The sequence below is a fragment of the Cellulosimicrobium sp. BMG9.23 genome, from assembly GCF_059159985.1.
This window is the reverse complement of record NZ_JBZGBZ010000003.1, coordinates 167,763-278,985: the sequence shown is the minus strand read 5'-3', so window position 1 is coordinate 278,985 and position 111,223 is coordinate 167,763. Positions and strand designations below refer to the sequence as shown.

The following is a 111,223-nucleotide window of genomic DNA, read 5'->3' as shown; positions in this document are numbered from 1 at the left end:
GCCAGCGGGCCGTGGGTCACCGGCACCTCCCTGCCCACGACGGGCGTCGCCGCACGTGGCGGACCCGTCTGACCGGTCCTCAGGACCAGCAAGAGGTTTCGATCATGGCCACTTCCGTACCCTCCCCTACCCACCTTCCGGTCGCGTTCCCCGCGGGCACCGTCCTCGGCTATCCCCGCATCGGGCGTCGGCGTGAGCTCAAGAAGGCCGTCGAGGCGTTCTGGGCCGGGCGCACGAGCGCCGACGAGCTCGAGGCCACGGCCCGCGAGCTGCGCCTCGCCACCGTCCGCCGGCTCGTCGAGCTCGGCCTCGGCGCCGACGACGCATCCGTCCCCGGCTCGTTCTCCTACTACGACCAGGTGCTCGACGTCGTCGCGACGCTCGGTGCCGTGCCGTCCCGGTTCGCCGGGCTCACCGACGCCGACGGCCGGCTCGACCTCCCGGGGTACTTCACCGTGGCCCGCGGCGCCGGCGAGGACGCGCCGCTCGAGATGACCAAGTGGTTCGACACGAACTACCACTACCTCGTGCCCGAGATCGGCCCGGACACCCCGATCCGGTTCGTCGACGACCGCTTGGTGCGCGAGTTCGTCGAGGCCAAGGAGGCCGGGGTCGTGACCCGGCCGGTCGTCGTCGGGCCGGTCACGTTCCTCGCGCTGTCCAAGGCGGCCGACGACGCCCCCCACGGGTACTCGCCGCTCGACCGCCTGGACGACGTCGTCGCCGCCTACGCCGGCCTGCTGCGCGCGCTCGCCGCGGCGGGCGCGCCGTGGGTCCAGCTCGACGAGCCGGTCCTCGTCACGGACAACGTCGACGTGCCGTTCGCCGAGCTCGCCGCGGCCGTCGAGTCCGCGTACCGCACGCTGGCGACGGAGCTGGTCGTGACGTCGACCGGCACGGTGCCGAACCCCGGGTTGCACGGCGATCAGGCCGCTCAGGGCGCCACAACCCCGGGTTCGGCGAACGACGTGCGGCCCGCGATCCTCGTCGCGGCACCGTTCGGCGGGCTGCAGGCCGCGTCGGCGGGGTCCCACGGCGCAGTGCGCGACGGGCTCGCCCTCCTCGCGGGCACGGACGTCGACGCGATCGCGATCGATCTCGTCAAGGGCGAGGTCCCCGTGGGCTCCGCACCGGACGGGACGATTCCCGGGCTCTCGACGAAGACGCTCGTCGCAGGCGTGATCGACGGGCACAACGTGTGGCGGGCAGACCTCGCGGCGAAGCTGGACCTGGTCGACGCCGCGGGTCACCTCGGCGCGGGCGCTCTCGCCGTCGGGACGTCGACGTCGCTCCTCCACGTGCCGCACGACGTCGAGGACGAGGTGTTCCGCTCGGCGGAGGAGGCACCGGGCGCGGCGTCGGGCACGACGCTCGACCCGCGCCTGCGCGAGTGGCTCGCGTTCGCGGACCAGAAGGTCGGCGAGGTCGCGACGCTCGCGCGTGCCCTCACCGAGGGCCGCGAGGCGGTGGCCGACGCCCTCGCCGCGTCGAGCGCGGCCGTCGCGTCCCGGGCCGAGGCGAGCGGCGTCGTCGTCCCCGCGGTGCGCGAGCGCGCCGCCGCGCTGACCGATGCGGACTTCGCCCGTGGCCCGTACGCGGAGCGTGCGGCCGCGCAGCAGGAGCGCCTCGACCTGCCGCCCCTGCCGACGACGACCATCGGGTCCTTCCCGCAGACCCCGGAGATCCGCCGCGCCCGCGCGCTGTGGACCAAGGGCGAGCTGTCGGACGCCGACTACACGGCGGCGATGCGCGAGGAGATCGCGCGCGTCGTCGGGCTGCAGGAGGAGCTGGGCCTCGACGTGCTCGTGCACGGCGAGCCCGAGCGCAACGACATGGTCCAGTACTTCGCGGAGCACCTCGACGGGTTCGCCGTCACCGCGAACGGCTGGGTGCAGTCGTACGGGTCCCGCTGCGTGCGGCCGCCGCTGCTGTGGGGCGACGTGCAGCGTCCCGCACCGATCACGGTCGAGTGGTCCGCGTACACCGCGTCGCTCACCGAGAAGCCGGTCAAGGGCATGCTCACGGGTCCGGTGACGATCCTCGCGTGGTCGTTCGTGCGCGACGACCAGCCGCTCGGCGACACCGCGAACCAGGTGGGCCTCGCGCTGCGCGACGAGATCGCGGACCTCGAGGCCGCGGGCGTCGGGATCGTGCAGGTCGACGAGCCCGCGCTGCGCGAGCTCCTCCCCCTGCGGCGCGCGGACCAGCCGGCGTACCTCGACTGGTCGGTGCGGTCCTTCCGCCTCGCGACGTCGGGCGTGGAGGCGGCGACGCAGATCCACACGCACCTGTGCTACTCGGAGTTCGGCGAGGTCATCGGCGCGATCGACGGCCTCGACGCCGACGTCACGTCGGTCGAGGCGGCGCGCTCGCGCATGGAGATCGTGCCCGAGCTCGCCGAGGCCGGGTACCACCGCGGCATCGGGCCGGGCGTCTACGACATCCACAGCCCGCGCGTCCCGTCGACCGACGAGGTCACGGAGCTGCTCGAGCTCGCGGTGAAGGCGATCGACCCGAAGGTCGTGTGGGTCAACCCCGACTGCGGCCTCAAGACGCGCCGCTACGAGGAGACGGTCCCGTCGCTCGAGCACCTCGTCGAGGCGGCGAAGGCAGTCCGGGCGACGCTCGCAGAGTCCGCGAAGTAGCACCTCGCTCGCGAGAGAGAACCGCAGGTCGCGAGATAGAGCCCCCGGGCTTCTACCTCGCGACCTGCGGTTCTACGTCGGCGAGGGCTGCGCGTCAGCGCTCGGTGTTGCCCGTGAACGTCATCGGCCACATGAACGCGATGGTGCACGCGGCGATGCCGCCCACGAACAGCCAGACGCCGTAGGTGGCCTCGACCGACATGCCCGCGCCCATGAGGACGATGCCGCCCACGAACAGGACGAGCGAGACGACGAAGCGCGCGAACGCGCCCGCGTGGCCCGGGATGTCGCGGCCCTCGGTGCCGGTCGGGAGAGGGCTGCGGGCCGCCTGCTCGCTGCTCGTGGTCATGTCGGTGACTCCTTCTGAGATCTCGTGGAGGCCGGGGCTCGTTCACCGCCCTCCAGACAGCACTCCACCGTACCGGGATCGGCGTCGTTCCACGGTAGGCCGGTCGTCCTCGCCAGGCACGCGCTGACGTCGCTGTCGCGGTCGGCGTCGCTAGGCTCCCGGGCATGACGACGACGATCGGCCGCACCGTCCTCCTGTGCCGGGACCTCGACGCGAGCGCCGCGTTCTGGGCCGGCGGATTCGGCTTCGGGACGCTGTTCCGGGGCGAGACCGAGGGCTTCCCCCTGCTCCACGTCGGCCCGGGCCGCGTCGACGAGCCCGGCCTGTGGCTCGTCCCCCTGCCCGACGGCGCGTCCCCGCTCGTGCGCTTCGGCCTCCCGAACCTCGTGCTGTACGTCGACGACCTCGACGCGACGCTCACGCAGCTCGCGTCGATCGGGGTCGAGCCCACCGTCGGGCCTGACGGCGACGACGAGACGGGCGACCGGTTCGCGCACGTCGAGGACCCGGACGGTCACCGGGTCGTCGTCGTGCAGCTCGGCAGCGTGGCGGCCGGCTGACGGTTCCCACGGCCCAGCCCGCCGAACGAGGTCGTGCGGCACGCCGCCCGCCGAACCAGGGTCGTGCGGCACGCCGCCCGCCGAACCCGGGGTTGTGCGGACCCCGCCCGCCGAACCCGGGGTTGTGCGGCAGCGGCGGCCGTTCGTAGCCGACAACCCGGGGTTCGACAGGGAAGTGGGTGGACTCGCCGCGATCGCTGGGGCACCATGGTTGGGTCGGTCAACCATCTGAGACCGACCTCGCGGACCGCGATCGGTCCGCGCCGGAACGGCACACGGACGAGGAGACAGCGGATGCACGGCGTCACCGCAGGCTGCGAGGTGGCCGCGTCGGCCTGCTCGGGCCGTGCGTCGACCCGCACGTCGCCGGCCCGCTCCTGAGCTTTCCTGCTCCCGCGGCCGGGCCCGACGTCGGGCCCTCCCCTGCCCACGCCGCCGCCACGGTGACCCGTGTCGCCCTGGCCCGGACCGCCGCCGTCGTGCACCGCGCACTCCCGTGCCCGGCCGCGCCGACCCGGCCGGCGGCTCCCGACCGCACCGGAAGCCTGAACCATGAACCCCCTGACCGAGAAGCAGATCCGCACGTCCTTCGTCAACGCCTCGAAGCGCGAGGCCGCACAGGCGACGCTCCCCGACCTCGACACCCTCGACTGGGAGCGTCTCGACTACCTCGGGTGGCGTGACCGCAAGGCGCCGCTCGCGTCGTACGCCGTCGTCCCGCTCGACGGTGAGCCCGTCGGCATCATGCTGCGCTCGTCCGACGCGAAGACGGGCGGCCCGCGCAAGCGCGCCGTGTGCGCGTGGTGCGAGGACGTCGTCGTCACCGAGGACGTCAGCCTCTACGTCGCGCGCCGCACCGGTGCCGCGGGCCGCCGCGGCAACACCGTCGGCACGCTCATCTGCACCGAGTTCCTCTGCTCGGCGAACGTCCGCCGTACCCCGACCCGGACCGAGATGGGCGACGACCAGGAGATGCGCGACCTCTTCATCGAGCTTCGCATCCAGGGCCTGCGCGAGCGCTCGGCCCGCTTCGTCACCGAGGTCCTCCGCGACGTCTGACCGCCACGAGGGAGAACCCCGGGCGCCCCGACCAGGGGTTCTCCCTCCGCGGACCAAGGCTCTACCTCGACCGACCAAAGCTCTACCTCGACCGACCGGGGTACTAACTCGGCGACGACCGGGGAGGTGACGCCGCCCCGGGAGCTGACGGCTCCGCGGGGGTGGGGCGGGTCGTGGCGGGTCTGGCGGGAGCCCGCGAGGAACGAGCGGGCGGATGGTAGACCCGCCCCGCCCCCGCGGAGTCGTCGGCGGACGCAACCCCGGAGTCGTCGCCGGACGCAGCCCCTGAGCCGCCGCCGAACGCAGCCCCTGAGCCGCCGGACGAACCCGACCGCCCAGGCCACCAGTTCCAGCGCCCCAGCAGCGTCATCGTCGCGGGCAGGAGCAGCCCCCGCACCACGGTCACGTCCAGCACGACGGCGATCGCCATCCCGACGCCGATCTCCTTCATCGCGACGACGTCACCGATCGCGAACCCGAGGAACACGATGGTGATCGCGACGGCGGCGGTCGTCACGACGGGTCCGGTCGCGGTGATCCCGCGCAGGACGGCGCGGTCGTTCGCGACGCGCGGGTCCTCGGCGGGGTCGCGGCGTCGCCACTCCTCGGTGATGCGCGCGAGGAGGAAGACCTCGTAGTCCATCGACAGGCCGAAGACGAGCAGGCACAGCAGCAGCGGTGTCGTGACGTCGAGCGCGCCCCAGGAGTCGAACCCGAGCACGCCCTCGCCCCAGCCCCACCCGAAGATCGCCGTGAGCGCGCCGAGCGTCGCCGCGATGGTCAGGCCGTTGAGCAGCAGCGCCTTGACCGGCACGACGACCGAGCGCGTGAGCGCGAGCAGCAGCAGGAACGTCGCGAGGACGACGACGCCGAGCGCGAGCGGGAGCCGCTGCACGAGCTGCGCCTGCGTGTCGACGACGTCGGCCGCGGGCCCGGCCACCTGCACGGCGAGGCTCTGCGCACCACCGACCCCGAAACGGGCGTCCCGCAGCTCGCGCACGTCGCGCACGATCTGCTGGCCCTCGGCACCGGTCGCGTCACCGGCCGGGGTGAGCTCCGCGACGGTGACGTCGGGGTCGACGGCGTCGAGGTCCAGCCCGGCGTCGACGACGCCGGGCAGTGCGGCGGCCTCGTCGAGGAAGTCGGGCACCCGCGGGTCGTCGACCGGCGCGTCGAGGATCACGGTGACCGGCGCGACGCCGAGGTCGGAGAAGTCCGTGGTGAGCGCCTCGTGCGCGCGGCGCTCTTCGGCGTCGGCGGGCAGCGACCGCACCTCCGAGCTGCCGAGCGTGAGGGAGCCGAGCGGCGCGGCGAGCGCGAGCAGCCCGGCGGTCGCGCCGAGGGTCACGAGCACCGTGTGCCGCTGCGCGAAGCCCGCGAGGCGGCCCAGCAGCCCCGCCGGGCCCGACGTCAGGTGCTCGCCCACGGCGGTCCGGTCGCCCGCGGCGGTTCCCGCGCGGCGGCCCCACGGCCGGGACCACGTGCGGACCCCGGGCGCGGGGACGTGCCGGTGCCACGTCGCCACGAGCGCGGGCACGAGCGTGAGGCCGGCGACGGTCGCGACGAGCACGACGACGGCGCCCCCGACGGCCATGCCGGACAGCAGCGGGTCGCCGAGCAGCAGCAGGCCGGTGAGCGCGATGCCGACGGCCACGCCGGAGACGAGGACGGCACGCCCGGCGGTCGCGACGGCTCGGCCGACGAGGACCTCCACCGCCGCCTCGGGCGCGAGCGAGCGTTCCTCGCGGAAGCGCGCGACGACGAGCAGCGCGTAGTCGACCGCGAGGCCTAGGCCGAGCAGGGTCACGACGTTCACCGCGAACTCGTTCACGGGGACCACGCCGAGCAGGCCGGACAGCACGAGCAGCGCGACGGCGATCGTCGCGAGCGCCGCGAGGATCGGCAGGGCGCCGACGCGCAGCCCGCCCAGCACGACGACGAGCACGACGAGGAGGACCGCGAGCGCGATGCTCTCGCCGACAGCGGCGTCGGTCAGGGAGCGGTCCACGAACGCGCGCTCGGCGAGCAGCTCGCCGCCCACGAGCACCTCGGGCGCGTCGACGGTGTCGAGGGTCGCGGCGACCCGGTCCGCGACGGCCAGCGCCTCGTCGTCGTCCAGACCGGGGTCGAGCTCGACGGTGACGAGCGAGCTCTGCCCGTCGTCGCTGACGAGCCCGCCGGCCGTGTACGCGTCGAAGACGTCGACGATCCCGGGGATCGCGCGGAGCTCGGCCATGACCGCGGTGGCGCTCTCGACGAGCGCCGGGTCGAAGAAGTCGCGCCCGCCGATCACCGCGCTGACGAGCTCGCCCTCGGGCTCCTCGCCGGCCGGGGTCGTGACCTCGGTGAGCCACGCGTCGGCGAGTGCCGCCTCGCTGCCCGCGGGGGCGTCGGCGATCGGCTGCGTGCGGTCGAAGACGGCGCCGCCCAGGACGGCCCCGGCCACGAGCAGCACCGCCCAGACCGCGAGGACGAGCCCGCGTCGTCGGGCCACGGCGCGGCCGAGCCGTTCGAGCATGGTTCGTCCTCCTCGAGGGGTGGTCCGTCCCCGGGGGCAGGGCAGGTCGACGGGTCGGACGGTCGATGACCGGCGGTCCGACGACCGGTGGGTCGGTACGGCCCGAGCAGCGTACGTCGTGACGGGAGCGTCGTCGGACCGCGCTCCCGTCACGCCGACCCAGCACCGGGCCACCAGCACCGGCACCGGCACCGGCACCGGCACCGGCACCGGGCCACCAGCACCGGCACCAGCACTCGCACCGGAACCGGCCCCTTCGGACGGGCGAGGGCCTCGCACCCGGCGGGACGCCGGGCGCGAGGCCCCCTGGATGATGCGTCAGCCGCAGCTCGCCGCGTCGTACGCGACGTCGAGCTCGGCCGTGCGGCCGTCACCGGACGCGGACACCTGCGCCGCGCCGGCCTCGACCGACGTCGCCCGCGTCGTGAACGACTGGTACGCCGCCTTGCCGGGCTCCACCCCGGCGAAGGTCTTCGTCCCGAACGGCGTCGTCAGCGTGATGTCCGCGGGCACGGTGTCGGCGTTGGTCGCCCGCACCGCCACGTAGGTCTTGCCCGCGACGCAGCGCACCTGCGCCGTCGCGTCGACCGCCAGCTCCTCGGCGCCCGCGAGATCCTTCACCCGGATGTTCCGGTAGGAGACCATCTCGCCGTTGCCGTGGTTCTGGATGCCGACGAAACCGCTCGACAGGTCGCGCGCCGGGTCGGTGCTCGTGAAGTCGTTGACGAGCACGTCGTTGAGGTAGATCCGGATGCGGTCTCCCTCGACGCGGATGTCGTACGCGTTCCACTGCCCGACCGGGTTGAGCGCGGCCTCCACGGCCTCCGCGTCGGCACCCTGGAACGTGTAGACCGCTCCGGTGGTGCGGTCGGCCGCGTCGGTCGCGTCGATCTGGATCTCGTAGCCCTGGTTGACCGCGACCCACGGGTCGTTGCCCGGGTCCGGGAACCCGACGAACACGCCGCCGTTGTCGTCCTTCGACAGCTTCCAGTCGAGCTTGAGCGAGTACTCGCCGAGCTCCTCGGCCGTGTACCAGAGCAGGCCCATGCCGCCGCTGCCACGGATCGAGCAGTCCTCCTGGCGACCGAAGCCGCCCGGGCCGGCCATGCGCCAGCCGTCCTGGAGGCTGGCGAGCGTGCCGTCGAACAGGGCGGTGTAGCCGTCCTCGACCTCACCCGGGGTGCAGATGTCCGGGGTCTCGCCGACCGACAGGACGTCGAGGTTGACGTTGCCCTCGTCGCCCTCCTCCTGCCGGAGGGTGATCGTGTTCGCGCCCGCCTCGAGCTCGAGGTCGCGCGTCTGCGTGCCCCAGTCCTTCCAGCTCCCGGTCGTGGGGAACGTCCACTGGCCGAGGTCCTCGCCGTTCACGTGGAGCGACACGTTCTTGGACCGCAGCTCGGGGAACGGGTGGATGCCGTTGGCGTAGCGGACGTTCACCGGGTAGGTGCCGGCCTCGTCGACCGTGACGCTGAAGGTGCGGCCGGCGCCGGCGCTGTTCATGCCCGCGGCGAAGCCCGCGCCCGAGAAGTTGCTGTGCTCCGAGGCGATGCTCGACGAACCGAGCGGCTGCGCCTCCTCGGCCTCGTACCAGCCGCGGTCGGCCGGCGCGACGTAGCCCGGCAGCGAGTTGAGCGTGTACCAGGCCTCGGTGCTCAGGAGCTCCGTGCCCTCCGCCGAGGCGAACGGTCGCGGCGAGCGCAGGTGCACGACGTGGCCGGGCTTGAGGCCGTCGACCTGCAGGGTGACGGTCGTGCGGTCCTCGGACACCTGGGCGTCGGTGACGAACAGGGGCTGCTCGTCGACCTTCGGGCCGCCGTACTGCTGCGTCGGCACGTAGCGCCACTGCTTGAGCTGGTAGGCGTCGGCGAGCTTCGCCACGACCTCGTCGGAGACAGGGTCCGTGTACTCGATCTCGAAGCCGCCCTCGACGACCCGCATCTCCTTCATGTCGAAGGAGTCCTCGTTGACCGGGACGAGCTTCTGGAGGCCGAACCGGAGCTTGCCGGACTCGCCCCAGTTGCCGCCCTCGCCGGTGCCGCCGACGTACAGAGCGCCGTCGGGCCCGGTGATGACGCGGTTGACGCCGACCTCGAGGCCCGCGGTGTGGCGGAAGACCGCACCCTGGAACTCGCCGTCGACCTTCTCGAGGAACGCGCGCTGGATGCCGCCGTACGTGACGTCGCCGACGAACATCTGGCCGGCGAACTCGCCGTCCTCGACGAGGATCGGCGTGCCCGGGGAGTTCCCGATCTCGTTCTGCGGGATCCACACCGCGGGCGGGGTCACGGGCTGGTCGTCGAAAGGACCGGCCGGGTTGGTGAAGTGGTTGAAGAACCGGTCCTGCTCGATGTGCACGAGCTTGTTCGACGGGAGCCACGCGCCCTGGTTGTCCGTCGCGAACAGCTCGCCCTCGGGGCCGAAGCCGATGCCGTTCGGGGTGCGCAGACCGCCCGCGACGTACGTGACCTCGCCGGTCTCGCGGTCGATCTTGATGGACGTGCCGCGGTTCTGGGCCGGCTGCGGGTTCGTCGTCGCGCCGCCGTTGTCGATCGCGACGGACAGGTTCACGTAGAAGTAGTCCTCGTCGTGGACGAGGCCGAACGCGAACTCGTGGAAGTTGCCGCCGTCGGGCCACTCCGCGATCTTCGTGTGGACGTCGTAGAACCCGTCGCCGTCGGGGTCGGTGAGCTGCGTGAGCTGGTACCGCTCGGAGACGAAGATCGAGTCCTCGATGACCTCGACGCCCATGGGGTTGAGCAGCTCGTCCGCGACCTTCGTCGCCGTGACGTCCTCGGGCCCGTCGGCGCCGACGACGCCGTCGAGGAAGTAGACCTCGCCCGACGTCGGGTCAGGACGCCAGCCCCCGGAGCTCACCTCGCCGGTGGTCACGACGGCGAGCTTCTCGTCGGGCGTGAAGGCGAGGCCCGAGACCTTGGGCTCGAAGCCCTCGGGGCGCAGGTCGACGAGGTCGTAGTTCGGGTTCACCGCGTCGAGACGCAGGCCGTCGCCCGCGGTGTCGGTGGCGCCCTCGCAGTACTTGTACCCGGGCGCGGTGACGCGCACGACGCCCGCCTCGGTGCTCAGCGCCGACGTGGGGATCACCTCGAACGCCGTGCTGCCCGGGGTCTTCCACTCGAGCGTCAGACGCTCGTCGTAGCCGCCCTCGTAGTACTCGACGCGCAGCGGGTGCACTCCCTCGGTGAGGGTCGCGGAGCCCTCGACGGACGTCGAGTCGTTCGGGCCGTCGTTCTCGAGGACGAGCTGCTCGTCGACGTAGACGAGCGCGCCGTCGTCGTTCGTCACGCGGAACTGGTACTGCCCCTCGGCCGGGACGTGGAGGTTCGCGACGACGTGCGAGATGAAGTTGTCCGAGCCGCCGAACTCCTCGGGCGTGCGCCAGTCGATCGTCGGCATGAGCTTGTCGACGTTCGGGGTCTGCCCGGACTTCAGCGTGCAGACGCCCCCGGGGTCCTGCGCGAGCTGGAAGGTCCGCAGCGTGACGCCGGGCTCCTGCTCGGGGAGGTCTGCCGCGGCCGGTACCGCCCAGCCCGCGACGACCAGGGCGCCGAGGGTGAGGGCGGCCGCGCCGCGTCGGTACCTGGCCCGGCGGGGCGCCGGCAGGCTGGTGCGTACGAGCATCATTGCTCCTTCTTCGTATGGATCATCGAGTCGACGAAGCTGGCCCCCCAGTGTCACCCGCTCCGCGCCCCATGCTTGACAACGCTGTCGATCGTAAGCCGGTTCTGTCGGGGCGTCTACAACTTCCGCGCACCAACCGGCGAAAGTGCGAGATCGACCGTCGTCGTAGGCTCGTGGGCATGAACGCGCGCCACGGCGACATCGCCGACACGACCGTCTCGCGGCCGTTCGCCCAGGTCGACGTCTTCTCCGACCGCCCCACGCTCGGCAACCCCGTCGCGGTCGTGCTCGACGGCGACGGCCTCACCGACGAGCACCTGGCGGCGTTCGCCCGGTGGACGAATCTCTCGGAGACGACATTCCTCCTGCCGCCCACCGCTCGCGGGGCCGCCGACGGCGCCGACTACCGGTTGCGCATCTTCACCCCCTCGGGCGAGCTCCCGTTCGCCGGGCACCCGACGCTCGGGTCGTGCCACGCCTGGCTCGAGGCGGGCGGCACGCCCCGGGCGAGCGGCGTCGTCGTGCAGGAGTGCGGCGTGGGCCTCGTGACGATCCGGCGGGGCGCCGGCTCGCCCGACGACGAGGGGTCGCCCGACGACGGCGGGTCGCCCGACGACGGCGCGCCGCGCCTGGCGTTCGCCGCGCCCGGGATCCTCGTCGACGAGCCGATCCCGGCCGACGACCTCGCCGCGATCGTCGCGGCCCTCGGCGTCCCCGACGAGGCGCTGCTCGACCACCGCGTGCTCGACAACGGGCCCGGCTGGCGCGTCGTGCTGCTGGACTCGGCGGAGCGCGTCGCGGGCCTCTCACCCGACTTCACCGCACTGCGTGGTGAGCACCCCGACCTGTCCGTGGGCGTCGTCGGGCTCTACCCCACCGGGCCCGACGGCGCGTCCGGGCCCGACGGCGCAGCCGCCGAGGTGCGCGGGTTCGCCCTGGGCATGGGCATCCCCGAGGACCCCGTGACCGGGTCGCTCAACGCGGTCGTCGGGCAGTGGCTCACGCGCGACGGACGGCTGCCCGACCGGTACCTCGCGGCGCAGGGCGCTGCCCTCGGCCGCGCGGGCCGCGTGCGGGTCGAGCGCGACGAGGCGGGCACCGTGTGGGTCGGCGGCGACTGCGTCACCGTCGTCGCGGGCACCGTCCGCCTCTGACCGACCGGCCGACGAACCCGGGTCATGTGCCACCACCTCCTGCCGAACCCTGGGTTGTGCGCCACCGCCTCCTGCCGAACCCCGGGTTGTGCGTCATTGAATCGATTCAGCAGCGCGCAACCCGGGGTTCGGCAGCGTGACGCTCCGTAGACTTCGGCAAGTGTCAAGACTCCCAACGGTTTCCAGGAACACCCGCGCCCAGGTCGACGACGCCACGACGGTCGCGCGGGCCCGCTGGGCGCTCATGGTGCAGTTCGCGCTCTTCGGGGTCATCGGCACGTCGTGGATGAGCCGCCTGCCGTCGGTGCGTGACGCGCTCGGCCTGAGCTCCGGGCAGCTCGGGGCGCTGCTCGTCGTGGGCGGCCTGGGCACGCTCTCCGCGGTCGTCGTGACGGGAGCGGTCGTCGCGCGGTTCGGCAGCCGCGCGACGCTCGTCGTCGCGACGGCGGGCAACGTCGCCGGGTTCGCGCTCGTCGCGGCCGGCACGGGGACGGGGAGCGTCGGGCTCTTCGCGGTGGGCGCGTTCGTCAACGGCGCGTGCGGCGCGCTGACCAACGTACCGATCAACATCTGCGCGGCCTCCGTGGAGCAGCACGTCGGGCGCGCGATCCTGCCGCACTTCCACGCCGCGTTCTCCATCGGCGCGGCGTGCGGCGCGCTGGTCGCCGCAGGCTTCTCCTGGGCGCACGTCGGGATCACGGCCCAGCTCGTCGTCGTGAGCGTCGCCGTGGCCCTCGCGCGCGCGGCGCTGATCCGTCCGGCGACCGCGCTCGCGCCCGAGCACACGGGCGGGAAGGCGTCGCCCCGCCGCGGGGCCGGCCTCCGGGCCGCGCTCGCCGCGTGGCGTGAACCGCGCACGCTGCTCATCGGGCTCGTCCTGCTCGCGTCGTCGCTGTCGGAGGGGTCGGCCGGGAACTGGCTGTCGATCGCCGTCGTCGACGGGTTCGAGGTGCGCGAGGCGCTCGGCGCGGTCGCGTACGGCACGTTCGTCGGCGCGATGACGGTGTTCCGGTTCGCGGGCACCGGGCTCATCGACCGCTTCGGCCGCGTCACGGTGCTGCGCGCCTCCGGGGCGTCGGCGCTCGTGGGTCTCCTCGCGTTCGGCCTCGCGCCGACCCTGCCGCTCGCCTGGGTCGGGATCGTGCTCTGGGGGTGCGGTGCCGCCCTCGCGAACCCCGTCGCGATCGCCGCCGCGTCCGACGACCCGGCCCACGCCGGCCCGCGCGTCGCGGTCGCGACGTCGTTCTCCACCGTCGCGATGCTCAGCGCCCCACCCCTGCTCGGGCTGCTCGTCGACGGCATCGGGGCGCGCCACGCGCTCCTCGTGATCTGCGCGGCCACGGTCCTGAGCCTCGCCGCCGCGGGCGCCGTCCGTCCTGCCGCGGAGCGCCGCTCCGCGCGTGCCGGCTCAGCCGTCTGACGCCGCTGCCAGCACGCACGGTCCACGTCCGCGGGGGCCACGGCACGTCCCGGCCACGCGACGATCCCCGCAGCGCCCTGTTCCCAGGGTGCTGCGGGGATCGCGAGAGACCGGCGCCGGACGACCGGTCGATCGCGACGTCAGCCGCGCAGGCCGAGCAGCGCGTCGTAGCTGCGCTCCGCGTTGCCGAACGAGTCGACGGGGTTCGGCGGGACCGCCGACGACGGCGCGTTGTCCTGCTCCCAGATGCCGTACCGCGTGCCGCGGGCCTTGGTGGCCCGGAGGAACTCGCGGTAGGGCAGGTCGCCCGCGTCGAACTCGATGATGTCGAAGCCGTTGGGGTTGGCCTCGTTGCGCGCCCCGTCCTTGAGGTGCAGGAGCGGGTAGCGGTGCGGGTTGTTCCGCACGTAGTCGATCGGCTCGAAGCCCGGGAAGCGGTACTGGCCGACGAACGCCCAGTAGACGTCCATCTCGAGGAACACCGTCCGCGGGTCCGTGTTGTCGAAGAAGACGTCGTAGAGGCGCACGTCCGGCTGGTCCGTCGCGAACGCGAACTCGCCCGCGTGGTTGTGCTGGTAGAGCTTCAGGCCCGCCGCGCGCGCCTGCTCGCCCCACGCGTTGAACTCCTCCGCCGCGGCACGGTACCCGTCGACGGTGTTGACGTTCGTCGGCGCGTTCGCCGTGCCTACGTGCGGCATGCCGAGGATGTTCGCGATCTCGAGCTGGCGCGGCAGGTCGTTGCGCAGCGCGTTGAGGCCCACGTGCGAGCCGACGGCGCTGAGCCCGTTGTCGTCGAGGAGCTGCCGGATCTCCTCCGGCGTGATCGGCCCGACCTGGTTCTGGTTGTAGCCCGCGAACTCGATCTCGGAGTAGCCGATGTCCGCGAGCTGCTCGAACACCGCACGGAACCCGAGGCTCGAGACCTTGTCGCGGATCGAGTAGAGCTGGATGCCGATCTTTCCGGGCGGGATCAAGCGGCCGTTGCCGGCCGCCGCGAGCGGTCCGGCGGTGGGTGTCGCCGCGCTCGCCGCGGGGGCGGCGGCGGCACCGAGGCCGACGGCCACGGTCGACGCCGCGAGCGCCTTGATGAGGCTGCGACGTGTCATCTGGGACGTGCTCATCGTCTCTCCTTCGAGGGATGACCGATCTGTGTCCTTGCTGGTCAGGGCTTCGCGCCCTGCGCCTGCTCCTCCTCGTCTCGCCGTCGAGCGGGGTCCCTCGCACGCCGTCGTGCGAGAGGAGCGGCCACCGCGCGCGACGCAGGGTGCGCGGTGGCCGGATCGAACCGTGTGCGGGCGGCGGTCTACCTACCGCCCGGTCGTCATCCTACGAGCCTTTCGTCGGCTGTCAATCAAAAGTTGCGACTCCGTCGATAGCCACCGCGGCGACCCGCCGTGCGAAACCCCCCGGAAGCGATTACCTCCGCGAGGACGGCGTCGGACGGGTCGCCGCCTCGAGGAGCTCGAGGACGTGGACGTAGTCCTCGCCCGTGGCGCGGGACATGCCCATCTCGCACGTGCGGTTGTTCGAGACATACGCGTCGAACGTGCCCGTCGGGAGCTCGTGCGCGCGGTCCGCGACCTCGCGCGCCTCGGCACCCGTCGCACCTGCCGTGAGCTCGGGATGGAGCATCCCGCGGTCGCCCGCGAACCCGCAGCACCCCCACGCTGCCGGCACCTCGGCGCGCTCGGCGACGGCCTCCGCCACGGCGCGCAGGTCGTCCACGGCCCCGAGGTGCACGCTCGCGCACGTGGGGTGCACGACGACGTCCCCCACCTTCCCGATCTCCACGCCCCGGTCCGCGAGGGCCGGCAGCACGTCCGTGCGGACGAACGTCACGGCGTCGACGAACCGGAGCCTCGACCACCGCGCGTGGGCCTCGGGGTCGCCGGCGAGCCGGTCCCCCGACTCGACGAGGCCGTGCGTGCAGCTCGACGCGTCGCACACGACGGGCAGCTCGCCCTCTCGGGTAGCGACCCACAGCGCGTCCAGCACCCGTCGTGCCATGGTGGCCGCGCCGTCGGGCAGGCCCTTGGACGACCAGGGCGTGCCGCAGCACAGCCCGCCGACCCCGGCGGGCGTGGCGAGCGTGATCCCTGCGCGCTCGCACAGCGCGCGCAGCGCCGCCTCGGCCCCGACGCCGCCGGCGGCGGGCTCGAACATCGAACCCGTGCACGACGCGAACAGCACCGCCCGCGGCGACCTGTCAGCGGTACGTGACCCCCGGGACTCATCGCCTGCTGACAGCTCGTGCGGATCGCGCCGCCGCCCGGGCCCGGGCAGGTCCGCGCCCGCGAGGGGCACGACGTCGTCGCCCAGGAGCTCCCGGCCGACCTGCGACGCCCCCCGCACGAGCGGCGTCGGCAGCGCGTCGGCGACGGCGAGCGCCCCGCGGACCCCGGTCAGCACCGCGCCCCAGTGCCCGGCGGCCATCTCTCCCCCGCGGCGCACGAGCGGACCGTGCGCGCGGGCGCGGTGGCCCTTCATCACGGCGCCCGTGTCGATCCCGACCGGGCACGCCTCGACGCACAGCGAGTCGACGGCGCACGTCTGCACGGCCGCGTAGTCGTAGGCACGCTCGAGCTCGGCGCGCTCGGCGGGGCTCGCGACGGACAGCTCCTTGAGCAGCGCGATGCGCTGGCGCGGCGTCGTCGTGACGGTGCGCGAGGGGCAGCCGGGCTCGCAGTACCCGCACTCGACGCAGCGGTCGACGAGCGGCGCGTCCTCGCCGCCGGCGGACGCCTCGACCTTGAGGTGCTTGAGGTGCTCGGCCGGGTCGTCGCTCAGCACGACACCCGGGTTGAGCAGACCCTGCGGGTCCAGCAGGCGCTTGACCTCGCGCATGACCTCGTAGAGCTCGTCGCCGTACTGGCGCCGCACGAACGGCGCCATGATGCGGCCGGTCCCGTGCTCGGCCTTGAGCGTGCCGCCGTGGCCGAGGACCAGGTCCACCAGGTCCTCGCTGAACGCCGCGTAGCGGTCCAGCTCCGCCGGGTCGCCCAGGCGCGGCGTGATCATGAAGTGCAGGTTGCCGTCCTTCGCGTGCCCGAACGTCACGGCGTCGTCGTAGCCGTGGCGCGCGAAGACCCCGCCCAGGTCGCGCACCGTCGCAGTGAGGTCCGCCACCGGAACCGCGACGTCCTCCAGCAGCGCGGTGCTCCCCGCCGGGCGCGCGCCCGCGACCGCGGTGTACAGGCCCTTGCGCACGCGCCACAGGCGCTCGCGCGTCGCGGGGTCGGTCGTCAGGGCGGACGGGACCCCCGGCGTCAGCGACCGCGCGAGCGAGCCGACGACGTCACGCGCCGCCTCCTGGAGCGGCGCCAGCGCGTCCGGGGTCGCGGCGCGGTACTCGACGAGCAGCGCCGTCTGCTCCGTGATCCCGGGCCCCGCGGCGAGCGCGCGCATCGACGGGTCGGCGGCCGGGTCGGCCGCGGCGACGCGCAACGAGGCCGCGTCGAGCAGCTCGATCGCCTCGGCACCGGACGCGGCGAGCGGCACGATCGCTTCGGTCGCTCGGTCGAGCGAGTCCATCACGAGCAGGGTCGTGGCGGCGTGGGTCAGCAGCGGGACGGTGCGGAACGTGACGTCGGCGACCCAGCCGAGCGTCCCCTCGCTGCCGATCAGCAGGTGCTCGAGGATCTTCACGGGCTCGTCGTGGTCGAGCAGCGCGTTGACCGAGTAGCCCATCGTGTTCTTCATCGCGAACTGGCGCTCGATCTCGGCGCGCGCGGTCGCGCTCGACCGCACGCGGTCGCGCATTGCGGCGAGGCCCGCGTGGACGTCGGGCCGGACGGCGCGCAGGCGCACGTCGGCGTCGTGCGCGCCGGTGTCGAGGACCGTGCCGTCGGCGAGCACGACCGTCATCGCCTCGACCGTCCGGTAGGCGGTGCGCGTCGTGCCCGACGACATGCCGCTCGAGTTGTTCGCGACGACCCCGCCGATCGTGCACGCGATCTCGCTCGCGGGGTCCGGTCCGAGCCGGCGACCGTGGCGCAGCAGGTGCGCGTTGACGAGCCGGAGCGTGGCGCCGGGCTCGCACCGGACGCGGGCACCGCCGTCGAGCACGTCGACGCGCGTGAACCGCGTGCGCGTGTCGACGAGCATCCCGGCACCCGACGCCTGCCCGGACAAGCTCGTGCCGCCCGACCGGAACGTCACCGGCAGCCCGCGACGCGTCGCCTCGCGCATCGCCGCGACGACGCCCCCGCGGTCGTGCGCCCGCACCACCACGTCGGGCCGCAGCAGATAGTGCGAGGCGTCGTGCGCGTGCGCGACCCGGGTCAGCAGGTCGGTGCGGAGCTCGTAGCCGGGACCGCCGCCCGCCGAGACGTGAGAATCCGCCCCGGGATCACGCGAGATCGGGGCGGATTCTCCGGTCTCGGCGGTGCGCGACCGGCGGGAGGTCACGGGCGGGCCCGGCGCTCGTACCCGAGCCGGTGCGGCTGCACGGCCTCGTACGTCGCGCGCAGGTTCGCCGTCGTGCGGTCGAACAGCCGCTGCGCCACGCGCACGAAGAGGAAGTCGACGAGCGCGAGCTGGGCGATGCGGCTCGACAGCGCGCCGGAGCGGAACTGGGTCTCGCGGGCGGTCGTCGTGAGGACGAGGTCTGCGTGCTCGACGAGCGGCGACTCGGGGAAGTTGGTGACGGCGACGGTCGTCGCGCCGCGGTCGTGCGCGATGCGCAGGGCGTGGTTGGTCTCGACCGTGAGCCCGCTGTGCGAGACCCCCACCGCCACCGCTCCCGGTCCGAGGAGCGCCGCGGACTGGAGCTGGACATGAGGGTCCGGCGACGCGAAGCACACGAGACCGATGCGCTGGAGCTTCTGCGCGAGGTCCTGCGCGGTGAGCCCGCTCGACCCGACGCCGAACAGGTCGATGCGGGGCGCCGCCGCCACCGCGGCGGCGACGGCCTCGAGTGCCTCGAGGTCGAGCGCGCGCGCCGTCTCCTCGATGGTCCTCGCCTCGTGGAAGGCGATCTTCTCGACGACGTCCTGCACGGTGTCGTCCGGGTCGATCTCGCCGTGCGCGACGTTCGCCCGCTCCTGCTCGACGGCGCGCCGGCTCGTGGCCTGCGCGAGGTCGATGCGGAACTCGGGATAGCCGGCATACCCGACCGCGCGGCAGAACCGGACGACCGTGGCCTGCGACGTGCCGACGTGCGCCGCCAGCTCGGTGATCGTCTTCCCGACCACCGACGTCGGGTCGTTGAGCACCGCCTGCGCGATGCGCGCCTCCGCGGGACGCAGCGTGGGCAGAGCCTGGCGGATGCGGACGAGACCGTCAGCGGCCATCGGGGTCCTCCTCGGTGAGGTCGGCGTGCGGTGCGGTGCTGGGTGCGGTGGGAGCCGTGCCGGAGACGCTCAGCCACGGCTCGTGCCCGACGACGGCGGCCGGGTCCTGCGCGAGCCGTCCCGCCAGGAGCAGCGCGCCGTCCAGCGGGGTGCCCGCCGACGGGACGAGCTCGACGTCCGGGCGCAGCACGGCGAGGCGCGCGCGGAACGGCTCGGTGAGGAGCGGCCCGATCCCGAGCACGCCGCCCGTCGCCGCGGCGAGGGGCGGGACGCCGTCGACGACGGCCGCGGCGAGCGTCGTCGCGAGGTGGGTGCCCGCCCCGGCGAGGATCTGCCGGGCCACGGCGTCCCCCGCGCTCGCCGCGGCCGCGACGTCGGGCGTGAACGAGCCGAGCACCTGGGCACGGTCCGCACGCGTGTACAGCTGCGACGGCCATGTCGGTACAGGTCCGAACCGCACCGTGGCGGCGTCCAGCAGGGCAGCGGACCCGCCGTTCGCGCGGCCGTCGTGCGCGGCGGCGGCAGCACGCAGTCCCTGCGCGCCGATCCACGAGCCCGCGCCGAGGTCCCCGAGGAGGTGGCCCCAGCCGTCGACCCGCTGCCACGTCGTGCGCAGGTCCGTGCCGAGCGCGATCGCCCCCGTCCCGACGGCGACCACCGCTCCCCCGCGACCGCCCAGCGCGCCGAGGTGCGCGGTGAGCGCGTCGGCGGCGACGGCGGTCCGCGGGGCGTGCGCGCCGTCGGCGGCGGCTGCGGGCGCGGCGAGACCTCGGCGGAGCACGGTGTGGAGTTCGGCAGGGTCCCGGACGAGCGTCGCGAGTCCCGTCGCCCCGACGGCCGCGGCGACGACCCCGGTCACGTGAGGTGCGTCGACGCGCAGGCGGGTCAGCAGCTCGCGGACGACGTCCACCGCGTCGCTCCCGTCCGGCCGGATCGCGACCGGGCGACCGGCGTGGACGACGTCGTCCGGGGTCGCCCCTGCCCCGGGCGCAGCGGTCAGCCGGCGCGCGGCGAGCCGGCTCCCGGAGCCGCCGACGTCGAGTGCGACGATCCAGGCGGCGTCGCGAACTGGGTGTGACACGACGCCATTCTGGCATAAAGTTTCACCACGAAGCACTGTCGTGGAGAATTTCGCCACAACCTCGGGCCGGCGCTCCCGTCAGCGTAGCGCCGCGTCGTTCCCGTCGCGGCTGTCGACGGGGAACGTCACCCACACGTTCTTCGTCGTCCCGGTCGTGTACCAGCCGACGTCGAGCGCGAGCATCCTCGCCAGGTGGAGGCCCATGCCGCCCGCGCCCGGGATCCGCTCCCCGGCGTAGACCGGAGGCACGCCCCGCTCGTGGTCGGCGATCTCCAGGAGCCACAGGTCGTGGTCCCGCGCGAGCCGCACCACCGTCGGGGGAAGCCCGTGCTCGAGCGCGTTCGTGGCCAGCTCCGACGCGACGAGCACGACCTTCTCCGGCGTTTGCGCGAGACCGACGTCCGGTCCCGTATCCGACTGCCCGAGCACCTCCCCGAGCTCACGTCGCAGCGCCGACAACCCGTCGAGCGAGTCGAGGCGCCAGCTGCGGACCGGCCGGAAGTTCTCGGGCGGGCGGGACACCGGCAGGCCGGCGTCGGAGGAGGGGACGGCGAGCGGCTCGACAGCAGGACGGGTCATGAGGACTCCTTCGCTCGGCGGGCAAGGTTCGAGAGTTCCATGCACGAGGGCGTCCCGCACGGCGAGGACCAGGGACGTCACCGCTCCACGAGCGCCGGGTGTCGCGCGTCGTCGACCCGCACGACGACGTCCGCGACCTGCTCCGGCGCGGCCTCGGCCGCGTACCGCGCGTACGCCGGCAGCGTCCAGGCGTCCGTGACCGTGGTCCGGCGCTCGATCGTCCCCGGCCGGAGCGCGAGGTGCACCGTCAGGTCCGTCGCGAGCCCGCGCCCGAGCGCGAGCGACCCGTCCAGCACGACGACGAGCCCCGGCTCCGCCTCGACGTACGCCGCGCGCGTCGCGCGGTCGGTCACCGGGTCGCGCAGGCTCGGCAGGTACCGGCCCCGGCCGTCCGGCCCGACGGCGTCGAGCACCTCGCGGTTCAGGCCCGCGACGTCGACCCGGTCCTCGAGCAGCGCGTCGGGGTCCTCCCGGCCGCGCTCGAGCCGCAGCGAGGCGGATCGCCAGAAGTCGGCGACATGCACCCGCGCGACCGGCCTGCCCGCAGCCCGCAGCGGGTCGACGAGGGCGTCCGCGAGCGCCTCCGGGCGGGTCGAAGGGTGACCGTCGACGAGGACGCGCAGCGCCCCGGCTCCGACCGCACGGGCGAGCACGGCGTCGACGACCCGCCGGACCAGCACCTCCTCGGACACCGGTTCGACGCGCACGGTGCCAGCATCGCACCGTGCGGAGGTGCGGAGCGTCACGGCCTCGGGCGAGCGGTCACCGCAGCCGGGTCGCATACTGCCCGTGACGCCGCACCGGCCGCGTCGCAGTGCGTCACCGCCGTCCCAGGAGACCAGCATGAGCAGTTCGACCACGGCCGGGGACGGCTCGATCCCCGCCACGAGCGGCACTCCGGTCCGCGGTCACGACTTCCCGCTCTACACGGGCGACCCGCAGCGCCTGACAGGCGCCCAGTGGGCCGTGCTCCTCGGGGCGTGGCTCGTGGCCCTCGCGTGCGACCTGCTCATCGGGGTGCCGGGACCGCCCTGGCTGAGCGTCATCGTGCGCGGCGTGCTCTTCGCCGGTCTCCCCCTCCTCGCCCTCGCGTGGGCCCTGGGCGGCGTGCGCGCGGCGTGGGGCACGCTGTTCCGCCGGGTGCGCGGGCGCGACGTCGGTCTCATGGTCGGTTTCGCGGCGCTCAACGTCGTCGTGACGTTCGTGGTCGGCGCTCTCGTCTCCACCCTCTTCGACGCCAACCCGAACCCCACGGGCGACGCGCTCGCCGACCTCGGCACGGGCGACCGGATCGCGTACTTCCTCAGCATGATCCCGCAGCTGATCGGCGAGGAGGTGTTCACGGTGGTGCCGTTCCTGGCCGTGCTCACCCTGGCGACCGTCGCGTGGCGCCTCGGCCGACGGGCCTCGATCACGATCGCCGTCGTGGTCGCAGCGGTGCTGTTCGCGCTGATCCACCTGCCCACCTATGACTGGAACCTGGTGCAGGTGCTGCTGATCATCGGGGTGGCTCGCATCATCCTGTTCATCCCCTACCTGCTGACGAAGAATCTCGCCGTCTCGGCAGGAGCGCACATCCTCAACGACTGGACCCTCTTCGGCATCGGGCTGCTCGGCGCCGGAACGGTCGGCTGACACGTCCCTGCCAGCCCGAGGCCGGCACCGCCGTCCCGTCACGGACAACGTGGTCGTCGTCCGACGACCACCCGTTCTCGAGGGGACGCGGCCACCGCCTCCGAGCGTGCTGGATCACCGTTCCCCGAGACCCCTGATCAGGCGTGCGACCTCCCTCGCCCGCCGAGCATCGGCCGTCTCGTCCGCATCGACGATGATCGGGTGCTCGTCGACCGGCTGCTCGAATGCCTCGGCGTGCGCGGCCAAGACGTCATCCGTGACGTCACCGCGTTCGCGAACCGCGCGGTTGGCCAGCACTCTGGCACGCCGTCGCGCCAGGTCGACGTGCACCCAGACGAGGGCGAATCCTGCACCGGCCTCGGCCGCGACGTGGCGCCATCGGTCCCTGATGAACCGCGGTGATCCGGTGTCGTCGACGATCACGTCTCGTCCGGCTGCCAGGGCCTCGGCGGCGCTCGTCTGCGCCAACCCGTTCGTCGTCGCCCATTCTTCGAGCGAGATGCCCTGACCACCGTCCAGCCCGCGCTCGGCGTTGATGGCGTCGAGGCTGATCACCTCGGCGGACAGCTCTGAGGCCAGGAGCCGAGCGAACGTGCTCTTCCCGGCGAACGAGAGGCCGCACATGAGCGTCAGAGTCATGGGACTGACAGTACGAGAGCGTCAGGACTGCACGAACGGCAAGAGCGATCGAGGCGCCGATGACCACGCTCAGCGCGCTGCTTTCCGGGATGTGGTCCTGCCCGGTCGGCGACTGCTGCCCATGCCCCGCACCCGCGCACGACGCGTGGGTGCGGGGAAGGGTCACGACGGGCGCTGGCCGGTCATGCGTACGCCGTTGCGGCGGTGACGTCCGAGCTGCGTGTGTCGGGGTCCTCCAGGTCCTGCGTCTCGACTGCGGCGACCTGGTCCTGGACGGCGCGCACGCGCGCGACGTCGAGCTTCTCGCTGCGGTCGAAGCGGTAGATGCCGTTCTGCTCCTGGAACACGTCCGTGAGCTGGGTGTAGCAGTAACCGAACATGAGCGGGTCACCGAGGAGGGCATTCGTGAGGCCGGCGAAGCGGGCGTGGAACTCCTCCTCGTCGGCGACGCGCTGGCCGTAGCCCCAGGACTCGCCGAGCGCGTTCCCGGCTGCGGCGGCGGCCGCCTCCGGGTTCCACCAGATGCCGCCGTACTCGCTGACGAAGTACGGCTGACCGTTGTACGGCTGCGACCAGACGGAGCCGTCCTCACGGCGGTTCTCGTACGGCGTGCCGTCGGCGAGGCCGCCGACGAGCTCTGCGAACCGCTCGGGGTCCTGCTCGTAGAGGTGGGAGTCCCACACGTCGGTCTCGAGCACACGGTGCGAGTATCCGCTCGCGTCGATCACCGGCCGTGACGGGTCGGCGAGCTTGGTCGCGAGGAACATCGCGCGCGTGACGTCGTCGAGCACGGTCATGCGGTCGTGCAGGTCCTGGAACGTCTCGTTGAGCGGGCACCAGCCGACGATCGAGGGGTGGGAGTGGTCGCGCTCGAGGGCTTCGAGCCACTGCGCGACGAACGACGCCGTGGGCTGCTGGTAGTCGCCCTTGGTGCCCTGGCCGGAGACGCCCCAGTCGCCGAACTCGCCCCACACGAGATAGCCCAGGCGGTCGGCGTGAAAGAGGTAGCGCTCCTCGAACACCTTCTCGTGCAGGCGCGCGCCGTTGAAGCCGGCGGCGAGGCCGAGCTCGATGTCCCGCACCAGGGCGGCGTCGGTCGGCGCGGTCATGAGCGACTCCGGCCAGTAGCCCTGGTCGAGCACGAGGCGCTGGAACACCGCCTCACCGTTGATCCGCAGCGATCGGCCGTCGATCGCCACGGAGCGCAGACCGGCGTAGGAGCGCACCGAGTCGACGACCTCTCCCGCGGCGTCGCGGATCTCGACGAGCACGCCGTAGAGGTTGGGCCGGCCCGGTCCCCACAGGCGCACGCGGTCCGCGGGCACGACGACGCGCAGCGCCGGTGCGAGGTCGAGGTCCCCACGGGCGGTGGCGTGGCCGACCTCGCCGTCGGTGTCGGAAACCGTCACGGTCACGGTGTGGCCCCGGCGGTTCGCGGACAGCGGCACGACGACGTCGAACGCCGAGCTCGCGACGTCGGGCGTGATGCGTGGGCGGCGGGCGTGCACGGCCGGGACCGGCTCCATCCACACGGTCTGCCAGATGCCGGTGGTGCGGGTGTAGTTGCAGTGGGTGTTCGCGTACCAGGTCGCCTGCTTGCCGCGTGCCTGGACGGCGTCGCGCGGGTCGCGCGCACGCACGACGACGGTCACCGTGTCCCCGGCGCGGGCGACGCCGTGCAGGTCGGCGGTGAACGGCGTGAAGCCGCCGCGGTGGCGCACGACCTCGACTCCGTCGACCCACACCGTCGTGTCGTGGTCGACGGCCCCGAAGTGCAGGAGCACGTGGTGGTCGTCGCCGACCTCGGCCCACTCGGCCGGGATCGTCACCTCACGGCGGTACCAGACCGCCTCGAGGAAGTCGGTGTTCTCGACGCCCGAGAGCTCGGACTCGGGCGCGAACGGCACGGTGATCGTCCCGGTCAGGGGGCGCTCGCGCAGGCCGCGCTCGAGCCCGGAGTCGCCCTGGTCGATCTCGAACTCCCACGTGCCGTTGAGGTTGAGCCAGCGCTCGCGGACCGCCTGGGGCCGCGGGTACTCGGGGCGCGGCGTCGTCCGGGGGGACGTGCCGGGCGTCGTTGCGCTCGGGGGGTCGAGAAGGTCGAGGGGCAGCGGCTGGGTCATGAACGTTCTCCATCGCGGTCGCCGATGATCGGTGGTCACGATGATTCAACCTCGCGGCGCCGAAAAATGCAACGTTGTACCAGCGCCATGGCCGCACAGGTGACGTCCCCGCGCGGATATCGCGCGATCAGCCGCCGGCTCGGGAGCTCTCCCGTACGAGGAGGCGGTGCGGCACGACGGCGTCCGACGGCTCGCCGGGCCGGCCCTCCACCTGCGCGACGAGGCGCCCGACGGCGTGCTGGGCGATCGCCCGGACGTCCGGCGCGACCGTCGTCAACGTCGGGTTGGCGTACCGACCGTCCTCCGTGTTGTCCCATCCGACCACGGCCACGTCCTGCGGCACCCGCACGCCGTTCGACCGCAGGACGTGCAGCGCGCCGAGCGCCAGCAGGTCGTTGGCGCACAGGATCCCGTCGACCTCGCCGAGGCGCGCCAGGACGTCCTCCACGACGCGCGCGCCCACGGCCCGGGTGAACGACGGCGCGGGCAGGACCCACTCGTCCCGGGCCGACAGTCCCGCCTCGGCCAGCGCCTGCGTGAAGCCGCGCAGGCGCGGCGCCCCGGACCGCTCGGGGACCCCCGGCTCGGCGCCGAGGAACGCGAGCCGCGTCCGTCCGCTCTCGAGCAGGTGCCGGGTCGCCTCGCGCGCGGCCAGCACGTTGTCGATGCTCACGTGGTCGGTGTGCACGACGCCGGCACGCGGGTCTGCGGGGCGCTCGCCGAGCAGCACCATCGGCGTGGCACCGCGCAGCCGGTCGACGTCGGACAGGCTGAGATCGAGCGGGGAGAACACGATGCCGTCGATGAGGCGGACGTCGAACCCGCGCGCCACTGCCTCCTCGGCCGTCCGGTCGCCGCCCGTCTCGTCGATGAAGACCCGGTAGCCGCGCGCGTCCGCAGCCTCGATGACGGCGTGCGCGAGACCGGCAAAATAGGGCGAGGTGATCTCCGGCACGGCGAGCGCGAGGATGTTCGTGCGCCCTTGCCTCAGCTGGCGTCCGGCCAGGCTCGGCCGGTAGCCGAGATCGGCGATGACGCGCTCGACCCGCTCCCGCGTCGCCTCGCCGACACGCCCGGTCCCGTTCACGACGTTGGAGACGGTCTTCCACGACACCCCGGCCGCGGCCGCGACGTCCTTGATCCCCGGCGCCCTGGCCGGAGCAGGGCGCCCTGGCACCACGTCGGGCTCGCGCTCGGCGCCGCCCCCCGCCGCAGCATCGCTGTCCGTGCGTCGTCCGCCCACGTCATCCCTCTCGTCCGTCGCTGGTCCGACCGGTCGCCCGTCGCGTGCACTTGACGTCGGTAGGCAACGTAGTCCATCTTGGTTCAACGTTAGAACGCAACGTTGCACCAGAGCGAGGAGTCGAGGATGACCGCGCGACGAGGACCGGGCCGCCACCACGACCCGCTCGGCACTGCACCACCTGGCGCTTCCCCTGAGGCCACCGCCCACCGGGGAGCGGGCTTGTCCCGTCGTGGACTGCTCCAGGCCGCGTTGTTCGGCGCCGGAGCGGTCGCCCTGGGCGGCACCCTGTCGGGGTGTGCACCCAGCGCGAGCGCTGGGGACCGCACGCCGGTGCGGATCTGGGACCTGTTCTCCGGCGCGGACGGCGAGCGCATGCAGTCCATGCAGGAGGCCGCGCTGCGCGCGAACCCGGACGTGTCGATCGAGTCGGTGACGCTGGCGTGGGGCTCGGCCTACTACACGAAGCTCGCCATGGCGTCGTCGGGCGGTCGCCCCCCGGAGGCCGCGGTCATGCACATGTCGCGCCTGGCAGGCTACGCGCCGGGTGGCCTGCTCGAGCCGTTCGACCTGGACGCGCTCGCCGATCTCGGGATCCGTGAGGAGAACTTCGCCCCCGCGGTCTGGGAACGCGCGACCTTCGAGGGCGAGCTGTACGCGCTGCCCCTCGACACGCACCCGTTCATCACGTTCTACGACCCCGAGATCGCGGGCCAGGCGGGACTGGTCGGGGGTGACGGTCTCCTCACCGAGATCTCGTCGACCGACGCGTTCCTCGACGCCGGCCGCGCGATGGCCGAGGTCACCGGTGACACGGGCATGGCGTTCGGGTACCTGCTCGACACGGCGCAGTCGTGGCGGCTCTTCTGGGGCCTGTACGCGCAGACAGGCGCCGGCTACGACCTCACCCCCGGCCGTGCCGCCGAGCTCGACGAGGGCGCCGCGACCGAGGTCGTCGAGTTCATGCAGGCGATGCTCGACGGCACCGTGGCCCCGCCGAACCAGGACTATCCCGGGGCCATCGCGAGCTTCGTCACCGGCAGGTCGGGCCTCATCGTCTCCGGCGAGTGGGAGCTGCCCGCGTTCCAGGCCGAGATCCCCGACGTCGGCGGCGCCCCGTTCCCGACGCTGTTCGGCACGCCCGCGAACTACGCCGACTCCCACGCGTTCGTCCTGCCCCGCCAGGGCACGCCCGACCCGGCGCGGCGCGACGCCACGTACCGGGTCCTGGCGAACCTGCTCGCCGAGGGCAGCATCACGTGGGCGGGCGCCGGGCACATCCCCGCCTACCGGCCCGTGCTTTCGCAGCCGGAGTACGGCGAGCTGTCGCCCCAGCGCGACTATGCACCGGCCGGTGACATCGTCGTGCTCGACCCGCCCGTGTGGTTCGCGGGCGCCGGGAGCGACTTCCAGGCGCGCATGTGCGACGCCATGTCCAACGCGCTCCAGGGCCGGGCGAAGGCGACGAGCGCGGTCGACGGGATGCTGCGCGAGATGAACCGCTTCCTCGAGACCCCGAACCCGGCCTGAGACGAGAGAGGACGACGATGACCGTCTCCAGCACCCCCGGCGTCGGGGCCTCACGGCCGGCCGCACCCACCGCCGGAGCACAGGCCGCCGGGCGCCCCGGGCCAGCGCGCCCCGCACCCGGCCGCCCTCGCGGCACCCTGCGCTCACGCGACCGCTCGGGCTACCTGTTCGTGGCGCCGTTCGCCCTCGCGGCGGCCCTGTTCCTCGGCTGGCCGATCGTGTCCGGCCTGTGGACGAGCCTGACGAACCGAAGCCTCACCGGCTCGGGCAACGAGCTCATCGGGCTCGCCAACTACGCCGAGGCGTTCTCGGACCCGCAGGTGTGGCAGACGCTGTGGCACACCGTGATCTTCACCGTCCTGTCGACCGTCCCGCTCGTCGTGGTCGGTCTCGTCATGGCGCTGCTCGTCCACACCGGGCTGCCAGGCCAGTGGCTGTGGCGCACGTCGTTCTTCGCGTCCTACCTGCTGCCGGTAGCCGTCGTGACGGCGATCTTCGCGTGGGTCTTCCAGCCCGACATCGGCCTGTTCAACACGTGGCTCGGCAACCTCGGCATCGCACCCGTCGGCTGGCTCACCGAGGAGGGTGTCGCGATGCTCTCCATCGCGCTGGTCACGGTGTGGTGGACGGTCGGGTTCAACTTCCTGCTCTACCTCGCCGCTCTCCAGGGCATCCCCGGGACGCTCTACGAGGCGGCGACGATCGACGGCGCCGGCGGGTGGCGGCGGCTCTTCTCGATCACGCTGCCCCAGCTGAAGCGCGTCACGGGCGTCATCCTCGTGCTCCAGCTGCTCGCGTCGCTCAAGGTCTTCGACCAGGTCTACCTGCTCACCGCGGGCGGACCGAACGGCAGCACGCGGCCGATCCTCGAGTACATCTACGACACCGGGTTCACGAACTACCGCCTCGGCTATGCCTCGGCGATCTCGTACGTGTTCTTCGCGATCATCCTGATCTTCACCCTCGTCCGGCTCCTGCCGACCCGGAAGGAGCGCTGACATGGCCGACCTGGCAGCCACCGACCTCACCCGTCCCGACGCCCGTCCCGACGACCGTCCCGACGCCCGGCAGACCGCACGGCCCGGCGACGCGCGCACGACCGCGCGCGACCGCCGTCGGGCACGCGCTGCCGAGCACCGCGCCATGACCCGCCTGACGCTCGGCACGAGCCGGTGGGCCCGCGGGCTCGCGCTCGCCGCGCTCGTCGTGCTCGCGCTCGCCTGGCTGATCCCGTTCCTGTGGGGCGTCGACACGTCGCTCAAGTCCGAGACGGACGCCGCGACGAGCGCGACCTGGATCCCGCCGTCGGGCTTCACCCTCGACGCGTACGTCGAGGTCCTCTCGCGCGGCGACGTCCTGCGGTGGACGTGGAACACGACCGTCGTCGCGGTGCTCGTCACGGCGATCACCGTGCTCATCTCCGCGATGGCCGCCTACGCGTTCTCGCGCACCCTGTTCCGCGGCCGCAAGGCCCTTCTCGCGCTCACGGTCGCGGCGATCCTCGTCCCGCCGCAGATCCTCATCGTGCCGCTCTTCCAGCAGATGCAGGTCTTCGGTCTCGTCGACACTCTCGCGGCGGTGATCCTGCCGCAGGTCGTCGCACCCGTCATGGTGTTCATCCTCAAGGGCTTCTTCGACGCGATCCCCGAGGAGCTGCTCGACGCCGCGCGCATCGACGGCGCCGGGCCGTGGCGGCTGTTCTGGACGGTCGTCCTGCCGCTGTCCCGCTCGATCCTCGTGGCCGTCGCGATCTTCGTGTTCATCGGCGCGTGGAACAACTTCCTGTGGCCCTTCATCGTCACGAACGACCCAGCGCTCATGACGCTCCCCGTGGGACTGTCGACCGTCAAGAGCGCCTACGGCGTGCAGTACGCGCAGACCATGGCCGCCGCCGTCGTCGCCGCGGTCCCGCTGCTCGTCGTGTTCATGCTCTTCCAGCGCCGCATCGTCCAGGGCGTCGCGACGACGGGCATGGGCGGGCAGTAGTCGACGGCCGACCGACCCTGTCACCGATCACGACGAGGACCACGATGACGACGCTCCACGCCGGCACCGCTCAGCACACCGACGTCCCCGGACCCGCCTACGACCGCACCGCAGTAACGGTCGGCATCGTGCACTTCGGCGTCGGTGGCTTCCACCGCTCTCACGAGGCGCTCTACGTCGAGCGGCTCCTGGCCCTGGGCCACCACGACTGGGCGATCTGCGGCGTCGGCGTCCTGCCCACCGACTCGGTGATGCGTGACGTCATGGACGCCCAGGACGGTCTGTACACCCTGATGGAACGCCACCCCGACGGCACCGTCGAGGACCGGATCGTCGGTTCCGTCGTCGAGTACCTGTTCGCCCCGGAGCAGACCGAGGCCGTGCTGGGCCGGCTGACCGACCCGGCAACCAAGATCGTGTCCTTGACCATCACGGAAGGTGGCTACCTGGTCGACCCGGTCACCGGCGTGTTCGACACGAACGAGCCTCACGTCCGCCGCGACCTGGACAACCCGCACCAGCCCACCACCGTCTTCGCACTCATCGTCGAAGCCCTGCGACGGCGCCGAGCCGCAGGCACCGGCCCGTTCACCGTCCTGTCGTGCGACAACATCCAGGGCAACGGCCGGCACGCGCGGCGAGCCATCGTCGGATACTCCACCGCCCTCGACCCCGACCTGGCCGCGTGGATCGACAGGGAGGTGACCTTCCCCAGCTCCATGGTGGACCGGATCACGCCCGCCACCACCGACGCCGACCGGCAGGAGCTTCGGCAGCGACGCGACATCGAGGATGGTTGGCCGGTGGTCTGCGAGCCGTACCTGCAATGGGTCCTGGAGGATTCCTTCTGCGCAGGTCGCCCACCGTTCGAGACCGTCGGCGTGCAGGTCGTGCCGGACGTCGACCCCTACGAGCAGCTCAAGCTGCGCCTCCTCAACGGCGGGCACCAAGCCCTGGCGCACCTTGCCGTGCTGCTGGGGTACACCTACGTCGACGACGCGATGCGCGACCCGCTCGTCGCGGCGACCCTGCGCGCCTACCTCAGCGAGGCAGCACCGGCCGTCCCTCCGGTGCCAGGCATCGACGTGTCGGCCTATGCCACGTCCCTCGTCGAGCGGTTCAGCAACCCGCACGTCCGCGACACCGTCGACCGCCTCCGCTTCGACGCCAGCGACCGCATCCCGCTGTTCATCCTTCCGGTCGTCCGGGACAACCTCGCCCACGGCCGCCCCGTCGCCGTCGCAGCACTCGTCGCGGCCCACTGGGCCCACGCCGTGTGGTCGTCTCTCCCAGGCAACGGCATCCCCCTGCACCCCGACCGCCGTCGTACGGCACTGGAACAGGCCGTCTCGGACCTGGAGAGCGACCCGCTGACGTTCGGCTGTGAGGCCGAGCTGTTCTCCGAGGCAGACGCGGGAGGACAGTTCGCACAGGCCTACGCCGAGGCGGTCGCGGTGCTGTTCACCGACGGGCCCCGCGTCGGAACAGAACGCTGGCTGAGCCGGGTATAGCACCGCGGGACGTCTCCCCCGCGCGCGGCGATCGTGTCGTCGATGCTCGTCGGGCTCGTGGTGGGACGTGGCGTCGTCGCCGTGCCCACGCTCGCCGCGGCCGACCGTGAGACGCTGGTCGCACTGGTGGGGCCCGCCGTCTGAGGACGAAGGCGGGGAAGACGAGGGGGCCGACCGATGACGACGATCGACAGCCGGATCTACGTCGACGGGCACCTCGTCGCGTCCCCGCCCGACCTGCAGCACGCCGCCGACGACCTGGAGCGCTCGAGAGGCGTCGCGTGGATCGGGCTGCTGGAACCGAGCGAGGACGACCTCGAGACCGCCGCCGCACGTTTCGGGCTGCACCCCCTCGCCGTCGAGGACGCCCACAAGGGACACCAGCGCGCGAAGCTCGAACGGTACGGCGGCACGGTCTTCGTCGTGATCCGCCCCGCCTGGTACGACGACCGGGCCGAGCGCGTCGACATCGGCGAGGTCCACCTGTTCGTCGGTCCCCGGTTCGTCATCACGGTCCGGCACGGGAACCGGCTCGACCTGACACCCGCCCGCGACGCCCTCGAAGCCGACCCCGCGTTTCTCGGCAAGGGACCGGAGGCGATGCTCACCGCGTTCCTCGACGTCATCGTCGACGGCTACGCCCCTGTCGTCGCCGGCCTGGTGCACGACATCGACGAGGTCGAGGACAGCCTGTTCGGCCAGGGCGACGTCGATCCCACCCTGTCCAAGCGGATCTACCTCCTGCTCTCCCAGGTCATCGCGCTCCAACGGGCGGTCAGCCCGCTGCCCGACATGATCCAGGGCCTGCTGCGCGGCGCCGGACGGTACGGGACCGACGACGACGTGCAGAACCGGATGCGCAACGTCCTGGACCACACCATCCGCATCACCGAACGCGTCGACGGGATCCGGGCGGTCCTCGAGAACGCCCTCACCGTCCACTCCACCCTCGTCACGCTCGAGCAGAACGACGCCATGCGCCGCATGTCGAGCGCCAGCCTCGCGCAGGGCGAGGAGAGCCGCCGCCTCGCCGAGGAGACGATCGACCAGGGCGAGCAGGTCAAGAAGATCTCCTCCTGGGCCGCGATCCTGTTCACCCCGACCCTCATCGCCGGCATCTACGGCATGAACTTCGACCACATGCCCGAGCTCCACTGGACCTGGGGCTACCCGTACGCGCTCACCCTCATGGCAGGCTTCGGACTCGGGCTCTGGGGCATCTTCAAGTGGCGCCGCTGGCTCTGAGCCGCTCGTCGGGTCGGGCTACGCCGGCGTTCCGGCGGGGACGACCGCGGTGTGGACGCAGCGCCACCGGCCGTCGCGCCGGACGAACGTGTCGACCGACCACTCGTCGTCGCGGAACGGCGCACCCTGCCACGTGCCTGCCGAGACGCCGCGCGCGAGGGTGACGGCGACGTCGTCGTGCACGCTCGCGGTGACCAGCTGCGACGACATCTCGGTGTGGACGAGGTGGCCCGAGGCGACCGCGGCGAGGAAGTCGGCGCGCGCCTGGGCGTTCCCGTCCGTCCCGACGAGCACCCAGCCGGGATCGACGAAGGCGTCGATCGCCGCGGCGTCGTTCGCGACGAGCGCGGCGCCCCACGCACGCAGGAGGTCGGCGAAGAACACGGTCGCGTCGCCGGTCACGACGCCGCCCAGGCCTTGCGCTCGGCGGGCGGCAGCTTCTCGACGGCGGCCCGCAGCGTCGCCCGGGGCATCGCGCCGGCGTGCTCGTCGAGGAACGCGCGGAACCGTTCGGGCTCGACGTCACCCACGACGCGCAGCATCCAGCCGACGCCCTTCTGGACGAACGGCTCGGGATCGTCGCGCAGGATCTCCGCGAGCGCGAGCGTGTCGTCGACCTGACCCTTGCGCAGGAAGGCGGCCGTGGCGACGACCGCCGCACGCCGGCGCGGCCAGTCGGCGGCGCGCGCGAGCTCGTAGAGCGGGTCGCGCGGCCGGTCCAGCAGCCACGTCCCGAGCACCTGGTGCGCCGTGAGGTCGACGAGGTCCCACGCGTCGACGCGGTCGTGGCGGCGCAGCAGGAGCCCGACGAGCTCGGCGTGCCGCGCCGGGTCGACACGGCGGGCGGTGGACGCCTTGCCCATGATCGAGCACGCGCCGGCGCGCACCTCGTGGACCTGGTCCTCGAGGAGCAGCTCGATCTCGCCGACGGGCATCGCGAGCGAGCGCTTCGCGAGCGTGAAGACGTCGCCCATGCGCACGCCGGCGAACGACGTGTCGCCGGGGAAGAACCGCGCGTACTGCCGCTTCTGCTCGCGCGTCGCGAGCGAGAGGAGCTCGGCGCGGAACGTGGCGGCGTCGAGCGCGGGTGCGGTGGGCGCGGGGTCGTTGGGCGTGGGGTCGGGTCGCATGTCAGCGCGGCGCCATCCGGATCGCGCCGTCGAGGCGGATCACCTCGCCGTTGAGCATGGGGTTCTCCACGATCGCCCGCACGAGCCGCGCGTACTCCTCGGGCCGCCCGAGCCGGCTCGGGTGCGGCACCTGCGCGGCGAGCGACTCCTGGGCCTCCTCGGGCAGCGACGCCATCATCGGGGTCCGGAAGATGCCGGGCGCTATGGTCATGACGCGGATGCGGTGCTGCGCGAGGTCGCGCGCGAGCGGGAGGGTCAGCCCTGCGACGCCCGCCTTCGACGCCGCGTACGCGGCCTGCCCGACCTGGCCGTCGGTCGCGGCGACCGAGGCGGTCTGCACGACGACGCCGCGCTCCTCGCCGTCGGCTCCTCCCGCTCCGGGGATGGTTGGGTCGGGCAGGGGCTCGAGCGCGAGCATCCGCTCCGCCGCGAGCCGCACGACGTTGAACGTCCCCACGAGGTTGACGTCGACGACCCGGCGGAACGCGTCGAGCGCGTGCACGCCCTGCCTGCCGAGCACGCGCTGCGCGAGGACGATGCCGGCGCAGCTCACCACGACGCGAGCCCCGCCCAGGTCGTCGGCGGCGTCGAGCGCGCGGGCGACGTCGTCCTCGCTCGTGACGTCGGTGGGGACGAAACGCACGGCGTCGCCCAGCGCGCCGGCGACCGCGGCGCCGTCCGACGACGCGAGGTCGGCCACGACGACGCGCGCCCCGGCGCCGACCAGCCCCTCGACCGTCGCACGTCCCAGCCCGGACGCTCCCCCCGTCACGAGCGCCACCGTGCCGTCGATCCGCATGCCGTCTCCTCCACCGCCAGCCGGGCCACGTCGCCCGTCCCCCCGACCGTACCGAGATCGACCCGTCCGTCGCGACGTCGACCCTCCGAAGGTCGATCTCGGGACGGACGGGTCGATCTCGGGACGGGCTTCCGGCCGCGACGGTGCAGGATGGGGCGTATGACCCTCTACGACATCCCGTTCCAGGCGATGGACGGCTCGACGCACACGCTCGGCGAGCACCGTGACGACGTGGTGCTCGTCGTCAACGTCGCGTCGCGGTGCGGGCTCGCGCCGCAGTACGCGACGCTCGAGCGGATGCAGAAGGAGTACGGCGAGCGCGGGTTCCAGGTCATCGGCTTCCCGAGCAACCAGTTCCTCCAGGAGCTCAGCAGCAACGAGGCGGTCCAGGAGTTCTGCTCCCTGACCTACGGCGTCACGTTCCCCGTCGTGGACCGCGTGCGCGTCAACGGGCGGCACGCCCACCCGCTGTACACCGAGCTCAGGAAGACGCCCGACGCCGACGGCAAGGCCGGGCGCGTGACGTGGAACTTCGAGAAGTTCGTCGTCGTACCGGGCGGCGAGGTGCACCGCTTCCGGCCCCGTACCGAGCCCGACGACCCGGCGATCGTCGAGCTGGTCGAGTCGCACCTGCCGCGCTGACCGCCCGATGACACGGCCAGCCGTCCGCGCGGGGATCCGCGAGGCAGCCGGGGGGATCGTCGCACTGAGCCTCGCGACGTTCGTCGCGATCACGACCGAGCTCGTGCCGATCGGCCTCCTCCCGCTCATCAGCTCGGACCTCGACGTCACGGAGTCGGTCGCCGGCCTGCTCGTGACGGCCTACGCGCTCATGGTCGCCGCGCTCGCCGTGCCCCTGACGCTCGGCACGCGCCGCCTCCCGCGCAAGGGCCTGCTGCTCACGACGCTCGGCATCTACACGCTGAGCAACGTGCTCGTCGCGGTCGCACCCACGTTCGCGGTCGTGGCGGCCGCGCGGGCGCTGGGCGGCGCGTCGCACGCCGTGTTCTTCTCGGTGAGCATCGGGTACGCGTCGCGCCTCGTCCGGCCGCACCTCACGGGGCGTGCGCTCGCTCTCGTGACCTCGGGAGCGAGCGCCGGGTTCGTGCTCGGCGTCCCGCTGTCGACGGCGCTCGGTGCCGCCGTCGGCTGGCGCGCGTCGTTCGTGGTCCTCGCCGGCGTCTGCGCGGTGACGACGCTCCTCATCGCGTGGCTCCTCCCGCCCGTCCCCGGTGGTGGCGCGCCACCCGCCGACGCCGCGCGGTCGGCCCGGCGCGCGGCGCTCGCCGTCGTGGTGACCACCAACGCCCTGACCTACCTCGGCCAGTACACGGTGTATACGTATGTGTCGGTGCTGCTGCTCGCGGCCGGTCTCACCGAGTCGGCGCTCGGGCCGGCCCTGCTCGTGCTCGGGACGCTCGGGCTCGTGGGCACCGCGTTCGCCGCGGCCCGGCTCGACCGCCGCCCGCGGCGCACCACGGTCGTCATGCTCGTGGCCGTCGGGGGCGGGCTGCTGGGGCTCGGGCTGGTCTTCCCCGGTCTCGTCGGCGTGCTGGTCGCGACGGCGGTGTGGAGCGCGGGGTTCGGCGGCGTCGCGTCGGTCTTCCAGTCGGCGGCCATCAAGGCCCACGGCGCCTCGCCCGACATGACTGGCGCGCTCGTCAACACGACGTCGAACATCGGCATCGGCGGCGGGGCGGCGATCGGCGCCCTGGTCCTCGCCGGGGCCGGGCTCGACGTCGTCCCGTTCGTCGGAGCGGCGATGATCCTCGCTGCGCTGGTCGTGGTGCTCGTGGCGCGGCGCGCCTTCCCCACCGCCCCGACGTCGGAGGCGCAGGGCCGGTGACGCGGGAGGACGCGCACGAGGGCCCGGCTCCCGTCGTCGACGACGACGAGAGCCGGGCCCCGGACCTGGGTCAGGCGCGACGACGGCGGCGGTTGCCGTTCGTGAGCGCGCCGTAGAGCCCGAGCGTGATGAGCGACCCGAAGAGCGCGAGCAACCAGGTGCGGAAGTCGCCCAGGTCGCCCAGCGTGGTGCCGAAGAACTCGGCCCCGAGCCACCCGCCGAGCAGGGCGCCGAGAATGCCGAGGACGATGGTGACGAGGAGAGAGCTGGTCTGCTTGCCGGGCAGCACGGCACGCGCGACGAGTCCCGCGACGAGGCCGAGCACGATGTAGGCGAGCCAACCCATGATGAGTCTCCGTTTCATCCGGTGTGCGCGGTTTTTCCGCGAGCCAGGACGATCCCAGATCAGGACGGTCCCCGCATCCGGGACCCGGCGGAGGCTCTCCGGCTCAGCCCGGTGGCAGCGTCGACGCCTCGCCGAGCGGGACCGTCGGGGTCTCGAACGGCACGACGTCCTGCGCGCACGTGGCACCGTCGGTCGCCTCGCCGTCCACGAGGTAGCGGGCCACCGCCTCGTCCGCGCACGCGCTCTTGCCGAGGATCGTGTGCCCCCAGCCCTCGACGGTCAGGACGCGTGCGTCGGGTACCGCACGGGCACCGTCGGACTGTTCGTCGGGTTCGCGATGTACGCCGCGGCCACCCTCGCGGTGGTCGCAGTCGTCGTCTCCATCGCTCGGCTCGCCGTCGCCGTGGCCCTACGTCGTACGCCGCCTCGCGCCCCGGCCTCCCCGGAGTGGGTGGCCGAGCAGGAAGGAGGTGGGGGCTGGTTCCGCATCGTGCGACGGTGCGTGCTCGGGACGGGCCTGCTGCTGCTCGCCGGCCACGCCGTAGTGCGCGTCGTCGCACAGGAGGGGCTGCTCGTGCTCGACGGCCGGGTCGTCCTGCCGTTCTGGGTCAACGCCCTCGTGCCGGCCGGAACAGGGTTCGTGCTGCTCGGCCTCTGGATGCTCTCGTTCCCAGGACGGTCTTCGAGCGCGAGCATCCGTCCGCTCCACGGCGCGGAGGTCGTCGGCGCGCTAGCTGGGTCGGCGCTGCTCGCGGGCACGACGCTCGACCTGGCGGTGTTCGGGGGCACGACGGACTTCGTGCTTCCCGCCGAGGCAGGCGCGACCTGCGATGTCGTGGTCGAGCAGGTCCCACGATTCTTCAGCGGCTCGGTCGACGTCCTCGTGCTCCCGCACGGCGACCTTGCCGCGACGACCGTCCTGCCCGACGGACCGGTCGGCCTCGAGGAGACGTTCCCGTTCAGCGAAGTTGACGGTGGTGAGTCGCAGTACCGGATCGCCTGGGACGATACGGGTGCGACGCTCCGCTTTGACGCGACCGACCACGACGGCCCTGGGAAGTCGTTGGCATCAAGTGCCCGTGAAAACGGCCCGGTTCCGGCAAATGTCTGCCCACGCATACCGTGAGCCGCTTCGGCATAATTAATCCGCGGAAAAATAATGCACGTGAGCTACCGTGGACTCATGTCCATCACTTTCGGCGCCGATCCCGTCGACGAGGCCGTCCGCGCCGCGCTCTCGCGACTCGCCTCGCACGAACGCGTCGTCGAACGTCAACGCGTCGACCTCAAGGAAGAGGCGGGGCGACGCGGACGCACGGGCGAGATCCTTCCAGGAATCCCGCAGAACGAGGCTGCCGCACGCGCTCTCGCCGCCGAGTGCGCCTGCATGGCGAACACGCCTGGTGGGGGTGCTCTCATCCTGGGTGTCGCTGATGGTTCGACGCTCGTCGGGACAGAGCTCGACGAGGAGTGGCTACGAGCGAGGATCTTCGAGCTGACGCAGCGACGCCTGACCGTCGATGCGCGCCCGGCATTCGTCGACGACGTCCGCCTCCTCGTGCTCCGGATGGTCGAGGCGGTGGAGCCCGTCCGCTGGAAGGACAAGATCACCTGGCGCGTCGCGGACCGGTGCGTCGAGATCGATGCGTCGACATGGCACGCACGTCGTTCCAGGGGACTTCTCGTGGACTGGTCGGCACAGGCGAGCGCGCTGCGGACCGACGCTGCCCGACCCGAGGCGGTCGAGGTCGTGCGGGGCTTTCTCCGCGAGTCGGTCGACCCCGGGGCCAACGAGCTCGCCGAGACCACGACGCCTGACCTGTTGCGCCGGCTCAACACCGTAACCGGCGACGGGTACCTCACGAACGCTGCCGCCCTGCTCCTCGTCGGACGGGACGCACCGAGCCTCGACTACATCCGCCGCGAGACGGCCGGCGGCGACAGCACCGAACGAGTACGTCGTGGCGGTCGTCCACTCGTCGTCGAGCTGCAGGAGGTCTTCGCCGCTGCTCGCGCGAACAACCCGCTCCTTCACCTCGGTTCCGGACTCTCCGTCGGCCAGACCCGGCGCATCCCTCCGCGTGCACTGCGCGAGGCGATCGTCAACGCCGTGGCTCACCGCGAGTGGGCGGTCTCCGACCCGAGCGTCGTGGAGCACGTGGGCTACAGCCTCCGCGTCACGAGTCCGGGCGGCTTCTTCGGGGGCGTGACCGCCGAGAACATCATCAACCACCCGTCCCGTTCGCGGAACACGGCGCTCACCGAGCTCCTCGCTGCCATCAGGGTCGCCGAGCGCGAGGGCGTCGGGGTCGACCGGATGATCGCCGACATGCTCCGCTTCGGGTACCCGCTCCCTGACATCCGCGAGAATGCCTCCCCGAGCGTCGTGGTCACGCTCGTGGCGGACGCCGTCGACGCAGGTTGGATGACCTGGCTCTCCCGGTTCGAGGACTCCCGATCGACCACCGATCTGCGCTGGCTCATGGCGATCCACCGGCTGGTGCTGGACGGCTGGTTCGACGTCCGCAGGCTTGCGGGGTACCTCCAGGTCGCCGATGTCGAGGCCCAGATGGTCGTCCGGGAGCTCTACGCGGCGACGGTCGCCGGTGCTCCGCTCATCAGCAGGGTCGAGGGCGTCCCGACGGCCGCCCCTGAGGCATGGGCACTGACACCGGGTGCGAAGGACGCTCTCGCCGCGGCAGATGCCGAGGGTGCGACCCGACGTCGATGGCCTGGGCGCGAGGACATCGCCGCGTCGTACGCCCGGGCGCGGGGTCGCATCAGCTCGACGGAGCTCGGCTCGCTCGTCGGTTCAGCCCCCAGCAACGTCGGAGCGATCCTGCGGGGGCTCGAGGAGCAGGGCGTTCTCGAGCCCTCTCGCACGAACCGTCGGGGAGCGGGCTTCTACTACCGGCTCGCACCGAGCAGCGACTGATTCCGAGGCGAGCGAGCGCGACGACCCCCGCTGCCGAGAACGACATGAAGGTCGTTGACCACCGGTTGGCGACCCTCAGGTCGTGCTCGGCGGGGGGACCGTGGCGCGGCCCAGGTACGTGAGCGGGCCGGGGTCGGCGACGTCGATCTCGTCGAAGCCCAGCGCGTCGTAGAAGCGGCGCGCCGAGGTGTTCGCGGAGACCATACCGACGTGCAGCGCGGGCGCTCCGGCATCCGCGGCCGCGCGCGCCCACGTCTCGAGCAGGACACGGCCGAGTCCCCGGCCCTGGACGTCCGGGAGCAGGTCGATGTGCAGGTGCGCGGGGTACGGCGCAAGCTCGGGCACGAGGAGACGCTCGGGGTGGTGGTGCAGGTGCAGCATGACGTCGTCCGGGCACGCGTCGTCGGGCAGCGGCTCCGGCCGCGCCCGGCGCCGATCCCCCAACGCCGGGATCCACTCGGCGCGGTACCGCTCGACGAACCGCGAGGTGCTGGAGGTGCCCACCACGTAGCCGACGACGCGCGCGCCGTCGTCCACGACGAACGCGAGGTGCGGCTCGAGCGCCGCGTACGGGCCCGCGAAGAGGTCGCCCATGAGGTCGTCGTCCGCGTAGAGCCCGCGCGCGTCGCCGCCGGCGTCGGCGGTGCGGACGCACACGTCGTAGAGATCGCGACGGTCGGACGGGAGGTACGGCCGGATCGTGGTCTGCACGGCCGCATTCTTCCCCGTCCAGAACGACCTGAGGGTCGTTGTCCGGCGGACAACGACCCCCAGGTCGTGTTCGGCACCTCGAGAGGTGGTGCCGGCTACTGGCCCGTGAAGACGAACTGCGAGCCGGGCTCCTTCGCGACGTCGCCGTCACGCGAGTTCGTCACGGTCACGTTCGACAGGATCGCGTTGCCGCGAGCGCCGCCCATCGCGAGGATCCCCGACCCGTTGTTCGACCGGTCGATCCGCACGTTCGTGATCCGGACGTCGGGCATGTTCCCGCCGCCGTTCTTGAACTGGATGCCGTCGTACGTGGAGTCGACGATGTCCGTGTCGCGGATGGTGACGCCGACGATGTCGTGCGTCTGCGGGAAGATCGTGATCGCACCGAACTCCTGGTCCTCGTTCCAGAACGCCCCGCCGGTCCGGTAGAGCCCGTTGTTGGCGATGAGCGTCGTCCCCGAGAACGGCAGGGGGTCGTGGTCGGTCGCCAGCATGATGCCCGGGTAGTTCATGGTGTCGGAGATCAGGTTGTTCTCGATCGAGTTGTCGTAGCCGCCGTAGATCGCGATGCCGTTGGCGCGCCACGGGAGCTGGACCGTGTTGTTGCGGAACGCGTTGTCGTGCCCGATGTCGACGTTCCGGTCCTTGACGTACGGGTTGGCCCAGACGGCGAGCGCGTCGTCGCCGGTGTTGCGGAACGTCGAGTTCACGACCGTCGAGTTCCGCGTCCCGTTGCTGAAGTTGATGCCGTCCGCGTAGGTGTTGCGGATGCGCATGCCGGAGAACACGAGCCCGTCGCCCGGCCCCCACAGCTCGGGGATGTTCGAGTAGTCGCGCCCGACCCACACGCCGACGTTCGCGTGCTCGATCCACACGTTGGTGATCTTCGTGCCCTGGCCGAACCGGCCGTTGAGGCCGACGCCGCCCTCCTCCTGGGCGTTGTTGCCGCGGATCGTGCCGGAGCCGAAGATCGCGATGTCCGAGATCTGGGTGTTGTCGTCGATGTCGAACCCGAAGTTGCCCTCGTGCGGGTGGTTGATGACGCCCGGGGCGAGGTGCGGCTCGATCGTCGTGTAGAGCTGCGAGTGCCACATGCCGGCGCCGCGGATCGACACGTCGCTGATACCCACCTGGTTGTGCATCCCGCGGTTGAGCGGGTCGTCGGTGAGGATCTTCTTCTCCTGACGCCACTGCCCCGCCGGGATCCACACGCACTCGATGTCGCCGTTCTGGTCGGCGGTCACCGCGGCCTGGATGGCGGCCGTGTCCTCGAGCCCGTCGTTCGGGACCGCGCCGTACTCGGTGATCGAGGTGCACTGCGCAGGCTTCGCCGCGGGCGGCGCGACCTGCTCGAGCTCGACGAGGTCGATGACGTAGAACGCGGCGTCGTCACCCGCGTCGCGCTGGAGCGTGAACACCGTCCCGGCCGGGAACGAGCGGCTCAGCAGCACGCTGGACTCGTCGAACAGACGACGCGCGTCGGTGCTGGGCGTGTTGCTCAGCGCCTCCGGGCCGTCCACGTTCCCGTAGAGCCAGGAGTGCTTCGACGACAGCGTGAGCTTCTGCACGAACTGGCCGTCCGCGTAGAGGCTGATCGTCTTCTGCTGGCCGCCGCCGGCGGGGGCGTCGGGGATCGAGGCCCGCACGACGATCGAGTTCGTCGGGTTGGTGGACGTGAACCGGACGTACTGGCCGGTGCTGGTGAGGCGCACGGACTCGCGGCCCGACGACTCGGTGGCGAAGTTGGTGTGCCCGAACGTGCGCAGCGGGTCGGCCTGGAGCAGCGTGCCCGTGTACTGGCCGTCCTCCGCCTCGTAGCTCGTGTACGGGACGGCGGCGCCGCGGCCCACGGTCACGGCGAGCGTGCCCGTGTTGTTGCCCTCGTTCGTCTCGGCGACGACGCCGGTCGCGTCGGCCGTCGCGGTCACCGAGGCCCCGCCGTCGGTCGCGGTCCACGAGCCGCTCGGCGTGACGGTGACGGTCGCGCCCGCGGCGACGGCCGGCGTCGTGCCGTCGAGCGTGGTGGCCCCGGCGACGACGCGGGTCACCGACCCGGCGGCGACCGACTGGTTGCCACGGTTGCGCACCTGGACGGAGAACGTCACGGCGGCCCCGACGGCCGGGTTGGACGGGTTCGAGGACACCGAGACGACCTCGAGGTCCGGCCCGGGCGCCTCCCCCACGACGAGCCTCGCCGTGGCCGTGAAGGCATTGTCGGACTCGTTCTGCTCGGCGACGGTGTTCGCCGGGTCGACGACCGCGCCCACGGTGTACTCCCCTGCAGGACGCGTGCCCGCCGTGACCTGCACCTGGGCGCTCGCGCCGGGCTGCAGCGCGCCGACGGCGGCCGACCCGGCCGTCGTCCCGCCGACCTTCGCGTCGAGCGTCGTGGCCGACGACGCGCGGTCGCCCGTGTTCTTCACGGTCGCCGTGAGCGTCACGGGGGTCGTCGCGGTGGGCGCCGCCGGGGACGCGGTCACCGCGGTGACGGTGAGGTTCGGGTTGGGCGCCGGGGCGCCGTACACCTCGAGCTCCGCGACCTGGCCGTTGCCCGCGCCGGTGTTTCCGGTGAAGCGCAGGCGCACGTCGGTGACGGTCCCGGCGAGGGACACGTCGACGAGGTTGCCGCTGCCCGGCGCGAACGCGTAGGCGGCGGACGCCTTGAGCTCCTGCCACGCCCCCGTGCCCGTGCGGCCCCAGACGGAGAAGGTCTGCGAGCGGGGTCCCCACGCGCCGTCGGGGTTGAGCCGCACGCGCGCGCTGCTGAGCTGGGTGGGCGCGGCGAGGGCGACGTCGAGCGTCGACGGGTACTGCCCGCCCGCGCCCTCCCAGTAGGTCGTCGCGCTGCCGTCCACGGCGTTCGCCGCCACGAACTGCCACTCGGTCGAGGACGCCGTCGCCGGGCGAGCCTTCGCGTAGTTGGTGCCGGTCGGGTCCGTCGGCGGATCCGTCGGGTCGGGCGGGTCGGTCGGGTCCTCCTCGGGCGTGCCCCACACCTCGAGCTCCGACACCTGGCCGTTCGCGGCGCCCGAGTTCGCCGTGAAGACGACGCGGACGTCGGACGCCTCGCCGGTCACGGGGATCTCGACGGCGTTGCCCGTCGACGGGTTGAACGTGTACGTCGCCGACGCCTTGAGCGTGCTGAACGTGCTCGCGCCGTCGACGCGACCGAGCACCGAGAACGTCTGGGTCCGGGTCGACCAGGCGGTCGGCGGCGGCAGCTTGACGACGACCTTGCTGAGATCGGCGTCGCCGTCGAGGTCGACCGTGAGGTCCGACGGGTACCGCCCGCCCGCGCCCTCCCAGTACGAGCTCGCGTCGCCGTCGTTGGCGTTGCGCGCGACGTAGGTCTGCGTGACCGACGACGCGGCGATCGGCCGGTCGAGCGCGAGGTTGGCGGGTGCGGCCGCCGTGGCGACCACGCCGGGCGCCGGTGCGGCGTGCGCGGCAGCCACCACGCCCAGGGGTACGACGAGCGCGAGCGCGGCTCCGGCCACGGTCGCGTGCTTCCAGGGGGTTCTCATGAACGTCCTCGTTCTCCCGCCGGACGGCGGGCTCGTCCACCTGCGGGCGTCGATGCCCGGCGACAGGACGTGGCAGTGCTGGGGCCACGTCCGTGTCTCAGGTGGTGCTCGGGTCTCAGGTGGTGCTGGCGCGAGTGCCGGCGCGGCCGAGGCCGCAGAGGTGTCGCGGCCCGACCACTTCGCCGCGCTTCGAGAGTTGCAGTCGATGCACTGCTTTGTGCTGCTCGGCTGTCATCTTTTTGCGCGGATTGGTGCAGACGTTACGAGAGGGTTCGGCTGGCCGTCAAGAGGTCGGACCCCAGAAGCGGCGAGAACGCCATGAAGGCCGCGAAACGCCGGATAACGACCCTCAGGTCGTGCTCGGCGACCCCGATCACGTGACCGGGCCGCCCGAGAAGCGCTTCGGGGTGTGAGCGCCGGTGTCCGGTGCTTCACTGACGGCGTCGGTGCAGAGACTCGCCGACGCCGTCGAGCAGCACGGTGGCGTCGTCGACCCCTGCGTCCGCCCCCGTGGATCCCACGAGGAGGCCGGAGATGCGACCAGGACGCGGCACCGCAGCCGCACGGACAGGCATGCTGGCGGTCGGGGCTCTCGCTCTCGCCGCGTGCGCACAAGGCACGGGCGACACCGAGACCGACACCGACTTCTCGGTCGAGGAGACACCCGGAGAGATCTCCGTCATGGGCTTCGGCACGGGCGACGAGATCGGCGAGGTCCGCCACGAGCGCGCGGTCGAGGAGCTCGGCGCCGACGTGCAGCTCTCCGAGGGCGAGCTGGACATCCAGGCGTTCCTCTCGGCGGTCGCGTCCGGCAACCCGCCCGACGTCGTCTACGCGAACCGCGACCAGATCGGCACGTTCGCGTCGCGCGACGCGATCCTGTCCCTCGACGAGTGCGTCGAGGCGGAGGACATCGACATGGACGCGTTCGTCGACACCGCGGTCGAGCAGGTGACGTTCGACGGCAGCATCTACGGCATCCCGGAGTTCAACCAGGTCCAGGTGACGATGGCGAACGCCGAGCTCCTCGACGCGGCGGGGCTGACGATCGAGGACGTCAACGGGTCCGACCGCGACGCCATCACGGCGGCCAACGAGGCGCTGATGAACGCGGACGGCGGCACGTTGAGCGTGATCGGCTACGACTCGAAGCTGCCCGAGTTCCTCCCGCTGTGGGCGAAGTCGGTGGGCGCCGACCTGCTGTCGGAGGACGGGCGGACCGCGCAGCTCGACAGCCCGGAGGTCGTCGAGTCGCTCGAGTGGGCCGTGGCGATCTACGACGCCCAGGGCGGCTTCCCCGCGGTGAAGACGTACCGCGACTCCGCGGACTTCTTCGGCGCCGGCAACCAGTTCGCGACGGACGTGCTGGGCGCGATGCCCATGGAGCAGTGGTACATCAACGTGCTCAACGAGTCGTCGCCGGACGCGCCCATGGCGTTCGACGCCGTCCGCACGACCGACGGCGACCCGATCGCCTTCGCGTCCGGCTCGGCCTGGGCCGTGCCGCGCGGGAGCGAGAACGCGGGTGCCGCGTGCCGGTTCGCCCGGCTCATGACCGAGACCGACGCGTGGGTCGAGGCGGCGCAGGCCCGTGCCGACGCGCGCGAGCAGGACGGCCTCGTCTTCACCGGCGTCCTCACGGGCAACGAGGAGGCGGACGAGCAGATCCGCTCCGAGCTGGTCCCGGACGACGCCCCGCAGCCGTGGCAGGACGCGATCGACGCGATGTACGAGGCGAACGACGCGACCTTCGCCCTCCCGGCCAACCCGGCCGACAACGAGTTCGAGACCGCGTGGCAGGACGGCGTGAACCGCGTGCTCAACGGGCAGCAGGAGCCGGCGGAGGCCATGGCCCAGGCGCAGGAGGAGGCTCAGAGCGCCCTCGACGACGCATGGGCGCAGTGGGACGAGGAGGAGTGACGTGACCGCGGTCGACGTCGCGGGGCCGGGGCCGGCCGCCGCCTCGCCGGGACAGGACAGGACCCCCCGTCGGCGACGCCTGAGCCCGGGCGCGCGCCGCGAGCGCAACGCGGCGCTGCGGTTCATCAGCCCGTGGATCGTCGGCTTCCTGATCTTCACGGCGTGGCCGATCGTCTACAGCGCCTACCTCTCGTTCACCGACTACGACGTCATCAACGACCCGACGTTCGTGGGCCTGGAGAACTACCAGGAGATGGTCCAGGACCCGAAGGTGTCCCTCGCCCTGTGGAACACGCTCGTCTACACGGTGCTCCAGGTGCCGCTCTACACGGTCGTCGGGCTGGGGCTCGCGCTCCTGCTCAACCAGGCGGGCCGCTCGGCCGGGTTCTTCCGCACCGCGTTCTTCATCCCGAAGATGACGCCGCCGGTGGCCGTGGGCGTGCTGCTCCTGCTGCTGTTCAACGGGCAGTACGGCGTCGTCAACGAGGTGCTGTCGTGGTTCGGCATCCAGGGCCCGTCGTGGACCACCGACCAGGACTGGATCAAGCCCGGCCTCGTCCTCATCAGCCTGTGGACCGTGGGGGCGGCGGTGATCATCCTGCTCGCGGCGCTGCGCAACGTGCCGAACGACCTGTACGACGCCGCGCGGGTCGACGGTGCCGGCTTCTGGCGCCGCACCCGCACCGTGACGATCCCGATGATCAGCGGCGCGATCTTCTTCGTCATCGTGGTCAACACGATCGCGGCCTTCCAGATGTTCACCGAGGCGTACTCGGCGTACTTCGGCGCCGGCAACTCGACCTACAGCAACGACGCCGCGCTGTTCTACGTCATCTACCTGTTCCAGGAGGGCTTCCAGGAGCTGCACATGGGGTACGCCTCCGCGCTCGCGTGGCTGCTCTTCGTCGTCATCATGATCGTGACGGTCGTCCAGCTCCTCGTCTCGAGACGCCTCGTCTACTACGAGGGGGAGCAGCGATGACCACGGCCCCGTCGTTCCCGCGGCCCGCCGTCTCCGGACCGGGCGCCGCTCCGGACCCCGCGACGGGTGACGCGAGCGCCGTCGTCCCTCCCTCGCCCCCGGGCGGCACCGCGCGGAGCCGCAGCCCCCGACGGCGCGTGCTGCGCGTCGGCGTGCTCGTCGCGCTGCTCCTGGCGACGGTCGCGTTCGTCTACCCGCTGCTGTGGCTGCTCTCCGCGTCGTTCAAGCCGCGGGCCGACGTGTTCGACAACCGCCTGATCCCGAGCACGTTCACGCTCGACAACTACGTGACCGTCTGGCAGGAGGCGCCGCTCGCGCTGTGGCTGGGCAACACGGTCGTGGTCACGGTGCTGGCGGCGGGGCTCGTGACGCTCTCGAGCGCGCTCGTCGCGTGGGGTTTCGCGTTCTTCCGCTTCCGCGGTCGCGGGCCGCTGTTCGGCCTCGTGCTGGCGACGATGATGCTCCCCGGCGCCGTGACGATGATCCCCACGTTCCTCATCTGGAACCAGCTCGGGTTCGTCGGGACGAACGTGCCGCTGTGGGCGGGCAACCTCTTCGGCAGCGCGTTCTATATCTTCCTGCTGCGCCAGTTCTTCCTCGGCCTGCCGCGCGAGCCGTTCGAGGCGGCGAAGCTCGACGGCGCGAACAACTGGCAGCAGTTCTGGCGCCTCGCGGTCCCGCTGTGCCGGCCCGCCCTCATCCTCACGTTCCTCTTCGAGGCGCAGGCGTCGTGGACGGACCTCATGCGCCCGCTCATCTACCTGCAGGACTCGTCCACGTTCACCATCCCCCGCGGGCTCAAGGCCCTCATCGACCAGTTCGGCCCGGGCGGCGAGTCGCAGTGGGAGATCGTCGTGACGGCGTCCGTCATCACGACGATCCCCATGATCCTGCTGTTCTTCCTGGGCCAGCGGCACTTCGTCGAGGGGGTCGCCACGACCGGCAGCAAGGGCTGACACGGGCGCCGCCACCACGGGGGCGAGGCGGTCCCGGGCACCACGCACGAGGCACCACGACCGAGAGGAAGCACGATGCGAGCACTGACCTGGCAGGGACGCGAGAACGTGAGCGTCGAGGACGTCCCCGACCCCCGGATCGAGGAGCCGACCGACGCCGTCGTCCGCGTGACGTCGACGGCGATCTGCGGCTCCGACCTGCACCTGTACGGCGTGCTCGGGATGTTCCTCGACACGGGCGACGTGCTCGGTCACGAGGCGATGGGCGTGGTCGAGGAGGTCGGGTCCGCGGCGGGCGACCTGAAGGTGGGCGACCGCGTCGTCGTGCCGTTCAACATCTCGTGCGGGCGGTGCTGGATGTGCACCCGCGGACTGCAGACCCAGTGCGAGACGACGCAGGTGCACTCCCAGGACAAGGGCGCCGCCCTGTTCGGGTACACGAAGCTCTACGGCCAGGTCCCCGGCGGCCAGGCGCAGTACCTGCGCGTGCCGCAGGCGCACTACGGGCCGGTCGTCGTGCCCGACGACGGCACCCCGGACGAGCGGTACCTCTACCTGTCGGACGTGCTCCCCACCGCGTGGCAGGCCGTCGAGTACGCCGCTGTCCCCGAGGGCGGCAGCGTCGTCGTGCTCGGCCTCGGGCCCATCGGGCAGATGGCCGCGCGCGTCGCGCTCCACCGCGGCGCGGGCCTCGTCGTCGGCGTCGACCTGGTGCCCGAGCGGCGCGCGATGGCCCACCGGCACGGCGTGCGGACGGTCGACCCGACCACGGTCGACGACCTCGCGTCCGCCCTGCGCGACCTCACGGGCGGCCGCGGACCGGACTCGGTGATCGACGCCGTCGGGATGGAGGCGCACGGCTCACCCGTGGCGGAGGCGACGCAGAAGGTCGTGGGCATGCTGCCCGACGCCGTCGCCGGCCCGCTCACCGAGCGCGCGGGCACCGACCGCCTCGCCGCGCTCTACACGGCGTTCGACGTCGTGCGGCGCGGCGGCACGGTGTCGATCTCCGGCGTCTACGGCGGCGCGAAGGACCCGCTGCCGATGATGCAGCTCTTCGACAAGCAGGTGACGCTGCGCATGGGACAGGCCAACGCGCGGCGCTGGACCGACGACATCGTCCCCCTCGTGCAGGACGACGCCGACCCTCTCGGCGTGCTCGACCTGCGCACCCACCGGGTCCCGCTCGAGCAGGCGCCCGAGGCCTACCGGACCTTCCAGCGCAAGGAGGACGGCTGCATCAAGGTCGTGCTCGACCCCTGGGCGGAGACCACCGGGTGAGAACGGTAGACGCCGTCGTCGTCGGCGCGGGGCCCAACGGCCTCGTGGCCGCGAACGCGCTCGTCGACGCGGGGTGGGACGTCCTGGTGCTCGAGGCCCAGGACACGCCGGGCGGCGCCGTCCGGACGGCCGAGGTCGCAGCACCCGGCTTCCGCACCGACCTGTTCAGCGCGTTCTACCCGCTCGCCGCGGGCTCCTCGGTCATCCGCGGCCTGCACCTCGAGGACCACGGCCTCGCGTGGTCGCGCGCGCCGTCGGTCCTCGCGCACGTGCTCGACGACGGCCGCGCCGCCGTGCTCCACGACGACCCCGAGGACACGGCTGCGGGGCTCGAGGACTTCGCCCCGGGCGACGGCGAGGCCTGGCTGCGGATGTTCGAGTCCTGGACGCGCGTGCGCGACCCGCTGCTCGACGCGCTCTTCAGCCCCCTGCCGGCCGCGGGTCCGGCGGTGCGGCTGCTGCGCCGGCTCGGCGTCCCCGGCGCGCTCGACCTCGCGCGCCTGGCCACGCTGCCCGTGCGGCGCCTGGCGGACGAGACGTTCCGCGGCGAGGGCGGCGGCCTGCTCCTCACGGGCAACGCGATGCACGCCGACGTCCCGCCCGACGCCGGGGGCAGCGGCGTGTTCGGCTGGCTGCTCGCGATGCTCGGCCAGGACGTGGGCTTCCCCGTGCCGGTGGGCGGCGCGGGGATGCTCGCCGAGGCGCTCGCCGCGCGGCTCGCCGCAGGCGGCGGGGAGCTCGTCACGGGCGCGCGCGTCGACCGCGTGCACGTCGCGGGGGGTCGTGCGGTCGGGGTGAGCACGGCGCAGGGCGAGCACGTCCGGGCACGGCGCGCCGTGCTCGCCGACGTCACCGCGCCCACGCTGTACCGGGACCTCGTCGGCGCGGAGCACCTGCCCCCGCGCCTCGTGCGCGACCTCGAGCGGTTCCAGTGGGACCACCCGACGTTCAAGCTCAACTGGGCCCTCGACCGGCCGCTGCCGTGGACCGCCGAGGGTGCCGTCGGCGCCGGGACCGTGCATCTGGGTGTGGACCGGCTCGGGTTCGTCGACGTGGCGGCGGACCTCTCGAAGGGCCGCGTCCCGGCCCGCCCGTTCCTGGTCCTCGGCCAGATGACGACGTCCGACCCGTCGCGCTCGCCGCAGGGCACCGAGTCGGCGTGGGCCTACACGCACGTGCCGCACGGGGTCGAGTGGACGGCCGGGGCGGTCGAGGACGAGGTCGAGCGCATGGAGGACGCCCTGGAGCGGGTCGCCCCGGGCTTCCGCGACACCGTCGTCGGCCGGTCCGTCCAGAGCCCGGCCGACCTCGAGCACGCCGACGCCAACCTCGCCGGCGGGGCGGTCAACGGCGGGACGTCGGCCATCCACCAGCAGCTGTTCCTCCGACCGACGCCCGGGCTCGGGCGGCCGGAGACCCCGGTCGCCGGGCTCTACCTCGCGAGCGCGTCCGCGCACCCCGGTGGCGGCGTGCACGGCGCGTGCGGCTGGAACGCCGCCCGCGCCGCGCTGGGCGCCGCGAGCCGGTGGCAGGCCGTCCCGCGCGCGCTCGCGCGCTCCGCGTGGGCCCGCCTGCTGCGCGACCCCTGACGACGGTGCTACCCGACCCGGTCCGGGCGCGCGACCGGACCAGGGGCCGCCGAACCCGTCAGGGAGTGCGCTGCTCGGCGAGGAACGCCAGGCGGCGCAGCGTCTCGCGGTTGCGCGGCGCGATCGCGGCGCTGCGCACCGGCCGGGGCACGAGCGTGCCCGGGCCGCGGTCTGCGTCCTCCACGATCCGGATGCGGCACCCGTCAGCGCCCGCGTCGACGACGTCGATCCGGACGTGCGCCTCACCCGCCGGCCAGCCGCGCGCCTGGATGTCGATCGAGCCCGCCGGGTCCCACGCGCGGACGACCGTCTCGTCGTCAAGCAGCGCCGGCCACAGGCCCACGGAGTGGAGGATGCGCGAGCCGGGCGCGGGCCAGCCGTCGTCGACCGCGCGGATGCGGGCGGTGCCCACGACCCAGGTCGCGTAGGACCAGCCGTCGGCGAGGACGGCGAGGACCGCGTCCTTCGAGCAGCGCGCTGTGCGAATGACGGTCACCATGGTCCGACGGTAGCCACGACCCGGGCACTGGCAACCCGCAGAGGGCGTACGGTGGAAGTTCGGGACGACACCGCGTCCTCCCGGCACCGAGAGACCGTGATGGGGCCTTCCAGCGCGGCGGACTCGCTACTGGCGTCGGTCGCCAGACGGGACGCACACCCATGGTTCTCTCCCGCTATCTCCACGAGTACGCGGCGCGTGCCGCGGACGCCCTCGGTGGAGACGTCGAGGCGTCCATCACCGTGCGGGAGCACGGCATCACGCTGCGCGCCGGCAGCAGCGGGGACGGCGCGGGGCGGTGCGACCAGGCGGAGGCCAGGGCCGACGCCGGGCCCTGCATCGACGCGATGGTCGAGGACTCGATCCTCGTCGTCGCCGACGTGGCGCAGGAGTCGCGGTGGGACGCGTGGCGCGAGCAGACGACGCGCGAGGGGTTCGCCAAGGCGCTCGCCGTGCCCTCGGAGGTCAGCCCGGGCGTGTCCGTCGCGCTCAACCTGTACTCCCGGTCCCCGGAGGGCTGGCCGGCCGAGCTGCTCCGGACGGCCGACGCCTGCGCGCACCTGATCGCCGCGGGCGTGCGCCTGCACCTGCAGTTCGCCGACGTGGAGGACGCGGCGGCCGGGCTGTACCGCACCATGTCGGACGGCGTCGCCGTCGAGCGCGCCGTCGGCGCGATCATGGAGACCAACGGCTGCTCCCAGGACGAGGCCCGGGAGGTGCTGCGGTCGGCGTCGGAGCACCGCGGCGTGAGCCGGCGAGTGATCGCTGAGTCGATCCTGCGCTCGCTCGCGCCGGGGGGAAAGGGCGACATCGTCGACGAGCGCGAGCGCTGAGCACGGCGCGCGAGCGGGCCGATCGATGGAAAACTGGGTCGGGTCGGCAGGGTGACGGCCGGCAGGACGGAGGACAGGGTGGACGCGTCGGCGCTGCTCGGGCTGCTCGCGCGGTCGCTCGCGGGCATCGACCCCGACATGGCGATGCCGTCACGGCTCTGCCGCGCGTGCGTCGAGATCCTCGGGGCGCAGAGCGGTGCCCTGACCGTGCGCGCCACGCCCGAGGACCGGGTGACGGTCAGCTCGTCGGACGGTATGTCGGCGGAGATCGAGAACCTCGAGGAGCTGCTCGGCGAGGGGCCCGGCCAGCTCGCGCTCGACGAGGACCGCATCGTCGTCACGGCGCTCGACGGCGACAGCCCCACGGACCGCTCCTTTCCCGTCTTCTCCCACCTCGTGGCCTCCATCACCGGCCCAGCCCAGGTGTACGCCGTGCCCATGCACGCCGGGGGCCAGGTCATCGGGGTGCTCAGCCTGTACGTCACGACCGGCCGGCTAGCGCGCGACGCCGACGACGTCCAGTTCCTCGCCGACGCCGTCGGGACGGCCCTGCTGGGCGAGCTCGAGTCGATCGACTGGTCGGCGAGGTCCCGGATCCACCAGGCGACCGGCATGGTCACCGCGCAGCTGCACATCTCGCCGCGCGACGCGCTGGCGGTCCTTCGCGCGCACGCGTTCGCGGACTCCGCCACGCTGGAGGACGTCGCACAGGACGTGCTCGCGCGACGCATCGCCTTCACCGACCACGAGACCGACGCGGTCACGACCGAGAGGACCGAGGAGCCATGACGGCGCGGACACCCACCGACTCGCTCGCCGACGCGACCCGAGCGCTCCTCGGCGACCACGACGTCACCGACCTGCTCACGCGCCTCACCCGGGACGCCGTGCTGTTCGCCGGCGCCGACGCCGCCGGGCTCCTCGTCCGCGCCGACCGCGGTCTCGAGACGCTGACCACGACGTCGCACACCGCCGAGCACCTCGAGGCCTTCCAGTCCCAGCGCGACGAGGGCCCGTGCGTCGACGTGGTCGAGACCGGCCAGACCGTCGAGGCCGTCGGCCGCCAGGAGATCGTGGACCGCTGGCCGACCGTGGGACCCGCGATCGTCGCCGCGGGCTTCCGCGTCGTGCACGCGGCGCCGCTCGCGTGGCAGGGCGGCGTCGTCGGGGGCCTCAACGTCTTCGGTCGCGAGCCACGGGCTCTCGGCGACGAGCAGCGCCGTGCCGTGCAGGCGTGCGCCGACATGCTCACCCTCGTCGTGGGCCAGCCCTTCCGCCTCAGCGAGCTGGACTTCGGCCGGAGCATCGCGCGGGCCCTCCGCGACCGGGTCGTGGTGGAGCAGGCGAAGGGCGCGCTCGCCCACCTGCTCGGCATCGACATCTCCGCCGCCTACGACGAGCTGGTCGCCCGCTCCGAGCGCGAGGGCACCTCGCTGACCGACACCGCGCGCGGCGTCCTCCACCAGGCCCAGCGACGCTGAGTCGTCAGGCCGCGCTCGCCCGCGCGACCCCGACCTCGCCCCGCGCGAGCCCGGACCGCAAGCCGGTCCGGATCCCGAACCGCAGCCCGAGGTGGTCGACCGTGCAGGGCAGCGGGTCGTCCGCGAGGTAGCGTCCCCGGCTCACGATCAGGTCGAGCGTCGCGAGCCGGGCCAGCGCGTGCGACGCGACGAGCAGGACGACGTTGCGGCCCGGGCACGAGACCGGGCCGGCGCTGAACGGCACGATCCCCCAGTCGGCGTCCGCGCGCCCGTCGAGCCACGCCTCGGGCTCGAACGCGTCCGCGAAGGCCAGCCGGTCGCCGTCGCGGTGGAAGAAGGCGCTGAGGACGACGAACCCCGTCCCGGCCGGGAACGCGCGCGTACCCCACCGCACCTCCCGGGTCGTGTCCCGCAGGACCGCGAGCGTCGTCGGCCACAGGCGGACGGCCTCGAGCACGCACCCGCGCCCGTAGGGCAGGACGCTCGGTCCCCGCCCGGACGTCACGAGCTCGGTCACGAGCCGCTCCTGCACGTCGGGGCGCGCGGAGGCGACGGCCAGGGCGCGGAACGTCGCGGCGCCGGCGGCGTCGAACGCGAAGAGCCAGTGCGGGATCTGGCCCCGCACGGCGTCCGCCCCACCGACGTCACGACCGCGCGCCGCGAGCGTGCCGGGCTCGGCCACGGCGACGTGCTCGGCGATGCGCCGATCGAGCCGGGCCCGGAGCCACGGGCGACGCGGGCGGAACCACGACCAGTTGCCGTCCCGGCGCAGCGCCTCGAGCAGCGCGCTGAGGTGCGCGTCGTCGCGCGCAGAGCTCCCCAGGACGAGCGTCCGCACCGCGCGCCACCACGCAGCGGCGAACGTGTCCCAGTCGAGGCGACCGCTCGCGTCCACCGCGTCGGCGAGGTCGCGCATCTCGCGGTCGACGACCGCCGTGAACGTGCGACCGTCGACGTGCACGGGCTCGCGCATGTCGAGGAGCGCCTCGTTCAACGGACGGCGCGAGCGCCGGTCGTCGGTCGAGGAGATGAGGACGCCGTCCGGCTGGAAGTGCGCGAGCGCGCCGCGCTTCTCCCACGAGGCGGGCGTGTACGGGTCCGGAGAGCCGTCGAGGATCCGCTCGACGTGCTCGGGCCGCACGGCGAGCACCATGCGGCGGGCGCCGAGGCGCACGACGAGCGGCGCGCCGTCGTACCGGTCGCGCAGCCCCCGCAGGAGGCGGCGCGCGCGCCGGTCGACCTGCCGGCGCTCCGCCCACGCCGTCGCCGCGGGGCGTCGGACGATCGCCCCCTGCGCGACGAGCGGACCGAGCACGTCCCGCAGGACGCGCCCGGTCTCGCTCGCCGTCAGGTCGACGGGGGTGTCCGTCATGCGGTCGGGTTCTCCTCAGTCCTTGTGCAGGGCGTCCTTGACGACCCCTGCGGCCTTCTCGAGCCCGGACGGCTTCGGCGTGGTGCCGTGGAACCGCTCGTCGGGCTGGGTGGGCGGCGGCATCGGGACGCCGGCCGGCGGCGTCGGCACGTACTCGAACTCGCCCTTGCCGTCCGGCGTCGGGCCGCTCGCCCAACGACCCTCGGACGCGTGCTCGCCGTCGGAGAAGTTGATGTACTGGTACGACACCGACCGGTCCTCCTGCTTGAGCGGGAACGTGCTCGGCACGGGGAGCTCCTCGATGCCCTCGTCGCGCAGCTCCTGGGCCGCGGCGAGCCACTGGTTCTGGTGCATCGTGTCGCGCGCGAGGAGGAACGAGAGCAGGTCCTTCACGCCCGCGTCGTCGGTCATGTGGTAGAGCCGGGCGACCTGGAGCCGGCCCTGCATCTCGGCGTTCGCGTTGGCCGTGAAGTCGGCCAGCATGTTCCCGCTCGCCGTGATGTAGCCGGCAGTCCACGGGTTCCCGTTCGAGTCGACCGGTCGCGCTCCGGCGCCCGCGACGATGGCGTGCTGCGGATCGGTCCCCCCGACGATCGCCGCGACCGTCGGGTCGTCCTGCATGGCACCCTCGACGACCCCGACCGGCGCCTTCTCGAGCAGCTGCGCGATCATCGTCGCGAGCATCTCGACATGGCCCATCTCCTCCGCTCCGATGCCGTAGAGGAGGTCTCGGTACTTGCCGGGGAGGTGCGCGTTCCACGACTGGAAGCCGTACTGCATGGCGACGGTGATCTCGCCGTACTGCCCGCCCAGCACCTCCTGCAGCTTGCGGGCGTAGACGGCGTCCGGCTTGTCGGGCTTCGCGCTGTGCTGCAGCTCTTGACGGTGGAAGAACATGGTCTCTCCTTCGAGAGAGAATCGGCCGCCACGGCACGGCACCGCGTGCCCGGACGACCCCGGCACGCGCCTCGTTCTCGACGCGTCGAACGTGCTTCCAGCGTCGACCGGCGTCGTCCCGGTCGCATCTGGGGACGGCTGCCCGAGAAGCGTCCGGGGAGCTCGACGCCGGCCGACGGGACGTCTCAGAGCAGCTTGCCGCCCGTGACGCCGAGGCGGTCGCCGGTGATGTAGCTGGACTCCTGCGAGGCGAAGAAGACGTACGCGGGCGCGAGCTCCGCGGGCTGGCCCGCGCGCCCCAGCGGCGTGTCACCGCCGAACTGCTCGACCTTCTCCGCGGGCATGGTCGCCGGGATGAGCGGCGTCCAGATCGGACCCGGCGCAACAGCGTTGACGCGGATGCCCTCCTCGGCGAGCTGCTGCGACAGGCCCCGCGTGAAGTTGAGGATCGCCGCCTTGGTGGACGCGTAGTCGAGGAGCTGCGGGCTGGGCTCCGACGCCTGGATCGACGTGGTGTTGATGATCGAGCCGCCGCGCGGCAGGTGGTCGAGCGCCGCCTTGGTGATCCAGAACAGCGCGTAGACGTTGGTCTTGAGCACGCGGTCGAGCTGCTCGGTCGTGATGCCGCGCAACCCCTCGTCCTGGGCCATCTGGTACGCGGCGTTGTTGACGAGCACGTCGAGACCGCCGAGGCCCGCGACCGCGTCCTGCACGAGCTGCCGGCAGAAGGACTCCTCCCGGATGTCGCCCGGCAGCAGGACGGCCTTGCGGCCCGCCTGCTCCACCCAGTGCGCCGTCGTGCGGGCGTCCTCCTCCTCCTCGGGCAGGTACGAGATCGCGACGTCGGCCCCCTCGCGCGCGAACGCGATGGCGACCGCGCGACCGATGCCGGAGTCGCCGCCCGTGATGAGCGCCCGCTTGCCCTCGAGGCGGCCGGATCCCTCGTAGGACTCCTCGCCGTGGTCGGGCTCCTGCGACATGTCCCCCGTCCGGCCGGGCGGCTGGAGGTCGTCGGCCTGCTGCTCCGGCTCCGGGTGCTGCGTGGTCGGGTCCTGCGGCGTGGTCTGGTCCGTCATCGAGTGCTCCCGTCTCGGTCGGTGGTTCCCGTCCAGCATGGGCACGACGGCGCTCGCTCGCAGCGGCACGACGGCGCCCCGCTCGCAGCGGCACGCCCGTGCCCACGGTGCGAAGCCCGGCGCCCTGCGTACGGTGGAGGTCAGGACGGTCCCGCGACCGTCACGCCGACACGACGACCACGCCGCACCTGCCGGCGTGACCCGTCAGACAGGACGGACGCCATGAGCCTCTCCCGTTACCCGTCCGAGTTCGCCCAGCGGGCGGCCGCGGTCCTCGGGTCGGACCTCGAGGTCAGCATCACGCTGCGCGAGCACGGCCTGAGTCTGCGCGCCGGGAGCAGCACCGACGCCGCGGCACGGTGCGACCAGGCCGAGGCGCTCGCCGAGGCCGGGCCGTGCATCGACGCGATCGGGAGCAGGACGACCGTCCTCGTGCCGGCCATCGCCACGGACGACCGCTGGGAGGCGTGGCGCGACCAGGCCGTGCGCGAGGGGTTCGTCTCCTCGCTGGGTGTCCCGGCTCTCGTGGACCCGGACGTCGGCGTCGCGCTCAACCTCTACTCGCGCACGCCCGACCCCTGGACGGAGCGTCTCCTCGCGGCAGCCGACTCGTACGCGCAGCTCGTCGCGTCCGCCGTCCGGCTGCACCTCGAGATCGCGGAGCTGGAGGACCGCACGGCCGGCCTCTACCGCGAGATGTCCGACGTCGTCGCCGTCGAGCGCGCCGTCGGTGCCGTCATGCACACGAACGGCTGCAGCGAGGCGGAGGCCCGACGCATCCTCGAGTCCGCCTCGAAGCACCGCAACGTGAGCCGGCGAGAGGTCGCCGAGACCGTCCTGCGAGCCCTCGTCGTCTCCGACGACGACCCCGTCCCCGGGGGCTGAGCGCCCGACCGGGAACGTGGGCCGTCGAGCTCCACCGGCTCCCCCGGGCTCCTCCTCCGGCGCGCGAGCGTGCGGCGCGGATCCTGCCTACGGTCGACGACGAGGCGTCGAGACCTGTGCGCACCCGACCGAGGAGGCGCCATGTCCACCGGACCGACCGACACCCCCGTCCTGCTGAGCGCCGTGCGACGGCTCGAGGAGTCGTCGAGCGTCGACGGCCTCTCCGGCATCGTCCGCGGTGTCGCCCTGGCCGTCGTCCCCGCGCACGGCAGGCTCCGCGAGGAGCTCCACGGGCGCTCGCTGGGGCACGCGCTGCACTCGACCCTGACCGACGTCCCCGTCGGCCTGTGGACGAGCGCGGCGGTGCTCGACGTCGCGGGCGGCGAGCGCAGCGCTCCTGCGGCGCAACGCCTCGTGGGTCTCGGTCTCCTCGCCGCGGTCCCGACGGCCCTCACCGGGCTGGCGGACTACCTCGCGGTCGACAGCCGGGCCCGTCGTGTGGGCTCCGTCCACGCGACGCTGAACGGCGGCGTGTCGGTGCTGTACGGCGCGTCGTGGCTCCTGCGGCGTGCGGGCCGACGACGCGCGGGCGTCGCGGTCTCGATGCTCGCCTACGGCGTCGCGGGAGCGAGCGCGTATCTCGGGGGCCACCTCGCGCAGGCCCTGCGCGAGCCCCCGGCCGACGTCGCGCTGGGCGCGGAGGACGACGCCACGCTGGGCTCCGATGACGCCAGCACGACGGCGCCCGGACGCACCGCCCCGTCGGACGCCGCCCCGGAGACGGCGTGAGGTCCCGGCGCTCGTCCGCCGAGCCGGCGGACCACGACGTCGCGCTGGTCACCGGTGCGTCGAGCGGCATCGGGCTCGCGATCGCGCGCGAGCTCGTCGACCGCGGTCACGACGTGCTGGTCGTCGCCGACCGGGACGTCGACGACACGGTGCGTCGCTTGGACGGCCGGAGCGACGCTCGCGTGACCGGCGTCGAGGTCGACCTGACGACTCCGGCGGGTGTCGAGGCGGTCGCCGCCCGTGCCCGGTCGCTCGGCGTGCGGACCGTCGTGCTCAACGCCGGCGTCGGGGTCCACGGACCGTTCTTCCGCACGCCCCTCGCCGCCGAGCTGGGGCTGGTCGACCTCAACGTCCGCTCCGTCGTGCACCTCACCCACCTGCTGCTGCCGGAGCTGCTCGCGCAGGGCGACGGGCGGCTGCTCGTCACGTCGTCCGTCGCCGGGACCATGCCGGCCCCGCTGTTCAGCACCTACGCGGCCTCGAAGGCGTTCCTCCGCTCGTTCGCCTGGTCGCTGCGGGGCGAGCTGACCGGCACGGGCGTCACCGTGACGGCGCTCCTCCCCGGGCCGACGCGCACCCCGTTCTTCGCCGAGGCCGGGATGCGCCGCACCCGCGTGGGACGGCTGCCGAAGCCCTCTGCGGCGATGGTGGCGCGCAAGGCCGTCGACGCGCTGGAGGCGGGACGTCCTGAGATCACCACGGGCGCGGCCGGGAAGTCGATGCTCGCGATCTCCGGAGTCCTCCCGCAGCGCGCGCGCAGCGCCTTCCACGGCTGGTTCTACAGGCCAGGGGCGTGACCCGCAGCCGGGTCAGAGCCAGCCGCGCCGCTTGAACACCGACCACAGGACGATGCCCAGGACGACCATCATCGTCAGGGCGAAGGGATACCCCCACCCCCACCCGAGCTCGGGGATGACCTCGAAGTTCATGCCGTAGATCGACGCCACCAGGGTGGGCGCGAAGAGGATCGCCGCCCAGGACGAGATCTTCTTGACCTCCTCGCCCTGCACCATCGACGCGGAGGCCATGTTCCGCATCGCCTCGTTCTGCTCCTGCATGACGAGCGTGGAGTGGAGCGTCAGCGCGTTCTCGAGCAGTGCGCGGAAGGTGTCGGCCCGCTCGGTGATCCGCAGGGCGTGGTCGAGGACGTTGCGCAGCTGGTTCTGGACCTCGGTGTCGGTGCCGTACTTCTCCCCGCCGCGCAGCAGGGCCTCGAGCATGCCGGGGAGCGGCCCGATCGCGCGCTGGAACCCGAGGACCTCGGACAGGAGCTGGTAGATCCGCTTCGAGGACCCGGGGTCGACGTGGCCGTCGAACAGGTCGTCCTCGATCTCGTCGATGTCGTCCTGCAGTCCGGCGACCACCGGTCCGTACCCGTCGACGACCTCGTCCATGACGGCGGCCAGCACCGCCTCGGAGCCCGTCGCGAGGAGCTCCGGGCTCCCCTCCAGGCGCCGCCGGACCTGCGCGAGGTCCGGGCGGTCGGCGTGGCGGACCGTCACGACGAAGCATGGGCCCGTGAACAGGTGCACCTCGCCGAACTCGACCGTCTCGTCGTCCTCGTGGTACCACGCGGGCCGCAGCACGACGAACAGCGTGTCGCCGTAGCGCTCGAGCTTCGCGCGCTGGTGCCCCTTCCCGGCGTCCTCCACGGCCAGGGGGTGGAGCGCGAAGGCGTCCGCGACCGAGGCGAGCTCCGACGCGCTCGGCCGCAGCAGCCCGATCCACGCCATCCCGTCGGCGTCGTCGAGCGCCCGATAGGTCTCCCGGAGGTCCGGCGGCGTGAGCGTGCGCTCCCCGGCGACGTAGATCCCGTTGTCGATCAGCGCCACCACGTCGCTCCCCGCTTCGTCGACCCGTCCGTGAGGACCACGCCTCAGCCGGTGCCGCACTACCCGACGTCGCGCGGCGAGGCGATGCTACCCGTGGCCGCCCCGGGGGTCGTGACGAGGAGGTCCCGCGCCTGCTCCGCGGCGCGCGCGATGCTCTCGCCGACGAAGTCGAGGAAGCGGGACATGTTCTCGAGCCGGATGCCGGCAGGGCTGTCGCGGCCCACGACCCGGACGCCCTCGCGCGCGGTCTCGGCCATCTGGGCGTTGTTCCGGGCCGCCGCGATCATCGACTGGTACCAGACGTCGCCGTCGGCGACGTAGCGTTCGCGCCGACCCTCGCCGCGCTCGCGCAGGACGAGGCCGTGGCTCTCCAGGACGGGGATCGCCTTGGAGATGGACGCCGGGCTGACCCGGAGGCGTTCGACGAGCTCGGCCGCGGTGAGGCTGCCCGTGTCAGCCGTGTAGAGGCAGGTCAGCACACCGGCGGCGATGCGGGGCAAACCCTGCTGCATGAACAGCCCGGTGAAGGTCTCCTCGTACTCGCGGAGGGCCTGGGCATCACCGCGCGCCTGCGCGGACGTCGCCGAGGCGGCGTGCCCGGCGGGTGTCCGTCGGCGGGCGCGACGCTCGGTGGCGTGCTGGGCCAGGTCGGCGCGGTAGCCGCCCGGGCCGCCGTTGCGCATCACCTCGCGCGTGATGGTCGACGTCGGACGGTCGAGGCGCCGCGCGATCTCCGCGTAGGGGACGTCGTCGGCCAGACCGAGCGCGATCTGCTGGCGTTCCTGCTTGGTGAGCCTGCCTCCCGGCACGGGGTCCTCCTCGATGTGTCCTGGAGGACCCACAGTAGCGTTCAGCATGCTCCGTTGCAACGAATGACACTCCTGATGTTGCGTTAGGACTTCGCCGGTTGCAACAGTTTAGACGCTCTGACCTGCGTCAATGCAAGTTCGATGCAAACTGACTGTTGCCACGGTAGTGAACGCTACGTAGCGTTTCTCCTGTCAGAAACAACGGCAGGAACAACCCTCAGGAGCTGAGCACGATGCACACCTTCGACACCACCACCCCGATCTCCGCCGTCGTCGACGTCCCGGCGGCCCGCGTCCAGGTCATCGCCGCCGACCGCGCCGACGCCACCGTCGAGATCCGGCCCGCAGACGCCACGAAGAGCCGCGACGTCAAGGCTGCGGAGCGCACCACGGTCGCGTTCCACGACGGCACGCTCCACGTCGCGACCCCGGCGAAGAACGACGCCTTCGGCCCCTCGGGCGCCCTTGAGGTGACGCTCCAGCTTCCCGCCGGCTCCCGTGTCCAGGTCACCGGCAGCGTCGAGCTGCGCGGCGTCGGCCGGCTCGGTGACGTCACCGCCGAGAGCGCCTACGGCGCGATCACGCTCGACGAGGCCGAGAGCGTGCACCTCACCGCCCACGCCGGGGACATCACGGTCGGACGCCTCACCGGCTCGGGCGAGGTCTCCACCGGCAAGGGCGACATCCGTGTCGCCGAGGCCGTGCGCGGAACCCTCGTCCTGAGCACGCAGCTGGGCGACGTCTCGGTCGACGCCGCCCCGGGCGTCTCCGCCTCCCTGGACGCCGGCACGAGCTACGGCCGGGTCAGCAACGCCCTGCGGAACGACGGCACGGCCGCGCTCGACATCCGGGCGACCACCACCCAGGGCGACATCACCGCCCGCAGCCTCTGAGCGACGGCCGCCACACCCCGCGCTCACCACCCACGCCCCACGAGAGTCGGAGAACCAGAGATGACCACAGATCAGAGTGTTGCCCCCGCGATCCGGGTGCGGGGTGTCGAGAAGTCGTTCAAGGACCTGCACGTGCTGCGGGGTGTGGACCTGGACGTCGCGCCGGGGAGCATCTTCGCGCTGCTGGGGTCGAACGGGGCCGGGAAGACCACGCTGGTGCGGATCATCTCGACCCTGCTGAAGGCTGATGCGGGGACCGCGACGGTGCACGGCTACGACGTGGCGAAGAACGCGGGGCAGGTGCGGGAGTCGATCAGCCTCACGGGCCAGTTCGCCGCGGTCGACGAGATCCTCACCGGCCGCGAGAACCTGATCCTGGTCGCGCGACTGCGCCACCTCAAGGACCCCGGGGCCGTGGCGGACGACCTGCTCGCCCGCTTCTCCCTGACCGACGCCGGGGCCCGCCGGGCCGGGACGTACTCCGGGGGGATGCGCCGGCGCCTGGACATCGCGATGAGCCTCATCGGGAACCCGCCGGTCATCGTGCTCGACGAGCCCACCACCGGGCTGGACCCCCAGGCGCGGATCGAGGTCTGGGACACCGTCAAGGCCCTCGCGCAGGGCGGCACGACGGTGCTGCTGACCACCCAGTACCTCGACGAGGCCGAGCAGCTCGCCGACCGGATCGCGATCCTGCACCAGGGGACGATCATCCAGAACGGCACGCTCGCCGAGCTCAAGGCCCTGCTGCCCCCGGCACAGGTCGAGTACGTCGAGAAGCAGCCCTCCCTCGAGGACGTCTTCCTCCACCTCGTCGGCCCCACCACCCCCGACACCACCACGACCGACACCGCACCCCAGACCGCCGCCCGCCCGGCAGGGAAGGAATCCTGATGACCACCCACGCCCTGACCGACACCCGCACCCTGACCGGCCGGTCCCTGACCCACATCCTGCGCTCGCCCGACACCATCATCACGACCGCCGTCACCCCGATCGCGCTCATGCTGCTGTTCGTCTACGTCCTCGGCGGCGCGATCAACACCGGCACCGACGAGTCCTACATCAACTACATGCTCCCCGGCATCCTGCTCATCACCATCGCCTCCGGCATCGCCTACACCGCCTACCGCCTCTTCCTCGACATGCAGGGCGGCATCTTCGAACGCTTCCAGTCCATGCCCATCGCCCGCTCCTCGGTCCTGTGGGCCCACGTCCTGACCTCACTCGTCTCGAACATGATCTCGGTGGCGATCGTCATCGCCGTCGCGCTCCTCATGGGCTTCCGCACCGGGGCCTCCCTCGGCGCCTGGGCCGCGGTGGTCGCGATCCTGGTCCTGTTCACCCTCGCCCTGACCTGGCTCGCCGTCATCGCCGGCCTGTCCGCCAAGACCGTCGACGGCGCCTCCGCGTTCTCCTACCCCCTGATCTTCCTGCCGTTCATCAGCTCCGCGTTCGTCCCCACCGACACCATGCCGGCCCCGGTCGCCTGGTTCGCCGAGAACCAACCCGTGACCTCGATCGTGGACACCATCCGCGCTCTGTTCGCCCAGCAGCCCGTCGGCACCGACATCTGGATCGCCCTCGCCTGGCTCCTCGCCATCCTCGCCGCCGCCTACGCCGGCGCAGTCACCATCTACCGCCGCAAGACCAGCTGACCCCGACAAGCCGCACCCGTCGACACCGCGCTGCCCGACGCCGCCCGCCCCCCTCCGGGAGCGGGCGGCGTCGTCATGCCGGTTCACGACGCTTGCGCGGACCCGAACCTCAGACGGCGTTCGAGGACGTCGTCGATCACGGACGTCAGGCTGGACGCGCGCGAGAGGGCACGCCCTCGGAGAACCGCGAGCGCGTCGTCGGGCCCGACCCGTAGCTGGGCGATCACCATCCCGATCGCGCGGTGCCGCCTCGTCTGGTCGGGCCACTGCTGCTCGAGCGGGGCGCGAGAACCGAGGAGCACCGCGCAGGCCGTGTTCGCGAGCTCCTGCGCCTCGTCGGTCGGGATCGGCGTGCGACCGGACTCCTGGTACAGGGTGAGCGACCCCAACGGGCGCCGGTCCACACGCAAGGGCACGGCGACCACCGTCGTCGACGATCCGAGACCGGCGGCCGCCGCGGCGAAGACCGAGAGCGCCGGAGGCTCCTCCGCGTCCCGCGCGAGCGACAGGGCGACACCATGGTTCTCGACGAACGCCAGCCGGCCCGGACCTTCGCCCAGGACCTCCTGCAGGTCCTCGAGCCGTCGTGTCGTCTCGTCGGACGTGCTGGCGCTCAACCGCTCGACGCCGGTCGGCAGGAGCGTCAGCGCCCCGCCTTGGGCACCGAGCACCTCCACGCAGGCGCTGCACAGCCCGCTCGCCAGCGGCAGTCCCGGCTCCACCCGCGTCAGCAGGCGGGCGACCCGGCTCGGTTGCAGTGCGTCGACCACGGGCCTCCCCCTCCTGTCGTTCCTGTGTCTGCACCGTGCTCTCGCTCGGCTCTCGGTGGGGTGGCCTCGACGTGCCGAGGCGGACTGTTCGAGATCCCCTGGGGCCGTCAGCCGGTCGTCGTCGGCCCGAAGAGCGGCTCGGCGGCGTCCGCCATCTCGAGGTCCGCGGTGGCCTGGACGAGGGCGAGCAGCTCCGGGTCGAGACCCGGCGAGAACTCCTCGAACCGTTCGGGTGCGATGGTCGACGGGACGCCGGCGGGGGCCTGTTCCGTCGCGTCGAGCTCCGTCCCGTCCTTCGAGGGCGACATGCCCTGGAAGATCCGGCCGGCCTCCGAGGCCCCCTCGAGGTCGAACGTGTACTGCTTGGACTGGAGGCCGAGGTCGAGGAGCTTCTTCACCTCGGGGAACTTCTCCGCCTCCGTCTTGGGGATGGGCAGGGTCGCCGACCAGTTCACGCCGAGCGTCTCCAGGGCGCGGGCGTAGGCGTTCTCGTGGGCCTGGTCCCGCACGATGAGGTAGGAGATCGTGGAGCGGGCGGTCTTGTTGTCGGTCATCTCGTAGATCCGGCACTTCTGCAGCCGGCCGGTGGACTCGAGCATGAGGTTGTAGAGGAGGTCCAGCACGAGGTTCCCGGAGTTGTAGACGTAGCTGCCGCTCCACGGGTTGCCGGCCGCGTCGACCGGGAGCGCCCCCTGGGCACCGACCAGGTAGTGGTGGATGTTCCCGGCGCCGAGCGCGATGTCGAGCGGGGTCTTGCCACCGGCCCCCGGCGTGTCGAGGGGGTCGGTCTTCTTGCCGTTGTACCGCGGCGAGCCGTCGAGGAGCCGCGAGATCGTCGTCCCGATCAGCTCCACGTGGCTGATCTCCTCGGTCCCGATGCCCTGCAGCAGGTCCCGGTAGGGCTTCCCCGTCGGGCCGCGGAAGTTCATGCTCTGGAAGAGGTACTGCATCATCGTCCGCATCTCGCCGAACTGGCCGCCCAGCCCTTCCTGCAGGGCGTTGGCCGCGGCGGGGTCCGGCTCGTCGGGGACGATGTCGTTGATCAGACGCTGCACGTGCAGGTACATGTCGTGTCTCCTCCGTCGGGACGTCCTGGCCGTCTCACCGTGCTTCCGGTCGGCGCGACTGGCATCTGGGGAGCCCCCTCCCCGGGCCGGGTGCTCTCAGGTGCCGTCGTCCCCGGCGTCGAAGACCTCGCGGTAGAGACGTCCCGCCTCCGCCACGACGCCCGGGTCGAGCGAGGCCGCGGGGACGACCCGGACGAGGAGCGGCTCGCAGTCGGGGCCTCGCCCGGAGACCTCACCGGTGAGGAGCCACGGGAACCGTTCACCCGTCATCAGGTGGGCGTACTGGCACAGCTGTCTCGCGACCCAGTGCTCGACGGGCCGGTCCCACCACGGCTCGGGGTTCATCGGGTTGACGCTCAGCCCGGGCAGGAGGCAGCCGCTCTCGTGGTCGCGGCTCACGGTCTGCCTGTCGTCCTCCGGCCCGGCGCTGAACCGGACGTGCAACGGGTCGACGACCGCGACCAGCTCGGCGACCTCCGCGAGGGTGCGCAACCGCGGGATCTCGTCGAGCGTCAGCTGCTCCTGGGTCGTCATCCGGACCTCCCTGACGTCCACGCGCACTGCGCGTGCTGCGCGACCGGTGGGCCAGTTCTCGACTCCGTGACGACCGCACGACGGCGGCCGCCCTCGCCAGGCTACGAGGGTTCGCACCCGCGGGCACCCCAGGGCTGCGAGCGCCCCGCCCGCGTGCGACGGTGGCCGGACCACCGCCCTCCCGGGCGCGGGCAACGCCGTCATCCGACGAGGAGGCCGACATGAGCGAGACCGACGAGCAGGGCCAGGGCTACGACCCCGGCGAGGACCCGGACGCCGACCCGCGCTCCCTCAACCCGCGGGTGGGCGAGGGCGCCGAGGACACGAGCGACGGCGGCGACCCCGACGCCGACCCGGCGAACCTCAACCCGCGCTCCGGCGGCGAGGCGTCGGGCGACGACGGCGACTGACACACGGGCGGCGGTCTAGCGTCCCGACGCCCCGGCGGCGAAGCGCGCGAGCAGGCGCGCGAGAGTCGCCACGTCGTCGGACGCCCAGCCGTCCGTGAGCCGCTCGAGGCGCGCGAGCCGGAACGCGGTCGCCCGGCGGCGGAGGTCCGCGCCTGCCACGGTGGCGTCGACGAGGACCTCCCGCGCGTCGTCGGGCGAGGGCCGGCGTGCGACCGCCCCCGCGCGCTCCGCGCGCGTGACGAGCCGGCTCGCGGTCGAGTGCGCGACGTCGAGGCGCGCGGCGACCCGGCGGACGCTCGCGCCACCTTCCCCGACTGCGTCGAGCACCAGGAGGGTCGAGAGCTCGACCTTCGCCCCGTCGTCGTCGACCACCCGGGGGGCGTCGAGGAAGCGGCGCAGCGCCACCAGTGACCGGTCGAGGTCGTGGAGGTCTGGTCGCCCGGTACCGCTCATGCATGTACGGTACATGCATACCGAGCCGCTGGAGGCACCGTGGGACACATCCTCGTGACGGGCGCGAGCGGCAACGTGGGCAGCGTGGTCGCCCGCGAGCTCGCCGCCGCAGGCGCCGACGTCCGGCGCGCCGAGCGCCACGTCCCCGCGGGCGCGACGGACGCCGTCGCGCTGGACTTCACCGACCCGGCCACGTGGCCCGGCGCCTTCGCGGACGTCGAGGCGATGTTCCTCGTTCGCCCGCCCGCGATCGGGAACGTCAAGCGCGACCTGCTGCCCGCGGTCGCCGCGGCGCGCGACGCCGGGGTCCGGCACGTCGTGTTCCTCTCCCTCCAGGGCGCCGAGAAGAACAAGGTCGTGCCGCACGCGACCGTCGAGGCGTGGCTGCGTGAGTCCGGCCTGACGTGGACGTTCGTGCGCGCGTCGTTCTTCCACCAGAACCTGTCGACCACGCACGTGAGCGACGTCCGTGACCGCGACGAGATCCTCGTCCCCGCAGGAAAGGGCGCCACGGCGTTCGTCGACGCGGAGGACGTCGGCGCCGTCGCAGCGGCCGCGCTCCTCGACCCGGCCGCCCACCGCGACCGGGCCTGGACGGTCACGGGACCCCGCGCCCTGACGTACGGCCAGGTCGCCGGCATCCTCACCACGGAGCTCGGCCGACCGATCCGCTACCCGCGGCCCGGCCTGTGGCGCTACGCCCGGCACGCGCGCCGCGCCCTCGGCATGCCGTGGGGCATGGTCGCCGTCACCGCCGCGATCTACACGACCGCGCGCCTCGGCCTCGCGGCCGGGCTCACGGACGACGTGCGCACCGTCCTGGGACGCGACCCCATCGACTTCGCCGCGTTCGCCCACCGCGAGCGCGACGTCTGGAACCCCGACCGCCCCGCACGCACGCTCTGACCCGTACCGACCACGGCCACGGTCCTCCGCACTGCACCGACCATCCCCCACGACCCGAGGACTCCCGCATGCAGCTCGCCCTCGTCGGCGCCACCGGACGCACCGGCGCCCACGCCCTGACCACCGCGCTCGAGCGCGGCCACGACGTCACCGTCCTCGTCCGCGACCCGTCGCGGCTGGCCCCGGGCGTCCGCGACCGGGTCAGGGTGGTCGTCGGCGACTCGACCGACCCGACGGCGCTCGCCGACCTGCTCGCCGGGTCCGACGCCGTCGTCTCCGCCCTCGGACCCACGGACAAGCAGCCCGACCTGCACGCCCGCACCGCCCAGGCGCTCGTCGGGCTCATGAGCGCCCGCGGACCGCGCCGGTTCGTCGGCGTGAGCGGCGCCGGCATCGACGTGCCGGGAGACCAGAAGGCGCCGAAGGACAAGGCCATCAGCTGGCTCATCCGCACCCTCGGTGGCGCCGTCGTGAAGGACAAGCCCGCCGAGTACCGCGTCTGGGCCGTGAGCGACCTCGACTGGACGCTCGTCCGCCCGCCGCGCCTCGTCGACGGGCCCGCGTCGACCCGCCCGCTCGAGCACGACGCCCACCGCTCGACCCGGTCCACGAAGATCACGCGGGCCGACCTCGGCCGCTTCCTCGTCGACGTCGTCGAGCAGGACCTCTACCCCCGCTGCGCGCCCTTCGTCGCGACCGACGGGTCGAGGTAGGGGTCCGGCTCCACCGGCTCACGCCCGGGGACGTACACGGACGTCTCGGGCTCGGGGTGCTGGCAACCGCGGGCCACGACGATCGCGACGCCCAGTGCGACCGCGAGCAGCGCGCCCCAGATGTTGGCCGGCAGCCCGAGCGGGGTGACGCTCGTGGGGTCGATCCGCAGGGCCTCGAGCCACACGCGCGCGGACCCGTACCAGACGAGGTAGACCCCGAAGGCCCTGCCCCACCGCAACCTGAACCGCTTCTCGAGGAGGAGGATCACCGCGATCCCCAGCGCGTTCCACAGCAGCTCGTACAGGAAGAGCGGGTGGAACAGCGTGCCCGCGGGCAGCCCGTCCGGGAAGGCGGGGTTGCTCGTCGGGATCTCGAGGCCCCAGGGCAGCGTCGTGGCCGCGCCGAAGAGCTCGTGGTTGAACCAGTTGCCGAGGCGTCCGATCGCCTGCGCGAGGAGCATCGCGGGCGCGAGCGCGTCCGCGAACGACCAGAAGCGGATCCCGGCGCGCCGGCACCCGATCCAGGCGCCCAGCGCACCACCCAGGAGCGAGCCCAGGATCGCGATGCCGCCCTCCCAGACGTAGAGCACCCGCAGCGGGTCCTGGCCCGCGCCGAAGTAGTCGCCGTAGTGCGTGAGCACGTGGTAGATCCGGGCGCCGACGATCCCGAACGGCACCGCCCACAGCGTGATGTCGAGGACGGCGCCCGGATGACCACCGCGTGCGGTGAGGCGTCGTGAGGTGAGCCAGACGGCGGCGACGATGCCTGCTAGGAGGCACAGGGCATAGACGTGGAGGGTCAGCGGGCCCAGGGTCAGGGACGCCCAGGAGAGGTCGGGGCTCGGGATTCCGAGGCGCATACGGGACTCCTGGGTCGGCTGCCCGCGACCCTACCGCACCGCCCCGCCGGAGCCCACGGCCCGCGCTGCCAGGCGACGTGGCCGCGGTGCGCGACGCACCGCGGCCCAGGTGTCAGCCCTGCTGCGAGCCCTGGGGCGAGGTCGCGGACGTGCCGTGCTGCGTGAGCTCGGCGAGGAAGCGGTGGCACTGCTGCGCGCGCTCGGAGTCCTCCTTCATGACCTTCTCGAAGAACGACGCGATCTCGTCCTTGCCCGCGTTGCGTGCGTCGCGGACGTACTGGCCGTAGTCGTGCCCGGCCTTGAGCGAGTGGTACTGCACCGAGATGAGGTCGAACGTGACGTCGTCGAACCCGGTCTCTCCTGTTGCCATGATCTGCTCCTCCGGCGCACCGACGTCGGTGCGTGGTCGTGGTGCCGGGCCGCGGCCCGGCGCGTGCGACGGCCTGCTGCTGGACCACCTCCACCGTCGCAAGGCTCGCGCGGCTCGCAACCCGGACCGCCGGTCCGGCCAGCCGGATGGACGCCGAGCCATCGAGGGCCTCGCCCGGTTGTGAGTGGGAGCAACCGTCCTACGGTGATCATCAGGTCCAGCAAGAGGCCGTAACCGGTGGCGCACGAGCCCGTTGCGGTCCGTGCTCCGCCGTCAGCGCCCACGCCCGACCACGGGCGGGCCGACGACAGGAGTCCACCATGAGCGACACGCAGGTTCCCTACGGCACCGGGCCCGGTTCGCCGGGATCCGCGACGCCGGACGACGGCGGGGGCACATCGGGCAAGCACACGACCGGGGTCAAGGACCGGGTCGGCGACGCGGCGTCCCACGCGGGTGACGCCGGACGTGAGGTCGCCGGTGACGCGAAGGAGAAGGCGCGCGACGTCGCGCACGAGGCGAAGGACCAGGCGCGTGGTCTCGTCGACCAGGCCCGGGGTGGTCTGAGCTCGCAGGCCGGGACGCAGCAGCAGCGCCTCGCCGAGGGCCTCCGTTCCCTGGGCGACGAGCTCAAGCAGATGGCCGGCGGCACCCAGGACCCGAGCTACGCGACCGACCTGGTGCAGCGCGCCGGGGACGCCACCGGGCAGGTGGCGCAGTGGTTCGAGGACCGGGAGCCCGCGTCCGTGCTGCGTGAGGTCGAGGACTTCGCGCGCCGCCGTCCCGGCATGTTCATCGCGATCGCTGCCGGTGCCGGCCTGATCGTCGGCCGGCTCCTGCGCGGCGCGAAGGACGCGGGGTCCGACGACGACTCCCGCGACACGGCGTCGACGGGCTACGGGACCGCCGGCTACGGCACCGAGGGCTACGGGACGACCGGCGCGACCGCGGGCTACGGCACCGAGGGCTACCGGCAGACCGGTACGACGGCGGGCTACGGCACCACCGGGTACGGCACCGGGTCCGCGTACGCCGCCGGGACCGCCGGCACGACCGGCACGACCGGCACGACCGGCACGACCGGCACGTACGGCCTCGGGGACGACCCGCTCGTCCCGGATCCCGAGCAGCCGACCACCGGGGAGACGACGACACCGCCGCCGTCGTTCCCGCCGACCCCGACGGCGGGTGCCGCGGGGACGTCGACGCTCGGAGGTGAGGCCGATGTCGAGCGCACCTGACCCGTTCGCGGCGAACACGTCGCGGCACGCGGCCACGACGGGGCCGGACCTCGGGACCGGCGGCCCCGGCCCCGGCGCGGGCGCGGTCCCGGGCGCGGACCCGGTCCGCACGCCCGAGCAGCAGAGCGTCGGCGAGCTCGTCGCCGAGGTGAGCCGAGACCTCTCCACGCTGATGCGGCAGGAGGTCGAGCTCGCCAAGGCCGAGGCCAAGCAGTCGGCGCAGCGCGCCGGGAAGGGCGCCGGCATGCTCGCCGGCGCGGGCGTCGCCGGACACTTCGTCCTGCTGTTCCTGTCGATCGCCCTGTGGTGGGCGCTCGGCGCCGTCATGGGCCGAGGCTGGTCGGCACTCGTCGTCGCGGTGCTGTGGGCGATCGTCGCGGCGGTGCTCGCCTCGGTCGGGCGCAAGCAGCTGAAGACCGTCGAGGGCATGCCCGAGACCGCCGACACGATCAAGAAGATCCCGAACGCCGTCCGAGGACACGAGGAGAAGAACTCATGAGCACCAACGACCCGGAGGAGATCCGTGCAGACATCGAGCGCACGCGGACCGAGCTGAGCCGGGACGTCGACGCGCTCGGCGACAAGGTGAGCCCCGGCAACGTGGCGCGGCGTCAGGTCGACCGCGTGAAGTCGGGCGTCGGCTCGGTGAAGGACCGCGTCATGGGCAGCGCCCACGACACCGCGGGCTCGGCGCGCGACACGACGCACGACCTCGCGGACCGCGGTCGCGGGGCTGCGTCGTCCGTCGCGGACTCGGCGCGCGGTGCCGCGTCGTCGGTCGCCGACACCGCGCGCTCGGCGCCCCAGGCGGTCCGCGAGCAGACGCAGGGCAACCCGCTCGCGGTGGGCCTCGTGGCCTTCGGCCTCGGCCTGGTCGCAGCCTCGCTCATCCCGGCCAGCCGGGCGGAGCAGCGCGCGGCGTCGACCGTCAAGGAGAAGGCCGCGCCGCTCGTCGACGACGTCAGGTCGACGGCCACCGAGATGGTCGAGGATCTCAAGGAGCCGGCGAAGGAGAGCGCCCAGGCCGTCGCGGACTCCGCGAAGGGCGCGGCGCGCGAGGTCGGCGAGCACGGGCGCGAGGCCGCCCAGGACGTCCGCTCGCAGGTCAAGGAAGGCTGAGCACCCGAGGGCCCGGGCGACGTGCGTCGCCCGGGCCTTCGCGTGCCCGCACGACCGCACCGGGCGTCCGCACGTCGGCAACATCCCGCACGTCGGGCACCCTCCCGCGGGTCCGCACCGTCCCGAGCGGCCGCGCCTCCCGGCGGGCGAGCGACGGTCGCCGGGGACACGATGACCGTGGCGTCCAGCAGGGGCGCCTCTCCCGTCACCTTGGAGCGCCCCAGATGACCTCCACCCCGGTACGCACCGACGCCGACGACGCCGCGACCACCACCTCGACCCGCCTGCCCCTCCCGGCATCCCGCGGCCCCGCGAGCGCCGCGCTGCTCGCCGTGCTCACGGCGGGCCCGCCGGGCAGCGCGCCCGACGGTTCGTCGGACGGCTCGTCGGACGGCTCGGCGGACGGCTCGCCGGACGCGCGCCTCGAGGCGGTCCGGGCCGCCGTCGCCGACCGGCTGGACCGGGCGACGTCGGGCCGCGACGTGCTCGACGACGAGGACCTGCAGCTCACGCTCACGGTGCTGTACGAGCTGCACTACCGGGGCGTCGACGGCGTGGACGACGCGTGGGAGTGGGAGCCGTCGCTGCTGGCCGTGCGCGGGACGATCGAGCGGCCGTTCGAGGCGGCGGTGCGCGAGCGCGCCGGGAGCCCGGGCTGCCCGGGGACCGACGCCGCGACGGTGGCCCGGCGGCTCTTCGAGCTCGCCGCGCAGGACGACGGTCCGAGCCTGTCGCGCTACGTCGCCAAGCGCGCGGACGCCGAGCAGGTGCGCGAGCTGCTCGCGCTGAAGTCGCTCTACCAGCTCAAGGAGGCCGACCCGCACACGTGGGCGGTCCCGCGGCTCGCGGGCGCCCCGAAGGCCGCGCTCGTCGAGATCCAGGCGGACGAGTACGGCGGCGGACGGCCGGGCCGCATGCACGCCGAGCTGTTCGCGCGCACGATGCGCGGGGTCGGGCTCGACGACGGGTACGGCCGCTACGTCGACGCGGCGCCCACCGTGGTCCTCGTCGCGCTGAACACGATGTCGCTGTTCGGCCTGCACCGTCGCCTGCGCGGGGCGATCGTCGGGCACCTCGCCGCGTTCGAGATGACGTCGTCCGTCCCCAGCCGGCTGTACGGGAACGGGTTCCGGCGGCTCGGCCACGACGAGGGCACGACGTGGTACTTCGACGAGCACGTCGAGGCGGACGCCGTGCACGAGCAGATCGCGGCACGCGACCTGGCCGGACGGCTCGTCGAGCAGGAGCCGGCGCTGTGCGACGACGTCCTCCTCGGCGCCGCGGCGTGCCTCGCCGTCGAGGGCGACGTCGCCGCGTACGCCCTCGAGCGCTGGCAGGAGGGCCTGTCCGCGCTGCGCACGCCGCTCGCGGCCGAGCCGCCCCGACAGCTCGGGGAGACCGTGCGTGCCCAGGACTGACGCCGTGTACCTCCTCCCGCTCCGACGCTCCGCGGTGGACGAGAGCGAGCTCGCGGAGCTGTCCTCCTACCTGCGCCGGCTCGCGCTCGAGCTGCCCGTCGTCGTCGCCGACGGCTCGCCACCGGACGTCCGGGCGCGCCACGCGGGTTCGTGGGGTCGGTCGGCCCGGGTCCTCACCGTCCCGCCCCCACGGCCCGGCATCAACGGCAAGGTCGTGGGGGTCCTCACCGGGCTGGCCGCGACGACCGAGCCGCGCGTCGTCGTCGCGGACGACGACGTCCGGTGGGACGGCCCGATCCTGGAGCGTGCGCTGGCGCTGCTCGACGACGCGGACCTGGTCGTGCCGCAGAACGTGTTCGACCCGGCGCCGTGGCACGCGCGCTGGGACACCGCCCGCTCGCTCGTCAACCGGGCGCTCGGCCACGACTACGCCGGCACGGTGGTCCTGCGGCGCGACGCGCTCGGTCCCGAGGGCTACGACGCCGCGGTGCTGTTCGAGAACCTCGAGCTCGAGCGCACGGTGGTCGCGCGGCGTGGCAGCGTGGTGCACGCGCTCGACGTCGTGGTCCCTCGCCGCCCGCCGGACGTACGCCGGTTCGCCGAGCAGCGCGTGCGTCAGGCCTACGACTCGCTCGCGCAGCCGGCGCGCCTCGCCGTCGAGCTCGCCGTCGCCCCGCTCCTCACGGCGGGGGTCCTCGCCGGCGTCCGCGGACGGGCGCGCGCCCGGTCGGCGGGGTGGGCCGTCGTCGTCGCCGTGCTCGCGGGCGCCGTCGTGCTGGCGGAGGCCGGCCGTCGACGCACCGGCGGGACGGCCGTGTTCCCCGCCACCGCCCCGCTGTGGGCGCCGGCGTGGGTCCTCGAGCGCGCGCTGTGCTCGTGGGTCGCGCTCGGGTGGTGGGCGCTCGGCGGCGTCCCCTACGCGGGGACGCGGCTGCGCCGCGCGGCGCACCCCGTCGGCGCGCTGCGCTCGACGGCACCGGGGCGGGGTGCCTCGTGACCCGCCCCGAGCAGGACGACGTCACGGTCACCGCGTGCCCGGACGGGCCCTTGCTCGTGCGCGGCCCCGCGCGCCTCGTCGACGGCGACGGGCAGGAGATTCAGCGCAACCGGGCGACCGTCGCGCTGTGCCGGTGCGGCGGCACGGCGATCCCTCCGTGGTGCGACGGGACGCACAAGGTCAACGGGTACCGCAGCGGCGAGCCTGCCTGAGGATCCCCAGGAGATGGACCGTCTGTTCGGTTCGCTCGCCCTGAGCTCGCGGAACGCCCCCCACGATGCCGATGGACCTGTTCCGCGAGGGTGACCACTACGTCCTCGCCGTGGACCTGCCCGGCATCGACCCCGGCAGCATCGACGTCTCGTGCGAGGACCGGACGCTGACGATCCGAGCCGAGCGGACGCCTCGTTCGGCGGAGGGCCAGTGGCTGCTCCGCGAGCGCTCGACCGGCACCGTCGCCCGGCAGGTCACGCTGGGCCGCGGGCTCGCGCTCGACCAGATCGGCGCGTCGTACGCCGACGGTGTCCTGACCCTCACCATCCCGGTGTCGGAAGAGGCGAAGCCGCGCCGCATCGAGGTGAGCCACTCCGGCACCCCGACGGCGATCGAGGCCGGGAGCTGACCCTGGCGCCTCGAGCGCAGCACACCACGGGCCGCACGGGGCCGACCACGAGGTCGGTCCCGTGCGGCCTGTCCGCCTGCGCCGGCTCACCGTCGTCCTGGCGGGTGGACCTCTCGGAGACCGAGCAGGACCGGGGCCGGCAGGACGTCACCGCTCATGACGTGGTCGGCACGGAAGGACTGGAGGAGAAGGGCGACCAGGCGCCGTGCGGCAGCGTGCGCGACGTCGTGCGGCTGCGCCGCGAGACCACCGCTGGCCAGGAGCGCCAGGGTGAGATCACCCGGCACGACGTCGTCGCGCAGGTCCCCGGCGTCCTGGGCGCGTCGGATCAGGAGCGCCAGGCCATCCTCGGCGCGTTCGCGTTCCCCGGCAGGATCGAGCGCGTCCGGGAAGCGGTCGAGGAACGCGGCGGCAAAGCCGCGGTCGGTGGCCTGCAAGGTGCACACCTCCTCGACGAGCCGGCAGAAGCCGCGCCAGGGGTCGGGATCGTCCAGCGCGGTCTCGAGAGCCGCCGCGCACAGGGCGAGCTGCTCGGCGAAGGCGGCAGCCACCAGCCCGGCGCGGGTCGGGAAGCGCCGGTAGAGGGTCGCGGTGCCGACGCCCGCGCGGCGCGCGACGGCCGTCAGCGGCACGTCGATGCCCCGCTCGGCGAAGGCCTCGCGAGCGGCCGCGAGGATGCGCTCGCGGTTCTGCCGCGCGTCGGACCGGAGCTCGTTGTCGGGCCGCGCCCGTGAATCCTGCGTGCCGGTCACCCGACCGCGCACCATCTGAGAGGCCTGGTGGGGCACTCTTCCTCACTTCCGCTCAAGTGGGCGAGGTCGTTCGCTTGCACGTCTAGCGTGGACTCTAGCGCGGGCTCGGCCGCTCGTGCGCCGACTCCGACACATGAACAGGACACCACCTTGAGCGAGATGCGCGCAGCCCTCTTCGACCGCTACGGACCCCCGGACGTCCTGTACGTAGGACGGGCGCCGGTGCCGACGGTGACCGCCGCCCAGGTCCTGGTCCGGGTTCACGCCGCCAGCGTGAACGGTGGAGAGCTCGCGGGACGAGCGGGAAAGCTGCGCCTGGTCACCGGGCGCACCTTCCCCCAGCGCTCCGGCGTCGACTTCGCCGGGGAGGTCACCGAGGTGGGCTCCTCCGTCGTCGGCGTGCGGCCGGGCGACAAGGTGTGGGGTGCTCAGAAGCTGCGGGCGGGCAGCATGGCCGAGTACGTGGCCGTCAGTCCTCGCAGGATCTCCACGGCACCGCGGAACCTCACCATGGTCGAGGCGGTCTCCCTGCTGGCCGGCGGCACCACGTCGTTGACCGCCCTGCGCGACCATGCGGTCCTGCGACCGGGCGAGCGGTTGCTGGTTCGCGGTGCCAGCGGAGGCGTGGGCAGCGTGGCCGTCCAGTTCGGCAAGCTGCGCGGTGCTCACGTGACCGCGCTCGCCAGCGGCCGGAACCTGGACTTCGTCCGGGGCCTCGGCGCGGACGAGGCCGTGGACTATCGGGCGGTCCAGCTCTCCCGTCTCGGCCGCTTCGACGTCATCGTCGACACAGCCGGCACCCAGCAGGCCGCGCTCCGACGTCTGCTGACCCCGGGCGGCCGGATGGTCGCGGTCACGATCGACATCGACAGGCCCGTCGCGAGCCTCGCGACGGTCCTGTCATCGATCGTGCACGGGACAGGTCGCATCCGCTTCTTCAGCGGCAACCCCGAGACCGAGCTCCTGGCCGAGCTGGCTCGTCACGCCGAGCACGGCCACATCGTCCCCGTCGTCGACACCGTCCACCCGCTCGACGACATCGCCGCTGCTCACCGGGCGCTGGAGTCCGGTGGAGTACGCGGGAAGCACGTCGTCCAGATCGTCTGAGACGGCTTGCTACGCGAGGCCCTCGAGGTGGATCGCCTTGCGGACGGTGAGCTCGTCGAGCAGGTCCGGCCCGTACCCGGCGCCGCCGCCGCTGCCCCGGCGCGGGTCCGCGGACCCGCCCGGCGCGCCGCCGAACACGGCGTTGATCTTCACCGTCCCGACGTCGAGGGCGTCGGCCGCGCGCAGGGCGTGGTCGAGCGACGGCGTGAGCACGGTCGCGGCGAGCCCGTACGCCGACGCCGACGCCCGGCGCAGCCCTTCCTCGAAGTCCGCGACCCGCACGACCGGCACCACGGGGCCGAACGTCTCCTCGGTGAGGAGCGCGACGTCGTCGGGGCAGCGGTCGAGCACGGTCGGCGCGTAGAACGAGCCCGGCCGGTCGAGTCGTGCCGCACCCGTGACGACCTCCGCGCCCGCACCGGTCGCGCCGCGCACGTGCTCGTCGACGACGGCGAGCTGGTCCTCGTCGACGAGCGGTCCCATCGTCGTCGCGTCGTCGCCCGGGTCCCCGACCTGGAGACTCTGCGCGATCCGCGCGAGCTCCGCGACGACGGCGTCCGCGACCTCCTCCACGACGTACGCGCGCTCGACGGCGGTGCACAGCTGGCCCCCGTTGGTGAACGCGCCCGTCGCGATCTGCCGGGCCGCGAGCGCCGGGTCGACCCCGGCGTCGACGACGATCGGGTCCTTCCCGCCGTTCTCCAGCAGCACCTTCGCACCGCGCGCGCCCGCGGTCGCGGCGATCCGGCGTCCCGCCGCCGTGGAGCCGACGTGCGCGACGAGCGCCACGTCCTCGTGCGCCACGATCGCCTCGCCCGTCGCGCCGTCGCCGCTGACGACCCGGAGCACGTCCGCCGGCAGTGCGCTCGCGACGAGCTCGGCGAGCCGCAGGCCCGGAGCGTCGCTGCGCTCCGACGGCTTGTGGACGACGACGTTCCCCGTGATCAGCGCCGCGGCGATCAGCCCCGCGGCGGCCGGGTAGGGGTCGTTCCACGGCGTGATGACCGCGACGACGCCGCGCGGCTCCCGGCGCACGACGTCGAGCGCCGCCGGGTCCCCGGCGAGCACCCGCCCCGCGCGCCCCAGGCCGGCGACCGCCGCCTCCTCGAACAGCTCGGCCGCGACCTCGGCCGACCCGCGTGCCTCGTTCTCGACGCGCCCGGTCGTCGCGCGCAGGAGCGCTCCGAGATCGTCGGCGGCCTCGCGCACGGCTCGCGCGGCGGCCCGGAGGGCGGCGGCCCGCTCGCCCGGCGGCGTCGCGCGCCACGCGGGCCACGCAGCGACGGCGGCACGCACGGCGGCGTCGACCTCCTCCGGTCCGGCGCACTCCACCGGGGCGCCCGGCCGCCCGGTCGTCGGGTCCGTGCGCTCGAGCCGCCGCGGGCCCGTCGGTGCACCGGTCGGCACACCGTTGGGGTCGGCAGTCGGCTCGGCGTTCGAATCCATGGCGGGTCGGGCGGTCGAGGTCGTCGTCATGCGGTCCTCCAGAGGGAATGACACGAAGAGAAGTACCTGTACGTGAAGAGTCGAGGTGCGAGAAGCGCTTCTCGGGGTGAAGGTGAGGGCGGGTTGCAGCAGAGCCGACCCGTACGCGTCAGGCGGACGCCCCGTTTCTCGAGGCATGCCACGAGCCTGACCCGATCCGGGAAGGCTCGCCATCCATGCGCGTCCTCGGTGTCAACGCCCTGTTCCACGACCCGTCCGCCGCCCTCGTCGTCGACGGCCGCGTCGTCGCCGCCGCGGAGGAGGAACGCTTCTCACGGCGCAAGCACGGTAAGCGACCCGTCCCGTTCGCGGCCTGGGAGCTGCCGGAGAAGGCCATGGCCTGGTGCCTCGAGGCCGGCGGGCTGCGACCGCAGGACCTCGACGCGGTCGCGTACTCCTTCGACCCGGCGCTCGCGAAGCCCGCGGAGGAGATGGGCCTGCCCGACCCGTGGGACTGGCTGCGCGTGCAGTACGCCGAGCGCGCGCCGCAGTTCATCGCGACGGCGCTGCCCGGCCTGTCCCCCGCGGCAGTCCGGTTCGTGCCGCACGAGGTGGCGCACGCGGCGTCGGCCGCGCTGGCCTCGCCCTTCCCGGTGGCGAGCGTGCTGTCGCTCGACGGGCGCGGCGAGCGCTCGTCGCACCTCGCGGGACGCTACGACCATGGCCGCCTCGAGGTGCTCGCGAGCCAGGAGCTCCCCCACTCGCTCGGCCTCGTCTACGAGTCGCTCACCGAGCACCTCGGGTTCCTGCGGTCGAGCGACGAGTACAAGGTCATGGCGCTCGCGTCGTACGGCGAGCCGCGGTTCCTCGACGACCTGCGCGAGATCCTCTACGCGACCGACGACGGCGGGTTCGTCGCCGAGGCCCCGGACTGGAACCGCTGGGCACCGCCACGGACCGACGACGGCACGTGGGGCACCGAGCACGGCGGCCTCGCGGAGCACGCCGACCTCGCGGCGTCGGTCCAGGCGCGGCTCGAGGAGGTGCTCGTCGACCTCGCGACGTGGCTGCACGGGCAGACCGGCGACCGCGTGCTCGCGATGGGCGGCGGCACCGCGCTGAACTGCGTCGCGAACTCGCGGATCTGGCGCGAGACGCCGTTCGAGGAGGTGTGGGTCCAGCCCGCCGCGGGCGACTCCGGCACGGCGCTCGGCGCGGCGATGCAGCTCGCGGCCGAGGCCGGCGACACGGTCGAGCCCATGGGGTCCGCCGCGCTCGGCCGGTCCTGGACCGACGACGAGCTCGCCGGTTGGCTGCGCACCGCGAAGGTGCCGTTCACGACGCCCGACGACCTGCCCGGCGAGGTCGCGCAGGTGCTCGCCGACAACGGGGTCGTCGCGTGGTTCGACGGCCGCGCCGAGTTCGGCCCGCGCGCGCTCGGGCACCGGTCCCTCATCGCGAACCCCGGGCCGGTCGAGAACCTCGAGCGGCTCAACGACGTCAAGGGCCGCGAGCAGTTCCGCCCGGTCGCACCGATGGTGCTCCTCGAGGACGCGGCCGAGATCTTCAGTGGTGGCCCGATCCCGAGCCCGTACATGCTCTTCGTCCACGAGGTCGCGCCGGAGTGGCGGGACCGGATCGCCACCGTCGTGCACGTCGACGGGACCGCGCGGATCCAGACCGTCGACGGCTCGACGCCGCGCCTGCAGGCGATGATCCGCGCGTTCAAGGACCGTACCGGGCTGCCGGTCGTCGTCAACACGAGCCTCAACACCGCGGGCCGCCCGATGGTCGACGACCCTCGCGACGCGCTCGAGCTCTTCGGGTCCGCACCGGTCGACCTGCTCGTGCTCGGCCCGCACCTCGTGCGGCGCGCCGACCTCTTCGCCACCGAGGAGCGCTCGTGACGCCCCCCGACCCGTACGCCGTGGTCGTCCCCTCGATCGGCCGCCCCTCGCTCCTGCGGCTGCTCGAGACGCTCGCCGCGCAGGCCGACTCCTCCCCCGGCGCGCCGTTGCCCGTCGAGGTGGTCGTCGCCGACGACCGTCGCCTCGTGACGGCCGGGTCGCGCGACGACGCGGGACGCGCACCCGCGTCCGCACCAGAGCCGCCCGAGTCGCTCGATCTCGGGGAGGTGGGCGCCCGGCTCGGCGCGCGCGTCGTCCGGACGGGTGGCCGTGGTCCCGCGGCGGCGCGCAACGCCGGGTGGCGCTCGACGTCGGCGCCGTGGGTCGTCTTCCTCGACGACGACGTCGAGCTGCCCGACGGGTGGGCGGGCCTGCTCGCCGCCGACCTCGCCGCGGCGAGCGACCGCACCGGCGGCGTCCAGGGTCGCCTGCACGTGCCTCTGCCGACGGACCGCCGTCCCACCGACTGGGAGCGTGGCACCGCGGGCCTGCAGGACGCGCTCTGGCCGACCGCCGACATGGCGTACCGGCGCGCCGCCCTCGAGCAGGTCGCCGGGTTCGACGAACGGTTCCCCCGCGCCTACCGCGAGGACGCCGACCTCGCGCTGCGCGTGCGCGACGCCGGCTGGGAGCTGACGCGCGGGACCCGCACCACGACGCACCCCGTGCGCCCGACCGACGACGGCGTGAGCCTGCGCGTGCAGGCCGGGACGCGCGACGACGCGACGATGCGCGCGCTGCACGGGCCCGACTGGCGCGAGCGCGCCGAGACGGGTCGCGGCCGGCTGGCCTGGCACGTCGCGACGGTCGTCGCGGCGGGCGTCGGGGTGGCCGGGGTGCTGGCCCGCAGCCCGCGCGCCGCCGCACTGGGCGCCGCGGCCTGGGCTGGCCTCACCCTCGACTTCGCCCGGCGCCGCCTCGCGCCCGGGCCGCGCCCCGGCGACGACGTCTTCGGCGCCGAGCTGCGCCGCATGCTCTGGACGAGCGCCGCGATCCCGTTCGCGGCCGTGCGCCACCGCGTGGTGGGGACGGTCGCGGCACGACGCGGGCTCGACCCCTGGCCGCCGCCTCTCGCCGCCGTGCTCTTCGACCGTGACGGCACCCTGGTCCACGACGTCCCCTACAACGGCGACCCGGACGCCGTCCGCCCGGTCGACGGCGCGCGCGAGGTCCTCGACGACCTGCGGTCGCGCGGCGTGCGCGTCGGCGTTGTCTCCAACCAGTCGGGCGTCGCGCGGGGTCTGCTCACGCGCGACCAGGTGGACGCCGTGAACGCGCGCGTCGAGGAGCTGCTCGGCCCGTTCGACACGTGGCAGGTGTGCCCGCACGGCCCCGACGACGCGTGCGCGTGCCGCAAGCCCGCGCCCGGCATGGTCCTCGCCGCCGCCGCGGAGCTCGGCGTGCCGCCGTGGCGGTGCGCGCTGGTCGGGGACATCGGTGCCGACGTCGCGGCCGCGCTCGCCGCCGGAGCCGTGCCCGTGCTCGTCCCGACGCCGGTCACGCGCCCGGAGGAGGTCGACGCCGCCCCGCGCGTCGCCCCCGACCTCGCCGCCGCGCTCAAGATGCTCGACGACCGACTCCCCGCCGCCTCGCATCCGCGCGGGACATCCGAGCACGCGTCGTCGAGATCGTCCGACTCACCCGAGGGCCCGTCGTCGAGATCGGCAGGATCGCATCAGATCGGCAGCCCGGGACTGCCGATCTCGCGCCGACCTGCCGATCTCGGTGTGCACGACGAGCTGCCGGAGCGCGGCGCATGACCGCCGACGTGCTGGCCGTGCGTCTCGACAGCGACGGCGACGTGCTCCTCACCGGCCCGGCGATCCGTGCTCTCGCGGCGGGCGCCGCGGCGAGAGGGGGCCACGTCGACGTGCTCGCGTCGTCCGCCGGGCGCGCTGCCGCACGGCTGCTGCCCGGCGTGCGGGACGTGCTCGTGTTCGACGCGCCGTGGTCCGGGTACGCCCCGCCGCCGCTCGACCGGGCCGAGGTCCTCGGCCTCGTCGAGGCGCTCGCCGCGCGCCGCTACGCCACCGCGGTGATCTTCACGTCGTTCCACCAGAGCCCGCTGCCCATGGCGCTGCTCGCCCGGCTCGCCGGGATCCCCTCCGTCGCCGGGACGAGCGACGACTACCCCGGCTCGCTGCTCGACGTGCGGCACCGCCGCCCCGACGGCCTGCACGAGGTCGAGGCCGCCCTGGACCTCGCGCGCGCCGCCGGGTTCCCCGCGTCGACGGTCGACCAGGCCCCCGAGCAGGCACCGGACGGCGCCGCACGACGCGACGACCGGCTGCGCGTGCGCGGGCCGCTGCCCGACGTGCGCCACCTCCTCACCTTCCCCAGCGACGCCGCGGGCGCGGACGGGGACGCGCCGTACGTCGTCGTGCACCCGGGCGCGTCGGTGCCCGCCCGTGCCCCGTCGCCCGACCACGCCCGCGCGATCGTCGCGGCACTGGTCGCGCGGGGCCACCGCGTCGTCGTCACCGGTGGCCCGGGCGAGACCGCGCTCGCCGCGCACGTCGCCGCCGGATCCGCCGCCGGGCGCGCCGCCGAACCCGCCGCCGGGCGCGCCACTGGACCCGCCGCCGGGCGCGCCGGCGGAGGGGTCGTCGACCTCTCCGGTCGGACGGACCTCGCCGGGCTCGCGGCGGTGCTCGCGGGAGCGCGCTGCGTCGTCGTGGGCAACACCGGTCCAGCGCACCTCGCCGCAGCCGTCGGGACGCCGGTCGTGTCGCTCTTCGCGCCGGTCGTCCCCGCCGACCGCTGGGCACCGTGGGGTGTGCCGACGGTGGTCCTCGGCGACCAGGGCGCCGCGTGCCGCGGCTCGCGCGCCCGCGAGTGCCCCGTCCCCGGGCACCCGTGCCTGACCGGCATCCACCCGGACGCGGTGGTCGACGCGGTCGAACGCCTCTCGTCCGGGCCGACGACCGGCCCGACGGCGCAGCCTCACCGGACCACCCCGTCCCACCCGGCCGTCCGACCCCACCAGACCGACCCGACCGATGCGCCACCCGCCCGCGGACCGGCGCCCGAGACCGCGGAGGTGGTCGCATGAGGATCCTCGTCTGGCACGTGCACGGCTCGTGGGCCACGGCGTTCGTCGCCGGGCCCCACGAGTACGTCGTCCCCGTCGTCCCGGATCGCGGGCCCGAGGGCCACGGTCGCGCGGAGACGTGGGACTGGCCTGCGTCGGTGCGCGAGGCGACCCCCGAGCAGCTCGCCGACCTCGCGACCGGCGGCGGGATCGACGTCGTCGTCCTGCAGCGTCCCGAGGAGATCGAGATGCTGCGGCGCTGGACCGGGCTCGTCCCCGGCCGTGACGTCCCCGCGGTCTACGTGGAGCACAACGCCCCGACCGGGCACGCCGCCTCGACGCGTCATCCGCTCGCCGACCTCGACGTCGTCGAGGAGGGGCTCGTCCCGATCGTCCACGTCACGGCGTTCAACCAGCTCATGTGGGACACGGGCGACGCGCGCACGCTCGTCGTCGACCACGGCATCCCCGACCCCGGCCACCGGTACACGGGTGAGCGCGCGAGCGTCGGCGTCGTCGTCAACGAGCCCGTGCGGCGCTGGCGCGTCGCGGGCACGGACGTCCTCGTCGAGCTGGGACGCCACGTGCCGCTCGACGTGTACGGCATGGGCGTCGGCAAGCTCGCCGAGCACCTGACGGGCGGGCCCGTCCTGATGCACGGCCTGCACGACGACGTCCCGCAAGCGGCCATGCACGCGCGCCTCGCGACGTCGCGCGCCTACCTGCACCCGTACCGCTGGACGAGCCTCGGCCTGTCGCTCCTCGAGGCGATGGCCCTGGGGATGCCCGTCCTCGCGCTCCCGACCACCGAGGCGCCCGTCGCGGTGCCGCCCGCCGCCGGGACGCTCAGCTCCCGACCCGACGAGCTCGTCGCGACCGCGCGGCGCTGGCTCGCCGACCCGGACGAGGCGCGCGAGCGCGGCACCGCCGCGCGCGCCCACGTCCTCGAGCACTACTCCCACGCCACGTTCCTGCACCGCTGGGACACGGTCCTCCAGGAGGTGACCTCATGAAGATCGCCATGATCTCCGAGCACGCCAGCCCGCTCGCTGCCCTCGGCGGCGTCGACGCCGGCGGCCAGAACGTCCACGTCGCGTCGCTCGCGACGCGGCTCGGCGCGCAGGGGCACGACGTGGAGGTCTACACGCGCCGCGACGACGTCTCGCTGCCGGAGCGGGTCCCTCTCGCGCCGCGGGTCGAGGTCGTGCACGTGGACGCCGGTCCGCCGGTCCCCGTCCCGAAGGACGAGCTGCTTCCCCACATGGACGCGTTCGGCGCGGACATGCTGCGCCGGTGGAGCGAGCCCGGTGCGGCTCCCGACGTCGTGCACGCGCACTTCTGGATGTCCGGGATCGCGGGCCTGCTGTCCGCGCCGCCACTCGGCGTCCCGCTCGTGCAGACGTTCCACGCGCTCGGGTCGGTGAAGCGCCGCCACCAGGGTGCGCGCGACACGAGCCCGCGTGAGCGCGTGGCACGCGAGCGTCTCCTGTGCCGCGGGGTGGACCGCATCGTCGCGACGTGCAGCGACGAGGTCGCCGAGCTCGTCGCGCTCGGCGCCGACCCGGACCGGGTCGACGTCGTGCCGTGCGGCGTGGACATCGGGCGCTTCCGACCGGACCCGGGGCGGTCTGCGCACCTGCACCGCGAGCCTGGGGTCCTCCGCCTGCTGTCGATCGGGCGCCTCGTCGAGCGCAAGGGCGTGGACACGGTCATCGAGGCGCTGCCCGGCCTGCCGGGCGCGGAGCTCGTGGTCGCGGGCGGTCCGCCGGCCGCGCACCTCGAGGAGGACGAGGAGGCGCGCCGCCTGGTCAAGCTCGCCGACGCGCTCGGCGTCCTCGATCGCGTGCGGCTCGTGGGCAGCGTGACGCAGGACGACGTGCGCGGCCTCATGCACGCCGCCGACGTCGTGGTGTGCGACCCGTGGTACGAGCCGTTCGGCATCGTCCCGCTCGAGGCCGCCGCGTGCGGACGCCCGGTGGTGGGAGCCGCCGTCGGCGGTCTGCTCGACTCGGTCGTCGACGGCCGCACAGGGCTGCTCGTGCCGCCGCGCGACCCGGGCGCGCTGGCCGCGGCGCTGCGACGGATCGCCGACGACCCGGTGCTCGGCGAGCGCCTCGGCTCGGCCGCGCGGGTCCGGGCGGAGCGACTGTACGGCTGGACGACCGTCGCGGCGCGCACGCTCGAGTCGTACGAGCGCGTCGTCGCCGAGGGCCCGCGGTCGGCCGCACGCGGAGTCGCGGGAGTCGCGGAGGCCGCCATGACCGCCGCGTCCCCCGCCGACCCGCGCACCGCCGCTCCCGCCGCCGCGACCACCGGCCCGTCCGCCGCCGCGGCAGCCGTCGGCGTCCAGGCGCGGGCGGTGAGCGCCCGATGACCGCGGCCGAGCGCTGGCTGCGCGCGCACGCCGACGACCTCCACCAGGGCCTCGACCTGCTGCTCGCCGAGGCGGGCCGTATCGACGCGTGGGGTGAGCACCTCGCCGACGTCATGCTCGGGGGCGGACGCCTGCTCGTCGCGGGCAACGGGGGCAGCGCCGCGGAGGCGCAGCACCTCACCGCCGAGCTCGTGGGGCGGTTCGAGGGCGAGCGCGTGCCGCTGTCCGCGATCAGCCTGCACGCCGAGACGTCGAGCCTCACCGCGATCGTCAACGACTACGGGATCGGCGAGATGTACGCGCGGCAGGTCGCCGCCCACGGCCGACCGGGCGACGTCCTCCTGCTGCTGTCCACGTCGGGCAACAGCGAGAACGTCGTCGCCGCCGCCCACCGGGGGCGCGAGCTCGGCCTCACGACGTGGGCGCTCACCGGCCCGAGCCCGTGCGGGCTCTCCGCTGCGTGCGACGACACGCTCGCGATGCAGGGCGCCTCGACGTCGTCCGTCCAGGAGCTGCACCTCGTCGTCGCCCACGCGCTGTGCGCCGCGCTCGACGCGCACGTGCGGCAGCGCGAGGCGACGGCGGCGGGTCTTTCGCTGGGTCGCACGTCCGGCGACGCGCCCACCGTCCCTGCGACCGCCGACGGCGCGGCACCCGCGGACGCGCAGGTCGCGAACCTGCCCGGCGCCGCCGGGGCCGTGCAGGACGACCGACCGCGCGTCGTCGTCGTGGGCGACGTCCTGCTCGACCGCGACGTCGACGGCCAGGTGACGCGCTTCTCCCCCGACGGGCCCGTGCCCGTCGTCGACACCCTCGGGGTCCGGCGCAGCCCGGGCGGTGCCGGACTGACCGCGCTCCTCGCGGCCGACGGCGCGCGCGTGCGTCTCGTCGCGCCGCTCGCCGACGACGACGCCGGGACGGACCTGCGCGGGTTGCTGCGCCGGCACGTCGAGGTCGTGGCCGTCCCGCAGGAGGGCACGACGCGCCGCAAGACGCGCGTGCGCTCTGCCGGCCAGACGGTCGTCCGCGTCGACGACGGCGGCCCCGCCCGCCCGGTCGACGTCCCCGTGGCGCGGGTCCGCGCGGCGCTCGCCGACGCGGCCGTCGTGCTCGTCTCCGACTACGGCGCGGGCACCACGCACGACGGCCCGCTGCGCGACCTGCTCGCCGAGGCCGCGGCGTCGACGCCGGTCGTGTGGGACCCGCACCCGCGCGGCGGGCGGCCCGTGCCCGGTGCCGCACTCGTCACGCCGAACCTCGCCGAGGCGCTCGACGCCGCCGACTCGCTGGGGATCGAGGCGTCGCCCGACGACCTCGGCGGCCTCGCGCAGTCGCTCGCGCGCGGCTGGGACGTCGGCGCGGTGTGCGTCACCGCCGGGGACCGCGGCGCGTTCGTCGCGCGGCCGGCCGGCGAGCCGGCGTACATCCCCGCGACGGCCGTAGCGGGCGACCCGTGCGGCGCGGGCGACCGCTTCGCGTCGACCGTCGCCGCAGAGCTCGCGCGCGGCACCGGCCTCGTCGACGCCGTGGCGCGCGGCGTCGACGTCGCGACCACGTGGGTCGCCACGGGCGGCGCGGAGGGCTACCGGCGGCGCGCGGAGACCTCGGCGCAGGTCGGCGGCGCGGCCCACCGGATCGGGCGGTCCGGCCCCACGGGATCCGCCGAGCCGGCCGGCTCGGGCGGGTCCGTAGCCGAGGGCGCCTCCGCCGTCGACGGCCCCCGGGACGACGCGCGGGGTGCCGTGCCGACGCCCCAGCAGGTCGGGGAGCGCCTGCGCGCCCTCGGCGGCACGATCGTCGCGACCGGCGGGTGCTTCGACATCCTGCACGCCGGTCACGTCGCGACGCTCGAGGCCGCCGCCCGTCTGGGCGACCACCTCGTCGTCCTGCTCAACGGCGACGCGTCCGTGCGGCGGCTCAAGGGTCCCGAGCGGCCCGTCGTCGCACAGGCCGACCGCGCGCGGGTCCTCGCCGCGCTCGACTGCGTGTCCGCCGTCCTCGTCTTCGACGAGGACGACCCGCGCACCGCGCTCGACGCGCTGCGGCCCGACGTGTGGGCCAAGGGCGGCGACTACACCGAGGAGACGTTGCCCGAGGCCGAGGTCGTGCGCCGCCACGGCGGACGCGTCGTCGTCCTGCCCTACGTCGCCGGCCGCTCCACGACCTCGATCCTCGAGCGCTCGGGCCGCTACGCGCCCGCTGCCGCTCATGCCGCCACGCCCGAGGGCCACCCGGACACCGACCGGGCTCCCGTCCCGACTACGTCCCCGACCCCGACCCCGACCCCGACCCCGACCCCGAAGGAGACCACCGCATGACCTCCACCACGACGTTCCAGCAGCCCGCCGACTCGCCGCTCCCCGTGCCGCGCGAGGTCGGGACCGTCTACGTCACGGGCGGTGCCAGCGGCCTCGGGGCGGCGCTCGTCGAAGCCGTGACCGCGGCGGGCGGCAAGCCCGTCGTGCTCGACCGCGTCGCGCCCGCGAACGGCGGCCTGCACGCGATCGTCGACCTCTCGGACTCGGCGGCGGCCGCCGCGGCCGTCGAGCGGCTCGCGGTCGAGGTCGGCCCGCCCGACGCCGTGGTCACCGCCGCCGGGACCGACGCGTGCGGGCGGCTCGACGAGATCGACGTCGAGACGTGGGAGCGCGTCGTGCGGGTCAACCTCTTCGGGACCGTCGCCGTCGTGCGTGCCGCGCTGCCGTACCTCGAGGAGCGGCGCGGCACCGTCGTGACCGTCGCCTCGACGCTCGGGCTGAAGGGCGTCTCGGACGCGACCGCGTACTGCGCGTCAAAGTTCGCCGTCCGGGGCTTCTCGCAGGCGCTCGCGGCCGAGCTCGCGGGCCGGGTCGGCGTCACGTGCCTCGTGCCGGGCGGCATGCGCACCGCGTTCTTCGACGGCCGCACCGAGCAGTACAAGCCCGGGCCGGACGCGGACCTCAACGACCCGCGCGCGACGGCGGCCGCGGTCGTCACCGCGCTGCGCCAGCCCGCGGGCTGCGAGATCCGCGAGATGCTGGTGATGGCCTCCGGCGAGACGTCGTGGCCGTGAGCGACGGCGCGGCCGAGCTGGCCGCCGACCTGCCGTCGGTCGTCGAGGGCGCGGACGAGGGCACGGTCCTCGTGCTGCGCGCGCTCGGGCTCGGGGACGCGGTGACGGCGATCCCCGCGCTGCGCGGGATCCGCCGCGCGTGGCCGGGACGGCGCGTGCTCCTCGCCGCGCCGCCCGAGGTCGGCTCGTGGCTCGAGGGTCTGGGGCTGGTCGACGGCGTCGTGCCGACGCGGGGCCTCGAACCCCTGCGCTGGCTCGACGAGGCCGAGACAGTGACCGGTCTGCCCGCGGCGGGGCACGTCGCGGTGAACCTCCACGGCAGCGGGCCGCAGAGCCACCGCGTGCTGCTCGCCACCGAGCCGGACCGGCTCGTCGCGTTCGCGTCACGCGAGGCCGGTGTCGACGGACCGTCGTGGGACCCGGACGAGCACGAGGTCGACCGGTGGTGCCGCCTCGTCACCTCCGTCGGCGGCGAGTGCGCGCGCGAGGACCTGCGGCTCGAGCCGCCGGCGCCGCGCGACGCCCACGTCGTCGTGCACCCGGGCGCCGCGTCCGGGTCGAGGCGCTGGCCCGCCGACCGGTTCGCCGCGGTGGTGCGGCACCTCGCGGACGCGGGGCACGACGTCGTCGTCACGGGCAGCGCCGACGAGCGCGAGCTGTGCGAACGGGTCGTCGCGGAGGCGACGGGCGCGCACACAGGCGCCGCACCCGAGGTGCCGACCGGGACGGCGACCGACGACCGGGCTGGCGACCGGGCGCTCACGCGTCGCGGGGCCGTCGACCACGCGGCGGGCGTGCTCGACCTGCCCGCGCTCGCCGACGTCGTCGCGACGGCCCGGCTCGTGGTCAGCGGGGACACCGGCGTCGCGCACCTCGCGACCGCGTACGGGACGCCGTCGGTCGTGCTGTTCGGCCCGACGCCGCCCGCGCTGTGGGGCCCGGCCGTCGAGCCGGAGCGGCACGTCGTCCTCTGGCACGGCGACGACGTCCGGCCGGCCGCCGACGGCGAGCGCGCGCCCTACCGGGGCGACCCGCACGGCGAGAGCGTCGATCCCGCGCTCGCCCGAGTTACTGTCGACGAGGTGACGAGCGCGGTCGACGCGCTCCTCGCGCGCGAGCTCGTGCCGTCCGACCGGTGACGAAAGGGGGCGGCACGCCCGTGGGTGGAGGGCGTGCCGCACCCGCCGTCAGGCCGCGCGACGGAGAGCGACGGCCGGGAAGTCGACGGGCACCTCGAGCGCCACGTTGACGTAGTTCGTGAACAGGTTGAGCGCGACGTGCGCGACGACCTCGACGACCTGCTCGTCGGTCCAGCCCAGGTCGCGGACCGTCTGGACGTCCTGCGCGCTGACGTGGCCGCGCTGGTCGACCAGCGCCAGGGCGAGACGCAGCAGACCGGCGACCCGCGGGTCGTCCGACCGGCCTTCCCGGGCGGCGACGAGCTCCTCGTCCGGCACGCCGGCCCGGCGCCCGAGCGCGGTGTGCGCGGCGAGGCAGTACGCGCACGCGTTGCGGTCGGCGACGGCGACGGCGATCTGCTCGCCGATCGCGGGGCCGAGCGTGCCGGTACCGAGGGCGCTGAACGATCCCCACAGGCTCTGCAGCGCGGCCGGTGAGTTCGCGACCGCCCGAAACATCGCCGGGACGCCGCCGAGCGCGACGCCGACCTGGTCGAGAGTCTCCGCGACCGGACCGGTCGCAGACTCCGGGCTGACGAGAGGGACACGTGACATGGGACGGCTCCTTCGAGTGGTGACGACGTAGACGACCACCTTGTTGGGCCGCCGTGGTCCAGCGTCGTCGATCACGGAGGACGGTGGGGAACGTTTCGTCCGGCACACTTGTCATATCGTCTGGCATCCTGAGGCCATGGCTTCGATCGACCGTCTCTCGTACCTGCTCGAGCGGTTTCGCGTGCAGACCCACCTGTTCCACACCGGGCCTCTGTGCGGCACGACCACGTTCGACGCGCGGCCGGGGCGGGCCTTTCTCCACGTCCTTCGCCGCGGTGAGATGGAGGTGACCCACATCGGGATCGACGGCCGGGTCGAGCGGCGCACGGTCGATCGTCCGAGCCTGCTCTTCTACCCGCGACCGCTCGAGCACACGTTTCACAACGCGCCGACCGAGGTGTCCGACTTCGCGTGCGCCACGCTCGATGTCGAGGGCGGCGCGATGCACCCGCTGGTCCGCACGCTCCCGCCGGTGCTGGTGCTCCCGCTCGACGAGGTATCGGGCCTCGAACCCACGCTGGACCTGCTGCTCGCGGAGATCGACGACGTCCGGTGCGGTCGCCGCGTCCTCGCGGACCGCCTCTTCGAGGTGCTCCTCGTGCAGCTCTTCCGGTGGATCCTCGATCACGCCGACGACCTCGCCCTGCCCCCGGGTGTGCTTCCGGGACTGGCCGACGAACGTCTCGCGCCCACTCTCGTGGCCGTCCACGAGTCGCCAGGCAGCCGGTGGACGCTCGAGTCGATGGCGCGCGAGGCGCACCTCTCCCGCAGCGCCTTCGCCGCACGATTCAAGGAGGTGGTGGGCCGACCGCCCGCCGACTACGTCGCGCAGTGGCGGCTCATCGTCGCCCAAGAACGGCTCCGGACGGGCACGCCGGTGAGCCGCACCGCCGTCGAGCTCGGGTACGCGACGCCTGCCGCCTTCTCCCGGGCCTTCAGCCAACGCCTCGGGCTCTCGCCGCGGGCCTGGCTGGCCGCGGACCGGGACGGCGAGCCGGGCCCGGTGGATATGCTCCAGCGATGAGCCAGGAGAACGAGGCGATCCGCCCCTACGCGGCCGGCGACGCCACCGCGACCCTCCGGCTCTTCGAGCGGGCCGTCACCGAGACCGCTCGCTCGCGGTACTCCGAGGCGCAGGTCCTGGCGTGGCTGGGCGGCCCGCGGGACGAGGCGGCGTGGCACGAGCGCCGCGCCGCGGCGGGAACGGTCGTGGCCGTCGTCGACGGGCAGGTCGCCGGGTTCACCGACCTGCGCGACGACGGCTACGTCGACATGCTGTTCGTCTCGCCCGACCACGGACGCCGCGGGATCGGCGCGCGGCTCCTCGATCACGTGGTCGAGACGGCACGACACGACGGCCTCACGACGCTGAGCACCCACGCGAGCAAGGTCGCCCGGCCCGTGTTCGAGCGCGCCGGCTTCACTGTCGTCGAGCGCGAGACGGTGCAGAAGGGAGAGGTCACCATCGACCGGTACGTCATGCAGTGCTCGCTCGACCCGATCGGTTCCGGAGGACCCGCCTGAGCGACGCCCACGGGCGACCAGCCGATCGACGCGCTGCTCAGTGTGAGGCCCGGATAGCGGGATCTGCACGGCGACGAGGGCATCCCGCTGGACGTCGAGACCCAGGCATGGCCGTACGCGTGCGCGATGCGGCGACCGTAGCGAAATCGCCCGGGTCATGTCTGGGGACACCGGAGCCGACGACCACCCGCTCAGGCGCTGCGCGTCATGGTGGACGCGTAGCCGCCCCCGGGGTAGACCCACTCGCCCGCGAGCGAGTCGCCGGCGTCGTCGAAGGTGCCACGGAAGTACGCGGGGCTGCCCTTGGCTCCGCCCCAGATGGTCAACGTGTCCACGACGAGCTCGTACACGTAGTCGAACGTCTCGCCGGTCGAGCCGTAGAACCTCGAGACGACGTCCTCTCCGGCCGGCTCGCCGAACGGGCGGAGGTTGCCGATCACCTCGAGGCCGTCGGTCTCGTGGCCGTCCTGGACGAGGTGCACGTGCTGGAGCAGGAACCAGCCTCCGGCCATCCACTCGTAGGTGACGACGCCCTCGGCACCGCCCGTGACGTCCCACGTGCCGACCAGTCGGTCGAGCGCGGTGAGCGCGGCACTGACACCCTGGACGTCGTCGGTGTTCTCGGTGCTCTCGGTGCTCTCGGTGCTCTCGGTGCTCTCGGTGCTCTCGGTGCTCTCGGTCATGGTTCCCTCTCCCTGTGCGTGCGGTTCCGCCCCGGTCGGGGCGCTCACCGTCACCTCGGGGCCGGTGACCGGTTCTCGACACGGACCGCTCGCGAACACATGTGACCTAGATCACACACGGGGGATGTCGAGGTGCCGATGGGCGCGACGAGGTAGCGGCGTCAGGCCCGAGAGGGCGCGACCCGACCAGGATGAGGAGCACCCGATGAGCACGCAGACCTCCACCACCCCGACCAGCAGCACGACTCCGGCCGCAGCGCCGACGGCACTGCGCCGGTCCACCCGCCTGCTGCTCACCGCGGCGGCGGCCACCGGCCCGTTCTTCTACGCGTCGGCTACCGTGCAGGCGCTCACGCGCGAGGGCTTCGACCTGCGCGTGCACCCCCTCAGCCAGCTCTCCACGGGGAGTCTCGGCTGGATCCAGGTCACGACGTTCGTGCTCACCGGCTTCGGGGTGCTCGCCCTCGCGGTCGGTTTCCGGAGACTCGTGCCCGACGGCGTCGGGCGCCGTGCCGTTCCCGTCCTCCTCGCGCTCTCGGGCCTCGGCTTCGTCCTTGCGGGCGTGTTCGTCATGGATCCCCAGCACGGCTTCCCCGTCGGCACGCCCGACGGCCCGGCAGCCGCGATGTCGTGGCAGGGCGTCGCGCACTCGGTCGCCGCGGTGCTCGCGTTCACGGGGCTGGCGATCGCGTGCGTCGTGCTCACGGTCCGCGCGGTCCGCGAGCGTCGCACCCTGGCAGCCGTCGGTCACGGCGTGGTCGCGCTCGTGCTGCTGCTACCGGTGTCGCCGGAGCAGGCGAGCATCCAGGTCGCCGTGACGGGCGTGGTCGCGTTCACCTGGACCACGGTCGTGGCGATCCGGCTGCGCCGTCGTCCGGCACCCGCGGACGCCTGAGAACGGCCCGCCCGCAACCACGAACCCGCTTACCGTCGCACCGCCCACCGACTCACCCGACAACGAGGGAGAACGACAATGAAGTACCTGATCCTCGGCTACACGCCGACCGCCGACTGGGACGCGGCGACCTCGGACACCCCTTCCGACGAGGCGCTCGCGGCGTTCGCCGTCTACCAGCAGTTCGAGGCGGAGCTGCGCGCGTCCGGCGAGTTCGTCTCGAGCGAGGGTCTGGGCCACCCGGCGGTGAGCACGACCGTCCGTCGGACCGACACCGGCGTCGTCGCCACCGACGGCCCGTTCGCCGAGCTCAAGGAGGTCCTCGCCAGCTTCGCCGTGATCGACGTCGCGAGCCACGAGCGGGCCGTCGAGATCGTCAGCCGCATCGTCGAGGTCCTCGGCGAGCCGGTCGAGCTCCGCCCGATCATGGGCGACGACTTCGCCGCCTGAGGCGATGCCCGACACTCCCGAGAGCACCATCGAGGACCTGCTGCGCACGGAGGCGCCGCAGGTGCTCGGCGCGCTCGTGCGCCGCTTCAGCCGGTTCGACGTCGCGGAGGACGCCGTCCAGGAGGCGCTCCTGGCGGCGAGCGCGCAGTGGCCCGTCGACGGCGTCCCCGCGGAGCCCCGGTCGTGGCTGATCCGCGTGGGGTACCGCCGGATGGTCGATCTCCTGCGCGCGGAGCAGGCGCGACACCGGCGCGAACGACTGGTGGGCGGCACGGAGCTCGCGGTCCAGGAGTCCGATCGTCGCCCCCACGTGGTCGACGACGACGACAGCCTCACGGTGCTCCTCCTGTGCTGCCACCCCGCGCTCAGCCCGACGTCGCAGGTCGCCCTCACCCTCCGGGCCGTCGGAGGCCTCACGACGGCGGAGATCGCCCACGCCTACGGCGTCACGGAGGCGACGATGGGCACGCGGATCAGTCGCGCGAAGCAGCAGCTCGCGCGTGCGGGCGCGCACTTCGTCGCCCCGAGCGCGCAGGATCGCGACGAGCGGCTCGCCGCCGTCCTGCGCGTTCTCTACCTCGTCTTCAACGAGGGCTACACCGCCAGCACGGGCGCCGACCTCGGCCGCGTCGACCTCGCCCGTGAGGCGATCCGCCTCGCCCGGCTCGCACGCGAGCACAGCCCGCACGACCCGGAGGTCGCCGGGCTGCTCGCGCTCATGCTGCTCACCGAGGCGCGGCGCGACGCGCGGACCGACGCCGAGCACCGGCTGGTCCCGCTCGAGGGGCAGGACCGCACCGTCTGGGACCGTGCCATGATCGACGAGGGCACGGCGATCGTCGACGACGTGTGGGCGCGGCGCACGGTCGGGCCGTACCAGGTCCAGGCGGCGATCGCTGCCGTGCACGCCGGCGCGCCCGACGACGCCGCGACCGACTGGCCGCAGATCGCCGTCCTCTACCTGTGGCTCGAGCGGCTCACCCCGACCGGTCCGGTCCGCCTCGCACGCGTCGTCGCCGTCGCGCGCGCGTTCGGCGCGACGCGCGGTCTCGCCCTGCTCGACAGCCTCGACGCCGAGCACGGCCTCCGCGCCGACCCACTGACCCGGTTCCGCGAGCGTGCCGTCCGCGCTCACCTGCTCGACGAGCTCGGCCGCTCCGCCGAGGCCGCCGCGACGTTCCGAGACGCCGCGGGACTGACCGAGAACGCCGTCGAGCGCGACTACCTGCTCGAGCGCGCCCGCGTCGTCGACGCCGGGCCCGGTTCGGACAGTGCCCGGGGTGCGGGTGCGTAGGCCGGTTCGCAGCATAGGAGGATGACCCAGGAAACCGCGCAGGACAGGATCGTGGCCGACGGGATCGTGGACCGCCTCGTCGACTGGCAGGTCGACCGCGTCTTCGGCTACGCCGGGGACGGCATCGACCCGATCCTCGGGGCGCTGCGCCGCCGCGCCGGCGACGTCGAGCTGGTCACCGCCCGGCACGAGGAGATGGCCGCCTTCATGGCGAGCGGCCACGCGAAGTACTCGGGCTCGGTCGGCGTCTGCCTCGCCACGCAGGGCCCGGGCGCGATCCACCTGCTCAACGGCCTGTACGACGCGAAGCTGGACCGCAAGCCGGTCGTCGCGATCGTCGGCCAGGTCGTGAGCACGGCGCTCGGCGCGGGGTACCTGCAGGAGGTCGACCTGCACACGGTCTTCAAGGACGTGTGCGCGCAGTACGTGCAGACCGTCATGTCCCCCGAGCAGCTCCCGCACGTGCTCGACGCCGCCTTCCGCACCGCCCTCGCGACGTCGAGCCCGGTCTGCGTGATCGTGCCGCACGACGTCCAGCAGGCCGCGCTCCCCGACCCGGGTCACGAGCACGGCGTCGTGCACTCGTCCGCCGTGTTCGCGAGCAGCCGCGCGGTGCCCGACGCCGAGGCGCTGGAGGAGGCGGCCCAGGTGCTGGGTGCGGGTGAGCGCGTCGCGGTGCTCGTCGGCCAGGGCGCGCGCGGCGCCGAAAAGCATGTGCGGGCGCTCGTCGAACGGCTGGGCGCCGGCCTGACCACGTCCCTGCTCGGCAAGCCGCTGCTCGACGAGTCGCTGCCCTACCACTGCGGCGTAATGGGCCACCTCGGCACCACCGCGTCGGCGGACCTCATGTCGGGGTGCGACACCTTGCTGATCGTGGGCAGCAACGACCCGTGGACCGAGTTCTACCCGGCCCCGGGCCAGGCGCGCGCCGTGCAGGTCGACGTGACCGCCCGCAACATCGGCGCCAAGCACCCCGTCGACGTGCCGCTCGTCGGCGACGCCGCTGCGACGCTCGAGGCGCTCGTCCCGCTCCTGCCCGAGCGGCAGGGCTGGCGCGCCGACGTCGAGGGGTTCGTGCGCGCCTGGCGCGGTGTCGCGGACCGGCGCGTCCGGCAGGAGACCGAGCGGCTGAACCCCCAGCTCGTGCTCCACGAGCTGTCCGAGGTCCTGCCTCCCGACGCGCAGGTCGCCGTCGACGTCGGCTCCGTCACCTACTGGTACGCGCGCTTCCTCCGGCTGCCCGTCGGTGTCCCCGCGCACCTGTCGAGCACGCTCGCCTCGATGGGCTCGGCCCTGCCGTACGGGATCGCGGCGAAGCTCCTGCACCCCGACCGGCCGGTCGTGGCGCTCGCGGGCGACGGGGCGATGCAGATGAACGGGCTCTCGGAGCTCATCACCGTCGCGCACCGGTGGCGCGACTGGTCCGACCCGCGGTTCGTGGTGCTCGTGCTCAACAACGGCGACCTCGCGGAGGTGTCGTGGGAGCAGCGCGAGATGGAGGGCGACCCGCGCTTCCGCACGTCGCAGACCGTGCCCGACTTCCCGTACGCGGCCTACGCCGACCTCCTCGGTCTGGGCGGCCTGCGCGTGGAGGCGGGCGACGACGTGGGCGCGGCCTGGCGCGAGGCGCTCTCGGCGGACCGACCCGTCGTCGTCGAGGCCGTCGTGGACCCGGACACGCCGCTCCTCGCGCCGCGCCAGCCGCAGGAGAAGGTCGACCAGGCGCTCCGCGGCCTCGAGCAGGAGGGCTCCGGAGAACAGGCCGCCCGGCTGCTGCGCGAGCAGCGCGACCACGAGGGCTGATGCGCGGGCCTCACCCGGCGCCGGGCGGCGCGACGGCCGGGACCGTCCCGTCGTCCGCCAGCACGGGCGCTCCCCCGAGCGACCGGGCGTCCCAGCCCGCCCCGTGTAGTTGTGACGGACGGCGGTGTCCTGGCCGCACGGGCCGGTGGGTAGCTCATTCGATGACCCGGGACGACGTGACGATCCGCCCCTACGAGGACGGCGACGCCGCCGCGACGCTGCGGATCTTCGAGCGTGCCGTCACCGAGACGGCCCGCTCGCGCTACAGCGAGGAGCAGGTCGGGGCGTGGCTGGGCGGCCCGCGGGACGAGACGGCGTGGCACGAGCGACGTGCCGAGGCGAGGACCGTCGTGGCCGTCGTCGAAAGAGAGGTCGCCGGGTTCACCGACCTGCGCGGCGACGGCTACGTCGACATGCTCTTCGTCTCGCCCGACCACGGGCGGCGCGGGATCGGCGCGCGTCTCCTCGCGCACGTGGTCGAGACGGCGCGGCGCGACGGCATCGCAACGCTCAGCACCCACGCGAGCAAGGTCGCCCGGCCCGTGTTCGAGCGCGCCGGCTTCACGGTCGTCGAGCGCGAGACGGTGCAGCAGGGAGAGGTCACCCTCGACCGATACCTCATGAGTCTGCCGACGGCGCACGGCACGGATCGCCCGTAGCGAGACATCCGGTCGGGATACGAGCTGGTGCCGCGCTCCGGTAGGAGGTCAGCACGGGCGCGATGGCGCAGGATCACGGCGGCGAGGGAGCTCAGCCTGCTGGAGCGCTTCGCGGGGCACCCGGTCGCGGCGTAGGGCGGCTACGTCCTGGGCGCCTCGGGGAGAGTCGGCGCCGCAGCTGCTGAGGCGGCTCGTCCCCTGTTGATGGCGGCCTCGACCGCCGAGCCGATGCGCTGCAAGGCCTTCAGGTCGTGCTGTTCGAGCTCGTCGATCAGGTATTCGCGGACTGCCGCGACATGCCCGGGCGCTGCAGCGACGACGACGTCGTATCCGGCCTCGGTCAGGGTCGTGTTGGTGCGCCGTCCCGCGCCGGGTATCCGGGACCGGGCGAGCAGCCCGCGCTTCTCCAGCCGTCCGACGACGTGCGACAGCCGTGACAGCGACGCCGACGTGCGCGCGGCCAGCGCGCTCATCTGCATCGTCCGGTCCGGCTCCTCCGAGAGCACCGAGAGCACCATGTACTCGAAGAAGGTCAGCCGGGACTCGCGTTGCATCCGGGCGTCGAGAGCGGCCGGCAGGCTGATCATGATCGCGGAGTTGGCCAGCCATGCCGCCAGCTCCTCGTGGTTCAGCCAGCGCGGTTCGGCGATCGCTCCAGGAGTCGCATCCGTGGCAGACGCGGTGCCGTCAGGCCCTTCTGTGCCCGGCGGGTTAGTCGCTCGTGGCGCCGACTCGTCCTGCGGACGGCTCCGGCCTTCTCGTCGTGCATCCGCTGTCTTCGCCATGGGACCAGCCTACGGCGCGAGTTATTGACGCATCAAGTTCAAGGGTGTAGATCTTGATGCGTGCGGTTCATGTTGAAGCGTCAAGTTCACCGGACACCCGCACGGATTCAGAATCCGGTGACCGACCCAGAGAGGACCATTCGATGCAGACCACGTCACTAGGTGGACTCGAAGTCTCGCGCATCGGCCTAGGAATCATGGGCATGTCCGACTTCTACACAGGCAGGGACGAGTCCGAGGAAGACTCGGTCCGCACCATCCAGCACGCCCTGGACCTCGGTGTCACCCACCTGGACACCGCCGAGGTGTACGGGGCCTCCGCCAACGAAGCCCTGTTGGGCCGGGCCCTCAGGGGTCGTCGGGACGAGGTGGTGCTCGCTACCAAGTTCGGCCTGGTGTCCCACACGGGCCGGTCCGGGCCGGACAGCACGCCGGCGAACGTTCGTCTCGCCGTGGAGGGGTCGTTGCGGCGCCTGGGCACCGACCACATCGACCTGTACTACCAGCACCGGGTCGATCCCGGCACCCCGATCGAGGACACCGTCGGCGCCCTGGCCGACCTGGTCACCCAGGGCAAGGTCCGCTACATCGGCCTGTCCGAGGCCGGTCCCGCCACGATCCGCCGCGCACACGCGGTGCACCCACTGGCCGCGGTCCAGAGCGAGTACTCGCTCTGGACACGGGACCCCGAGGCCGAGGTGCTACCGGTGCTGCGCGAGCTGGGGGTCGGTCTGGTGCCCTACTCTCCGCTGGGCCACGGCTTCCTGACCGGGAACATCCGCTCTCTGGACGGGCTGGACGCCGACGACTGGCGTCGCACCAACCCGAGGTTCACCGGCGGCAACCTCGAACGCAACCTGCGCATCGTGGAGGAGGTCCGCGCAGTGGCGACCGAGGCCGGAGCCACCCCTGCCCAGGTCGCCCTGGCCTGGCTCCTGGCCCAGGGCGAGGACATCAACCCCATCCCAGGCACCCGACGTGTCGAGCGGCTCGAGGAGAACATCGCCGCTGACGAGATCCGGCTCACCCCGGACCAGGTCGGCCGGCTGAACGACCTGACCCCCGCGTCCGGCGACCGCCATGACCAGAACGGCATGGCCACCATCGACCGGTGAAGAGCGACTCAGCAACGAGCCGAACGGCACGAGACGACTCTGCCTCGACCGCAGAAGACTGAACGGAGCAGCACATCATGACAAACGATGCGATTCGCGTCGGGATCATCGGCGCGGACGCGAAGGCGAGCTGGGCCGGTGCGTCGCACATCCCCGCGCTGGCGGCCCAGCCGCAGCTCGTGCTGGCCGCCGTGGCGACACGGCGCGAGGAGAGCGCGCGCAAGGCCGCCGAGGTCTTCGGAGCCGAGCGCTGGTTCGCCGACCCGTACGAGCTGATCAACGACCCGTCGATCGATCTCGTCACCGTCGCCGTCAAGGTCCCGGCACACCGCGAGCTCGTGCTCGCGGTTCTCGCGGCGGGCAAGGCGGTCTACTCGGAGTCCCCGTTGGGTGCGACGGTCGCAGAGACTGAGGAGATCGCCCTGGCCGCCGGCTCGCTGCACACCGCGATCGGGCTGCAGGGCAGCTTCAACCCGTCGGTGCGCCGGGCGGCCGAGATCATCGCCCACGGGAGCCTTGGGCGACTGTTGTCGGCACGCGTCGCCTCGACGACCTTCGGGAACGGTCCGGAGTCGACGAGCGCCTACGAGTACTTCGACAAGGCAGCTGCCGGGGCGAGCTTCATGACGATCGCGGTAGGTCATGTCCTGGACGTGGTCGAGACGGTCCTCGGCGACGTCACCGAGATCGATGCGCGCACGGAGCTCCTCTGGCCGGAGGTGAAGCTGACCGACACCGGCACGACCACCACCCGTGAGGTACCGGACCACCTCGACGCGATCGTCAAGACCTCGTCCGGCACCCCGGTGGGAGTGCAGGTCCTGGCCGGCGTGCCAGTACCCGACGCCCACTTCAGCCTCGAGGTCCGCGGCGCCGACGGCTGGCTGAGGCTGACCGGCAACCACCCCGCCGGCGTCCAGGTCGGCGACCTCACGCTGACCTCGAGCGTGGACTTCGACGCGCCCGACCGCCCGGTCGCCACAGGAACCGGACCGGGCGCCGCCGAGATCTGGACCGGTGCCTCCATCAACGTCGGCGAGGTGTACGCAAGCCTCGCGCGTGATATCACCGACGACACCCACCACACCCCGGGATTCGCGCACGCCGCCCACAACAGCCGCCTGGTCGCCCGGGTCGAGCAGGCCGCGCGAACCGGCATCCGCCAGTAGCCACACCGTCAGCAACCGGACCTGTCACCCGGCACCCGGGGCGACGGGGCTCTCGTCCTCTTCCTGCCCGCGCCACCGACCGGAGACCGCCGGTCGGTCCAGCACTCCGCGCGGACGGTCTACGGCCAGTGATCAGGCAGCCTGCGGTTCAGGCGACGGCGTTTCGAGCGGCACCTACCGGCCGGATCGAGAGGACCGTGTCAGTGAGAGCATGCGTCCGACGGCCCGGAGAAGTGACCGGAACTCGGCGCGGTTGGGGCGGACGCCCAACCGGGCGTACATCATCACGTTGCCGTACTCGGCCATGCGCACGATCTTGCCTGCGGTGACGTCGAACCGGGTCAGGTAGGTGTTGCGATACGGCGCGCCGGTGCGGGCGACGACCATGTCTCCTGTCGCGAGGAAGAAGACATCGCGACCGTCGGGGCTGACGGTCCACTGGTGGTTGCGCCAGACGAGCGGGTCGAACTTGTCGAAGATGCCCCTGGTGTACCCGAGCACCTCCTCGCGGCCGTTCACGTCTGCGACGCAGAAACCCTGCCGACGCCCGGCGATGATGTCCGCGACACCTTCTGCGTCGTTCACCGCGTTCGAGTGCATGAAGAGCTGCTCGGCGTCGTCCCTGAGGGCGTCCTCGACGGCATCGATGTCCTTCGCTTCGACGGCCCGGATGAACTCCTTGGCTGTCTCCAGCGCCGAGCGGGTGGGGGGTCGGATGCCGGTCATGACAGCTTCTCCCTCGCGTCCGCGCCGGCGGTCGTGGCGTCCCAGGACAAGAGCGGTTCACCGAACGCCGGTGGCATGCCGAAGGACGCGAAGCGCGGCGTCCACCACCGGGTGAAGTCCGACTCGTACGCGAAGAGCCGTTCGGAGAAGGTGGGGAGGTCGATGCCCTCGTCGAGCTCCAGGGAGACGATGAACTCCTCAACTCGATCGGCTGGGATCGGGACTGTCCACGCTGTACTGGTCATGTTTCCTCCGATGGCTCTGGTGCAGCTGAAGCGGCACACCATCGAGGATGCAAGGGCCCAGGAGCGGGAGGAAGACCGTGCCGAACCTAGTACTGCCAGTGTCACCACACGCGGAGGAAGCGTCCGTCCTGCGCAAGGATGGGCCCATGGCGAGCAGTGATCGCAGCGACCTGGCGCAGTACTTGAGACAGCGTAGGGCGGCGATGACGCCGCCGGACCTGCACGGTCAACCGAGAAGTTCCCGCCGGCGCGTTTCGGGGCTTCGCCGGCAGGAGATGGCCGATCTGACCGGGATCTCCGTGGAGTACTACACGCGTCTGGAACAGGGCAGAGCTCCTCGACCGTCGCGTGAGATTCTCACGGCCTTGGCGCAAGGCTTGGCTCTGACCGGGCCGGAGCGCGCGCACCTGTTCCGGCTGGGAGGCGAGTCTCCGCCCGAGCTGCCCACCCCCGGCTCGGTCGTGCGCCCGGGGTTGCTGCGGATGCTCCACGGGCTGGACGACACGATGCCGGTGACCGTGCACGACGGCCGGCTCGACCTCCTGGCCCGGAACAAGCGCGCAGCCGAGCTGCTGCCAGCACCTGACGGGACCGGCCCCTTCGCGCGCAACCTCGCCTACCAGGCGTTCGCGACCACCGCCCTCACCGACCTGCTCGGTGAGGACGGTGCTGAGCAGTTCTTGCGCGTCGCGGCCGCTGAGCTGCGCACCGCCCTGAGCCGATATCCCGAGGACGACTACCTCCGCCGCATGCTCGCGGAACTCACCGCGACCAGCCCGATCTTCAGCGACTACTGGGAGCGCGACGAGGTCATCGCGTGGCGATCGGCGACCAAACAGCTGCACCACTCCACCTACGGCCAGGTCACCTTCGACATCGAGCTCCTGCACGACCCGGAGCGGGACCACTGGGTCATGCTCTACACGCCCCGCGACGGCGCCTGATCTCTGCCACATCTGCTGGCCCGGCAAGGGGTGGTTTCGATGCGCGCAGCGTTCGGGAGCAGGCCGCATAGTCGCGGGCGGCGTCGAGAGGGACACCAGATTCGAGGCTCATCACAGATGAGGGTGGAGCCGCGGTGGTGGAGACATCCATCGTGCCCTCCTTCCGCTACCCGCCATGCGCACCGGACCTGCCGGGAGCGTCCGGTCGTCCGCCAGCACGGCCCGCCGCCGAACCCGAGTCCCACGGCGGGGCACTCGCCGCCGATACGCCGGTCGTACGACATCGTGCCGACGAGCGCGACGGCGTGCGCGGCGACCTAGTGCGGCGGCGTGCGCGGCACCCAGGTGGCCGCAGCCGTGCACCGAGACCCTCACGACGCCTCCCCCGGGCCGCGCGCCGACCCGACCGCCGCTGCCCCCACGACCGCAGCGCCTTCGCGGTCGGTGTCGTCGGGTGCGTCCGGACGGTCCTGCGGCCGGGCGCGGAACCACGCGACGGTGCGCGCGAGCCCGTCGGGCCAGGAGGTACGGGCCACCCACCCGAGCTCGCGCTCCGCGAGCGTCGTGTCGGGGCGCCGACGGCGCGGGTCGTCCTCGGGCAGGTCGACGCGAACGATCCCGGCGCCGCACCCGGTCGCGGCGAGGACGTCCCGGGCGACGCGCTCCACCGTGAGCTCGGTGCGGTTGCCGAGGTTCATCGGCCCGGTGTGGCCGCTCGCCGCGAACTCCAGCAGCCCCTCGACGAGGTCGTCGACGTAGCAGACCGACCGCGTCTGGGACCCGTCGCCCGCCACGGTGAGCGGCTCACCCGCGAGCGCCTGCCGCACGAACGTCGGGATCATCCGCCCGTCGTGGCCGCGCATGCGCGGCCCGTAGGTGTTGAAGATCCGCACGATCCCGGCGTCGACCCCCCGGGTGCGCCGGTACGCCGTCGTCAGCGCCTCGGCGAACCGCTTGGACTCGTCGTACACGCTGCGCGGACCGACGGGGTTCACGTGACCCCAGTAGTCCTCGCGCTGCGGGTGGACCTCCGGGTCGCCGTACACCTCCGAGGTCGACGCGAGGACGAACCGCGCCCCGGCGCGCTCCGCGAGCTCGAGCGCGTTCCGCGTCCCGGCCGACCCGACGAGCAGGGTCTCGACCGGCAGGCGCAGGTAGTCGGCGGGCGAGGCGGGGGACGCGAGGTGCAGCACGAGGTCGACGCGGTCCGGCTCCGGGATCTCGAGCCCCGCGGAGACGTCGGTCACCACGAGGTCGAAGCGCGGGTCGTCGCGCAGGGCGGCGACGTTGCGCTCGTGGCCCGTCGACATGTCGTCGACGCACACGACCTCGGTGCCGCCCGCGACGAGCGCCTCGCACACGTGGCTGCCCACGAACCCCGCACCCCCGGTGACCACCGCGCGCCGCACGGTTCCGGTCGCCGACTTCTCCGCCATGGTCGCTCCTCACAGAAGAACCGACGGGCTCGCTGCTGGACCCGGCGCCCTCACGCTGGCACGAGCCAGAAGCGCCCGCACGCGGAGAACCGGTTCTCCGGGATCAGCCCTGCGGCGGCACGGCTCAGCCCTGCGGCGGCACGGGACGCTCGGCGAGCGCCGTCGCGACGGCGTGCAGGTTGTGCGCCATGAGCTGGCCGGTCGAGCGAGCCCACTCGTGACCGTGCCCCGTCTGGACGTAGTCGGGGCCGGGACCGGGGCCCTGGTTCCAGTACGTCCACGACTGCCCGGGGATCGTGTACCCGATGTCGACGAGCGCGCCGCTGATCTCCGAGATGACGTGGTGGGCGCCGTCCTCGTTGCCCGTCACCACGACGCCCGCGACGCGGTTGTACGCGACCGGTGTGCCCTCGTCGGTGGTCTCCGAGATCATCGCGTCCATGCGCTCGATCATGCGCTGCGCGATCGACGACGGGCGGCCGACCCAGGTCGGCGTCACGACGACGAGGATCTCGGAGTCGAGCAGCTTGTCGTGGACCTGCGGCCACTCGTCGCCCTCGCCGAGGTCCGTGACGACGCCGGGCGGCACCTCGTGGTCGACGAGCCGCACGTGCTCGACGGTGACGCCCCGGTCCTGCAGCGCCTCGGCCACGACCCGCGCGAGGGCCTCCGTGTTGGACGGCTCAGGGGACTTCTTGAGGGTGCAGCTGACGAACAGGGCCTTCACGGGGGCCACCTCCGGACACGCGTCATGACATCGGCGGGCGCGCTGCTCGACCCTCTCGACACCGTAACCACGCCCTCCTGGACTCGCCCGGCAGGCACCCGGGCGCGCATCTCACCAGGCGACCGCACCTGCCGCGCTGATGAACGTGCCCGACGCCGCGTCGTCGGGCAGGCGCGCGGCCCGCACCACCACGCGCGCCGCCTCGGGTGCCGGCGTGGGCGCCTGCTCCCGGTTCCCCGGCGCGAGGTCGGTCTGGACCCAGCCGGGGCAGACCGAGGTCACCTTGATCGGCGTGCCCGCCAGACGCTTCGCGAGCACGACGGTCACCGCGTTGAGCGCCGCCTTCGACGCCTGGTAGGCGGGCAGCACCATCCCGAAGTACGGCGAGGCCGGGTCCTGCTGGTCGGTCAGCGAACCCATCGTCGACGACACGTTGACCACCCGCCCGGCACGAGACCGCTCGAGCAGCGGCAGGAACTCCTCGATGACGCTCACCGGCCCGAGGACGTTGGTCCGGAACGTCCGCTCGAAGATCTCGGGATCCACGAACCGAGCTACTGCGTCGTCCGGCCGCGCGTCCAGGTCGGCCAGGATCCCCGCGTTGTTGACGAGGACGTCGAGACGGTCGAAGCGCTCGCCGATCTCGGCCGCGGCGGCGCGGACGCTCTCCGGTGCGTCGACGTCGAGCACGACGCCGTGGACGTCGAGCCCGCGTCCGCGCAGCTCGGACGACTCCCGTCGGACGGCGTCGGCGGCCCGGCCGGCGAGGACGACCGTGCAGCCGTCCACGGCGAGCGCCTCGACGACGGCCCTCCCGAGCCCTCGGGTACCGCCCGTGACGAGTGCGATGGTCTGCATCAACCTGCTCCTTCGGTGACGTGGCACCGGCGGGCGCGCCGGCTCCACACACTCTCGCTGCACGGACGGCGGGCGTCTGGCGGGGATCGGACGTCGCGTCTCGACACGGACCGGACCTCGAGCGGTGCCCGCCGATCGGGGCCGATCAGGGCCGATCAGGGCCGATCAGGGCGAGGGGTCGCGCGGTCGAGCGCCGGGTCGTGCTCGCCGTAGCCCGCGGCGAGCCGCACGCCGTCCGAGCCGACGTCCGCGACGTCCTCCCACCGCACGAGGTACGTCCCGCGGTGGCGGCGCCGGACGAGCTGCGGGATCGGCCACGGGGAGCGCACCTCCGTGCGCTCGTACCCGTGGAACGAGCCCGCCTTCCGCGGGCTGACGAGGACCCCGACGACGCGCGCGTCCCCCACCGCGTCGTCGTCCGCGAGGAGGTCGAGCTCGAGGCGCACGTCGACGACGAAGCCGAGCGGGGCGTCGTCGGGCCCGACGACCGGGGCGTCGAGCAGGTCGGAGAGGATCACGAGCCCGCCTCCGGGTCGTGCGACCCGCCGGGGATGCGCCCGACGACGTGGTCCCGCACCCACCGCTCGGTCCACCCGACGTCGAGCCGGTCCGCGGGGACGGTGAGCTCGAGCGCCGTGCCCACCTGTCCGACGTCGTCCCACGCGATCTGCGCGCGCCGCGACCGTGGCGGGTGGCCGCCCAGGATGCGCGTCACGAGCACGGGCCATGTGACGATCGCCCCGACGCGCGCCTCCTGACCGGGGACGACGTCGCCGCCGTCCGGCCCGACGAGCTCGAGGTCGTCCACCGTGGTCACGGGCTCGCCGTGGACGTCGAGCACCTGCCGGCTCAGCAGGTGCAGGCGGGCGTCGACGACCCGGGTCCCCACCACCCGGCGCGGGGTGTCGGTCATGAGCCTGCTCCTGTCGCGATCATCAGGGGGATCGCCGCGACGGCCGCGGCCACCACGACGACGAGGTAGACCATGCCGAGCGCGTTCATCACGCGCCCGTTGACGTGCTCCCCCATGTACTCGGGGTCGTTCGCGACCACGAGGATCGGGATGTACGTGAGCGGCAGCGCGACCGCGGAGAACACCACGGACATCTCCGTGACCCGGATGGGGTCGACGCTCGTCATGAGGATCCCGACCGCGAGCAGCAGGGCCACGATCAGCGTGAGGTGGAACCGCGCCGCCCGGGCCGGGCGCCGGAACTTCCCCCACGACCAGCCGAGGTACTGCGCGAGCGTGTACCCGCCGGACAGCGCGGTCTCCAGCGCGGCGCCGAACGTGGCGGCGACGATGCCGAGGATCACCAGCGCGAGCAGGATCTTCCCGCCCGCGAGCGCGACGGGCAGCACGATCTGCGAGAGCGACGACACCTCGATGCCCGCCGGCAGGAGCACCACGGCCGCGCACGCCGCGATCGCGACCGAGAGCAGGCCGCCCAGCGGGAAGCCGACGAGGACGTTCACGCGGTTGCGGGTCAGGTCCTTGACCGTCCACTTCTCCTCGACCGCGCCCGACGAGAAGAAGAACACCTCGTACGGCGTCATCGCCGCACCGAACAGCGCGACCGCGTAGTACCAGTACGACGCGACGTGCTCCGTCGCGGGCGGAGACGGCTGCACCGCCTGGCGCAGGAGCTCGCCCCAGTCCGGCCCGAGCAGGAACAGCGCGACCGCGAAGCCCACCAGCAGGAGCCCCATGAGGCCCGCGACGTTCTCCATGACGTCGAACTTCACGCGCCACAGAACGAGCCAGACCGCGAGCGCCGCGACCGGGATCCACAGCCGCGGCTCGACGCTGCTCACGAGGTGCAGCGCGAGCGCGATGCCCCCGACCTCCGCCGTGAGCGTGAGGAGGTTGATGAAGAACGAGGCCACCAGGTTTGCGCCTGCGGCGCGCGGGCCGAGGCGCTCGCGGATGATCTCGAACGTCGCGCGCCCGCTGACGGCGGCGACGCGGCCCGACATGCTCGCGAAGACGCAGATGCCGATCACGCCGACGACGACCACCCACACGAGCGAGAGCCCGAACCGCGACCCCACCACCGCGTTCGTCACGAGGTCGCCGATGTCGACGAACCCGCCGATGGCGGTCAGGATGCCGAGCGCCACGCCCACGAGCTGCTTCATGCGCCCCCCGCCAGGGCGAGCACGGCGTCGAGGTCCGACGTCGCGGCGTCGAGCCGGGCGAGCGCCTCGTCGCCCGTCGCGGGGACGTCCCCCGCGTCGGACAGGTCGCCCCCGGCCTCGCGGGCCACCCACGCGCGGGCCGCGACGACCTCCGCCGTCACGCCCTCCACCGCTTCCAGCCCGGCGGCCCGGTGCGCGGACGACGTGTCGTCGGGCGGGGCGAGCGTCGTGAGCGCCGTCGACGCGTCCGCGAGCACGCGCACCTGGTCGAGGATCGCGGCGTCCGCGACCGCGGAGGTGACGCGGTCCGCGTCGAGCAGGTCGACGGTGAGCCGCGTGGTCTCGGCGGCGGAGGCCGCCTCGGAGAGCGCGTCGCGCACGGCGGCCGTGGCCTGCCCCGGCTCCTGCCGGCTCGCGACGGTGCAGCCCGCCGTCCCGCCGGCGACCGCCACGCCCACTGCCACGGACACCGCCACGGCGCGGGCCGCCACGACCTTCCCGGCGGCTGCTCGCGCACGTGCTCGTCGGCGTCCCACCAGCGGATCGTCCCGCGGTCCTGCGACGTCCGCACGAGGGAAGGCTCGCCCCCTGCAGAACCGTCTCTCGGGGGGTACGGTGAGACGGACGAGTCAGGCCACGGCTCATTTCTCTGCCCACCCGGGAACAGGTGACGAGGATGACTGTCGAGAACCTTCCTGCTCAGCGATCCGCCGTCGAACCGTCCGCCGTGGAGCGCGCGCTCGCTCTCGGCCCTCAGCAGCTCACCGGCGAGTTCCGCATCGAGCTTGCGACCGGCGTCTGGTGGTGGTCCGACGAGGCGTTCCTCGTGCACGGGTTCGCACCGGGTGAGGTCGTCCCGACCACCGAGCTCGTGCTGGCGCACAAGCATCCCGAGGACCGCGAGCGTGTCCGCCGCCTCCTCGACGCCGGTCGGCGGACGGGAGCCCCGTTCAGCAGCGTCCACCGGATCATGGACGCGCGGGGGCGCGAGCGGACCATCGCGGTCGTCGGTCAGGGCCGGCGGGACGACGACGGCGACCTCGTCGAGATCCTCGGCTACTTCGTCGACATCTCGACCGTCGTGGCCGAGCGCAGCGACGAGCGCGCGACGGAGCAGATCACCGCAGCCGCGGCGACGCGGGGCACCATCGAGCAGGCGAAGGGTGTGATCGCCGCGACCTATGCGATCGACCCGGAGCAGGCGTTCTTGCTGCTGCGTGCGACCTCGAACGACCGCAACGTGCGCCTCCACGAGGTCGCCCAGCTCGTCGTGCGGACCGCCACCGCGTCCGGGGAGCAGTGCCGCCAGTACCTCGACGCCGTCCTCGGTCCGCGCGAAGGCTGAGGCACCGGCTCCTCGCTTCCGCGAGCGCCGTCGCGGCGGTCGGCGCCAGGATGGACCATGCTGCTCGCCGAGGTCGCCGCCACGTCCGACGCCGTCGCCGCCACGCGCTCCCGGCTCGCCAAGCGCGCGGCGATCGCCGACCTGCTGCGCCGCGCCGCGAGCGAGGCGCTCCACGGCCCGACGCACGCGCTCGGCCCCGCGCTGGACGAGGTCGAGATCGCCGTCGCGTACCTCGCGGGAGAGCTGCGCCAGCGTCGCACGGGCCTCGGCTGGCGTTCCCTGCGCGAGCTGCCGCCACCCGCCGAGGAGCCCACGCTCACGCTCGACGCGGTCGACGCCGCGTTCGCGCGCATGGCGGAGCTGTCCGGTCCGGGGTCCGCGACGGCGCGGCAGGCGGAGGCGGCCGCGCTGTTCGGCGCCGCGACAGCCCGCGAGCAGGCGCTCCTCGCGGGCCTCGTCTCGGGCGAGCTCCGGCAGGGCGCGCTCGACTCGGTCGTCGTCGACGCGGTCGCCGAGGCCGCGGGCGTCCCCGCGGACGCGGTGCGCCGCGCCGTCATGCTGCGCGGCGCGACCGGGCCCGTCGCGCGCGCGGCCCTCGCGGCGCCCGGACCCGAGGCGGCCCTCGTCGCGCTCGATGGGTTCCGGCTCGAGGTCGGGCGACCCGTCCGACCGATGCTCGCGCAGTCCGCGCCCGACGTCGCGGAGGCGTTCACGAAGCTCGGGATCTCGGGCGGCGCGGACGTCGCCGGCGCGGACGGGCTGCCGGGCTACGACGCCGAGCCGCCGGTCACCGTGGACGTCAAGCTGGACGGCATCCGCGTCCAGGTGCACCGCGACGGCGACACCGTGCGGGTCTTCACGCGCTCTCTCGACGACATCACCGCGCGCGTGCCCGAGATCGTCGCCGCGGTGCGCGCGCTGCCGTCCCGGGCGCTCGTGCTCGACGGCGAGGCGCTCGTCGTCGGGGAGGACGGGGTACCGCGGCCGTTCCAGGAGACGGCGGCACGATCTGCGACCCAGGACTCCGGGGAACCCGCGCTCGCGACCGCTCGTGCGGCCGGGTTCGAGCTCACGCCGTACTTCTTCGACGTGCTCCACGCCGACGGTCGCGACCTGCTCGACGAGCCGCTGCGCGAGCGTCTCGCCGTGCTCGACGTCGTCGCCGGTCCGCACCTCGTGCGGCGGCTCGCGACCGCCGATCCCGCGGAGGCAGCCGCGTTCTTCGAGGCTGCGGTGGCCGAGGGCCAGGAGGGCGTCGTCGTGAAGTCGCTCGACGCGCCCTACGCCGCCGGGCGACGCGGCGCGGGCTGGGTCAAGGTCAAGCCGCGGCACACGCTCGACCTCGTCGTGCTCGCCGTCGAGCAGGGCTCCGGGCGGCGCAGCGGCTGGCTCTCGAACATCTGGCTCGGCGCGCGCGACCCCGACGGCGGCTACGTGATGCTCGGCAAGACGTTCAAGGGGATGACCGACGAGATGCTCGCGTGGCAGACGCAGCGGTTCCGCGAGCTCGAGACCTCTCGCGACGGCCCGGTGGTTCACGTGCGGCCCGAGCAGGTCGTCGAGATCGCGTTCGACGGGCTCCAGCGCTCGACCCGCTACCCCGGCGGGCTCGCGCTGCGGTTCGCGCGGGTCGTGTGCTACCGCGACGACAAGACCGCAGCCGAGGCCGACACGATCGACTCCGTCCGCGCGCTCGCGGGCGGCTGACCGGGCAGGCTGGGCGCCATGGACAAGAATCGGCAGCTCATCCTCGGCCTCTCCGTGTGCGCCGGCGTCATCGTCGCCACGCTCCTGGTGATCGCTCTGGCGACCGGCTGATCGGTCGCCGGAGCGGGTGAGGAATGGTCGGCAGAACGCATGGCCGGGTAGCGCCGTCGGTATCCGCGCGCGAGGCGGTCAGTGCAGGAGGTCGAGTACTGCGGGCGTGCCTTCATCGCGTGGATGAGCAGCTCGTCTCCGGAGTCGAAGACGAGCACGACGAGCTCGAGCAGTCGGCCGGTGTCGTCCAACCCGAGCAGAGGCCAGCGGCGAGGGTCGTCCTCGTCGTCGAGCGGCGCCCTCTAGAGGGGCTGCTCTGCTGCGTACAGCACGGCGTCGACGCTCAGTCGATCTCTTGTGAGGTGCTTGCGGGCCGAGTCGTGCAGCTTCACGCGACGTGCGTCCAGGCGCGGACTGCGGCGCGGATCGCTTCCGTGCGGTTCGGCAAGCCCTCGGCTTCTGCGCGCTCGTTGAGAGCAGCGAGGGTGGGCGCGTCCAGGCGCACCGTCACGACCACGCCGGGGCCGTCGCCGACGACCGGGCGGCCGCGTCGACGC

General features: G+C 73.3%; 107 protein-coding genes (2 of these 107 only partly in view). 62 read left to right on the top strand and 45 right to left on the bottom strand.

Going from position 1 to position 111,223, the window contains the following annotated elements; all coding sequences use genetic code 11:
- Positions 1-72, top strand: the end of a protein-coding gene (locus AC4H2G_RS05665) for a methylenetetrahydrofolate reductase (protein WP_494364778.1). It extends 996 nt beyond the left edge of the window; only the last 72 of its 1,068 coding nucleotides appear in the window; its start codon lies off the left edge, out of view; it ends in the stop codon at positions 70-72.
- A gap of 32 nt (positions 73-104) precedes the next feature.
- Positions 105-2,645 carry a 5-methyltetrahydropteroyltriglutamate--homocysteine S-methyltransferase gene (metE, locus tag AC4H2G_RS05660; RefSeq protein ID WP_494364777.1) on the top strand — a complete coding sequence of 847 codons (2,541 nt, stop codon included), beginning with the start codon at positions 105-107 and terminating at the stop codon, positions 2,643-2,645.
- Positions 2,646-2,739: 94 nt separating this feature from the next.
- On the opposite strand, the gene AC4H2G_RS05655 is transcribed toward metE, so the two are convergent.
- On the bottom strand, positions 2,740-2,994 hold the full coding sequence (locus AC4H2G_RS05655) for a hypothetical protein (RefSeq protein WP_494364776.1): 255 nt from the start codon (positions 2,992-2,994) through the stop codon (positions 2,740-2,742).
- A 164-nt stretch (positions 2,995-3,158) separates the two neighbouring features.
- Between AC4H2G_RS05655 and AC4H2G_RS05650 the strand changes: the two genes are divergently transcribed.
- Positions 3,159-3,554 carry a VOC family protein gene (locus tag AC4H2G_RS05650; protein ID WP_494364775.1) on the top strand — a complete coding sequence of 132 codons (396 nt, stop codon included), beginning with the start codon at positions 3,159-3,161 and terminating at the stop codon, positions 3,552-3,554.
- 552 nt (positions 3,555-4,106) lie between these two features.
- The gene (locus AC4H2G_RS05645) at positions 4,107-4,613 is read left to right on the top strand and encodes an FBP domain-containing protein (protein WP_494364774.1); all 507 of its coding nucleotides are present in this window, start codon (positions 4,107-4,109) and stop codon (positions 4,611-4,613) included.
- Between the two features lie 103 nt (positions 4,614-4,716).
- Here the strand turns inward: AC4H2G_RS05645 and AC4H2G_RS05640 are convergent, their stop codons facing one another.
- Together AC4H2G_RS05640 and AC4H2G_RS05635 are read right to left on the bottom strand one after the other, a co-directional pair.
- On the bottom strand, positions 4,717-7,131 hold the full coding sequence (locus tag AC4H2G_RS05640) for an MMPL family transporter (RefSeq protein ID WP_494364773.1): 2,415 nt from the start codon (positions 7,129-7,131) through the stop codon (positions 4,717-4,719).
- Between the two features lie 318 nt (positions 7,132-7,449).
- On the bottom strand, positions 7,450-10,770 hold the full coding sequence (locus AC4H2G_RS05635) for a 3-keto-alpha-glucoside-1,2-lyase-like domain-containing protein (RefSeq protein ID WP_494364772.1): 3,321 nt from the start codon (positions 10,768-10,770) through the stop codon (positions 7,450-7,452).
- Between the two features lie 179 nt (positions 10,771-10,949).
- Between AC4H2G_RS05635 and AC4H2G_RS05630 the strand changes: the two genes are divergently transcribed.
- Both AC4H2G_RS05630 and AC4H2G_RS05625 read left to right on the top strand, forming a co-directional pair.
- Positions 10,950-11,924 carry a PhzF family phenazine biosynthesis protein gene (locus AC4H2G_RS05630; RefSeq protein WP_494364771.1) on the top strand — a complete coding sequence of 325 codons (975 nt, stop codon included), beginning with the start codon at positions 10,950-10,952 and terminating at the stop codon, positions 11,922-11,924.
- A 160-nt stretch (positions 11,925-12,084) separates the two neighbouring features.
- Positions 12,085-13,344, top strand: a complete 1,260-nt coding sequence (locus tag AC4H2G_RS05625) for an MFS transporter (RefSeq protein WP_494364770.1) — start codon at positions 12,085-12,087, stop codon at positions 13,342-13,344.
- 140 nt (positions 13,345-13,484) lie between these two features.
- On the opposite strand, the gene AC4H2G_RS05620 is transcribed toward AC4H2G_RS05625, so the two are convergent.
- From AC4H2G_RS05620 to AC4H2G_RS05595, 6 genes are all read right to left on the bottom strand, one after another.
- On the bottom strand, positions 13,485-14,465 hold the full coding sequence (locus AC4H2G_RS05620; protein ID WP_494364769.1) for a sugar phosphate isomerase/epimerase family protein: 981 nt from the start codon (positions 14,463-14,465) through the stop codon (positions 13,485-13,487).
- 295 nt (positions 14,466-14,760) lie between these two features.
- Positions 14,761-17,751: an FAD-binding and (Fe-S)-binding domain-containing protein gene (locus AC4H2G_RS05615; protein ID WP_494364768.1), complete on the bottom strand. Its 2,991-nt coding sequence runs from the start codon at positions 17,749-17,751 to the stop codon at positions 14,761-14,763.
- Entirely contained in the window at positions 17,748-18,635 is an 888-nt protein-coding gene (locus tag AC4H2G_RS05610) for a MurR/RpiR family transcriptional regulator (protein ID WP_494364767.1), read from the bottom strand. The genes AC4H2G_RS05615 and AC4H2G_RS05610 overlap by 4 nt, the downstream gene beginning before the upstream one ends.
- Entirely contained in the window at positions 18,625-19,716 is a 1,092-nt protein-coding gene (locus tag AC4H2G_RS05605; RefSeq protein ID WP_494364766.1) for a BadF/BadG/BcrA/BcrD ATPase family protein, read from the bottom strand. The genes AC4H2G_RS05610 and AC4H2G_RS05605 overlap by 11 nt, the downstream gene beginning before the upstream one ends.
- A 78-nt stretch (positions 19,717-19,794) precedes the next feature.
- Positions 19,795-20,295, bottom strand: coding sequence for an ATP-binding protein (locus AC4H2G_RS05600; RefSeq protein WP_494364765.1), 501 nt, complete (start codon positions 20,293-20,295; stop codon positions 19,795-19,797).
- A gap of 77 nt (positions 20,296-20,372) precedes the next feature.
- Positions 20,373-21,002, bottom strand: coding sequence for a nucleoside/nucleotide kinase family protein (locus AC4H2G_RS05595; RefSeq protein ID WP_494364764.1), 630 nt, complete (start codon positions 21,000-21,002; stop codon positions 20,373-20,375).
- A 136-nt stretch (positions 21,003-21,138) separates the two neighbouring features.
- Between AC4H2G_RS05595 and AC4H2G_RS05590 the strand changes: the two genes are divergently transcribed.
- On the top strand, positions 21,139-21,930 hold the full coding sequence (locus AC4H2G_RS05590) for a CPBP family glutamic-type intramembrane protease (protein WP_494364763.1): 792 nt from the start codon (positions 21,139-21,141) through the stop codon (positions 21,928-21,930).
- Between the two features lie 114 nt (positions 21,931-22,044).
- Here the strand turns inward: AC4H2G_RS05590 and AC4H2G_RS05585 are convergent, their stop codons facing one another.
- From AC4H2G_RS05585 to AC4H2G_RS05575, 3 genes are all read right to left on the bottom strand, one after another.
- Positions 22,045-22,569 carry a P-loop nucleotide/nucleoside kinase family protein gene (locus AC4H2G_RS05585; protein ID WP_494364762.1) on the bottom strand — a complete coding sequence of 175 codons (525 nt, stop codon included), beginning with the start codon at positions 22,567-22,569 and terminating at the stop codon, positions 22,045-22,047.
- Between the two features lie 182 nt (positions 22,570-22,751).
- Positions 22,752-24,692: a glycoside hydrolase family 2 protein gene (locus AC4H2G_RS05580; RefSeq protein ID WP_494364761.1), complete on the bottom strand. Its 1,941-nt coding sequence runs from the start codon at positions 24,690-24,692 to the stop codon at positions 22,752-22,754.
- 127 nt (positions 24,693-24,819) lie between these two features.
- Positions 24,820-25,935, bottom strand: coding sequence for a LacI family DNA-binding transcriptional regulator (locus AC4H2G_RS05575; protein WP_494364760.1), 1,116 nt, complete (start codon positions 25,933-25,935; stop codon positions 24,820-24,822).
- A 222-nt stretch (positions 25,936-26,157) separates the two neighbouring features.
- Between AC4H2G_RS05575 and AC4H2G_RS05570 the strand changes: the two genes are divergently transcribed.
- From AC4H2G_RS05570 to AC4H2G_RS05545, 6 genes are read left to right on the top strand one after another with little or no spacing between them, the layout of a single operon-like run.
- Positions 26,158-27,465: an ABC transporter substrate-binding protein gene (locus tag AC4H2G_RS05570; protein WP_494364759.1), complete on the top strand. Its 1,308-nt coding sequence runs from the start codon at positions 26,158-26,160 to the stop codon at positions 27,463-27,465.
- A 17-nt stretch (positions 27,466-27,482) separates the two neighbouring features.
- Positions 27,483-28,463: a carbohydrate ABC transporter permease gene (locus AC4H2G_RS05565; RefSeq protein ID WP_494364758.1), complete on the top strand. Its 981-nt coding sequence runs from the start codon at positions 27,483-27,485 to the stop codon at positions 28,461-28,463.
- Between the two features lie 10 nt (positions 28,464-28,473).
- A complete protein-coding gene (locus AC4H2G_RS05560) occupies positions 28,474-29,451 on the top strand; it encodes a carbohydrate ABC transporter permease (protein ID WP_494364967.1) in 978 nt (325 codons plus the stop codon).
- A gap of 44 nt (positions 29,452-29,495) precedes the next feature.
- Complete coding sequence (locus tag AC4H2G_RS05555; protein ID WP_494364757.1) at positions 29,496-30,962, top strand: mannitol dehydrogenase family protein; 1,467 nt, start codon at positions 29,496-29,498, stop codon at positions 30,960-30,962.
- 33 nt (positions 30,963-30,995) lie between these two features.
- Entirely contained in the window at positions 30,996-31,106 is a 111-nt protein-coding gene (locus AC4H2G_RS05550) for a TetR/AcrR family transcriptional regulator (RefSeq protein WP_494364756.1), read from the top strand.
- A 33-nt stretch (positions 31,107-31,139) separates the two neighbouring features.
- Positions 31,140-32,207, top strand: coding sequence for a magnesium and cobalt transport protein CorA (locus tag AC4H2G_RS05545; protein ID WP_494364755.1), 1,068 nt, complete (start codon positions 31,140-31,142; stop codon positions 32,205-32,207).
- 18 nt (positions 32,208-32,225) lie between these two features.
- On the opposite strand, the gene AC4H2G_RS05540 is transcribed toward AC4H2G_RS05545, so the two are convergent.
- The 3 genes from AC4H2G_RS05540 to AC4H2G_RS05530 are packed head-to-tail and all read right to left on the bottom strand — an operon-like array spanning position 32,226 to position 34,136.
- Complete coding sequence (locus AC4H2G_RS05540; RefSeq protein WP_494364754.1) at positions 32,226-32,609, bottom strand: nuclear transport factor 2 family protein; 384 nt, start codon at positions 32,607-32,609, stop codon at positions 32,226-32,228.
- Complete coding sequence (locus AC4H2G_RS05535) at positions 32,606-33,337, bottom strand: DNA alkylation repair protein (protein ID WP_494364753.1); 732 nt, start codon at positions 33,335-33,337, stop codon at positions 32,606-32,608. The genes AC4H2G_RS05540 and AC4H2G_RS05535 overlap by 4 nt, the downstream gene beginning before the upstream one ends.
- Before the next feature lies 1 nt (position 33,338).
- Positions 33,339-34,136 (bottom strand): SDR family NAD(P)-dependent oxidoreductase, encoded by a 798-nt coding sequence (locus AC4H2G_RS05530; protein ID WP_494364752.1) that lies wholly within the window; start codon positions 34,134-34,136, stop codon positions 33,339-33,341.
- A 159-nt stretch (positions 34,137-34,295) separates the two neighbouring features.
- On the opposite strand from AC4H2G_RS05530, the gene AC4H2G_RS05525 reads away from it, so the two are divergent.
- Positions 34,296-34,778, top strand: a complete 483-nt coding sequence (locus AC4H2G_RS05525; RefSeq protein WP_494364751.1) for a glutathione peroxidase — start codon at positions 34,296-34,298, stop codon at positions 34,776-34,778.
- A 7-nt stretch (positions 34,779-34,785) separates the two neighbouring features.
- A complete protein-coding gene (locus AC4H2G_RS05520; protein WP_494364750.1) occupies positions 34,786-35,982 on the top strand; it encodes an MFS transporter in 1,197 nt (398 codons plus the stop codon).
- Between the two features lie 70 nt (positions 35,983-36,052).
- On the opposite strand, the gene AC4H2G_RS05515 is transcribed toward AC4H2G_RS05520, so the two are convergent.
- Positions 36,053-36,328 (bottom strand): GlsB/YeaQ/YmgE family stress response membrane protein, encoded by a 276-nt coding sequence (locus tag AC4H2G_RS05515; RefSeq protein WP_494364749.1) that lies wholly within the window; start codon positions 36,326-36,328, stop codon positions 36,053-36,055.
- Positions 36,329-36,587: 259 nt separating this feature from the next.
- On the opposite strand from AC4H2G_RS05515, the gene AC4H2G_RS05510 reads away from it, so the two are divergent.
- On the top strand, positions 36,588-37,454 hold the full coding sequence (locus AC4H2G_RS05510; protein WP_494364748.1) for a hypothetical protein: 867 nt from the start codon (positions 36,588-36,590) through the stop codon (positions 37,452-37,454).
- A 57-nt stretch (positions 37,455-37,511) separates the two neighbouring features.
- A complete protein-coding gene (locus AC4H2G_RS05505; RefSeq protein ID WP_494364747.1) occupies positions 37,512-39,263 on the top strand; it encodes an RNA/DNA-binding domain-containing protein in 1,752 nt (583 codons plus the stop codon).
- Between the two features lie 75 nt (positions 39,264-39,338).
- Here the strand turns inward: AC4H2G_RS05505 and AC4H2G_RS05500 are convergent, their stop codons facing one another.
- Together AC4H2G_RS05500 and AC4H2G_RS05495 are read right to left on the bottom strand one after the other, a co-directional pair.
- Positions 39,339-39,974: a GNAT family N-acetyltransferase gene (locus tag AC4H2G_RS05500; RefSeq protein WP_494364746.1), complete on the bottom strand. Its 636-nt coding sequence runs from the start codon at positions 39,972-39,974 to the stop codon at positions 39,339-39,341.
- Positions 39,975-40,069: 95 nt separating this feature from the next.
- Positions 40,070-43,498 (bottom strand): CARDB domain-containing protein, encoded by a 3,429-nt coding sequence (locus tag AC4H2G_RS05495; RefSeq protein ID WP_494364745.1) that lies wholly within the window; start codon positions 43,496-43,498, stop codon positions 40,070-40,072.
- A gap of 534 nt (positions 43,499-44,032) precedes the next feature.
- On the opposite strand from AC4H2G_RS05495, the gene AC4H2G_RS05490 reads away from it, so the two are divergent.
- The 5 genes from AC4H2G_RS05490 (at position 44,033) to AC4H2G_RS05470 (ending at position 50,226) form a co-directional block, all read left to right on the top strand.
- The gene (locus AC4H2G_RS05490) at positions 44,033-45,418 is read left to right on the top strand and encodes an extracellular solute-binding protein (RefSeq protein ID WP_494364744.1); all 1,386 of its coding nucleotides are present in this window, start codon (positions 44,033-44,035) and stop codon (positions 45,416-45,418) included.
- A 1-nt stretch (position 45,419) separates the two neighbouring features.
- Positions 45,420-46,400 carry a carbohydrate ABC transporter permease gene (locus AC4H2G_RS05485; protein WP_494364743.1) on the top strand — a complete coding sequence of 327 codons (981 nt, stop codon included), beginning with the start codon at positions 45,420-45,422 and terminating at the stop codon, positions 46,398-46,400.
- Positions 46,397-47,356 carry a carbohydrate ABC transporter permease gene (locus tag AC4H2G_RS05480; protein ID WP_494364742.1) on the top strand — a complete coding sequence of 320 codons (960 nt, stop codon included), beginning with the start codon at positions 46,397-46,399 and terminating at the stop codon, positions 47,354-47,356. Before AC4H2G_RS05485 ends, AC4H2G_RS05480 begins: the two co-directional genes overlap by 4 nt.
- 75 nt (positions 47,357-47,431) lie before the next feature.
- Positions 47,432-48,637: a zinc-dependent alcohol dehydrogenase gene (locus tag AC4H2G_RS05475; RefSeq protein ID WP_494364741.1), complete on the top strand. Its 1,206-nt coding sequence runs from the start codon at positions 47,432-47,434 to the stop codon at positions 48,635-48,637.
- Positions 48,634-50,226 carry a phytoene desaturase family protein gene (locus AC4H2G_RS05470; protein WP_494364740.1) on the top strand — a complete coding sequence of 531 codons (1,593 nt, stop codon included), beginning with the start codon at positions 48,634-48,636 and terminating at the stop codon, positions 50,224-50,226. Before AC4H2G_RS05475 ends, AC4H2G_RS05470 begins: the two co-directional genes overlap by 4 nt.
- Positions 50,227-50,284: 58 nt before the next feature.
- On the opposite strand, the gene AC4H2G_RS05465 is transcribed toward AC4H2G_RS05470, so the two are convergent.
- The gene (locus tag AC4H2G_RS05465; RefSeq protein WP_494364739.1) at positions 50,285-50,725 is read right to left on the bottom strand and encodes an SRPBCC family protein; all 441 of its coding nucleotides are present in this window, start codon (positions 50,723-50,725) and stop codon (positions 50,285-50,287) included.
- A gap of 161 nt (positions 50,726-50,886) precedes the next feature.
- On the opposite strand from AC4H2G_RS05465, the gene AC4H2G_RS05460 reads away from it, so the two are divergent.
- From AC4H2G_RS05460 to AC4H2G_RS05450, 3 genes are all read left to right on the top strand, one after another.
- Positions 50,887-51,558, top strand: coding sequence for an ANTAR domain-containing protein (locus AC4H2G_RS05460; RefSeq protein WP_494364738.1), 672 nt, complete (start codon positions 50,887-50,889; stop codon positions 51,556-51,558).
- A 78-nt stretch (positions 51,559-51,636) separates the two neighbouring features.
- On the top strand, positions 51,637-52,347 hold the full coding sequence (locus AC4H2G_RS05455) for an ANTAR domain-containing protein (RefSeq protein ID WP_494364737.1): 711 nt from the start codon (positions 51,637-51,639) through the stop codon (positions 52,345-52,347).
- Entirely contained in the window at positions 52,344-53,039 is a 696-nt protein-coding gene (locus AC4H2G_RS05450; protein WP_494364736.1) for a GAF and ANTAR domain-containing protein, read from the top strand. The genes AC4H2G_RS05455 and AC4H2G_RS05450 overlap by 4 nt, the downstream gene beginning before the upstream one ends.
- A gap of 4 nt (positions 53,040-53,043) precedes the next feature.
- On the opposite strand, the gene AC4H2G_RS05445 is transcribed toward AC4H2G_RS05450, so the two are convergent.
- The 3 genes from AC4H2G_RS05445 to AC4H2G_RS05435 form a co-directional block, all read right to left on the bottom strand.
- Positions 53,044-54,411: a cytochrome P450 gene (locus tag AC4H2G_RS05445; protein WP_494364735.1), complete on the bottom strand. Its 1,368-nt coding sequence runs from the start codon at positions 54,409-54,411 to the stop codon at positions 53,044-53,046.
- A gap of 15 nt (positions 54,412-54,426) precedes the next feature.
- Positions 54,427-55,308 carry a manganese catalase gene (locus AC4H2G_RS05440; protein ID WP_494364734.1) on the bottom strand — a complete coding sequence of 294 codons (882 nt, stop codon included), beginning with the start codon at positions 55,306-55,308 and terminating at the stop codon, positions 54,427-54,429.
- A gap of 185 nt (positions 55,309-55,493) precedes the next feature.
- Positions 55,494-56,384, bottom strand: a complete 891-nt coding sequence (locus tag AC4H2G_RS05435; protein ID WP_494364733.1) for an SDR family oxidoreductase — start codon at positions 56,382-56,384, stop codon at positions 55,494-55,496.
- 222 nt (positions 56,385-56,606) lie between these two features.
- Here AC4H2G_RS05435 and AC4H2G_RS05430 point away from each other — a divergent pair, with 222 nt between their 5' ends.
- The 3 genes from AC4H2G_RS05430 to AC4H2G_RS05420 all read left to right on the top strand — a co-directional run bounded on the left by AC4H2G_RS05430 (position 56,607) and on the right by AC4H2G_RS05420 (position 58,855).
- Complete coding sequence (locus AC4H2G_RS05430; RefSeq protein ID WP_494364732.1) at positions 56,607-57,269, top strand: ANTAR domain-containing protein; 663 nt, start codon at positions 56,607-56,609, stop codon at positions 57,267-57,269.
- A gap of 141 nt (positions 57,270-57,410) precedes the next feature.
- Entirely contained in the window at positions 57,411-58,058 is a 648-nt protein-coding gene (locus tag AC4H2G_RS05425; protein ID WP_494364731.1) for a DUF2231 domain-containing protein, read from the top strand.
- Positions 58,055-58,855: an SDR family NAD(P)-dependent oxidoreductase gene (locus AC4H2G_RS05420; RefSeq protein WP_494364730.1), complete on the top strand. Its 801-nt coding sequence runs from the start codon at positions 58,055-58,057 to the stop codon at positions 58,853-58,855. Before AC4H2G_RS05425 ends, AC4H2G_RS05420 begins: the two co-directional genes overlap by 4 nt.
- A gap of 12 nt (positions 58,856-58,867) precedes the next feature.
- Here the strand turns inward: AC4H2G_RS05420 and AC4H2G_RS05415 are convergent, their stop codons facing one another.
- Positions 58,868-59,890: a magnesium and cobalt transport protein CorA gene (locus AC4H2G_RS05415; protein WP_494364729.1), complete on the bottom strand. Its 1,023-nt coding sequence runs from the start codon at positions 59,888-59,890 to the stop codon at positions 58,868-58,870.
- Positions 59,891-59,949: 59 nt separating this feature from the next.
- Complete coding sequence (locus tag AC4H2G_RS05410) at positions 59,950-60,699, bottom strand: helix-turn-helix domain-containing protein (RefSeq protein WP_494364728.1); 750 nt, start codon at positions 60,697-60,699, stop codon at positions 59,950-59,952.
- Between the two features lie 233 nt (positions 60,700-60,932).
- Between AC4H2G_RS05410 and AC4H2G_RS05405 the strand changes: the two genes are divergently transcribed.
- The 3 genes from AC4H2G_RS05405 to AC4H2G_RS05395 are packed head-to-tail and all read left to right on the top strand — an operon-like array spanning position 60,933 to position 63,250.
- Positions 60,933-61,592 carry a DUF4097 family beta strand repeat-containing protein gene (locus AC4H2G_RS05405; protein WP_494364727.1) on the top strand — a complete coding sequence of 220 codons (660 nt, stop codon included), beginning with the start codon at positions 60,933-60,935 and terminating at the stop codon, positions 61,590-61,592.
- A 60-nt stretch (positions 61,593-61,652) separates the two neighbouring features.
- Positions 61,653-62,486: an ABC transporter ATP-binding protein gene (locus tag AC4H2G_RS05400; RefSeq protein WP_494364726.1), complete on the top strand. Its 834-nt coding sequence runs from the start codon at positions 61,653-61,655 to the stop codon at positions 62,484-62,486.
- Positions 62,486-63,250 carry an ABC transporter permease gene (locus tag AC4H2G_RS05395; RefSeq protein WP_494364725.1) on the top strand — a complete coding sequence of 255 codons (765 nt, stop codon included), beginning with the start codon at positions 62,486-62,488 and terminating at the stop codon, positions 63,248-63,250. The genes AC4H2G_RS05400 and AC4H2G_RS05395 overlap by 1 nt, the downstream gene beginning before the upstream one ends.
- A gap of 83 nt (positions 63,251-63,333) precedes the next feature.
- Here the strand turns inward: AC4H2G_RS05395 and AC4H2G_RS05390 are convergent, their stop codons facing one another.
- The 3 genes from AC4H2G_RS05390 to AC4H2G_RS05380 form a co-directional block, all read right to left on the bottom strand.
- Positions 63,334-64,020, bottom strand: a complete 687-nt coding sequence (locus AC4H2G_RS05390) for a GAF domain-containing protein (protein WP_494364724.1) — start codon at positions 64,018-64,020, stop codon at positions 63,334-63,336.
- A 107-nt stretch (positions 64,021-64,127) separates the two neighbouring features.
- A complete protein-coding gene (locus AC4H2G_RS05385; protein WP_494364723.1) occupies positions 64,128-65,087 on the bottom strand; it encodes a manganese catalase family protein in 960 nt (319 codons plus the stop codon).
- Positions 65,088-65,183: 96 nt separating this feature from the next.
- Entirely contained in the window at positions 65,184-65,621 is a 438-nt protein-coding gene (locus AC4H2G_RS05380; RefSeq protein WP_494364722.1) for a DUF6098 family protein, read from the bottom strand.
- 221 nt (positions 65,622-65,842) lie between these two features.
- On the opposite strand from AC4H2G_RS05380, the gene AC4H2G_RS05375 reads away from it, so the two are divergent.
- Positions 65,843-66,031, top strand: a complete 189-nt coding sequence (locus tag AC4H2G_RS05375; protein ID WP_494364721.1) for a hypothetical protein — start codon at positions 65,843-65,845, stop codon at positions 66,029-66,031.
- Positions 66,032-66,046: 15 nt separating this feature from the next.
- Here AC4H2G_RS05375 and AC4H2G_RS05370 read toward each other — a convergent pair whose 3' ends face one another.
- Positions 66,047-66,484, bottom strand: a complete 438-nt coding sequence (locus tag AC4H2G_RS05370; RefSeq protein WP_494364720.1) for a MarR family winged helix-turn-helix transcriptional regulator — start codon at positions 66,482-66,484, stop codon at positions 66,047-66,049.
- Positions 66,485-66,523: 39 nt separating this feature from the next.
- Between AC4H2G_RS05370 and AC4H2G_RS05365 the strand changes: the two genes are divergently transcribed.
- A complete protein-coding gene (locus tag AC4H2G_RS05365) occupies positions 66,524-67,390 on the top strand; it encodes an NmrA family NAD(P)-binding protein (protein WP_494364719.1) in 867 nt (288 codons plus the stop codon).
- 68 nt (positions 67,391-67,458) lie between these two features.
- A complete protein-coding gene (locus AC4H2G_RS05360; protein WP_494364718.1) occupies positions 67,459-68,103 on the top strand; it encodes an NAD(P)-dependent oxidoreductase in 645 nt (214 codons plus the stop codon).
- On the opposite strand, the gene lgt is transcribed toward AC4H2G_RS05360, so the two are convergent.
- Entirely contained in the window at positions 68,058-68,963 is a 906-nt protein-coding gene (gene lgt, locus AC4H2G_RS05355) for a prolipoprotein diacylglyceryl transferase (protein WP_494364717.1), read from the bottom strand. The two genes, AC4H2G_RS05360 and lgt, sit on opposite strands and share 46 nt — an antisense overlap.
- 112 nt (positions 68,964-69,075) lie before the next feature.
- A complete protein-coding gene (locus AC4H2G_RS05350) occupies positions 69,076-69,333 on the bottom strand; it encodes an acyl carrier protein (RefSeq protein WP_494364716.1) in 258 nt (85 codons plus the stop codon).
- Between the two features lie 320 nt (positions 69,334-69,653).
- On the opposite strand from AC4H2G_RS05350, the gene AC4H2G_RS05345 reads away from it, so the two are divergent.
- The 7 genes from AC4H2G_RS05345 (at position 69,654) to AC4H2G_RS05315 (ending at position 74,730) form a co-directional block, all read left to right on the top strand.
- Positions 69,654-70,574, top strand: a complete 921-nt coding sequence (locus AC4H2G_RS05345; protein ID WP_494364715.1) for a hypothetical protein — start codon at positions 69,654-69,656, stop codon at positions 70,572-70,574.
- Complete coding sequence (locus AC4H2G_RS05340) at positions 70,558-71,073, top strand: phage holin family protein (RefSeq protein WP_494364714.1); 516 nt, start codon at positions 70,558-70,560, stop codon at positions 71,071-71,073. The genes AC4H2G_RS05345 and AC4H2G_RS05340 overlap by 17 nt, the downstream gene beginning before the upstream one ends.
- Positions 71,070-71,693 carry a DUF3618 domain-containing protein gene (locus tag AC4H2G_RS05335; protein WP_494364713.1) on the top strand — a complete coding sequence of 208 codons (624 nt, stop codon included), beginning with the start codon at positions 71,070-71,072 and terminating at the stop codon, positions 71,691-71,693. Before AC4H2G_RS05340 ends, AC4H2G_RS05335 begins: the two co-directional genes overlap by 4 nt.
- 224 nt (positions 71,694-71,917) lie before the next feature.
- On the top strand, positions 71,918-73,111 hold the full coding sequence (locus AC4H2G_RS05330) for an iron-containing redox enzyme family protein (protein WP_494364712.1): 1,194 nt from the start codon (positions 71,918-71,920) through the stop codon (positions 73,109-73,111).
- Positions 73,098-74,108, top strand: coding sequence for a glycosyltransferase family 2 protein (locus AC4H2G_RS05325; RefSeq protein WP_494364711.1), 1,011 nt, complete (start codon positions 73,098-73,100; stop codon positions 74,106-74,108). The genes AC4H2G_RS05330 and AC4H2G_RS05325 overlap by 14 nt, the downstream gene beginning before the upstream one ends.
- Positions 74,105-74,320 carry a CDGSH iron-sulfur domain-containing protein gene (locus AC4H2G_RS05320; protein WP_494364710.1) on the top strand — a complete coding sequence of 72 codons (216 nt, stop codon included), beginning with the start codon at positions 74,105-74,107 and terminating at the stop codon, positions 74,318-74,320. Before AC4H2G_RS05325 ends, AC4H2G_RS05320 begins: the two co-directional genes overlap by 4 nt.
- 71 nt (positions 74,321-74,391) lie before the next feature.
- Positions 74,392-74,730 (top strand): Hsp20/alpha crystallin family protein, encoded by a 339-nt coding sequence (locus AC4H2G_RS05315; RefSeq protein ID WP_494364709.1) that lies wholly within the window; start codon positions 74,392-74,394, stop codon positions 74,728-74,730.
- Positions 74,731-74,816: 86 nt separating this feature from the next.
- On the opposite strand, the gene AC4H2G_RS05310 is transcribed toward AC4H2G_RS05315, so the two are convergent.
- Positions 74,817-75,482, bottom strand: coding sequence for a TetR/AcrR family transcriptional regulator (locus AC4H2G_RS05310; RefSeq protein WP_494364708.1), 666 nt, complete (start codon positions 75,480-75,482; stop codon positions 74,817-74,819).
- Between the two features lie 159 nt (positions 75,483-75,641).
- On the opposite strand from AC4H2G_RS05310, the gene AC4H2G_RS05305 reads away from it, so the two are divergent.
- Positions 75,642-76,589: an NAD(P)-dependent alcohol dehydrogenase gene (locus AC4H2G_RS05305; RefSeq protein ID WP_494364707.1), complete on the top strand. Its 948-nt coding sequence runs from the start codon at positions 75,642-75,644 to the stop codon at positions 76,587-76,589.
- Between the two features lie 9 nt (positions 76,590-76,598).
- Here AC4H2G_RS05305 and AC4H2G_RS05300 read toward each other — a convergent pair whose 3' ends face one another.
- The gene (locus AC4H2G_RS05300; RefSeq protein WP_494364706.1) at positions 76,599-78,065 is read right to left on the bottom strand and encodes an aldehyde dehydrogenase family protein; all 1,467 of its coding nucleotides are present in this window, start codon (positions 78,063-78,065) and stop codon (positions 76,599-76,601) included.
- Positions 78,066-78,250: 185 nt separating this feature from the next.
- Here AC4H2G_RS05300 and AC4H2G_RS05295 point away from each other — a divergent pair, with 185 nt between their 5' ends.
- From AC4H2G_RS05295 to AC4H2G_RS05260, 8 genes are read left to right on the top strand one after another with little or no spacing between them, the layout of a single operon-like run.
- Entirely contained in the window at positions 78,251-79,921 is a 1,671-nt protein-coding gene (locus AC4H2G_RS05295) for a carbamoyltransferase family protein (protein ID WP_494364705.1), read from the top strand.
- Positions 79,918-81,681 carry an HAD-IIIA family hydrolase gene (locus tag AC4H2G_RS05290; RefSeq protein ID WP_494364704.1) on the top strand — a complete coding sequence of 588 codons (1,764 nt, stop codon included), beginning with the start codon at positions 79,918-79,920 and terminating at the stop codon, positions 81,679-81,681. The genes AC4H2G_RS05295 and AC4H2G_RS05290 overlap by 4 nt, the downstream gene beginning before the upstream one ends.
- A complete protein-coding gene (locus AC4H2G_RS05285; protein WP_494364703.1) occupies positions 81,678-82,973 on the top strand; it encodes a glycosyltransferase family 9 protein in 1,296 nt (431 codons plus the stop codon). Before AC4H2G_RS05290 ends, AC4H2G_RS05285 begins: the two co-directional genes overlap by 4 nt.
- Positions 82,970-83,965 (top strand): glycosyltransferase, encoded by a 996-nt coding sequence (locus AC4H2G_RS05280; protein ID WP_494364702.1) that lies wholly within the window; start codon positions 82,970-82,972, stop codon positions 83,963-83,965. The genes AC4H2G_RS05285 and AC4H2G_RS05280 overlap by 4 nt, the downstream gene beginning before the upstream one ends.
- Entirely contained in the window at positions 83,962-85,326 is a 1,365-nt protein-coding gene (locus AC4H2G_RS05275; RefSeq protein ID WP_494364701.1) for a glycosyltransferase, read from the top strand. Before AC4H2G_RS05280 ends, AC4H2G_RS05275 begins: the two co-directional genes overlap by 4 nt.
- Positions 85,323-87,644, top strand: a complete 2,322-nt coding sequence (locus tag AC4H2G_RS05270; RefSeq protein ID WP_494364700.1) for a PfkB family carbohydrate kinase — start codon at positions 85,323-85,325, stop codon at positions 87,642-87,644. Before AC4H2G_RS05275 ends, AC4H2G_RS05270 begins: the two co-directional genes overlap by 4 nt.
- Positions 87,641-88,378 carry an SDR family oxidoreductase gene (locus AC4H2G_RS05265; RefSeq protein ID WP_494364699.1) on the top strand — a complete coding sequence of 246 codons (738 nt, stop codon included), beginning with the start codon at positions 87,641-87,643 and terminating at the stop codon, positions 88,376-88,378. The genes AC4H2G_RS05270 and AC4H2G_RS05265 overlap by 4 nt, the downstream gene beginning before the upstream one ends.
- Positions 88,375-89,517 (top strand): glycosyltransferase family 9 protein, encoded by a 1,143-nt coding sequence (locus AC4H2G_RS05260; protein ID WP_494364698.1) that lies wholly within the window; start codon positions 88,375-88,377, stop codon positions 89,515-89,517. Before AC4H2G_RS05265 ends, AC4H2G_RS05260 begins: the two co-directional genes overlap by 4 nt.
- Positions 89,518-89,565: 48 nt before the next feature.
- On the opposite strand, the gene AC4H2G_RS05255 is transcribed toward AC4H2G_RS05260, so the two are convergent.
- The gene (locus AC4H2G_RS05255) at positions 89,566-90,111 is read right to left on the bottom strand and encodes a carboxymuconolactone decarboxylase family protein (RefSeq protein ID WP_494364697.1); all 546 of its coding nucleotides are present in this window, start codon (positions 90,109-90,111) and stop codon (positions 89,566-89,568) included.
- A 136-nt stretch (positions 90,112-90,247) separates the two neighbouring features.
- Between AC4H2G_RS05255 and AC4H2G_RS05250 the strand changes: the two genes are divergently transcribed.
- Positions 90,248-91,135: an AraC family transcriptional regulator gene (locus AC4H2G_RS05250; RefSeq protein WP_494364696.1), complete on the top strand. Its 888-nt coding sequence runs from the start codon at positions 90,248-90,250 to the stop codon at positions 91,133-91,135.
- Positions 91,132-91,635 (top strand): GNAT family N-acetyltransferase, encoded by a 504-nt coding sequence (locus AC4H2G_RS05245; protein ID WP_494364695.1) that lies wholly within the window; start codon positions 91,132-91,134, stop codon positions 91,633-91,635. Before AC4H2G_RS05250 ends, AC4H2G_RS05245 begins: the two co-directional genes overlap by 4 nt.
- Positions 91,636-91,826: 191 nt before the next feature.
- Here AC4H2G_RS05245 and AC4H2G_RS05240 read toward each other — a convergent pair whose 3' ends face one another.
- Positions 91,827-92,318, bottom strand: a complete 492-nt coding sequence (locus AC4H2G_RS05240) for a hypothetical protein (protein ID WP_494364694.1) — start codon at positions 92,316-92,318, stop codon at positions 91,827-91,829.
- 205 nt (positions 92,319-92,523) lie between these two features.
- Between AC4H2G_RS05240 and AC4H2G_RS05235 the strand changes: the two genes are divergently transcribed.
- The 5 genes from AC4H2G_RS05235 to AC4H2G_RS05215 all read left to right on the top strand — a co-directional run bounded on the left by AC4H2G_RS05235 (position 92,524) and on the right by AC4H2G_RS05215 (position 97,419).
- Entirely contained in the window at positions 92,524-93,213 is a 690-nt protein-coding gene (locus AC4H2G_RS05235) for a DUF998 domain-containing protein (RefSeq protein WP_494364693.1), read from the top strand.
- 78 nt (positions 93,214-93,291) lie between these two features.
- Positions 93,292-93,663 carry a YciI family protein gene (locus AC4H2G_RS05230; RefSeq protein ID WP_494364692.1) on the top strand — a complete coding sequence of 124 codons (372 nt, stop codon included), beginning with the start codon at positions 93,292-93,294 and terminating at the stop codon, positions 93,661-93,663.
- A 4-nt stretch (positions 93,664-93,667) separates the two neighbouring features.
- Entirely contained in the window at positions 93,668-94,957 is a 1,290-nt protein-coding gene (locus tag AC4H2G_RS05225; protein ID WP_494364691.1) for an RNA polymerase sigma factor, read from the top strand.
- Between the two features lie 21 nt (positions 94,958-94,978).
- Entirely contained in the window at positions 94,979-96,760 is a 1,782-nt protein-coding gene (locus AC4H2G_RS05220; RefSeq protein ID WP_494364690.1) for a thiamine pyrophosphate-requiring protein, read from the top strand.
- Positions 96,761-96,921: 161 nt separating this feature from the next.
- Positions 96,922-97,419 carry a GNAT family N-acetyltransferase gene (locus tag AC4H2G_RS05215; protein WP_494364689.1) on the top strand — a complete coding sequence of 166 codons (498 nt, stop codon included), beginning with the start codon at positions 96,922-96,924 and terminating at the stop codon, positions 97,417-97,419.
- A gap of 140 nt (positions 97,420-97,559) precedes the next feature.
- On the opposite strand, the gene AC4H2G_RS05210 is transcribed toward AC4H2G_RS05215, so the two are convergent.
- A complete protein-coding gene (locus tag AC4H2G_RS05210) occupies positions 97,560-98,204 on the bottom strand; it encodes a MarR family winged helix-turn-helix transcriptional regulator (protein WP_494364688.1) in 645 nt (214 codons plus the stop codon).
- Positions 98,205-98,347: 143 nt separating this feature from the next.
- On the opposite strand from AC4H2G_RS05210, the gene AC4H2G_RS05205 reads away from it, so the two are divergent.
- Both AC4H2G_RS05205 and AC4H2G_RS05200 read left to right on the top strand, forming a co-directional pair.
- Positions 98,348-99,319: an aldo/keto reductase gene (locus tag AC4H2G_RS05205; protein ID WP_494364687.1), complete on the top strand. Its 972-nt coding sequence runs from the start codon at positions 98,348-98,350 to the stop codon at positions 99,317-99,319.
- Between the two features lie 77 nt (positions 99,320-99,396).
- Positions 99,397-100,488, top strand: coding sequence for a Gfo/Idh/MocA family protein (locus AC4H2G_RS05200; RefSeq protein ID WP_494364686.1), 1,092 nt, complete (start codon positions 99,397-99,399; stop codon positions 100,486-100,488).
- A 174-nt stretch (positions 100,489-100,662) separates the two neighbouring features.
- Here AC4H2G_RS05200 and AC4H2G_RS05195 read toward each other — a convergent pair whose 3' ends face one another.
- Together AC4H2G_RS05195 and AC4H2G_RS05190 are read right to left on the bottom strand one after the other, a co-directional pair.
- The gene (locus AC4H2G_RS05195; protein ID WP_494364685.1) at positions 100,663-101,214 is read right to left on the bottom strand and encodes a nuclear transport factor 2 family protein; all 552 of its coding nucleotides are present in this window, start codon (positions 101,212-101,214) and stop codon (positions 100,663-100,665) included.
- The gene (locus tag AC4H2G_RS05190) at positions 101,211-101,459 is read right to left on the bottom strand and encodes a hypothetical protein (RefSeq protein WP_494364684.1); all 249 of its coding nucleotides are present in this window, start codon (positions 101,457-101,459) and stop codon (positions 101,211-101,213) included. Before AC4H2G_RS05190 ends, AC4H2G_RS05195 begins: the two co-directional genes overlap by 4 nt.
- Positions 101,460-101,506: 47 nt before the next feature.
- Between AC4H2G_RS05190 and AC4H2G_RS05185 the strand changes: the two genes are divergently transcribed.
- Positions 101,507-102,403, top strand: coding sequence for a helix-turn-helix transcriptional regulator (locus tag AC4H2G_RS05185; protein WP_494364683.1), 897 nt, complete (start codon positions 101,507-101,509; stop codon positions 102,401-102,403).
- A 371-nt stretch (positions 102,404-102,774) separates the two neighbouring features.
- Here the strand turns inward: AC4H2G_RS05185 and AC4H2G_RS05180 are convergent, their stop codons facing one another.
- The 7 genes from AC4H2G_RS05180 to AC4H2G_RS05150 all read right to left on the bottom strand — a co-directional run bounded on the left by AC4H2G_RS05180 (position 102,775) and on the right by AC4H2G_RS05150 (position 108,099).
- On the bottom strand, positions 102,775-103,839 hold the full coding sequence (locus AC4H2G_RS05180; protein ID WP_494364682.1) for an NAD-dependent epimerase/dehydratase family protein: 1,065 nt from the start codon (positions 103,837-103,839) through the stop codon (positions 102,775-102,777).
- Between the two features lie 124 nt (positions 103,840-103,963).
- A complete protein-coding gene (locus AC4H2G_RS05175) occupies positions 103,964-104,566 on the bottom strand; it encodes a flavodoxin family protein (protein ID WP_494364681.1) in 603 nt (200 codons plus the stop codon).
- A gap of 111 nt (positions 104,567-104,677) precedes the next feature.
- A complete protein-coding gene (locus AC4H2G_RS05170) occupies positions 104,678-105,424 on the bottom strand; it encodes an SDR family NAD(P)-dependent oxidoreductase (protein WP_494364680.1) in 747 nt (248 codons plus the stop codon).
- Positions 105,425-105,579: 155 nt separating this feature from the next.
- A complete protein-coding gene (locus AC4H2G_RS05165; RefSeq protein WP_494364679.1) occupies positions 105,580-105,942 on the bottom strand; it encodes a PRC-barrel domain-containing protein in 363 nt (120 codons plus the stop codon).
- Positions 105,939-106,337 (bottom strand): hypothetical protein, encoded by a 399-nt coding sequence (locus AC4H2G_RS05160; protein WP_494364678.1) that lies wholly within the window; start codon positions 106,335-106,337, stop codon positions 105,939-105,941. The genes AC4H2G_RS05165 and AC4H2G_RS05160 overlap by 4 nt, the downstream gene beginning before the upstream one ends.
- Positions 106,334-107,563, bottom strand: coding sequence for an Nramp family divalent metal transporter (locus tag AC4H2G_RS05155; protein ID WP_494364677.1), 1,230 nt, complete (start codon positions 107,561-107,563; stop codon positions 106,334-106,336). Before AC4H2G_RS05155 ends, AC4H2G_RS05160 begins: the two co-directional genes overlap by 4 nt.
- The gene (locus AC4H2G_RS05150; protein ID WP_494364676.1) at positions 107,560-108,099 is read right to left on the bottom strand and encodes a hypothetical protein; all 540 of its coding nucleotides are present in this window, start codon (positions 108,097-108,099) and stop codon (positions 107,560-107,562) included. Before AC4H2G_RS05150 ends, AC4H2G_RS05155 begins: the two co-directional genes overlap by 4 nt.
- Before the next feature lie 140 nt (positions 108,100-108,239).
- Between AC4H2G_RS05150 and AC4H2G_RS05145 the strand changes: the two genes are divergently transcribed.
- Together AC4H2G_RS05145 and AC4H2G_RS05140 are read left to right on the top strand one after the other, a co-directional pair.
- A complete protein-coding gene (locus tag AC4H2G_RS05145; RefSeq protein ID WP_494364675.1) occupies positions 108,240-108,908 on the top strand; it encodes a PAS and ANTAR domain-containing protein in 669 nt (222 codons plus the stop codon).
- 57 nt (positions 108,909-108,965) lie between these two features.
- Positions 108,966-110,615: an ATP-dependent DNA ligase gene (locus tag AC4H2G_RS05140; protein ID WP_494364674.1), complete on the top strand. Its 1,650-nt coding sequence runs from the start codon at positions 108,966-108,968 to the stop codon at positions 110,613-110,615.
- Positions 110,616-111,054: 439 nt separating this feature from the next.
- On the opposite strand, the gene AC4H2G_RS05135 is transcribed toward AC4H2G_RS05140, so the two are convergent.
- Positions 111,055-111,223, bottom strand: partial view of a ribbon-helix-helix protein, CopG family gene (locus tag AC4H2G_RS05135; protein WP_494364673.1) — the 3' portion only. 98 nt of this gene lie beyond the right edge of the window; only the last 169 of its 267 coding nucleotides appear in the window; the start codon falls outside the window, past its right edge; the stop codon is at positions 111,055-111,057.

Bases quoted from the DNA above. Each gene is read 5' to 3' on its own strand.
- metE (WP_494364777.1), top strand. From the start codon at position 105: ATGGCCACTTCCGTACCCTCCCCTACCCACCTTCCGGTCGCGTTCCCC.
- AC4H2G_RS05655 (WP_494364776.1), bottom strand. From the start codon at position 2,994: ATGACCACGAGCAGCGAGCAGGCGGCCCGCAGCCCTCTCCCGACCGGC.
- AC4H2G_RS05650 (WP_494364775.1), top strand. From the start codon at position 3,159: ATGACGACGACGATCGGCCGCACCGTCCTCCTGTGCCGGGACCTCGAC.
- AC4H2G_RS05645 (WP_494364774.1), top strand. From the start codon at position 4,107: ATGAACCCCCTGACCGAGAAGCAGATCCGCACGTCCTTCGTCAACGCC.
- AC4H2G_RS05640 (WP_494364773.1), bottom strand. From the start codon at position 7,131: ATGCTCGAACGGCTCGGCCGCGCCGTGGCCCGACGACGCGGGCTCGTC.
- AC4H2G_RS05635 (WP_494364772.1), bottom strand. From the start codon at position 10,770: ATGCTCGTACGCACCAGCCTGCCGGCGCCCCGCCGGGCCAGGTACCGA.
- AC4H2G_RS05630 (WP_494364771.1), top strand. From the start codon at position 10,950: ATGAACGCGCGCCACGGCGACATCGCCGACACGACCGTCTCGCGGCCG.
- AC4H2G_RS05620 (WP_494364769.1), bottom strand. From the start codon at position 14,465: ATGAGCACGTCCCAGATGACACGTCGCAGCCTCATCAAGGCGCTCGCG.
- AC4H2G_RS05610 (WP_494364767.1), bottom strand. From the start codon at position 18,635: ATGGCCGCTGACGGTCTCGTCCGCATCCGCCAGGCTCTGCCCACGCTG.
- AC4H2G_RS05600 (WP_494364765.1), bottom strand. From the start codon at position 20,295: ATGACCCGTCCTGCTGTCGAGCCGCTCGCCGTCCCCTCCTCCGACGCC.
- AC4H2G_RS05590 (WP_494364763.1), top strand. From the start codon at position 21,139: ATGAGCAGTTCGACCACGGCCGGGGACGGCTCGATCCCCGCCACGAGC.
- AC4H2G_RS05585 (WP_494364762.1), bottom strand. From the start codon at position 22,569: ATGACTCTGACGCTCATGTGCGGCCTCTCGTTCGCCGGGAAGAGCACG.
- AC4H2G_RS05580 (WP_494364761.1), bottom strand. From the start codon at position 24,692: ATGACCCAGCCGCTGCCCCTCGACCTTCTCGACCCCCCGAGCGCAACG.
- AC4H2G_RS05565 (WP_494364758.1), top strand. From the start codon at position 27,483: ATGACCGTCTCCAGCACCCCCGGCGTCGGGGCCTCACGGCCGGCCGCA.
- AC4H2G_RS05555 (WP_494364757.1), top strand. From the start codon at position 29,496: ATGACGACGCTCCACGCCGGCACCGCTCAGCACACCGACGTCCCCGGA.
- AC4H2G_RS05545 (WP_494364755.1), top strand. From the start codon at position 31,140: ATGACGACGATCGACAGCCGGATCTACGTCGACGGGCACCTCGTCGCG.
- AC4H2G_RS05535 (WP_494364753.1), bottom strand. From the start codon at position 33,337: ATGCGACCCGACCCCACGCCCAACGACCCCGCGCCCACCGCACCCGCG.
- AC4H2G_RS05530 (WP_494364752.1), bottom strand. From the start codon at position 34,136: ATGCGGATCGACGGCACGGTGGCGCTCGTGACGGGGGGAGCGTCCGGG.
- AC4H2G_RS05525 (WP_494364751.1), top strand. From the start codon at position 34,296: ATGACCCTCTACGACATCCCGTTCCAGGCGATGGACGGCTCGACGCAC.
- AC4H2G_RS05520 (WP_494364750.1), top strand. From the start codon at position 34,786: ATGACACGGCCAGCCGTCCGCGCGGGGATCCGCGAGGCAGCCGGGGGG.
- AC4H2G_RS05515 (WP_494364749.1), bottom strand. From the start codon at position 36,328: ATGGGTTGGCTCGCCTACATCGTGCTCGGCCTCGTCGCGGGACTCGTC.
- AC4H2G_RS05505 (WP_494364747.1), top strand. From the start codon at position 37,512: ATGTCCATCACTTTCGGCGCCGATCCCGTCGACGAGGCCGTCCGCGCC.
- AC4H2G_RS05495 (WP_494364745.1), bottom strand. From the start codon at position 43,498: ATGAGAACCCCCTGGAAGCACGCGACCGTGGCCGGAGCCGCGCTCGCG.
- AC4H2G_RS05490 (WP_494364744.1), top strand. From the start codon at position 44,033: ATGCGACCAGGACGCGGCACCGCAGCCGCACGGACAGGCATGCTGGCG.
- AC4H2G_RS05480 (WP_494364742.1), top strand. From the start codon at position 46,397: ATGACCACGGCCCCGTCGTTCCCGCGGCCCGCCGTCTCCGGACCGGGC.
- AC4H2G_RS05475 (WP_494364741.1), top strand. From the start codon at position 47,432: ATGCGAGCACTGACCTGGCAGGGACGCGAGAACGTGAGCGTCGAGGAC.
- AC4H2G_RS05465 (WP_494364739.1), bottom strand. From the start codon at position 50,725: ATGGTGACCGTCATTCGCACAGCGCGCTGCTCGAAGGACGCGGTCCTC.
- AC4H2G_RS05460 (WP_494364738.1), top strand. From the start codon at position 50,887: ATGGTTCTCTCCCGCTATCTCCACGAGTACGCGGCGCGTGCCGCGGAC.
- AC4H2G_RS05450 (WP_494364736.1), top strand. From the start codon at position 52,344: ATGACGGCGCGGACACCCACCGACTCGCTCGCCGACGCGACCCGAGCG.
- AC4H2G_RS05445 (WP_494364735.1), bottom strand. From the start codon at position 54,411: ATGACGGACACCCCCGTCGACCTGACGGCGAGCGAGACCGGGCGCGTC.
- AC4H2G_RS05440 (WP_494364734.1), bottom strand. From the start codon at position 55,308: ATGTTCTTCCACCGTCAAGAGCTGCAGCACAGCGCGAAGCCCGACAAG.
- AC4H2G_RS05435 (WP_494364733.1), bottom strand. From the start codon at position 56,384: ATGACGGACCAGACCACGCCGCAGGACCCGACCACGCAGCACCCGGAG.
- AC4H2G_RS05430 (WP_494364732.1), top strand. From the start codon at position 56,607: ATGAGCCTCTCCCGTTACCCGTCCGAGTTCGCCCAGCGGGCGGCCGCG.
- AC4H2G_RS05425 (WP_494364731.1), top strand. From the start codon at position 57,411: ATGTCCACCGGACCGACCGACACCCCCGTCCTGCTGAGCGCCGTGCGA.
- AC4H2G_RS05405 (WP_494364727.1), top strand. From the start codon at position 60,933: ATGCACACCTTCGACACCACCACCCCGATCTCCGCCGTCGTCGACGTC.
- AC4H2G_RS05400 (WP_494364726.1), top strand. From the start codon at position 61,653: ATGACCACAGATCAGAGTGTTGCCCCCGCGATCCGGGTGCGGGGTGTC.
- AC4H2G_RS05395 (WP_494364725.1), top strand. From the start codon at position 62,486: ATGACCACCCACGCCCTGACCGACACCCGCACCCTGACCGGCCGGTCC.
- AC4H2G_RS05385 (WP_494364723.1), bottom strand. From the start codon at position 65,087: ATGTACCTGCACGTGCAGCGTCTGATCAACGACATCGTCCCCGACGAG.
- AC4H2G_RS05380 (WP_494364722.1), bottom strand. From the start codon at position 65,621: ATGACGACCCAGGAGCAGCTGACGCTCGACGAGATCCCGCGGTTGCGC.
- AC4H2G_RS05375 (WP_494364721.1), top strand. From the start codon at position 65,843: ATGAGCGAGACCGACGAGCAGGGCCAGGGCTACGACCCCGGCGAGGAC.
- AC4H2G_RS05370 (WP_494364720.1), bottom strand. From the start codon at position 66,484: ATGAGCGGTACCGGGCGACCAGACCTCCACGACCTCGACCGGTCACTG.
- AC4H2G_RS05360 (WP_494364718.1), top strand. From the start codon at position 67,459: ATGCAGCTCGCCCTCGTCGGCGCCACCGGACGCACCGGCGCCCACGCC.
- lgt (WP_494364717.1), bottom strand. From the start codon at position 68,963: ATGCGCCTCGGAATCCCGAGCCCCGACCTCTCCTGGGCGTCCCTGACC.
- AC4H2G_RS05350 (WP_494364716.1), bottom strand. From the start codon at position 69,333: ATGGCAACAGGAGAGACCGGGTTCGACGACGTCACGTTCGACCTCATC.
- AC4H2G_RS05345 (WP_494364715.1), top strand. From the start codon at position 69,654: ATGAGCGACACGCAGGTTCCCTACGGCACCGGGCCCGGTTCGCCGGGA.
- AC4H2G_RS05340 (WP_494364714.1), top strand. From the start codon at position 70,558: ATGTCGAGCGCACCTGACCCGTTCGCGGCGAACACGTCGCGGCACGCG.
- AC4H2G_RS05335 (WP_494364713.1), top strand. From the start codon at position 71,070: ATGAGCACCAACGACCCGGAGGAGATCCGTGCAGACATCGAGCGCACG.
- AC4H2G_RS05330 (WP_494364712.1), top strand. From the start codon at position 71,918: ATGACCTCCACCCCGGTACGCACCGACGCCGACGACGCCGCGACCACC.
- AC4H2G_RS05315 (WP_494364709.1), top strand. From the start codon at position 74,392: ATGGACCTGTTCCGCGAGGGTGACCACTACGTCCTCGCCGTGGACCTG.
- AC4H2G_RS05305 (WP_494364707.1), top strand. From the start codon at position 75,642: ATGCGCGCAGCCCTCTTCGACCGCTACGGACCCCCGGACGTCCTGTAC.
- AC4H2G_RS05300 (WP_494364706.1), bottom strand. From the start codon at position 78,065: ATGACGACGACCTCGACCGCCCGACCCGCCATGGATTCGAACGCCGAG.
- AC4H2G_RS05295 (WP_494364705.1), top strand. From the start codon at position 78,251: ATGCGCGTCCTCGGTGTCAACGCCCTGTTCCACGACCCGTCCGCCGCC.
- AC4H2G_RS05285 (WP_494364703.1), top strand. From the start codon at position 81,678: ATGACCGCCGACGTGCTGGCCGTGCGTCTCGACAGCGACGGCGACGTG.
- AC4H2G_RS05280 (WP_494364702.1), top strand. From the start codon at position 82,970: ATGAGGATCCTCGTCTGGCACGTGCACGGCTCGTGGGCCACGGCGTTC.
- AC4H2G_RS05275 (WP_494364701.1), top strand. From the start codon at position 83,962: ATGAAGATCGCCATGATCTCCGAGCACGCCAGCCCGCTCGCTGCCCTC.
- AC4H2G_RS05270 (WP_494364700.1), top strand. From the start codon at position 85,323: ATGACCGCGGCCGAGCGCTGGCTGCGCGCGCACGCCGACGACCTCCAC.
- AC4H2G_RS05265 (WP_494364699.1), top strand. From the start codon at position 87,641: ATGACCTCCACCACGACGTTCCAGCAGCCCGCCGACTCGCCGCTCCCC.
- AC4H2G_RS05255 (WP_494364697.1), bottom strand. From the start codon at position 90,111: ATGTCACGTGTCCCTCTCGTCAGCCCGGAGTCTGCGACCGGTCCGGTC.
- AC4H2G_RS05250 (WP_494364696.1), top strand. From the start codon at position 90,248: ATGGCTTCGATCGACCGTCTCTCGTACCTGCTCGAGCGGTTTCGCGTG.
- AC4H2G_RS05245 (WP_494364695.1), top strand. From the start codon at position 91,132: ATGAGCCAGGAGAACGAGGCGATCCGCCCCTACGCGGCCGGCGACGCC.
- AC4H2G_RS05240 (WP_494364694.1), bottom strand. From the start codon at position 92,318: ATGACCGAGAGCACCGAGAGCACCGAGAGCACCGAGAGCACCGAGAGC.
- AC4H2G_RS05235 (WP_494364693.1), top strand. From the start codon at position 92,524: ATGAGCACGCAGACCTCCACCACCCCGACCAGCAGCACGACTCCGGCC.
- AC4H2G_RS05230 (WP_494364692.1), top strand. From the start codon at position 93,292: ATGAAGTACCTGATCCTCGGCTACACGCCGACCGCCGACTGGGACGCG.
- AC4H2G_RS05225 (WP_494364691.1), top strand. From the start codon at position 93,668: ATGCCCGACACTCCCGAGAGCACCATCGAGGACCTGCTGCGCACGGAG.
- AC4H2G_RS05220 (WP_494364690.1), top strand. From the start codon at position 94,979: ATGACCCAGGAAACCGCGCAGGACAGGATCGTGGCCGACGGGATCGTG.
- AC4H2G_RS05215 (WP_494364689.1), top strand. From the start codon at position 96,922: ATGACCCGGGACGACGTGACGATCCGCCCCTACGAGGACGGCGACGCC.
- AC4H2G_RS05210 (WP_494364688.1), bottom strand. From the start codon at position 98,204: ATGGCGAAGACAGCGGATGCACGACGAGAAGGCCGGAGCCGTCCGCAG.
- AC4H2G_RS05205 (WP_494364687.1), top strand. From the start codon at position 98,348: ATGCAGACCACGTCACTAGGTGGACTCGAAGTCTCGCGCATCGGCCTA.
- AC4H2G_RS05200 (WP_494364686.1), top strand. From the start codon at position 99,397: ATGACAAACGATGCGATTCGCGTCGGGATCATCGGCGCGGACGCGAAG.
- AC4H2G_RS05195 (WP_494364685.1), bottom strand. From the start codon at position 101,214: ATGACCGGCATCCGACCCCCCACCCGCTCGGCGCTGGAGACAGCCAAG.
- AC4H2G_RS05190 (WP_494364684.1), bottom strand. From the start codon at position 101,459: ATGACCAGTACAGCGTGGACAGTCCCGATCCCAGCCGATCGAGTTGAG.
- AC4H2G_RS05185 (WP_494364683.1), top strand. From the start codon at position 101,507: ATGCAAGGGCCCAGGAGCGGGAGGAAGACCGTGCCGAACCTAGTACTG.
- AC4H2G_RS05180 (WP_494364682.1), bottom strand. From the start codon at position 103,839: ATGGCGGAGAAGTCGGCGACCGGAACCGTGCGGCGCGCGGTGGTCACC.
- AC4H2G_RS05170 (WP_494364680.1), bottom strand. From the start codon at position 105,424: ATGCAGACCATCGCACTCGTCACGGGCGGTACCCGAGGGCTCGGGAGG.
- AC4H2G_RS05160 (WP_494364678.1), bottom strand. From the start codon at position 106,337: ATGACCGACACCCCGCGCCGGGTGGTGGGGACCCGGGTCGTCGACGCC.
- AC4H2G_RS05155 (WP_494364677.1), bottom strand. From the start codon at position 107,563: ATGAAGCAGCTCGTGGGCGTGGCGCTCGGCATCCTGACCGCCATCGGC.
- AC4H2G_RS05145 (WP_494364675.1), top strand. From the start codon at position 108,240: ATGACTGTCGAGAACCTTCCTGCTCAGCGATCCGCCGTCGAACCGTCC.
- AC4H2G_RS05140 (WP_494364674.1), top strand. From the start codon at position 108,966: ATGCTGCTCGCCGAGGTCGCCGCCACGTCCGACGCCGTCGCCGCCACG.